The sequence below is a fragment of the Natronotalea proteinilytica genome, assembly GCF_055379935.1.
On record NZ_AP043947.1, the window covers coordinates 3,515,001 to 3,630,343 of the forward strand.

A 115,343-nucleotide genomic window follows, 5' to 3' on the forward strand; every position below is an offset into this window, starting at 1 on the left:
GATGAACTCCCAACCATGGAAACGAGACTACCCTAAACGGAGAAGGACATCACGATAGTCGCGCAAACGATGACCGCACAAATAAGAAACGGTAGCGGTTAGCTTATTATGTGATGCTCTCCCGTCTTGAAAACGGGTCCTACATCGCCCATAGACATCGCCTCAAGCATCGTTGCTCTCTCTGGCTTCTTGTAGCAGAACTTTTCCGTACGCTCGCATTGAGATGCTTCACTCTGTTCAACATAACACACTCGCACATGCCGTACATTATATAAGCGTCTCATCACTATTACTGTGTCACAGGTCAATCTTCAGGTGACACATGGCCACCTAACGTACCGAGAATAACTCACAATCTTGTCATTGCGAGCGCAGCGACCGTAGGGAGTACTCGTTCGCTAGCGCTCACAACGCCGCGTCAGTCGCAGGGCTCCCTCCTCGCGATGACAATGTTGGACCATAACATTCAGCTGTGACACAGCACTATACTATACACTTGCTTTCGCTCCTTCATCTCGGTTCGGACATTGGTCACGCTGACAATGGCCGTACATATTCAATGAGTGGTGCTTAATTTCGAAGTTGTATACTTCAGCTACCATCTCTTGAATGCTCTGAAGACGCGGATCGCAAAACTCGAAAAGCTCATTGCAATCCAGACAAATGAGATGGTCGTGCTGCCAATAACTGTAGGCCTGCTCGTACTTTGCTTGATTCTTGCCAAACTGATGCCGTACAACTAAGTCGCACTCAATCAAAAGCTCCAGCGTATTGTAGACCGTTGCACGACTTACATCAGCCCCCTTTTGCTTAAGCCGCACAAAAATCTCGTCGGCGTCAATATGATCATCAGTCTCATACATCGCATCCAGAACAGCAATTCGCTCGGGGGTTTGCCGCTTATTGCGGCGTTTCAGAAACGCCTGAAAGATAGAGCGAACTTCTTCACGACGTTCTTCGGAGGGGGAAGCCATACAGTCGCAGACCCTACTGCTTATTATAAAAGACACACAACCGACGCGGTAGAACTGATATGCCTTGCCTCATTTTGCAAGGTCCTACTACAGTGCACAACACACGTGTTGTGTACACAGAAAAGTACCTGTGCTCTATTGGGGGGTTCCGGTTGCCCATGCAGGCCAATGTTGCTTTATGTCGGCCTGAATTTGCTTGGTGATGGTTTCCACATCAGCTGTTCCATCAATCATACAAATGCGCTGAGGCTCATCTAATGCAAGTGCACGATAGGCAGATCGCACGTCTTTATGAAATGACTCCTGCTCCTGCTCCATACGGTCGTTCACCTCTTGCACCCGACGTGTCTGCGCAACAGCTACCGGCACATCGATAAGATATGTTCGATCGGGAACAAGACCTCCCGTTGTATGCTGATGCAACGAATGCAGCCATTCTTTCGGCACCGCACCTCGCCCTCCACCCTGATAAGCTGTTGTTGAATCGTAAAACCGATCACAAAACACAGCATGCCCCGCCTGCAAGGCCGGACGTATTTGCTCAGCAACCAGTTGCGCACGCGCTGCAGCAAACAAAAACAGCTCCGTGCGGGCATCTAAGGATACATCAGACGACAAAAGTAGTCTGCGCACCTGCTCTGATACCTCCGTTCCCCCCGGGTCGCGCGTTTCTATCACGTGGTGCCCCTGCGCACGCACCCATGATGCCACACGCGACAATTGAGTGCTTTTTCCGCTTCCATCAATGCCCTCGAACGTAACAAACATAGGACGTCATATAACTAATGATCTAAGAAAGGCCTTTACCAACACCTTAAACGGATTCGTTTGCTGTTCGTATATTGATGGCAGTAGACGTAGCAAGACCGTACCCCGCTTGCCTTTCGGCATAATAGTCCGTAAGACCGTAGTACCTGATTCCTAAACGCCAATGCACGCGAGCAACGATGTACGTCATGTAGGTGGACAGGCAATACCAGTTAGGGATGTACTGTACAATAAGTAAGCAGGGCAAACACACACCACGCAAAACAGATTGTGCAAAACACACAGTATCAAACAGTATCAAAAGGGTTGCCCAGCTTCTTTAAGGAACGACCTAATCACGAATCTCTCCCCACTTGTTTCATGAAAAGAACGACCCGTCCAGGCACACACCTTGCATCTACGCCCTCTTTAATTGTATTATAGACCTACAGTAGTAGGCTTAGGTCCACCATACATACACGGCTCCTACCTGCTGCTTTCGGCGTCTCGATCACCACGAACCGACGCGCTAAACGCATGTTCGATTTTGGCTTTGACAACTTTGATGACTCGTCCTCCGACGTTCGGTTGCAAAAGCTGGTGGATACGTATGAGGACAAAGGGACAGCGGCATACTTCGACTCCAATGAGTTAGAAGACATTGCCACCTATTATTTTGAGCGCGGCTCGTACGAACAGGCGCTCGCTGTCATTGACCACCTTCTGGAGCTTCACCCCTATGCAGCCGATGGATGGCTCCGGCGCGGTATCCTCCTGAATAACTTAGGACGATACCGAGAAGCCCTGCGCACCTACCAAAAAGCACGGTCGCTTAACCCGGCCGATCCCGACATCCTGGTTAACCTGGGGATTACGCTAGATAGTCTGGGCCGCACCCAAGAAGCTATCGACGCCTATGACGATGCTCTGTCCATTAATCCCCTGCATGCCGAGGCCTACTTTAACCGAGGCATCACACTGGAACGCACCAACCAACTTAAAAAGGCTGCTGAGGCTTTTCAGCGCTGTGCCGACCTGCGTCCGCACCACCCTGAGGTATGGTACGAACTGGGGTATTGCTATGACCGTCTAGGGCACAACGAAGAAAGCATCGCCGCCTATGATAAACACCTCGACCTGGATCCGTACGCGCAAGATGCCTGGTATAACCGGGGCATTGTCCTAAACCGCGTTGGGAAGTACGAAAAAGCCATCTTCTCGTACGACCTGGCCTTGGCCATCCAAGATAACTTTGCCTCAGCCTACTACAACCGAGGTAATGCACTGGCCAACAACGGCGATCTCAAAGAGGCTATCGCAAGCTACGAGGCCGTTCTCGACTTAGAAGGTCCTGATGCGGCCACATTCTACAACATCGCACTGGCGTACGAAGAGCTTGGCGATGTAGAGCAAGCACTTGTAAACTACCAAGAAGCACTCGACGAAGAATCGGCTTATCCTGAAGCCTGGTATGGACTCGGCGGCTGTTACCTGACGCTCGATGAACCCATGCAGGCGTTCGACTGCTTCGACTACGCAACCCATCTCAACGACAGCGCCCCGAAGTTTTGGAAAGCCAAAGCCGATACCGCGTTTCAGCTTGGCGCGTTTGAAGAGGCCCACGTGTCGTACCAACGCGCGCTGCAACTCAATGAAAACGACCCATACGCCTGGCTCGGATATGCCGAGGCACTATTTCAACTCGGGCAAGCTCGCGAGGCGCTCGAAGCGTATCGCACCGCGCAAGACTTGAATCCAGAGGCTGCCAGCACTTACTTTCACCAAGCAAAAGCCCTGCTCGCACTCGGGCGCCCCGAGGAAAGCATCCGCTCCCTGAAAATGGCGTTTCATCTCGATCCGGCCAAGAAGAAGGAGTTTCGCACGGCCTACCCCGATCTGTACCGCGACGACCATGTCCGGCGCTTGCTTGGCCTCGATCGTGCGTAACCCATTTTCCATTCGTGCAACGCCCGCTTATATGCCGTCTTTGCGTACATTGCTAGGGGGATTCGGTGCCGGTGCACTTATGGGCGCCGCCGATGTCGTTCCTGGCGTAAGTGGCGGCACCATCGCCCTCATCGTAGGTGTATACGAACGCATCCTGCATGCGCTTACCGCCGGGGGGTCTGCCGTACTGGCCCTTCTGAGTGGACGATGGATGCGGGCACGCGTCCACTTGCTTCAGATTGACTGGGGCCTCCTCCTCCCACTCGCGCTTGGCATTGGCACTGCCATAGTAACAGGAGCCCGCATGCTCCCCCCTCTCATTGAGGCCTATCCCGCCCAAATGCGCGGCCTGTTCCTTGGACTCGTTGCTGCCTCTCTTGCTATTCCTGCCATGCGCCTCAAAGTGTGGACGCCTACCCGCTGGGCGCTCTTGATTGGGGCCGCCGTCGTCGCTTTCTTCTTAGCCGGACTGCCAACTGCAGATACCACCTCTCCCCACCTGGCACGCGTGTTTGCTACCGCTGCCATCGCCATCTGCGCAATGATCGTTCCCGGCGTAAGCGGGGCCTTCTTGCTTGAGGTGTTTGGGCTCTACACCCCTACCCTCAACGCCCTCAACACACTCGACTGGGTATACATCATCACATTTGGTAGCGGAGCCGTGTTGGGACTAGGCGGATTTGCACGCCTCCTCTACTTCTTGCTCCGCCGATACCACGATGCTACCATGGCTGTGCTCATCGGTCTTATTGCTGGCGCCCTTCGTGCACTCTGGCCATTCCTGGGCGAAGACCGATCGCTGCAATGGCCCGCCGAGGGCGAACCGGTCTTACTTGTCGTTATGCTTACACTGGGAGGAGCCTCATTCATCGGAGCACTTGTGTGGTGGGGACGCCAAGCCGCAACGGCATCGCCCGAAACACGATCCGTCTCCTCCTAACAGCCTGTACCGCCCCTACTCGCGCTTCCCTAATCTCCGCATCACCATTACTGGAGTCCTGCTGAGCCCTCTTTTATCTACCTATGATACGTCTGCTTCCTGTTGTGCTCCTTAGCAGCCTCATTGGTCTTTGGGGATGCGCAACCACTGAACCCGCTGAAGAACCCGCGCTCTCCCACGAACTTCTAGCATCAACCGACGACCCCGAGGCCTCGCTCGACTCTCTACAGGCCGTTACCAAACGACTGGAAAATGAAAACCGACGCCTGCGCGACTCGCTTCAACTCTACGACGACATTGACTCGGGCCAGTACCGACGGACCAAACACGCACTGCAAGACGATCTAACTCGCCTCTCCTATGAGTTGGGCCTCTTGCGCGATGGAGGACAATCACTGGCCCACCTCTCTACCGATGATCTATTCGAGCCCGGCACGGCCCACCTCACCGAAGCCGGACACGCCCGCTTGAATGACATAGCAGAGCGCCTGCGTACCACATACCGCGACCGTACCATCCGTGTAGAAGGCCATACGGATGACCAACCGCTTTCTAGCGATACCTACAATTCGCATTGGGCCCTTTCGGCAGCGCGAGCTGCCACCGTAGTTGAAGCCCTCATGGAGCGTAGCCGCCTCAATGCATCGCAATTTCAAGCGCTTGGGTTTGGCGATGCACAACCGACGGCTTCTAACGCCACCTCCTCGGGCCAAGCACGCAACCGACGCATCCGAATTGCCGTGCTTCCCCCCGTCCGTGACCTGGTCAGCCCCTACGAAATCGACTGGTAATTCGTACAGTAACAAAACTGCTTGAATCAATGCAACGATGCATACGCTCCCTATAACTTTGCTTTTATTTCACAAACAACGCCCAATGTGCATCGTGCCTCTGTTCGAACACGGACTAGGTGCGTGCTTGCACGCAGTTCTCCTTCGGAGTCACTTAACCGGTCCGGATCGCTTGCTATATGCCTAAATTAGCACACGCTATGACTACCTTATCGCGCACCATGGGCCTTCTGTTGTTGGGAACGGCCCTTGTGCTTGTTGCCCCACTGGCTCAAGCACAAGACATGCCCGCCCCAAGCCCGGAAAATCCTGAGGCTGTTGAAGAAGCCCGAGAAGCAGCTGAACAATGGCTTGCGCTAACGGATGAGGGGGCTTTCGCTGAAAGCTGGGACGAGGCGTCTGAGCTGCTCCAAGATGAGATCTCTAAAGAGGAATGGACGGAAGGCTCCGAGGAAATCCAAGCCCAACTTGGAACCCTCGAAGAACGTGAGTTCATGGGTGGCCAGTACCAAGAGGACATCCCTGAAGTCCCGGATGGCGAATTCGTGATCATGCAATACCAGTCCAGCTTTTCTGGACCTGAAGGCGGAGAGGCTCCCGCTCAAGAATTGATCGAGATCGTGGTAGCTACAAATGAAGATGGCACCTGGCGCATTGCTGGCTACGACCTCCGCCCTGCCGGACCGCAGCAACCCCAGCAGCCGCAACCTCAACCAGAACCTCAACCCCAACCACAGCCTTAACGGCTAACGAATCGCGCAGTCTGAACGTTCTTGACTGTGCCTTACCCAGCAACGGCGGGTGCCTTGTAACGAAGGCATTCGCCGTTTTCTGTTGGCCCTCTTCACACCAGGCACCTTTTCTCTAAACAAAGCAGCCTTTACCGCTTCTCTATTGCAATCGCTCTTTCTCTCTTCTACCTTTGGATAGCATACAAAGCGCCCCCACCAACTTTTTCTGTATCTATGCACCGCTTACTCGCGATTCTTCTGTTGCCACTTGGCGTTCTGTTTACAACAGATGCCCACGCAACCCCCGCTGACACAACCGATATCGCTATGTCGGTCGCTATCTCCGACACAGTGGTCGTTACCGCTTCACGCAGTGCCGAACGCGCCCAACAGTCCGGGCGCTCCGTATCCATCTGGACGCAAGATGCCCTCGCTGGACTCCCGGCCATGACCTATGACGAGGTGTTGCGTACAGTGAGCGGGGTGGATGTGCAAAGCCGAGGCGGATTCGGCGTGCAAAGCGACATTACCATGCGCGGCTCCACATTCAACGGCGTGCTCGTCCTTATCGATGGAGCGCGCCTGAACGACCCTATGACGGGCCACTTTCTCGCTGATACTCCTATCTCGTCAAGCGACATTGCACGCATTGAAGTGCTACGCGGCCCCGCCTCTGCCCTTTACGGTCCCGATGCGCTTGGCGGCGTCGTTCAGATCTTTACCCATGCTGGCCTGCAGCAAGAAAATCAGACGGCTCCCGTTGACTCCGAACATGCCTCCTTTAGTACCCGCATTGGCCGCCATGCGTTGTACGAAGCCGACGCACATGCCCGACTACAGCGGGGCAATACCTTTATGACCGCATCATTTGCTACACAAGGCAGTGATGGACAACCTATCTCGACACCCGAAGGCGACCCCGTAGAACATGAAAATGAACGCCTGCGCACCGACTTCGATCGCATGGTGGGCTCTGTAGCCATCACGCAGCGCCTGGAAAGCGGAACGCTTATGGCTCGTGCCGGAGCCGATGACCGCCAGTTTGGGGCCTACCAGTTCTATACCAGCAATGAGTTCGACCGCGCGCGGGAATCTACCTCAACCTATTGGGCCCAAACCCGCTACGTAAGCTCGCCAGACCGCCCCACGCAATTTCGCGCTCAGGTTGCGGCCAAACAACACGAAGACAGCTACCGCTTCACTCCCGATATTTCTCCCAATGAACACACCAGCCGGCTGCTCACCGCGCACGCTCAACTACAGCACGACCTGAACAGCCAATGGCGCATTGGAGGCGGCACATCAGGATCGCTCCGTGATATCGACTCGAACAACTTAGGCAACCATGCCGACGAGTCGGCTGGCGTGTTTGGGCGCGCCCGCTGGATGCCTGTCGAGTCCCTTGCCTTAAGCGGAAGCCTACGCCTCGACCACGACTCTGCCTTCGACACCGAGCTGACCCCGCAATTTTACGCCGCCTGGTCACGTCCATCGTACACGCTACGAGCCGGCTTCGGACGCGCCGTGCGTGCGCCCAATTACGTAGAGCGCTACTACAACACCGAACTCGATTCCCCCCCTGATGGAAGCCTGGGTACGCCCGGTTTGCGCGCCGAACGCGCCTGGTCGTATGAAGCCGGATTTGATCTCTTTCCGATAGATGGAATTTCGCTGCACGCAACCGGATTCTTGCGCGACACCGATGGGCTCATCGACTTTGCTCTGGAGCCCGACGCCGAGTTTTTCCAGTCGCGCAATGTGCTGTCCGTGGAAACACTGGGCCTCGAAACCGAACTACGTGCCCGCCGTGCTTTGGGAACTCAGAGCTTTCTTGAAGCCACCGTCGCATATACCGGACTCGACGCCACCATCGGCGATGTGGATGAGGGCGTCCTCTACACGTACGCTGCCAGCTCGGCACGCCATCATCTGCAAACCACGTTGCAAGCACAGTGGCGTGGAATGGGAGCCAGCATCCAACATCAGTGGAAAGAACGTCTCGATGCGCCCGAGCCCGCCGACATGCAATATCAGGTGGCCAATGCTCGCGTATACTACAACACATCCATTATAGGCACGCAAGCCACCGCTTCTGTGGAGGTGCGTAACGTGTTCGATCGGTCGTACAGCGAAGTCTTCAACGCGCCCATGCCCGAACGGTGGTGGCTCGTCGGACTGTCGGTGGATATCTAATCGCAAAGCAGATTACGCCGCCTCGCGCGAGCCTGTCCCAACAGCTTCCTGATGTTCAGGAACGTACGGCGCGATTACCTCGCGTACCTCGGCAGCCAAATCCTTAGTATCCGTATCCGCGAACTGCTCGGGTGGAAGCTCGGGCAGAACGCGGATGTGCATGTCATGACGCCCCCGCAGTACCATACTCTTCTTTGGAAGCGCGTTGCTTGTACCACTGATGGCAACCGGCAAGATTGGCACGTTCATCTCCTTCGCGAGCGTGAATGCTCCATGCTTAAACCGCCGAAGCTCTCCAGTGCGTGAGCGCGTCCCTTCAGGAAAGATAAACACGCTGCTGCCATTGCGCAGATGCTCGCGGCAGGCCTCCATCATCTCCTTGATGCTATCCGGATCCCCCCTTCGCAACGCCACATAGTTGTTCATCCGCATATTCCATCCTAAAATGAGCACCTTGAAGATCTCGATCTTCGACACCCACTTAAACGGGGTGAAAAGCCGAAACGCGACCAGAATATCGAGGGCCGACTGATGGTTGGACACGATAACATACGGCTGATCAGGGCGTACATGCTCGCGCCCCTCGACAGTAACCGACCACAACGGGTTCGTCCACAAATAAAACGACGCCCAGAACGACGAGTAGAGATGGAGCCACTTCAGCCGCCGGTCAAACGGCCAGGTTACCGCCCACACCAGCACCGCGCCCACGTAGAACACGATGCACGTTACCACGATGAATAGAAAAAAGCAGCCTGAGGCGATGCGGCGAAGTACGTTGCGCAAGATAGACATACGAATCTAACGCTGGTAAACAGAAGCCGATCATTTGAAAACGGCACGCTACAATCTACACATTGGCAGCCAAGAAGCCAACTGCAACTTCTTCCGAAGAGCCACTCCACTCATTTTTCCTCGTTGTAACAAAATGCGATTCCTGCAGCACATCCGTTCCGGTCCGGTTACACAATGCACCAAACACGCAATTTGGATATGGATTGTAACCATCAAAGATGTAGTTGCACACACGCACGACCCACGTTTTGTCTTTCCATTGCGATAGTCCCCCCTATGCAACACAGACGCTCCATTTTCACCGCTCCGCTTCTGCTCTTATTGAGCAGTGTGCTTCTCTTTGCCACCGCATGCGACAGCGACTCAGATCCTGTTGGCGATGACCCTGGCGATGATCCGGATCCCGGCCCGGAAGTGCGCCAGGTAACCTACGACCTTCCAAATGTGGAAGGCAATGACATTACCGACAGTGACGCCACTGCCACGTTCCAGGAGTTCGGAGATAAGACGCTTGTTACACTTGAGCTCGAGGACGGCGCCACCGACACCGACCTCAGCCATGTAGCCCACATCCACGAAAACGATGTGGAAACAAGTGGCGACATTGCGTACTTTCTTGGACCGCTTGACGGTCTCGCAGCCGCACCTGGTACCAGCGAGTTTGTGGTTGACGAGAGCTTCGATGCGCTCATCGAGTTCGACGGATACATCAATATCCATGAAAGTAACGCCGAGCTCGGTACCATCCTTGCGCAAGGCAACATCGGCGCCAACGCTGATACCGATGTCGTCGAAAGCGACCTGATTCCACTCGAAGAGCCTCGCACAACCGAGTATGATCTTGGAGCGGTAGACAACGACGGCGCACTCCCCGATGGCGATGACGCTACCGCCACCTTCACCGAGGTCACCGAAACGCAGACACTTGTCACCCTCGAACTTGAAGGCGGCGCTACAGATACCGACGTAAGCCATCCAGCTCACATCCACGATGGTGCTCTGGCCGATCAGCCGGGCGACATTGAGATTTTCCTCGGTCCCATCGACGGACTCGGTGCAGCCCCAGGCGTAAGCTACGCGCTGGTTGACGAGGCGTACGACGACCTTGTAGAGTTTGACGGCTACATCAACATCCATGAGAGTAATGCCGCTCTTGGCAACATCGTATCGCAGGGCAACATCGGCGCCAATGCAAATGGCGACGACTCCGGCAGCGGCAATGGCGGAGGGTATTAATCGTCTGTAGCATTGCTTGCAACCCATGGTGTGCGTGCTTCTCATCACCCACGCCATAGCAAAAGCCCCCGGCTCCTATTGTTGAGGAGTCGGGGTTTTGTATGTAGCGTTCTTTATCACACCCAGGGCTTTTCTCCAACGTTGGAAACGACGATTGGGGGCATCTTCGTTGTGGTAAAGTACTTATGGACCACCGCATCTACATTTTTTGACCAATCTGCTGCGTTCACATGCGTATCGTCTGTACTGTACTGCTTCTTGTGACTGTGGCCGCGTGCGGTGGAGCCGATGCTCCTGACGAGGCCGATGCAATCCCTGATCCTACTGTTGAAAACCCTACGGAAGAGGTGCCCGCTGACGGGCCTGATGAAGCATTAGGCTCCATTCACTCAACGGAGGGCACCGTCCATTCCATAACGCCCGATCGATCCCACCTCCGTATCGACCATGATCCTATTCCAGGCTACATGGAGGCTACGCTTTCGCCCTTTGCCGTAGACGATACTACACTGATCAGCGAAGTAGAACCCGGCGACCGTGTATCGTTTACCTTTGATGATTCAGGAAGCATCGCTAAAATCACCGAACTGGATCGAATTGAGGAAGTCGATAACGAATAGCAAAAAAAACGAACACCAAGCGAACAGCTTCGCAATCCGCATCCTGCATTTCTCCTGCTCCACCTGTACCTTGAGGAGGCTCCTGCTTTTTAGATAACCGGTCCCGCTCATGCCCCATCTGCGTTCTCTTCCTGCTGTTTTGCTGCTCGTTGCCGTAGCCGTGCTTACCCTCCGCTGCGCGCCCTCCGAACCCGCAACCGACGATGCGGCTGATGAACCCGACGAACCAGCCGGACCATCGTATACGCTCCTCGCGCACACCGACACGCACATCGTAGCACACATGCTCGCTGTCGACGACGCCGACACGCTACAGACCGGTGTAGAACGCGTTATCCAGCAGGTGCCAGCTCCCAACCACGAAACCGTCGCGTTCACATATGCGGCTCAGGACTCGCTCTACCTCGCACAATACAGCCCGCCTGCGAGTGATATGCATATCGTGGATGCCTATCCAACACCAGCCACCTACTCCATCGCCTGGCACCCCACCGACGACGCTTTTTCGTATGGGGTGTATACCCCCACCGATGAGGGCGAACGCGGAGCCGGTACCGTGCGCGTTGCCCAGGATGGAGAAACCCGTTCGGTCGAATGCAACGCTGCCACCGAAGTGATCTCGTGGCTCGATGCGAACCGCCTTGCCGTGCGCGACAACGAAAACATGTACATCGTGGATGCTGCCGACTGTGCCACCCAGGAAACGCTCGACATCCGGCGCAAGCACAATTTGCAACACGATGCCAGCGGCGACCGTCTTGCATACATCCGTCGCACTCTCGAATACAACCGCGACACCAACGAATACGAGCCCGACTCCAGCTTGTACGTGAGCGATGCAAGCGGCACGCAAGCCAATCAGCAGTACAGCAGCGATCGCCAACCGCGACAGGCCACCTGGCACCCCACCGGCTCGGAGCTGGCCGTGAGCATTTACGAGGATGGCGCCCGAAGCATTGTCATCTATGAAGCCGATTCCGAGCGCTCAACCTTCCTGATCCCACCCGCTGAGGCACCCGACGGCGGCCAGACCCATCCACGCTGGGGGCCGGGCGGAGATGCAGTGGTGTTCACCTTGACGACCGAAGGCGGCACCCAACAAGCAGCTGTACACCAGGCGGGCTCTACCGATCTGCTCATGCCGGTTACCGGTCCGGTGTGGGGCTGGGTGGATGCACAGACGATTGCCCTCCCCACCGAGGATGGCCCCACGCTCACCGATCTGAATGGATCGCCGATCTATACGCTGGAGGACGACTCGGCTACACTTATCGGCGCCTGGCCTGCTGATGCAGTGATCGGAAGCCGATAGTTTCCGAAACCGGACCAGCCGGTAGGCGGGTGTGCTCTGCGACACGTACTTGCGGCCCCCACCTGCGCCAGCTGCTTGTAGCACCTATCACCCTTTCATATCCATCAGCTTTTATATCCATCAGTAGCCATGCCCTACGCGCAAGGCATTCGCGCCAACCTCCCCCAGTTTCTGCTTCAAGTCGTTACGGTATTTGCCGTAGGCCTCACAATGGGTGCTGAACGGACGATTGTACCCATTATGGGTGAGGAGCTGTTTGGTATCGGCTCTGTCTTGGTTATTGGGTCATTTGTGGTTAGCTTTGGCATCGTCAAAGCAATTCTAAACCTGTATGCTGGCAAATGGGCCGACACGTACGGGCGGCGCCCCGTGCTTATTGCTGGATGGCTGGTCGCGCTCCCGATTCCGTTTATCCTGATGTATGCTCCCAACTGGTGGTGGGTCGCTGCAGGCAACGTGCTGCTGGGCGTTAACCAGGGCGTGGCGTGGAGCATGAGTATGGTATCCAAGATCGAACTCGCCAAACCGTCCGAGCGCGGACTAGCGGTCGGCATTGACGAAGCATTCGGGTACACCGGCGTCGCTGTGGGGGCATGGCTTACCGGCGTTATCGCATCGGCTTACAGCCTGCGACCGGAGCCCTTCTACTTGCTCCTACTTGTCATTATTGTAGGGATGCTCATCGCACTCTTCTTCATTGAAGAGACGCTCCCCTACGCCCGTGCCGAGGCTGCGTCTGAAAACAACGCGTCTGACGCTCAATCCAGCGAGGCCAACCTGCCGTTCTGGACCATCGTAAAGCGGGCAACCTACCGCGACCGGACGCTCTTCGCAGCCGCGCAGGCTGGTCACGTCGAGAACTTTGTGGATACACTGGTATGGATCGCCTTTCCACTCTTCCTCGTAGCTCAGGGCCTCGATCCAGCTCAGGTCGGGGTGGTCGTTGGCGCACACAGTGCTGCGTACTTCCTCCAGATCTACACCGGACGCCTGGGCGACCAGATCGGGCGCAAGCCGCCTATCGTAGCCGGTATGCTGCTGGCCGGAGCAGGTGTGCTCGGCATGACGTTCGTCGATAGCTATGGCGCGTGGATTGCGCTTTCGGCGCTCTCGGGCGTGGGCATGGCGCTGCACTATCCGAACCTCATCTCCGTAGCCAGCGATGCCGCCCATCCCCTGTGGCGCTCAACCGGGCTCGGCGTGTATCGCCTGTGGCGCGACCTCGGCTATGCCGTAGGAGCCGTGTTTATCGGCCTTACAGTGGATGCCGCCTCACTCGAAATAGCGTTTGTTGCTACGGCCCTGGCTATGTTTGCCTCAGGCGGATACGTGGCATGGCGCATGGAAGAAACTCATCCTGCGTTTGGCACGCATACCGTCAAAAAATAATGAGGCGGCGTGTCCGCCTTACCATGTATTGCACGCATACAGGATATACGTCCTGTGCTTTTTTCGTCCCCGTACTGCTATGCGTGCGTATTTTTTTGGCCTGTTTGTAGGCCTTGCGTCTGCGCTCTTCGTGCTTATTCTTCCGAGCGAGGCGCGCACCGTCTCCTGTTATGATCTGCAATTTGCGGTCAACCATGCCACGCCCCTTACCCTGGTAACGGTTGAAGGACTCCCCGATTTATCGGAGCCGGCTATTGTGCACGTGCTTGAAAACGCTACAGATAGCGAGGCCGTGAGCCGATCAATGATTATACCAGACGAAGGACCCACCGGCGAGATTATCCCCACGCTTGTGGTGCCCGTGCATCCTGGGCTTACGATTGCGGGGGGTACCGTCTATCTGCAGGTCGAATACGAAACCACACGTTGCCCTCCACTCCCGTTCACTATCGACGACATGCAGCCCAACCCACAGGTGTTTTCCGACCTTGTGGACACGTTCGAGGAGATGCTCGGCGCGTATGCCGAGGGCATCGGATATACCGTGGATGAGCTCGCCACCCAGTCGATAGACGACGCGCCGCTGCCACATCGGCCACTTATTGCGGCGAGTCGGCTTGTGGTGGGCGCCAACGGCCAGCTTTCGATTCGAGAACAGTTCGAGCGCGAGCACCTGGCTCCCGATGTGGATGACGCCACCTGGGATCTGCTTACAGCGCTGGTGGACCATGCCCCCTCTATTCCAGTGGATACGCAGCCGATTCCCAGTCCAACGGGCTCCTCCCACCTGAATGATAGGCGATCCCCTGCAGCCTGGTCATCTGAAGCGCTGGCTTCCCGGATCCCCGTAATGCTTCCACCGCCAACGTCATCAGATGCTACAGATGCAATGAGTTGCTCGCCGAGCTTCTTTTACGAGCCCTCGGCCCAGCGCCTCTCCGAGTTGATGATGGCACAAGCCCGCGCCCACACGGTGGTTAACAGCAGTGCCAACTGGATGTCGGATGCCTCGATGGCGCTGCTGGGGCTGGGAAGTGGGCTGGCCGAACGAGCCGGTGCGCGCCCGTTGGCCACACTCTACGGCAGCGTTGCCGCCAAGCAGTTCGCCTTTCGCAAGATGGCCGACTTGTTTGAAGGGCTATACCCCTCGCAACTGGGCGATCTTACCGCCGACTACGGTCCCGGACTCTTTTACGAGGACAGCCCGACCACGGGCTCTTGGTCGAATGCTCAGGTTACGGCGCACAGCACCGGCGTTAATATGACACGTTTGGCGCTGGATACGGTGTGGCAGCACATGGGAGGGCGTGCCACCTCGGTGCTTACGGGAAGCCGCCACACGCGCGGCACTGAACTGGCCGAGGTGCTCAGCGAAGCCTCCGAAGCCTTTATCGAAACGCAGGATGCACTTCTGGGCACCGTGATCGGAGAAGCGTTGGGTAGCGCCGCCGATAGTGCCGAGATTAACTTTGCCGCCTGCACGTTTGGGCCAGTTGATGTATCGGATGAGGAGTGGCTGATTTCAGAGATACAGAGCGATCAGATCGCCTCGATGACTTCGCACACCGACTACGAAGTGCACCATCCCGGCATCACACAACTGATGCTTCGCACACGCAGCATGAAGTTTGGACCCACAGAGCAGGCGATAGCGCAATTCCCCATCGAGATCCGCCCTACAACAGTACGCATCCGCGTCAACGGAGGCGATCCGCGCACCACACAAACGATTTCTGTCGCTCCTGAAGACCTCGTCTCGCTGGAAGCCGTCGTCGAGAATGCACGCGATAAAACGGTCGAGTGGACGTTCACGCCAGAGGGGGGACACACGCTTAGCGACTTAACGACTGCGGTGGATATTCCGGGCGCCGACGAGGTGATTCAGCTCGTTACCTCGTCCGATTCAGAGGATTTTCCGGTCACCGTTACGGCCACGAGCACGTCCTCCACTGGGCTACGGGCGCGTCCGGGGGCGCCGCCTCGGTACAGTTCGCTCGTCGTTCGCGCTGAAGAGACATTCAGTTGCCTCAGCGAGTTCGAAATTGCCATGACCGAACTCGATCAGTGCTCGTTTGTGGCGCATGTGGAGGGCACACTGCCCGCAAGCGGACGCCGGACCTCGCGGCACCCAATTTCTGAGTGCGTGACGGGCACCATCCAATCGTGGCACGTCAACGACCACGGCATCCAGCACCTTGAACTGCGGGGTGGCTTCGAGGATGGCAACATGCGGATCAATCTTCGTTTCGAGGATCCAGGGGAGTATACGCTTGAAACTGATGACTTTGGTATGGGCGGCAGTCTCATGAAAGCCATCGAGGAATCTGTTCGGTCTCCAATGGGTCGCTCTTCCGGGACACGCATGCAGCCTCGCATGTCCGAAGCGCTTAGGCTGGAGCATGGAGAGCTCACAGTCTACCCACTGGCTGATATGCCTTCGTACTACGGTGGACGCTTTACTGCTCACCTGACCCCGCTTTCGAATGCGCGGCGCCTGCGTGGAACCGATTACGATGTGCAGGGCATGCTGATGGGCGGCCCCGCGTGTCGTTGAGCAATGAGGTATTGCAAATCACATGTGACCCAACGCCTACACGCCCCAGAACACATAGATGCCCAGCGCAGTGGCTACAGCCAGGATAAGCTGAAGCGGTGCTCCCACCCGAAAAAAGTCGCCAAAGGTGTATCCGCCGGGGCCGTACACCATCAGATTGGTCTGGTAGCCAATCGGGGTGAGCATAGCGGTGCTGGCAGCAAAAGTAACGGCAAGCACAAACGAGAACGGATCAGCCCCTGTGAAACGGGCCGCGTCAATAGCAACGGGTATCATGAGCACCACGCTGGCGTTGTTACTCACCACCTGGGTAACAAGCGCGGTGAACACATAAAACACAAAGAGCATGACAAGCCCCGGCAATACATCCGCCAGGTCCACAACGTAACTCGCCAGATACGCGGCTCCGCCCGTTTGCTCCATGGCCGTGCCCAATGGAATCATACCTGCAAGCAAAAAGATGACCGGCCAATCGACCGAGTCGTACAGTTCGTTTGGCCGCAAACAGCCGGTGACCACCATGGCAAGCACGCCCAGCAGCGATGTCACCAAAATCGGAAGCACACCCGCTCCAGCTAGTCCCACAACACCCGCGACAATACCCAGCGCAATGGGCATCTTGGATGAGCGCACCTCCGGGGGCTTCTCTTGCTGGGTTACGACAAACCGGCGGTCGTTGCTGAGTTGCTTGAGCGCCTTGTCGGAGGCCAGCACAAGAAGCGAGTCGCCGCCTCGAAGCATAAACTGGCGTAGGTGATCGTGCACCACCTCCCGTCCACGGCGAATGGCCAGCACACTGGCTTCGTACCGCTCCTCGAAATTGAGCGATGCAATCGTTTCGCCGATCAGGTCGGTGTCGGGCAGCACAATGACCTCGACCAACCGACGTGGTGCCTGCGGATCCTCTTCTCGGCTTTCGACCAACCCCGCCGTAGTGGGGGCAATGTGCAACCCCTCTGTATCCAGCAAACGCAAAAGCGTATCGCGATCCGTACGGATCATGAGCCGGTCTGTGGGGCGCACCTCTTTCCGGGCCAGTGGCTGCGAAAACTTCTCCCCATCGCGAATCAGATGCACAATGTCGGCATCTATGCTCAGGTGACGCACCACCTCGCGCACCGTTTCGCCCTCCAGATCCGCGCCCTGCTTCACCGACACCTCCGTAAGGTACTTATCCATCTCGTACCCTTCGGCCAGATCTTCTTCCGGCTTAATCCGCTCGGGGATGACGTGCCGGGCCACAAAGAACAAATAGAGAAACCCTATCACCAGCAGAATCGCTCCCAGATGGGTAAACTCAAACATCGAAAACGGTTGATCAATCAACCGCCCTGAAATGTCGCTAGCCAGCAGATTCGTGGAAGTGCCAATAAGCGTAAGCATTCCCCCAATCATCGAAATAAACGAAATCGGCATCAGATACTTCGACGGCGAGGTCTTTGTCTTTTTGGCAATGTCGATTGCCATCGGAATCATCATCGCCACGACCGGCGTGTTGTTGATCATTCCTGCCGTAGTACCCGACAGCCCCGTGAGCATCGCAAACTGTTTAGGCGAACTGGCCCCGGCCCACTCTACAATTTTATCGCCAACCCGCTGAATAATACCGGTTCGTCGCACCCCCTCGCTCAAAATGAACATGGCCAGGACGGTAATGGTAGCTGGATTGGCAAACCCCATGAGCCCTTCTTGCGGACCGACCTGCGTCCATGGCTCCAGCACAATAAGCGCCACAAGCACCCCAATAGCCGTAATGTCGATGGGCACGACCTCCGTCACGAATAGGACTAGCGCCACGGCAATAACGCTAAAGACCACAAGGATGTCTGTGGTAAGATCAGGCGTCGCCGTCGGGGCTTGAAGTACTACCCATGCAACATCAACAAGAGCGATCATGCAAATCGAGCCTATTCCACTTCAACAAGACAACCCATCCAACACGCCTCCAAAATGCATAGCTAAAATCCTTCGTTCCACCGTAGACAGCGTGTTACGATTTATAGGTATAAGGAAGGGCGGCAAATGAGACCGGTAGGATATGCCGTATCATAGCTGCGTGCAACGGATTGCGACACCTCCACAAGGAAAGGCGTCGTGCCACCTTCGCACGTACGTTTCGCATTCAACATATCCGCACAGCGCGCGTTGTGGAAGCGCCGCGCTCGCTGTACGTCCTCGCACATCCAACCCTCGCCGCCGCATGACCGTCAACGTCGTTCTGCCGCTGCCGCTCGATCAGGTGTTCTCGTACGCGGTGCCGCCTGCGCTGGAGGCCGATGCCCGGCCCGGCTGCCGCGTACTCGTGCCGTTTCGCGGACGCCGCCTTACGGGCGTCATTACCGGCGAGGGACCCGATCCCGACGACGTGGACTTCCGGCTCCGCCCCCTCGACGATGTGCTCGACGAACGACCCACCTGTCCGCCCGAACTCTTACGCCTGACGCGCTGGATCGCCGACTATTACGTGTGTAGCTGGGGCGAGGCGCTAAAAGCCGCGCTGCCCGCCGGGTTCACCGTGCAGACCGAGCGGCGGCTGGCTCTGGGGGATGCGGAGGCCGCCGCCTGGCCCGACGATGACGACGCGCAATCCGTGCGGCGCGACCTGGCCGAGCACGACTCGACAACGCTGAGTGCTTTGCGGAAGCGGCTAGGCCTATCGGTTTCGCTACAATGCATCCGGAACTGGGCCGATGCCGGACTGCTGCGACTGACTACCACCTTGAGCGATCCGTCCGTATCCGCCAAAACCGAAACCCATTTGCAGCTGGCGGGGCCGTTTCAGTCCAGGAGTGCCGCCCGCGATGCCGCCGAATCGCTCCGTGGCGATAAGCAGAAAGCCGTGATGCGCACGCTGGCTACCGCTCACGAACAGCGCCGCGCCCCCGTGCGGCAGGCCGACCTCGTGGATGCGCTTGATGCGCCGTACAGCACCATCCACAGCCTCGTCGAGAAGGGACTGGTGGAGCGTACCGAAGAGCGGGTGCATCGCTCGCCGTTGAGCGACCTGCCCCCGCCCGGCGCCCCGCCGAACCACACGCTGCATCCAGCTCAGCAGGAGGCACTGAACGCTCTCGAAGCCAGGATCGCCGACGCATCCTACCATACCTTTCTGCTGCACGGCATTACGGGGAGCGGCAAGACGGAAGTGTATATCGCCGCGCTGAAACAGGTCATCGAGGCCGGACGCAGCGCCATTATTCTGGTGCCCGAGATTGCCCTCACGCCGCAGACCGTGCAGCGCTTTCGAGCGCATGTCGGCGATACGGTGGCGGTGCTGCACTCGCAGATGAGTGCGGGCGAGCGCTTCGACACGTGGCAGGCGCTACGCGACAGACGCAAGCAGATCGTGATTGGCCCACGCTCGGCGGTGCTGGCTCCGCTCGACAACCTGGGGCTCATTGTGGTGGATGAGGAGCATGAAGCCTCATACAAGCAATTCGATCCGGCCCCCCGCTACCATGCCCGCGACGTGGCCGTGATGCGCGCCCACATGAACGATGCCGTGTGTGTGCTGGGCTCGGCCACGCCCAGTCTGGAGAGCACTATGAACGCGCGGCGTGGCAAGTACACCCGCCTCTCCATGCCTGAGCGCGTGCCGACGACCGACGGTACGGTGGCGCAACTCCCCGAGGTGGAGATCCTCGACCTCACGAAGCAACGCAAGAAGCATCAGCTCAACGGTCCGCTGTCGGATCCGCTGCTGGAGGCCATCCACACGCGTATCGAGCGCGATGAACAGGTGCTATTGCTGCAAAACCGGCGGGGGTACGCGCCCGTCATCGAGTGCGCCGACTGCGGCTGGGTGCCGCACTGCACCGACTGCTCCGTATCGCTCACCGAGCACAGCCACGGACGCCAACTGCGCTGTCACTACTGCGGCCACACCCGCCGCACGCCCTCGCACTGCCCGTCGTGCGGATCCGACGACTTGCAACGCATTGGCACCGGCACGCAGCGCGTGGAAGAGATGCTATCCCGCGAACTGCCCCAGACCACCGTCTTGCGCATGGACCGCGACACCACACGACAGAAGGGCGCGCACCATGCGCTGTTGAGCGCGTTCCGAGAGGAGGGCGACATCTTACTCGGCACACAGATGATCGCGAAGGGCCTCGACTTTGCGCGGGTTACGCTGGTGGGGGTGGTGGATGCGGATGTGGGGATGCTCTTCCCGGACTTCCGCGCCGAAGAGCGCACGTTTCAGCTCCTCACCCAGGTCGCCGGACGCGCCGGACGCGCTGATCTCGCGGGCACGGTCCTGCTGCAAACCCGAAACCCCAACCACGCCGCCCTGCGCTTTGCGCGCACCCACAACTACGATGCCTTTGCTGAGCATGCGCTGGAGGAGCGCAAGGAGTTGCACTACCCGCCGTTTGGCAATGTAGCGTCAGTTGAGTTCCGCGCCTCCGAACAGGAGGATGCGCAACGCCTCGCCACCAAATGGACGGCCCACCTCTGGGAGCATAGCGACCGAATCACCATTCTGGGTCCGGAGCCCGCGTTCATCCAGCGCGTGCAGCGCTACTTCCGGTACCGCACCATCCTCAAAACCACCGCCGGACCGCGCGTCTTACAACGCGCCCTGCGCCACGCCCGCGACGCCTATGGTAGTCCGCCTACGAATCACTACGTATCGATCGACATGGATGCGCTGGATTTGTTGTGAGGACTACCCCTACAGTATTACTCACCTCACATAAATCTTACCCGTATATTTTAACACTACCCTCACGAAATGAGCTTGTCACAATCTTTTTTTATAGCATTGAAATGCGATCAACTGATCAATAACTAATTTAAGCAGTTATGCTTAGAAAACTACTTGTTGTATTTGTGTTCGTTTTTTCACTAGCTATTATCCCGCAGACCACAGCCTCACAAGCTATTAGTAACAGTTCGTGGACGGATGACAGTGGTTGCTCAAATCACGTTGTTGCTTTTGAAGAGTCCTATTCCATTACCTGGAGTTGTGGGAGTGGAGGTGGATTTGAAAGCGGTCTGACTAATCTCTATAATCCTTGTGGGATATAGCATCTTCTTTGTTGTAAACATCTAAACACGGGCCTGTCAGAGAATTCGAGCCAACTCTCTTTAGTGACAGGCTATGTATTTAAAAGTCAATTACTTAATTATGCTTTTTAGCAGACTTGCGCTTATTTTACTTATTTTACCCTTAGGGTTGGGGTGTGCTGGAGAAAGTAAAGAGAGCGGAGAGTCCGATGAGTTACGCACTTCGCCTTCGCTCTTTGTCCCGTTCACCGATGCATTTGATTTGGAAGCATTGACCGAAGATCAACTTCATGAAATACACCTTACAGGGAACAAAATAGGCAGCATGATACGAGAAGAAGTCGATTGGAAATCTATTGACAATGAGGCGCGGGAACTACTTGATACACATCGTGATCATCCTGCCGAAGCACAGATTCACCAAATTATTGGTAATCAGATGATCAATCACGTGTTAGTCAGTGCTCCTCCAACGGAAAAACGTAATGACGCAATGGGCCGTTACGTGTCACTATTACTTGACACCAACCATCCAGACATGCGTGCATTTAATACTGCTTTTCAGTCGTTACAGGGCTTCTGGTCTGATGAACAACTGCTGGAATCTATCGAAGAAGCTTTAGAACATGGCGCATGCGGAAGTTGCACACAAGGGGGTATTTCAGTGGATACCCTCGAGGCTGCGCGTGAAGAAATGAGGACACTCAAAAACCAGATTCAGTGACTGACTCCCTTCCTGCTCACCGCACAACACACACAAAGTCTATGAAATGCGCTGTTTAATCCTTTTTTTGATCAGTGCACTAATGATTGGATGTTCGTCTGATGACGAACTTCCATGTGAAGATGAAGGTGTGATGTGCACTCAAAACACGAATGCTGTAGATGCTCCAGAAGAAACTACCATCCAATTTGAGTTGGATCAAACATTTGGAGTTGAAAATTACCCTGAAGAGGAGATTCTAGGTGATGTGCGTGCTCTGGAGGTAGATGATGAAGGAAATGTTTACGTCCTTGATGAGAAAAGCCATCAACTTGTGTCATTTGCCCCCAGTGGTGATTTACGTTGGAGCTCTGGTACCTACGGAGAAGGCCCCGGCGAATTTGTCAGGCCCACCTCGCTCGTATGGAACGGAGGTGCTCGTTTATATCTCACAAACCAGTTTGGCAGTCGTATTGATGTTTGGAACACCGATGGTACCTATGAAGACACGGGCACGATAGACGAACTTGGGTACCATGGAACTTTAGTAGGAATAACTGACGATCTGCTTTTTCTAACAACACCTGGAATGGAGGGGGATCCTACTCACATTCATGTTATTGATATTGAAAACTGGACACTGGTACGGTCTTTTGATGTTGGCCCCTCTTTTGACCTACCCACAAACACCGGCGCAGGTGTTGATCTGTCAGTCGACAGTGCAGGAATCTGGACAGGTCACTATGACGCGTACGAGTTGCGTCATTACACTACCGATGGCTCACTAACACAACAATTTGAGCGTTCAAATATCGAACTGTTAGGGATTGAGGCAGACGGCGACTACCGTTTCCACATTCATAGTCGAGTTTCGTCACCCCTCCAACTTCCAAGAGGGTCCCTGCTCGTTCACTTGTACTGGACAAACTCTCCTACTACTTCAGGCAGGCAAACAAATTCCGACTTCCAGTCGCTATCAGCACCCGACTCTACATTCAGGCATGCCCTTGACCTATTCGACGACAAAAGACATTTTCAAGGGCGACTTCAAGAAGGGAAAGGCCGGTCACCTGAAATGGGCGAAATCCGTCTCATTGGTCCTGATGGGTTTCTTTATGCTAGCTCAATGACTCCCTACCCACAAGTAAGACGTTATCAGATTATTAATGCCCAGTAATCTGGCATTGTTTTTTACGCAGGCTCTTCAGGCTCTATCTTAATATAGTGTTGTGTTCTCTTGCGCCACGCCCGCGCCGCCTATGGTAGTCCGCCTGCGAATCACTACGTATCGATCGACATGGATGCGTTGGATTTGTTGTGATACCAACTCCACATGCTCCGTTGGGGATGGAGGTATGGAAGCGTGAATGGGCGGATGAAAACAGCGCACCGCTTTATTCCCATTTTCAGGATAAAACGAAAATAAGAGCGGGTCGTAGTCCGATTACCTCGCCTATTTGAGAATGTCGGGCTCTCGGATTCGCTTGCAAGGTTTTACTGCAGGCACGTATACCATCCAGAGCAGCTTCCAGCCTGCGTCTTCTCCCCCTCCACACATCCAAACTTCCACACCTCAATTGTCCCACCCTGTTACTTCATACACGCCAATTTTACGCTGATCGGGCGTGGGGTCGAGTTCGACGTAGATGCGGTTGGAATCGTCGCGGGCAAGGATCGGGCCGGGTAACTTTAGTGCTTCTTGCTGACTGGAATTGAGGTCAGCGAGAATGGCATAGTCCTCGCGCTCAGTCGGGTCGTGCTCGTTCTCGTAATAGGCCAAACTTCGGTTTTCGAAGTACTGCACAACCGTTTTGTTAGGTAATATGTAGGTACGCGTCGTGAGCGATACCTGCGAAAGGCGTTCTACAAACCTGTTCATAGCTGAACGGGCTAAATCCAACGGAATAGGCTTGTGAGGAGATTTGAAGGCTGGATGGTCCAGCTCTTTTGTTTCCAGAAGAGTCGGTTCTTGACCTTGCATGTCATAGACTTGAACGTTGGGCGTATGGGCGTACCCAACGACAAGAAGATGAGCTTCTACATCTTTAGGATTTTCTCGCAGTGCATACTCACCGTCAAGATACAAGTCAGGAAAGCGTCCAAACGTTTTTTGTATGTCAAAGTCACTATCTACAAACGCAAGTGTAGTCTGATCAGCAGTGTTTGCCCCACCACGTACAGTTTCACTACCGGTAGCTGAGAGAACGTACTGACCCGTTTCAACAATTCTGAATACCGCATTTAAGCTTGTCATCTCATTGGGGTATCCATGATGTGAGCGATACTGACCGGTGGTATCGAACACGACATACCCACGTCGCTGGGCTTGACTCACAATGATGCTATCTCCAGCAAGTGCTACAGTCGCGGGACGCTGCAACTCTCCAGGTCCTTGCCCTTGCTCACCAATGTATCGCACGATTTCTCCTCTTCTGTTAAGCACAGCAACATGATAGCGCTGAAAGTCAGGGATGTATATGCGAAATGGATTAGTAACAACTCGCATGTCTCCAAAATCACCGATGTAGTCCTGATTACTCTCTTGAATCATGAGAGTATCAATATAGGTCAACTGCTCACTCTCATGCAGCGACCGGATTTGGGGGGCTGTTTTATTATCGGTACAAGCTGTAAGTACGACGAAAAGTGCAAAAGCAGAAATTATGGATGTTTGAAATAGATGCATCTCTCAAATGAATTGATCTTCAGAAAAAAACGGCCCCTGTAGACAACATACAGAAGCCGCGTACTACGCTGCTAATCACTTAAGAAACTATCCCTCGTCAGGAGTAACGATAATTGGACACAAGCAGTCAATATCTGTACCAGTGCATGGGATCAACGCAAAAACCGTATTTCCGCAACGCTCATCAGTCTGCACTTGCACATCCGCTTTCGCCGTTGCCTCGTTCATACTCATGCTGTGAACTGCAAATCCAGAAGCGACGAGCAATGCAAGCGCCAAAAATGCCGAGCTCAGGAAGTTGGCCAATCGGCCAGATAAGGATGAATCAGTCATCGGTTTGTTGATCTATTGATCAGAAAAAGTAACGAGATGGGAATGAGATACTTCGTCGGCACCACATGTACAGAAGCACTGCACTATGGCTCCCCGTGCCGATGGGTGTAAAATCTAAATGTGTAAAGAGATCTTTAGCCGTAGAGCCCACATCGAATCGTTCCTGTGAGCATATGCTACGAGGCATCGAGCAACTGGCGACGGTCGCTGTTAGAACGCTGCTCCGAAGGCGATATAACACGCGGCTTCTCGTCTTCCGAAACCAGCACAACAGCAGGGGTGCTATCGACCCCGAGGGTATGATTAAACCACTCCGTCGTGTCGATGCGGGTCGGATACGGCGTTGCAAATTCGGAGAGATAGCGCCGGGCAGGCGTTGCACCACGCTCCTTGAGTACATTGATCGCCTGCACCTGCTCATCCAAAGCCGCCAACTCATGCCAGCGGTCCATCGCAGCCCGATTGGTGTAGCAGTCATGCGGGCGATATACAAAAAAGACCATCTGATCAGCGCGAGGCGACCCCGTATTCCCAGCAAACGAGATAGCGGCAGGCGACTTCACGGTTTTGTCTTCCATAATGATTGGAAGTGCTGCCCAAGATATATCGTCAACATGTATGGCGGGTGGTGCATCCCGCGATGAACCATCCGCCGTGCACCACCATGCAAGAGCCGTGAGAGCCAGCACCGCACACCCGATGCCGACCTTGTGTAATGGGTGAAGCATAACGCGAATCGATAACCATATCTTGATGCGCTTTTAACGTAAAAAACGAGCGCCATGCAAGTCCGAAATGTTACCAATTTGTGAACGGGGGGGGGGGGGGGGGGGCTACCGCTCATTCCATCCTCTTCTTCCATCTGCCCATTCTCTATTTCTTTCGCCACGCATACCGCACATGTACTCTATGAGGCGGAAGTCCGCCATCCAGCCCCTACGTGTCGATTGATATGGATACGCTGGATTTGCTGTGAGGGAAGGAAGCCCCCATCTTTTGCTGAGCTGGCATGGAACCGGTAGAGTAGTGATAATTATTGTCACTACATAGTGACAATAGTAGTGACAATGCGGGTCGCTGTAGTTGCTCTACTACAGGCTTTCGCAATTAGCACACTTACGAATGCATTCGTTTTCAGACACCACACTGCCTGCACTTTCGCTCACGCATGACATAATGCGTTCAGTAGCTCGACTTCACGAGTACCGAGGACGCGAGCAGCTTTATACACAGCAAGCCCGGCAAGCGCTTAAAACCCTCCAAGAAATTGCTGTAATCCGGAGCACTGAGTCATCCAATCGCATCGAAGGCGTTGAGGCCGCTCCTGATCGGATTAAGGCACTGATTGAGGAAGACACCGCACCGGACAATCGATCTGAACAAGCCATTGCGGGATATCGCGACGTGTTGAACACGATACATGCGCAGCATGGTGGGATGCGACTTTCAACCGGTTTGGTGCGCCAGATACACCGCGATCTTCTGCGGTATACCAGCGACGAAGGTGGAAACTGGAAACCGACCGATAATGCCATCACCGAGCAGCATCCTGATGGTAGGGAGATCGTCCGATTTGAGACCGTTTCGGCTGTTCAAACCCCATCGGCCATGCAGACGCTGCACGAGCGGTTTCGTCGTGCATGGAAACAAGGAACGGTCGACAAACTGCTTCTCATCGCCGCATACGTGCTCGATTTTCTTTGCATTCACCCGTTTCGCGATGGCAACGGTCGCGTAGCCCGCCTCCTTACACTTTTGCTATTGTACAAAGCCGAGTACACGATTGGCCGGTATATCAGCCTGGAGCGCTGCATTGAAGACAGTCGCGAAAGCTATTACGACACGCTCTATCGCTCCTCGCAGGGATGGCATGACGCTAAACATACACTGCAGCCCTGGACCAATTACTTTCTGGGAACGCTCCTTGCCGCCTACCATGACTTCGAAGAGCGCGTAGGCGACTTGCGCACACAGCGAGGCGCGAAAACCCAGCGCATTCGAAACGCCGTAGACCGCCTTCCCGATGGGTTTAAAACGCGCGATGTGGAGCAGCTATGCCCAAGCGTAAGCCGGTCGATGATCCGAAAGGTGTTCAACGATTTAAAGGACGAGGGCCGCCTGCGAGCTGAAGGGCGCGGTCCCGCTGCCGTTTGGCGGAAACTCGATGGATAGTTTACTACAGGTTGCCTTGCTCAAAAAGCTTTTTCCTTCTTGCCACGGCGCCATGTCCCAGTAAATTGGCTTTCTGAAAGATCTTCGCCGGGATCACGATAGGAAGGAGAAGTCTTCATTCCGACAGGTTTTCTTCCCGCAACGCACCCTCCGCCGCATGCGGATTTGTCGAAAGGCAAGTTTCACCCTGCGCTGCAAAACTACCCCCCGTGTAGGAGATTCCTCGACTTCGCTCGGAATGACATCATTCGGGATGGCATTATTTAGGACCTGTTTTGATTTATCCTTCGAGGCTGCGATACGGAATGCCCCGTAGCCGAAGCCCGGAAGCGCAGCGGATCCTCCAGCGCGGCTTCCCCCCCTTCATCCTACACCCCTCTATCCTTCCATACTCCCCATCCCCTTAACACGATTTTGCCCGCAAAGACCGATCGAAGGTGCGGGCAGGCTGGAACATCACATATCCTTCAGCAATAGTATCGAACACCTTTGCGCGGGGACACCCCGCAACGGATTGGGCAAGTCCCACACGGCCAGCTCCCTCTGAACTCCGTCAGGGCCGGAAGGCAGCAGCGGTAGGAGGTCGCAGCGGCGCGATGTGGGTCGCTTGCCCATTTTTTATGGATGTACAGTCCGTTTGATATCTGCTTCTGTCCCCGAGGCACTGCTCATCTCCTCTCTCGTCTCAGCTCGCACCCACAGTGCCCCCGACATTACGGCACATTTTCGCAAAGGCCGTGAATCCCCTTCGTAGAGCAGTCGTTTAGACCCCGTATCCACACACCGCGCCTATTGGCCGCGCGTCGGTTTCCGTTGATTTTGTCGTTGCATGCTTTATGACCACCGTTAGCGCTTTTATTGCAAGTGTCTTTCCCTTTCTGCTCACTGCCGACCCAGAAGGGGGAGGCGGAATGCTGGGACTGCTACTCCCTTTCATTCTGATCCTCGCGGTCTTCTACTTCTTTATCTATCGGCCCCAGAAAAACCGGGAGACCGAGCATCAGGAAATGGTCAACTCACTGGAGCGGGGCGATCAAATCATTACCGCAGGCGGCATTCACGGCACTATTCGTCGCATCGACGACGACAGCGTGCTTGCCCAGGTCGATAGCAACGGCGTAAAGTTGCGCATCGAAAAGCAGGCCATTGCCAACGTAGAGAACGAGAAGAAAAAGAAGAAGTCCTAACCTGGCTTTTTCATGCTGGCCTGCCCCTCTGTTTATTTGACCTGCGCCCATGTCCTCGGTTGATCCTGCGGAGTTCGACACCATAGAAACAGCTCTTGCTGTCTTGCGGCAGGGCGATCTCATTATCGTGGTTGACGACGAAGACCGCGAAAACGAGGGCGACTTTATTGGTGCGGCGCATGCCATTACGCCCGAGCAAATCAACTTCATGGCGATGCGTGGGCGCGGCCTGATCTGCACAGCCATTACGCCCGACCGCGCCGAGGCCCTTGACCTTAGCCTCATGGTCGAATCCAACTCCGAGTTGCACCAGACTTCCTTTACGGTCTCGGTTGATTACAAAGAGGGCACCACCACCGGCATCTCTGCAAGCGACCGGGCTATCACGATTCAGGCCCTGGCCGATGAAAACGAAGGCCCCCACGCCTTTGCGCGTCCGGGCCATGTGTTTCCGCTTATCGCCCGCACCGGCGGCGTACTGCGCCGCGCCGGACACACTGAGGCGGCTGTGGACCTGGCGCGCATGGCGGGGCATCCTCCCGCGGGAGCGCTGGTCGAAATCATGAACGAGGACGGCACCATGGCGCGTGTCCCTCAACTGCTGCCTCTGGCTGATGAGCTCGACATGCCCATCATCACCATTCAGGACCTCATTGCCTACCGCATGCAGCACGAGCGGTTGATCGAGCGCCTGAAGTCCCATCGTATCGAAACGGCCTATGGTACGTTTCAGATCATTCCATTTCGCGACCAGTTGACCAAAGAAGTCCATCTGGCGTTTACTAAGGGGCAATGGCACGAAGACGAGCCTGTGCTGGTGCGTGCGCACTCGCAAAACGTACTGGGCGACGTATTTGCCGCACGCCGCGACCCCCATAGCGAACAACTTGCCGCCGCGCTCATGATGGTGGAAGACGAAGGCCAGGGGGTGGTGTTGTACATGCGCCAATCCGCTCAATCATCCACGCTGCTGCAGCGCCTTAACGCCCTCGATACCCCTGATGGCGATATCAAAGGCACCATGGATCCGCGCGACTATGGCATTGGGTGCCAGATTCTGCGCAACCTGGGCGTACGTAAGCTGCGCCTGATTACCAACAATCCAAAAAAACGCGTGGGACTGGCCGGATATGGACTCGAAATGGTAGATACCGTACCGGTGCAAGTGCCCAACAACGTCACGGACCGCTTGCGCAATGCTGCTGTGGGCGATCGCTTACTGCATGCCTTACGCCTTCCCTCTTCGTAACTGATGCAAACCTCCTTTTCGTTATGGGTAAAATGAGTGTGCTGGCGCTGGTGTATCTAGCTATCGCGGTGTTTGCGGTATTTTTGGCAGGGACACGCCTCATGGAAGGCGAATGGATCCGTGGTCTGTTGATGGTGTTTGTCGCCGCCTTCTGCAGCTATCGCTTCTATACGCTATACGAAAAAAACACCTCGGCATAGCCCGGCTGTGCCTCCCCCCTTCTTTGTGTCGTATTTTGAGCAGGCATGAACCCCTGTTAGGCGCCTGTCCGTTGCGTGCGTGGAGCCATCGCGTTTTCCTTTCACCCACACGCCTCGCACGCCATGATTCGTTTGGATGACACCCATATTCGTCCCTTTCTAACGGACTACTCCCCCTCCGACCTTCCCTCAGCTATTGTGGAAGCGCACAGCACCCTACAATCGGGCACGGGTCCGGGCAACGACTTTCTGGGCTGGCGCACCCTCGTTAATGAACCCGACGATGCCCTCTTGGGAGACCTCGAAGCCAAAGCTGCCGAGCTACGCCGCGATGCCGACGTGTTGCTTTGCCTGGGCATTGGCGGCTCCTACCTCGGCGCCAAAGCAATTATCGATGCGCTAACCCCCTACTTTTCATCGGCAAGCACTTCAGATGAGGGTGCCCCCGACGGTGCAAGTGTCACCCCTACGCAGCCCCCCACCGTTCACTTTGCAGGCCACCAAACCAGCGGGGCGTACCTCAAAGAACTGCTGGCCCACCTCGAAGGGAAATCGGTGTATGTGAACGTTATTTCTAAAAGCGGCACCACGCTCGAAACCGCACTGGCCTTCCGCATCGTGCGTACGTGGATGGAGGAGCGCTTCGAGAACGCCGACGACCGCATCATCATCACCACCGGTCCAAAAGGCGGCGCTCTCAACGCGCTCCGTGAAAGCCATGACTACACCCGATACATCATCCCACCCGATGTAGGCGGGCGTTTTTCGGTTCTTACGCCTGTCGGACTGCTTCCCATTGCCGCTGCAGGCATCGACATCCGCTCGCTGTTCTACGGTGCCGTGCAGATGCATAATGCGCTGCAGGATCCAACGAACAACCCGGCACTTCAGTACGCTGCCCTGCGCTATGCCCTGTTGCAGGAAGGATACGATATCGAGGTGCTTGCAACGTTCGAACCGTGCCTAGCCAGCATTGGCGGATGGTGGCAGCAGCTCTTTGGCGAGAGCGAAGGCAAAGACGGCACCGGCCTCTTTCCCGCTACCGTACAGTACACCACCGACCTCCACTCCCTGGGGCAGTACATGCAAGATGGCCAACGCATCGTCATGGAAACCTTCTTGATGGTGGAGGCCCAGTCGGATGGGTTGCATATCCCTCACGACGATGCCAACCTCGACGGACTCAACTACGTCGCCAACCGGCCCATGCACGCCGTCACCAAGGGCGCTTACGAGGGCACCGCCCAAGCACACACCGACGGCGGCGTTCCGAATTGTACGCTCTGGCTGGATGCACTCAATGCCGAGTCCATTGGCGGCCTCATTTATTTCTTTGAACACGCCGTTGCTGTTAGTGGGTACGCACTCGGCGTAAACCCCTTCAACCAGCCTGGCGTGGAGGACTACAAGCGCGAAATGTACCGTCGCTTGGGCCGCGATAGCTAGGAGCTCTCGACTTATACAATTTAGAAAGCCCTGTCGGAGATATTCTGACAGGGCTTTCTTTGTGGGGCTGCTTGAGTTTTATCCCGTTCTTCCGAACATTCGAATGCGACAGTAGGCTGGTTCTGTCACAGTTGATTGTTAGGGTACGGAGACAGTGCCAAACTGTGTGCCCCACCAAAAAACCTGTCATGGTGAGCACGCGACGGGCCCAGCCCGGAGCACGCCGAACCATCTCTCCTGAGGTTCAGCGGCTACTGGTGATTCAACGGCCCTGCCCAGTTCGTGGGAGATCTTTCGACTCCGCGTCTCCTAGGTAGCTCAAAAGAAATATATTTACACCTTGTCATCGCGAGGAAGGAGCTTGCGACTGACGCGGCGATCTCATGCCCCCGACCTGGACGGTGCTGCCCGGCTTGATGGCACAAGATTGCCGCGTCGCTAGCGCTCCTCGCAATGACATAATCAAAGATACTTTTGTGGGTCTACTTAGATGGAGCCGCTCCGCTCAAGATGACAATATTAAAACGGGGCGCGTTGCAACCCGAAGATTGATCCCTGACACACCTCTAGTCCAAATCTTCTACACCGACCTCGCCAAGTGCGCAAATCTTCCCCCTAGTTATCCACAATTGCCGTGGATAACCTGTGGATAACCCGGGGATAACATCTTGATAACTGCCTAGTTGCTCACATCCAAAATCGCGATGTGTACAACTAGCGACTTATCCACAATTCGTACCATGTTATCCACAGTGTGGATAGCTGTGGATAACTTATCCACGCTAAAGTGCCTTTTCCTGTGGATATGTGGATATCTCTAGCGAAATCGCCGTCTGTCGCCGTATGCCGACTTTCTAGTCGTGCCTAGCTGTTGATAACCTGTGGATAAGTCGCCGTATTTGTCCACATAGGCAACGGCTAGCTGTGGACAAATAGGTTATCCACATATCCACAGCCCCTACTACTAGAACAATTTTTTTATTTTAAAACCTAGACCTAGTTACTAGGGCATGTGGAAAACTCAAGCCAGAATGCACAAAACTGGTATGCGGTACATGACCGCATACCAGTTGGGGTTGATAGCTCAAAGCATATCAATCCCAACCAATCAGCATCTTAGCATCTGTATGACACTGAGGGAATATTACCAATCCGCTGTCCATACCCGGTGTCCATCGGTACGGAGCCACACGGCACGGTCACTGGTGTAGTGAAGCATGACACCAGCATTTTGCCACCGTTCAACAACATCAGAAGCCGGAAATCCGAACTGATTGTATCGTCCAGCACTTATGATTACGTGTGTGCTATCGTGGGCTACAGCATTCACAAAAGAAGAAGTGCTACTTGTTGATGACCCGTGATGGGGGGCCGTTACCACATCGCTCTGTAAATCTTGTCCATGCGTATCCACCAGCCACGATTCTGCAACCGACTCAGCATCTCCGGGAAAAAGCATGCGAACGTCCCCATATTGCACTCCCATGACAACTGATTGCTCGTTCGGACCATGAAGCCCATGTACATCAGGATCTTGAGGCGGCCCGAATCCAACCAGGCGCGTGTGCTCACCCAGCATGAGCGTATCGCCATAGGTGATCGATCGGTGAAAGATCTGTAGGCTGTCGATAAGATGAACGGTTTCAGCATAAAGTGGACTTTCGTCGTGCATACCGTTATCCCACACAGCCTGTACCGCTTCGGCTCGGAGAAGAGCAGGCACACCTCCAATATGATCGGCATGGGGATGACTAACGGCTACCGCATCTGCGGTGCGAATGCCTGCATAGCGAAGGTGCGGAAGTAGCGTCGACGTTCCTGCATCAAAGTGGGGAGTACGGAGCCCAGCATCGACAAGCAAGTGATGGCCATCGGGGGTATGGACAAGCGCGGCATCCGACTGCCCCACATCGAAAAAGAGCACATCCAGAGTTGGCGTAACCGGGCGTGTAAGCAGCGGAAGCCATATCATACATACGGCGATACCGAGCAAGGCAAACATGCCGTGGATTGCCCGAAATGCGCGTACGGCGCTAACAGCACAAAGGACAACAGCCAGTCCACCAGCTACACTCCACGGCACGTACGGCACCGTCCATTTCCAGCCTTCCAAGTAATTAGCGCCCCAGGATGCTGTGTGTACAAGGGCCTGGGTCAGCACATCGGCGGCGGCTCCAAATAGCCCTGCGATCCACGCTAACTCTCCTGCAACCACGGTGCAAATGCCTGCAGCAAGCGCCAGGCCTGTAAGCGGAATGGCAATGACATTCAGCACAAGACCTGCCATCGATACAAACCCGAAATGTACGAGCAAAAAGGGCATGGTACCGAGAGTTGCAGCTGCTGACACTGTAACCAACTGTGTGATATTAGACGCTAACGTGCCCTTCGTTAATACGGAGGGAAATGCCTCAATCAGTCGTGAATTGAACAGCACAATGCCTGTGACTGCTGCAAAGGAGAGCTGAAAGCCCGGGTCGTATAGTGCGGTGGGACGCATCCACAGCAACAGAAGAGCCGCTGCGCCCAGTGCGTTCAACGTAGCATAGGACCGCTGCGCGAGGTGCCCCCCAATCAGAATAGTTGCCATCACCGTAGCACGAACGACCGAGGGGCGTAAGCCGGTAAGCACCATGTATGTGCAGAGGAGGGCAACTGTGCACACGGCCCGAATGAAGTCAACCCGTTGCCGTGAGATGTTCAACCGCATGAGCAGCGGACGCAAAAGCTGGTAAACGACTAAGCCAACTAACAAGACGTGTAACCCCGACACCGCTAGCAGGTGCATCAGGCCTGTGTCAGCGAAGTGCATCCGGTGCTCACGGCTAATATCACTTCGGTCGCCAAGAAGCAAGGCCTGCTGTACGCTTCGGGCTGTTGGGTTTTGCAGATGCGATTCCAGATAGTTGGCAACCCTGCTTCGCGCACGATGCACTGTTCGAGTATAACCCGAAGGAGCAGGAACGTGTCGATGCACCTGATTTGGCGTGTCGACACGAAGCGTCCAGTGGATGCCATTGTTTTGGAGATACGCTCCATAGTCAAAGTCAGCAGGATTACGTGGAGGCGGAGGATGGTCGAGACGTCCGCGCATAGTCCAGTGGGCCCCGGCCTCTACATTTGGAAATGATGCCAGGGTGTCGGCCCACGGTGAAGGCTGCCAGCGCACTTGGATACGGTCGCGTATCGCCAATGTATCGGTGGCGGTGTAAACGGTATCGGCCTTGAGCACAAAGCGGGTGGATGTTCCCGCCGTAACGACTGGGTTTTCGACCGTCCCAGCGATCTGAACCTCAACCGGTGGGTTCAACAAGCGATCGGGCACGGTGCGCAAACTTTCCGGATGGGGCGCCTGCCACACAAGAAAACGACCCGCTCCCAGGGCGCACACGACAACTAAAAGCCCTACGATCTGAAGGAGTGGCCCCAGGTTAACCAGGGAACGATGCGTGTGCCATAAACCAACTCCTATAAGCAGTAGGCCGCCCCCACCAAGCCCCACGGTAATGCTCCAGGGCTCTCCTCCGGCTGTAGCACCGCCGATGCCAAGGGCAAACGCTATAGCACATAGCAACAGCGGAACGGTGTTGGGTGCAGGCATCGGCCAAGGGGAATCGGTTCATCTCCAGGGGCCATTCAGCATTACGACACACAAGCGTTCCTCAACGCAACGTAGTGGAATAACCATCGTGAGCGGCTCCCGTGTGCGAATCGCCTGTGAAACCGCATTGGGGAGCGAACCTGCTCATGTGTACAGCAGATAGACAAGCCCCTGTGCCTATACTTCCCATCCGATTTGTACCACTAGGGCTATGAGTACCCGACGCAAAGCACGTGAGCGCGTAATGCAGGCTCTATACGCCCGCGAGTTGGCCGGTGAAAAGCCGCGCCACTACATGTACACATTGATCGAGCCCGAATTTGAGAACGATCCGAAAACGCTCGACTTTGCACAGTCGCTTTTTGAGACGACGGTGTCGAGCGAACGCCAGATTGATCGTTATTTGGAAAAGCACCTCAAGAACTGGGATCTAGACCGCATCTCGGCCATCGACCGGGCGCTGTTGCGGATGGCTGTGTGCGAGTTGCTTCACTTTGAAGAGATCCCCCCAAAGGTAACAATCGACGAAGCTATTGAAGTTGGTAAGCGTTTTAGCACACCCAAAACGGGTACGTTCCTGAATGGCGTACTGGATGCAGTGCTTATGGAGTTGTACGAGTCAGACAGTCTTCACAAAACAGGACGGGGGCGAGTTGGACTCGATGCCATTGCCGAGCGAGCATCCTCATGAGGAACGGGTAGTGCCCTGTCACACCTGATTGTTAGGGTATAGAGACCGTCCGACACTCTGTATCCCAGCCCCCTTCGAAAAAACCTGTCATGGTGAGCGCCCTGACCGCAGGGAAGAAGTGCTTTTAGAGTGCACGCGACGGGCCCAGCCCGGAGCACGTCGAACCATCTCCCCGACGCTCAGCAGGCTCTGATCGATCGAGCGGCCCTGCTCATTTCGAGGGAGATCTTTACTCACTGCGTTCGTCAGTCGCTCCGCTCGTGTCAGACTCCGCGTCTCCTAGGCGGAGCCGCTCCGCTCAAGATGACATCATTAAAGTAGGGGTGTTGCAACCCGAAGATTGAGCTGTGACACAGCAGTAGGACAGTCCAGATAACCGACAGGGATATTCGCTTTGCTTCTGATCGCGAGCGCAGGGAAAGCGCCATGGATAGCATAGGTGTCTTCCAGTAGAGTCGATCAGTGGGCGCGGAACGCGTCGGATCAGCTTAACTTACCTTGCTGAACCGTGAGTGTGGCATGAATCCATAGCATCTGCACATCGTATCGGACCCACTACGGCATGAACTGAAATCAGTGACTGGTGTATACAGTGATCCTTAACACGTAACAATCTGATTACAGGCATTGGTGCCAGGATATTTGAGTTGTACCTTAGCCAATTGTCATGTTCTTGGGCACTTTATGAGCCAGCTTTGAATCGTTTGTCATTTTCCATCTGCGTGTGCGTTTTGAAGGCGACCCGCCCTACCCTCCCACTCATGCCTCCTGCCGCTCACGCGCAGCAATCTGTTTAGCCTATGGGCCTCATCGCAATTGGAGACATACACGGATGCGCTGCCTCCCTCGAAGCGCTTCTTGAAGCTATCGACCCTGCAGAGAACGACCATTTACTGTTTATTGGCGATTACATCGATCGGGGTCCTGACTCGCGGGGCGTTATCGATCAGTTAATCGCGTTGGACAAGACGCATGAGTGCACCTTCCTTCGTGGAAATCATGAAGCACTCATGCTCAATTACTTGGATCTAGGGGCGTTCAACCTGTGGCGCATCAATGGAGGCATTACCACAATGCAAAGCTACATTAGCGATGATGGCTCGGCTGTGGAGATTCCGGAAGAGCATGAGCAGTTTGTGCGCGATACAAAGCTATATTACGAGACCAACGACTACTTTTTCGTGCATGCAGGCTTGAAAGCCGATCTTACGATTCAGGAGAACCTGGATCAGTTTGGTGAGGAGGTTTTTCTGTGGGAACGGGGACATCTTGAAGCATCCTCGTTTGCCTGGGAGAAGCCCGTCGTATGTGGACACACGCCTCATGCCGATCCGGTCGACCGCGAAAAGCTGTTGATGATTGATACGGGATGCGTGTATCACGATCAGCCCGAGATGGGCACGCTCACAGCGGTACGCTTGCCCCAACGTACTTACATCGAAGTAGCGTACGCCGATGCTCCGCCGGTGCAATAAGCTAAAACGCGAGCAAGAAACAGGGGCTCCAACTCTTCCACAACGCGCCGTGCATGGCATCCACGTCAGCATTTCGCGAAACACCTCGGGGCGCACGTCTTTGCAGCGTGTCGGAACGGGCGGTCGAACGGATCTGAAGATGAAGGAGCCGGTCGCCGTCTGTACACACACCTTCTGATGACTCTCTGACCGACGTTATGTCCCTTCGTTGCGGTTTTGTTGGGCTACCCAATGTGGGCAAGTCCACCCTGTTTAACGCGTTAAGTGATGCCGGTGCCGAATCGGCCAACTATCCGTTTTGTACGATTGAGCCCAATGTGGGCGTGGTTCCGGTGCCTGATGAGCGTTTGTATACGCTGGGGACACTCGCCGAATCGAGCGATGTTATTCCCGCCAGCATTGAGTTTGTAGACATTGCTGGTCTGGTTGAGGGCGCTGCTGAAGGCGAAGGACTTGGTAATCAGTTTCTGGCAAATATCCGTGAGGTGGATGCCATCATTCACGTGGTGCGCTGCTTCGATGATGACAATGTGGTACACGTATCGGGTAGCGTAGACCCGGTGCGCGACATCGAGGTGATTAACACCGAACTGTTGCTGAAGGACCTTGAGACGGTCGAAAAGCGCGTAGAGCGAACCCGAAAGCCCGCTAAGTCGGGGGATAAAGAGGCTGTGCAAAAGCTCGATACGTACGAGCGGCTGTACGACCATCTGTCGAGTGGCCATCCTGCCCGCACGTTCGATGCGAAAGAGCGCGACCGAGCCATCATTCGCGAGCTCTTTTTGTTGAGCAGCAAGCCGGTCCTCTATGCGGCCAATGTAGGTGAAGATAGCTTGCCCGAAGGCAACGCGTACGTTGATGAAGTGCGTGCAGTAGCCGCTGAAGAGGAGGCTGAGGTGGTTGTGATTTCAGCAGAGATTGAGTCACAAATCGCCGAGTTTAGCGACCCCGACGAACGCGAGCTCTTCCTCGATGAGCTTGGCCTGGAGCAGCCCGGCTTAGAGCGTCTCATTAAGGCGGCGTATGACTTGCTAGGGCTCATCACGTTCTTTACAGCCGGTCCTAAGGAGGCCCGTGCATGGACGATTGAGCGCGGCACGAAAGCCCCCCAAGCGGCCGGCACTATCCACACTGATTTTGAGCGCGGGTTTATTCGCGCAGAAACGATCCATTTCCAGGATTACGTTGAGGCTGGGTCTGAAGCGGCTGCCCGCGATGCAGGTGTGATGCGTACCGAGGGCAAAGACTACGAGGTTGAGGATGGTGATGTGATGCTGTTCCGCTTCAACGTGTAGACGGCTCAGTCACCGCTCACATACGTGTATTGCCGTTCCCCCATATTACCCCATCCGGTAAACACAAATTCGTTGTGCGGCGTGGTGAGCGGCTCTATCGTCGTTTCCTGGCCGTAGGTGTGTGCGGCATGAATGGCTTCGTACGTTTCGAAGGATAGTGACGTACGCGCATCCAATTGGTCGGTGATCGTGAGTGCGTTGATGGCGTTATGCCAGCCCGGCTGAATGGTCTCTGCGTGCACTTCTGCCTGCGCCCCCGAGCCGTAGGAACAGACAAGCAGCTGTTGCCCGGTCAGGTCGTTCCCCGCTTGCGCGGCCTGTTGTAGCAGGCTAGCGCGGGCAATGTGCACTGAGCCCGTATACCAGTTGCCGGTGCGCCCCGAAAGTGCCAGCGTGGGGGTGATCTTCGCCTCATACCAGGCTGTGTACGGAGCACACTGCTTAAACGCATCCAGATAGGCTTTCATGGCATCGTCGTACGCGTCTGCATCGTCAAAATCATCGGCAGAGGGCGGTTTGCCAATTTCAGCAGCAATGGCGGCTTCTTGCTCTGTACCGGCAATGAGGTGCCGATACATGCGCAGACCGGCCTTGCGTACCATGCCAGGAAACGGAGTGTGAAAAGGCAGTGCAGCGAACTGATCGGGCGCTACGCGTCCGGCGACCGACTCATAGTCGTGCAAGGCCTCCATCACACGATCCAGATACACGCCGATAGAGCGGCGGCCATCCACGCTAGGAAATTGCTGGTTAGGCTTCAGAAAATCAGTTTCGTCTTTGCTCCCAATGCCTTGGTCGGTAGACAAAGCAACAATTGATGGGTTTTCGCTGATGTAAAGCGCCACGGCTCCTGCCCCTTGCGTAGCTTCGCCAGGGTCGTCGCGTTCGTACAGTGCTGTATCGGTAAGGACTACCAGAGCCCCGCGTCCTCGGTGGCGGCCTGCGCGAATCCAGTTGCAGGCGTCGTCGACGGCTTGGGTGCCCGAGAGACAGGCAAACTTGCGCTCGCCCTTGTTGGTGTGGGTGAAGGTTTCGTCGAACACCTGTTCCAGGCATCCTGCGATATAGGTGGCAACAGGTTTTGAACGGTCAAAAGACGACTCGGTAGCTACATCAAGCCGGCCAATATCACTTGGGGTAAGCCCTTCACGATCCATCAACTGCTTGCAGGCGTTGGCCCCCATCGTCACGATGTCTTCGTACACATCTGGGAGAGACGAAGCCGTGAGTCCAAGCCCTTTGGTGTACTTAGCGGGCGCTTCGCCTTTTTCAGAAGCAAACGTTGTGGGCAAGTCGAGTTTGAGTTTGCCCGTCCAAATGCTCATAGCGTCAATACCAACAGCAGCCATACGTTGAAAGCGAGTCTGCAAAAAGGAACAGAGATGGTGCGTGGACAATTCTGCACAGCGGGCGAATCCACGTAGTATGGTCGAACCGCCGTTTGTGCGATCCATTGGGTTAGGATGCACAGCGGGGGAATATTCGCAGCGCTATGCGAGGTGCACCGATGCGTGCAAGATTGGGTTCCAGCAGAAGTTAGCGTGGGTTTCGTACCGAGAGGCTCGTTACCAATGTGTTGCGCCTCCTGCTCTTTTTGCGCTTCATAACCAAAAATATATTTGTATGCGTCGTACCTGGATTGTGTGTAGCTTTTTAGCTGGGATGCTGTTTGCCCTTGGCTGTGCCGAGGAGTCGCCCCCGCCCCCCGCCGAGTCGCAGGAATCGATAGCTGAATCCTTTACGCCTGAGACAGCAGCCGATTCGCTTGCGCTGCGCGTATACGAGGCGCATGGAGGCGATGCCTGGGAGCAAGCGCCCTATCTTCGGTTTGATTTTGGGGTTGCACAGGGCGAGGCTGTAGACGTAGTGGCGCGCCATCTGTGGGATCGGGAGAACGGACAGTATCGGGTTGAGTGGGACAACAACGGAACTCGATGGGTTGCTATTCTCGATCTGCATAGTGCGGAAGATCCTCCTGATGGACGGGTGTTTGAAGACGGAGAGCCGGTTGTTGGCGAGGCCGCCCAGGAGCCCCTTGGGCAGGCGTACCAGCGCTACATCAACGACACGTACTGGTTGCTTGCGCCGTTGAAGGTGCTCGATGATGGGGTGCGCCGTTCGATTGATGCGGAGGCTTCGACCGAAGAACAGGCTGTGCTACATCTTTCGTTTGGGGAGGTTGGGCTTACGCCTGGCGATGAATACTGGCTGTACATTGATCGAGACACCCATCGTATCACAGAATGGGCCTTTCATCTCCAAAACATGGAGGAAGACGACGAGCCGCGTGCGTTTGCATGGACCGACGCGGCGACGTTTGAGCGTCCCGAAGGTACGATCTATCTACATGCGCGCAAGCAAAGCCAGTCCCAACAGATGGCGATTGTAATGCCCACGCTTGATGTGCCTGACACCGTCGATCCGGCGCTTTTTGAAGACGGCACGCCCGGTTTGTTGGAATAACGCCTTCGTTTGCTCCAAGCAGTAGGGCCCTCTGGGTGCATGGATTACAGGTGGCAAATTGCGCGGCGTTATCTGTTTAGCCAGAAACGCATTTCGCTAATCTCGTTGATCACGGGCCTCTCTACGGTGGGGGTAGCACTGGGCGTTGCGGCGCTAATCGTGGTCCTCTCGGTCATGAACGGGTTCTTCGACTTTGTGCGGGGGCTTATGGTCTCGCTCGATCCGCATGTGCGCATTGAGAGTGTAGAACCCGAGGGGCTTGCCCAGGCCGATTCGCTGGAGCGCCTTGCGCTTACGCTTGACGACGTCGCTTCGGCCTCTGCCTTTGTGGAAGGGCGCGCTGTGCTTCTTGAACGGGGTGGGTCCGGCTCCAACACGGTGGTAACGGTGCGGGGCGTGGTGCCGGATGCCAACGCTGATGTAGAGGCAGCAGTGTACCAGGGGGGCTTCGACTTAGAGCGTAGCGATGGAACTGCAGGCATTGTGCTGAACAGGCAGCTGGGCCAAGAGCGCGGACTGCTACCCACCGATACCGATACCCCCCGCGTCGCGCTCATTTCGGCGGCCGGCATAGAGCGCAGCCTCACGCAGGTTTTCAGCGTTCCTCGACTCCACTGGTTTGATGTGCGTGGGCTCTTTGACATGCAGGCTGGCACCGACGAAGCCCGTGTATACATTTCGGTGGATGCTGCCCAACGGCTGTTTCAGATGAACGAGCGCGTGTCTGGTATCGACATCCGGCTGCACGATATTGACCGCGCCGATGCGATAAAAGCCGAATTGGAGCGTCATCTCGATGCCGAGGCATTTACGGTGCGTACCTGGTATGACCTGCAGCGCGCTCTTTACGACGTAATGCAGCTCGAAAAGTGGGGCGCATGGGCTATTCTGTTTCTCATTGTTATGGTGGCCGCTTTCAACATTGTTGGCTCGCTTACGATGGTTGTCATCGAAAAACGACGCGATGTAGGGGTGTTGCGTGCCATGGGGGTATCAAAACGCAACATTCGGCGCATCTTTTTGGCGGAAGGAGCGTTGATCGGTCTTGTTGGTACAGGTACAGGTACAGCACTTGGACTTGGGCTTGCTCTGCTGCAAGATCGGTTTGCGCTTGTACCGCTCAGTCAGGCCGATTCGTTTTTGATTGATGCGTATCCGGTGCATATACTGTGGACCGATGTCGGCTTGGTGGTTGGTGCTTCGTTTGCGCTCTGTGTGGCCGCGTCGGTATACCCGGCATGGCGCGCTGCATCGGTGCCGCCGGCCCAAGCCATTCAGGGCGAGGCATAACGACAAAAATAGAATCGCAACGATTCCGTGTTATCTTAACAAACAAATGTAGGCGCAGGCGTCTACAAAAAGACTGTCGATGCATAGTGCGCGCGCCTAGCCGTATACAGCATAGACCGCCCCGCCGGTACCTCTTTTGAGTATAACGATGCCCCCAAGATCATGGCACGTAAAGACGATTTGACAGGCAAGGGCCCGGTTACGGGTAACACCGTGTCGCGCTCCAACAACAAAAAGAAGCGTCGTTTTCAGCGCAACCTGCAGAAGAAACGGTTTTACATTCCCCACGAAGATCGGTGGATTACGTTGAAAGTGTCTGCAAAAACACTGAAAACGATCAACAAGAAAGGCATTCAAGCCGTGCTAAAAGAGGCGCGCCGACAAGGGGTGAACGTGTAAGGCGTTTTGCGTGGAGCTCTTTGTAGCTTCAACATGCAACGACTGCACGAGCCTCCCTCCACGTTCATTGAAGCGAGATTGACCGATGGCAAAAGGAAATCGCGTCCAAGTTATTCTTGAGTGCACTGAAGCTCCGGGTACGTCGCGGTACCACACGACCAAAAACCGGCGCAATACCAGCGACCGGCTAGAGCTCAAGAAGTACAACCCGGTTTTGCGTAAGCATACCATTCACCGAGAGAAGAAGTAATCATGGCCAAGAAAGGAAAAGGCGCTGCGGCGAAAAAAATGGCGCGCATTGTATTTGCAAAGAAAAAAGACAATGGGCACTATAGCTTCCGCCAAAAAATGGTGCCGCTCGATACCGTAAAAGAAGAACTCAAGCAAGCACGCAAGAACTAAGCGTGCCTGTATACCTACGGGGCGTGGCGCAGTCCGGTTAGCGCACCTGCTTTGGGAGCAGGGGGTCGCCGGTTCAAATCCGGCCGCCCCGACCATAACGGTACGAGCCATCTATGCTTGCATAAAACGTGGCGTCAGAAACGGCGGCACGTTTCGTGCATCTATGTGCGTGTGCCCACTCCATGCGCCCGTAGCTCAGTTGGATAGAGCAGCGGACTTCTAATCCGCAGGCCGCAGGTTCGAATCCTGCCGGGCGTGCGTTTTCATTGAAGCACCGGCAGAACGCTTCCAAGCGGAACTCGAAACTTCGTTCTGTAATACGTACCTATTGAAGTACGCATCATTTGCACTGGGTGACGTGGCCGAGTGGTTAGGCAGAGGCCTGCAAAGCCTTGTACGGCGGTTCGAATCCGCCCGTCACCTCTTTTGAATACCATTCTGCATGTCAGATATGCGCCGTTGTCTTTGAAAGGCAGCGGCGCTTTTGTTGTGTACATCGGTGTTTTGCACATCGGGGGCAACAGAAAAGCTCTTCTTCCCAAAGATGCATTTACACGATTCTTGCATCTCAAGAACCGGTACTGCCATCTATGCGAATCTGGACCGTGTAGTGGGTCGTTTATAGATCGTATCTGCTCTCTGTTTTTTTGCGCACCGCATGTCTAATTCTCCATCTGATTCGGCTCCGACGCTTACTCCGGGCACACTGTGGACCACGCTGCTGCGCATCGCCCGGCTGGCCTATCCCTACCGATGGCGACTCATTGCGGCTATTTTGGCAACCTCTCTGGGGGCACTCATTGCGCTGGTTGTGCCGCTAGGCCTTCGCGAACTGCTAAACGCAGTCTTCGAAACGGCCGACCGCTCCATGCTGAATCAGCTTACACTGGGCCTGTTGGTGCTTTTCGTGCTACAGGCGCTGTTCAGCTTCCTCGGAACGTACGGGTTAGAGTGGACCGGAGAGCGGGTCGTGGCCGATCTGCGTAAGAAACTCTATGCGCATCTGCATAAGCAAGACCTCGGCTTTTTTGCCAACCGGCGCACCGGCGACCTCACCTCACGCCTCACCAACGACGTAAGCTCGGTGCGCGACGCTGTTACACAAGCGCTGTCCGAGTCATTTACGCAGGTGCTGTCACTCGTCGGGTCGGTAGCGCTCATGATTGTGCTCAACTGGCGCCTCAGCCTCATCATTTTCGTCGTTGTGCCCGTGGTTACGGCGGCTGCCATCGTATTTGGTCGGTGGATTCGTCGGCTGGCACGCACCATCCAGGACGATCTAGCCGATACGACAGCCATTGCCGAAGAGGCTATTGCTGGGATGCGTACGGTGAAGAGCTTTGCTCGCAGCACGTACGAGACTGAGCGGTACCACACCGCGGTAGAACGCCTCTTTTCCACCGCCCATCGCAAAGTGTGGGCCTCGGCGCTCTTTTCGTCGAGTGTCGGATTTATGTTTTTCGGAGCCCTTGTCGCCATCTTTTGGTACGGCGGTACCGAAGTGCTGGCCGGACGCCTCACAACGGGCGATCTGGTGGCGTTCATTTTCTACGCTTTCAACATTGCGCGCAGCGTCGGCGGCCTCTCGCGGCTCTACAGCACGCTCAACAGCGCAGCGGGCGCTTCCGAACGTATTTTCCAACTGCTTAGCGAACCTGCCACCGATGCCGATGACCCCACGCTACCCGCCTTGCCACCTATCGAAGGGCGCGTTGTCTTCGAGCAAGTCACCTTTGCCTACGAGCCCGGTATTCCCGTGCTGCACGACCTTACATTCACCGTGCCTGCGGGGCAAACCGTAGCCCTCGTCGGGCCCAGTGGTGCGGGTAAAACCACGCTCTTGAGCCTCATTCCTCGCTTCTACGATCCGCAGTCAGGATCCATTCGGGTGGATGCCACCGATATTCGCTCCGTCACATGCAGCAGTCTGCGTCAGCAGTTGGCGTTGGTCTCGCAAGATGTGCATCTGTTCAACGCCACGATTGGCGATAACATTCGCTATGGCGCCCTCAACGCGACCGATGCCGAGGTCGAGCAGGCCGCCCGCGCTGCCAATGCCCACGGGTTCATCACAGCGCTAGAGGATGCGTACGATGCGGCGGTTGGGGAACGGGGCGTTAAACTCAGTGGCGGACAACGACAGCGCATTGCCATTGCGCGCGCCCTGCTTCGCGATGCCCGCATCTTATTGCTTGACGAGGCCACATCGGCCCTTGATGCGGAGTCGGAGGCGGAAGTGCAGGAGGCGTTAGAGCGGCTTATGGAGGGACGCACCACGTTCATCATTGCCCACCGGCTGGCTACGGTGCAAGACGCCGATCGCATTTTGGTGATGGATGAAGGGCGCATTGTGCAGGAGGGCACCCACGCCGAACTGCGCAAGCAGCCGGGACTCTATCAACGTCTGGCCGACTTGCAGTTTCACGACCACCCGTCTGCCTCGCACCCTGCTACATAAGGGCTCTACCGATGCGGCGATGTGGTAGGTGTGTCTACCTACTCCACGCGGGCTTCTGTGATGCGATAGTAGAGCCCCATTTCGTCGTCTTCAAGCACTTGCAGGGTGCCACGCACCGCAACAGGATCGTAGGTGAACTCCGCATCCTCGGCGGCTTCCACTTCAATCATGGATTCGGGGCCTTCATTTTGGCAGAAGAAACAGCCATCGGAAGGATTGCGGGTCAGCAAAAACGAGCGTTGGCCGCCCCCGACCTCAATAGGCATCATAAAGCCTGTGATTTCTACCGTGGTGCCATCGAGAGCGAGAATATCATCCGAGAAATCGAGAATCCACTGTCGATCGATCTGCTCATAATCCACCTCGGCAAGCGTATCCCACGAAACCGATTCCTGGGCAGTTGCCGGTTGGGTGATGAGCAACAGCGCGGCCATCAGGCTGAGTGCAGCAACAATGTGCGAATGCGTGAATCGGGTCATAGCAACAAGGGATCGATTTTACAAAAGAGAGCGCTACGTTCGGGCCAGTGTAGTGGCAATATCGGTTTGATATGCACGGTAGGCCGGAATGAGTGCGGTGATGAGGCCAATCCCCAACGCCAGTGCAATAAGACGCCACTCATCGGCAACCCACATCCATCCGGTTATGCCCACCTGGCGTGCCTGGTCGATGTTGGTCGCCAACACCTCGGTAGCTACGTGTCCTAAAAAGAGACCGGCTAGGAGTCCGGCTCCGGCAAACAGCAATCCTTCAAGCAAGGCAAATCGCACGAGGGTACCACGTGATGCGCCCAGCGTACGCATCACTGCTAAGTCATACCGGCGATCTTGCATAGCGTTGTACAGCGCAATAAAGATGCTAAGAGCGGCTACAATGATTAGCAAGATGCCAAATGCCTGCAGCATATCAAGGCCAATTCCCAGTAGATTGGTAAGGCGGGCTGTTTCCGATGCAGGGGAGGCGGCCATCATCTCCGTTTCGCTATTCACGAAGCGCGGAAATGTGGCGGCTGCCATGGGCGAACTGTATTGAATGAGCATCGCCGTGTACTCATCATCGAGATCAAACACATCTTCGTCATCGCCCGGGGGGCCGGTCGGGCCGTTTGGAGGGCCGTTTGGCGAGGGAGAAGCATCTGTTTCTGCATGCTCGTGGTTTGTATTATCATGCGCATGTTCGTCGTGCTCATCATACGCATGCTCATTGTGTTCGTGGCCATCGTGCTCATCATCGTGTTCATCGTCGTGATGATGATCATCGTGCACGGCCCACACGGTTTCCACACTGGTGAGGACCAGCCGATCCATAACGGTACCGGTAGGAGCCATTACGCCCGACACGATTAGCGGCGCTTCGTCATGAGCATGACCTACCGCATCTCCAATTCCGTGCGAGCTGACGATGGTATCGCCCACGGCAATCTGCGTGTTTTCAGCCACGCGGTGGCCTACGGTTACGTCGTAGGTTGCGTCCCACCACGAGCCCGATGCCAGTTCGGTCTCATACAATTCGGGATAACTCCGCTCTGTGCCCACAATACTGTATCCCTGGTAGCTATCGCCCAGCGCCAACGGGATGGCCTGGGCAACGGCCCGGTGATTGCGAAGCGACTCAGCCGCCGAGGCAGAAATGTTGCCCGTAGGTGCATCCAGATGATACACAGACGAGAGCACCAACTGAAGAGGACTGCCTGGCGCTCCCACTACTGCATTGACGCCTTGTGCATCCTGCTCCATGTTAGATTGCACTTGGTCGCCAAACAAGAGCAGCACGACAATGGAGGCAATGCCTAGCGCCAATAGAAGCACATTCAGCGCGGTAGAGAGCGGTCGCCGTCGCCAGTACGACAGGCTAAGCGTAAACGCATTCATAGACTACAACAGTTACGCAGGGGTGGGGGAAGCATCGAGCGTGTACGTGTTCGCAATGCGATCTTTGACGCGCTGGTCGTGCGTGGCAATAAGTAGCGTTGCGTTGTGTGCTGTGGCCTGGTCGATGAGCACATCGAGCACCTGAGCGCTGCGAACGTCGTCTAGGCTGGCAGTGGGTTCATCAACCAAGAGCACCTGGGGATCATTCATCACAGCACGGGCCAGCGCAACCCGTTGCTGTTGCCCCATGCTCAGTTCGTTCGGATACGAGGTCGCATAGGCTTCCATGTCTATCATAGACAGAACGGCACGTGCCCGGTTTCTGTCTAGAGAGAGGCTCGCCATCTGAGGCGCCAAGAGCAAGTTTTGCTCTACAGTGAGTGTATCCAGCAAGTGCATCTGCTGAAATACGATACCAATGTGCTGCCCTCGAAACTGATCGAGAGCAGCTCCTTGCAAGGCGCCCAACTCCTGGTCCGCAACGATGACGTCCCCTTCAGTTGGGGTCAAAACCCCTGCTACGATGTGCAGCAACGTAGACTTACCGCTGCCCGACAGTCCCAACACCAACTGGTGCCCCCCTTGCTCAACGGTTAGGTCAGGCAGTGAAACCACCGAATCGTTTGTATAGCGATGGCGCACGTTGCGCAACGTAATCATGAGGGCCCGACAACTAGGAGGGTCTGCATGGAATGTGTACGGGTGTGTATATCTTTGGGAAAGGCGGTGTTCCTTTCGTTCATGTGCGGATACGTAACTTACAGTGAAATTGAATATCTTTGTATATTTCTAATTTTATACAATAATAGATTATTTATGTTTATACATTGCAAAAATTATAATAAGTGATCTTGTGTTCTATTTTTGTGTTCGCATGTGCTTTTACGGCCCTTTCACTATTCAGGAGAACAGGAGCTGGAACTGCATCTTCAACCGTGTGTGGCTTTTTGAGCTGTCTTGAGCCCCCATTGTTCATTAAACGCTTCGTTCCCGCTGTATGGCTACCGCCTCTAATAACGAGAAGCTAGAAAAGACTCTGGGACTGCAAGATGTCTTTGCAATCAGTGCAGGGGCAATGATTAGTTCTGGCTTTTTTCTACTGCCTGGTATCGCAGCTGCAGAAGCAGGGCCGTCGGTCGTATTGGCCTACTTTTTGGCGTCGTTACTTGTGCTGCCGGCTTTGTTGAGCCAGGCCGAATTATCTACGGCTATGCCTAAAGCAGGAGGCACCTACTATATCTTAGACCGGAGTATGGGGCCGGTCGTGGGCACAATTGGAGGGATGGGCACGTGGCTTGCGCTCACCCTCAAGAGCTCATTTGCGCTCATTGGCATGGGGGCGTACCTTACGCTTTTTATTGACTTACCTATGGTGCCCACCGCTGTAGGATTGGTCGTGTTGTTTACACTTCTAAATATATTCGGAGCAAAAGAAACCAGCTCACTTCAGGTTTTTCTTGTTGCTGTACTTTTAATTGTTCTTTCGGGGTTTACCCTGTTCGGTGTGTTAGATGTACATCAGATGGGCTTTGCAGAGACCACGGGCGAAAAGTTCTCCCCTTTTATGCCGTTCGGGTTTGAGTCGCTGCTGGGCACGATCGGGTTGGTGTACGTGTCGTATGCGGGGCTCACCAAGATAGCGAGTGTGTCGGAGGAGGTAAAACGGCCCGAGCGTAACATTCCACTTGGCATGTTGCTGGCGCTTGGGGTTACCACCATCGTGTATGTGGTGGGCGTGTATGTACTGGTTGCTGTGTTAGAGCCGGATACGCTGTATGCTGACCTTACGCCCATTGCAACAGCCGCCAACGAATTCCTTGGGTGGATGCCGGGCGCTACAGGAACTGCGTTGATTGTTGTTGCTGCAGTGGCTGCTTTTGCCTCCACCGGAAACGCGGGTTTGCTCTCGGCCTCTCGCGATTTCTTAGCGATGGCCCGCGACCGGCTCATGCCCGATCGCTTTACGCAAATTGGTTCATTTGGGACCCCTGTACCAGCAATTCTGCTTACCTCGGCCTTCATGATATTCTTCATTGTAGGGTTCGACACCGAGGCCGTTGCAAAGCTGGCCAGTGCGTTTCAACTCATTGTACTCGGGTTTATTAACCTGGCGGTCATCGTAATGCGGGAGAGCAAAATTGAGTCGTACGATCCGGACTTCCAGTCTCCCTTCTACCCGTGGATTCAATTGGTTGGCATTGCAGGGGTGCTCATTATCATTCCAGAGATGGGACTGTTGTCCGTACTCTTTTCAGGAGGGCTCGCTATCATGGGCATCGTCTGGTACATTTACTATGCCAGCGATCGAGTGAACCGGTCGGGCGCCTTTCGTACTATTATGAAGCGGTTAGGGGGGCCTGCAACACAGCTCGATCGCGACCTCCGCGAAATTATGAAAGACAAGGGGCTGCGCTCCGATGACCCGTACAACGAAATTGTGTGGGACGCCCATATTCTGCAACTTGATGATACAGAGACATGGGACGATTTCCTCGACAAGGCATTTGCCGAGATGGATATGCTGCAGGGCGAGGTTACCGAAGCGGAGTTGCGACAGGCCTTTGACGAGCGTGATGAGATCAGCTGGACCCCCGATGACGAAGGGATTTCGCTACCTCACATGCGCTTAGAGTCGGTGTCTGACTTTAAGCTTGTAATGGGGCATGCCCCGCACGGCATCGATGCACCAAATGCAAAAAATCCGGTGTATGCGGTGTTCTTCATGGTTGGTCCAACCGGACGTCCTCGCCAGCACTTGCGCATTATGGCGGCAATGGCCGACAAATCGGAAGAAGATGGCTTTATTGAATCATGGCGTACGGCTAATAACGAGGAAGCCCTTCGTCAATTGCTTTTCCGTAACGAGTTGGTCGTTGAAATCAAGGCGCCGGAAGACACTACGGTTCGAGAGTTTGATCTGCCCGATGGATGCCTCATCTCGTACGTATATCATGATGGCGAGTTAACCACGCCAAGCGGAGACACGGCCCTTCATAAGGGAGATACGCTTGTGATTATCGGATCCCAGGAAGGATTACAGGCTGTGCGTGAGCAGTTTCAAACCCAATAGCAGACCGGGCCTTCACTCGTACACACGCGTCCGAAACGAGCGCTCGTCTGCATCTTTGGCGGATACGACATCGAAGCGTACGCGCCCCAGGGTACGTCCGTTGGCGGTTTCCACATCCACGCGCCACGCGCCGGGCTGCACATTGCTTTTGAAGGTATACCCACGAAAGCCTTCAAGGCGTCCGCCCCGTATGGTGTAGGGCAGCCGGTCGGTGGTGTGCCAGGTGGTGGTGCCGTCGGGGGTGGTATGGCGGCGTTGCCAGTGGTGTACGACATCCGTTTCGAGCGCGGTAGGCGCAAAGATGGCGGTAAAGCAATACACGCGGTCGTCTTCGGCGTACGTGAAGGGGCGGCTGGATTGCCGCCAGAAGCGCGTCCACGGCGGGGCCTCGTACGTGAGCTCGTACCCTGCTTCGGTGCGCTCGACCTGGTGGTACACGTCACCTGCGTTCAGGGAAAGAGGAACGGGCGGAATCCAATTCTGCAGATATGCGACGTTCATGCCAACGAACAGCACGCTGAGCAATACGCCAATACGCGCCACATCGCGAAGTGAGTCGAATACATTCCAGCGTTCCAATGCCAGTGCTAAGCCCCCCACCAGCCCAAGGCTAATCAGTCCGCCTGCCACGAACAGGGCATAGCTCATGGTGCCTGCAAGGATGGGCAGGGTGAATGTAAGAAAGCAAAACACTGCTACAAAGTAGAGGCCCAGCACCATGTATAGGTTGAGTGAGCGCTTCCACAAAAACTCGTTGGCTACCAGCAGCACAATCAGCACTACTAGAAACACAGCCGAAGCAGTTAGGGAGGCGCTGCGGGTGAAGTACACCACATAGGCACTGAACAAGCCGCCCATAAAAAATTGCACACTGGCAGTTGAGAACGGTGCAATCGTCTGCAGCAGTGGACGAGCTGGTAGGGTGTCGACCAGTCGAAGGGCAGCCAGCACGATGGATCCGCCCAGCATCAGCAAGTACGCCAGCAGGATCAGGTTGTCGACCATGTGGTCGATCTGGCGGAGCGTAAGCACATCCCACAAAATGCCCCCGCCGAAAAAGATGGCAGGGGAGATGTGCGCGTATCGTGTGTAAAGACGCCGGAGCCAGCGAAAGTACACCGAGCGCTCAAGCCGGTGCGCCCACCGTGCCCAGCGGTTGGGATCGGTAGGCGCGGAAGAGGAGGCCATAGCAGCAAGGGGAAAGCGTTGCGGGGCGTGTTACGCGGTGTAGTGGCGTAGCACATCTTTGGTTGTGATAATGCCTTGCAGCACGCCATCTTTTTCCACTGGAAGTGCCGAGATGGCATGATCGAGCAGCAGGCGGGCCGCGTCGTTAACGGAGGTATCAGGGGTTACAGTGCGGGGGCTGGTGTTCATGAGTTCGCTTGCCGGACGGCTGAGCGTGCGCACGTCGCGCTGGGTTTCGGCAGAGGTGTTCAGGAACGGGCTGAGCGCTTGGAGCACGTCGCGATTCGACAGAACCCCTTTCAGTATGTCGTTCTCGACCACCACCAGGTGACGAAATCCGTGCTTACGAAGTAAGTTCTGAACCTTGAGCAGCGGCGTATCCGGATGTACGCTCACCACGTTGGCGGTCATGAGGTCGGCTACAGTAGACATATCGGTGTGGAGTCAATGGGTGAATGAGAGAAGCAACAGCACGGGCTGTACGCCTATGCCATTTAGGGGGCGGGGGTTCAACGAAACGTCTGTTACGCAGGAATCCAGAAAGCAATGATGGGGCCTCCGAATCCTACGATGAGCGCGAGCGCAATGATGCCGATGAGCACGCCGGCACGCACAAAGTCGCGGGTATCGCACACGCCGCTCGCGTAGGCAATGGCGTTGGGGGGCGTGCTTACGGGCAAGGCCATCGATACGGAGGCGGCCAAGGCAATGGTAAATCCAACATGAATCGGGTCCAGTCCACTAATCGGGCCCAGAGCCAGCGCTACGCCTACGGGCACGAGTAGGTTGGCGGCGGCGGTATTCGACATAAACGTGCTAATGAGCACTGTAGCCACGCCCAGGGCTAGAATGACAAACAGGCCCCCGGTAGGAATAAACCCGACCAGGACTTCATCCAAGCCGGTGCGCTGCATACCCGTTCCCAATGCGATGCCGCCCGCGATGAGAATGAGGATATTCCATTCCAGGCTATCGAAATCCGACTGTGTGAGTATGCCTGTTGCGGTAAAGGCAACTGCCGGAAACAGCGCTACCACGGCGGTGGGCAGGCCGTGCCAGCGGTCGGTACACCACAGCACGATGGTGATGACCATGATTACGAGTACAAAGAGGCCGCGTGCATCTAAACGGCTTTGTACGGTGTCGATGGAAACGCCAGGATCCTCGGGGGGATACATCCAGCGGAGTAAGACCCAACTCAAAAGCAGTAAGCCTGTGGCCAGGGGAACGGCGACCAGCATCCATTCCAGGAAGGAGATGGGATAGCCGGCGCTATTGAGAAACCCCACGGCTACGGCGTTTGGAGGCGAAGAGATGGGGGTGCCCATGCCTCCGATGTTGGCTGCAAACGGAACCGATAGCACCAGCCCAACGCGCAACGGATCGGTGTCGGTAAGGTCGGCCATCATGGGCATGACAAGCGTGATCATCATGGCGGTGGCCGCGGTGTTGCTCATCCACATAGAGAAGAGCGCGGTAACCAGCATAAGCCCCAGCATAACACGGTGAGGACGCGTGCCAAAGCTGCTCAAGATGAGCCCGGCCAGCATGCGATCTACGCCTTCCTTTACGGCGGCACGCGCCATAAGGAAGCCCCCCAAAAACAACACGATAATGGGATCGGCTAGTGGAGCCAGAAAGGTTTCGTAGGGTGGAGAGGGCGCATCTTCAAACCCGAGCCCTGGCCAGTCGCCTGGGTTTGCCAATACGAGCACTTCGAGTCCGATAATGAGCAAGGCAGTGGCAAACAGAGGCAGCGCCTCGGTCATCCACAACAGGCCGGCCGTCACGAAAATGCCAGCCATGAGCGCCGCTTCACGGGTCAGCACATCAAGGCTGAGCCATACGGTAAGAACCCCCGCCAGTATAGCCAGCAGTGTAATGACCACGTTGCGCGACTGCAGTGGTTGCCGGACGTAGAGCGCGGTGTGAATCATCCGGCGCCAGGCCACTTCCGCTTGTACCGAGGAACGCCCGGCGAGATGGCGAAGGCCGCGTTCGGTGCGTCCTAGCAGAACACGAATGCGACGGCGCGTGCGTGCGGTTTCTATATCCGGCAACAGCCGCGATATGGTCGATGAACCCTCCTTAGATGAAGAGGCGCCCGGATCCTTAGGGGTGTCGGACGCAGCATCGGAGTCAGAAGCGTCGGGAGCAGTCATAAGAAACTGTTCAGTAGAGAGAGCCTGAGGATGGATGTTTTCAAGAGCACATGCGCTCAGGTTCTAAGTGTACCCCCTGAATAGTAGGAGCTGAGCAACGGTGCCGAATGATAAACAAATACGTTTGAGCGTCCTTCTCTCCGATCTTTCGTGAAGCCTCCAGGCTCCTACGTCACAGGGGAGGCTGCGACGCTACTCCGGCGCGCAGCAGACACGTTCGCATGGGGCCTCCTTCATGTTGGAAGTCAGAGTGTTGGCTCTTGATTCAGGGGCGATATCGTCTCAACCAAGGGCATTCTTGAAGCTGCGAGCGGTAATGATGGGGCTGCGTGCGCGGCGGAGAACAGCTTCGGCAACGCTCCCTAACATTACACGACTCATGCCCGTGCGTCCCTGGGTGGCCATTACTACGAGGTGTTCAGGCGTGCGCGCCGACTGCAAGATCACCTTATCCGGTGCATCGTTGTGAACGCTCAGGTCTACGGGAGGAGATTCGGTGTTGGCAGGTACGGCTTCTGTAGCCCACTCATTCAGGGTTGCCTTGATGCGTTTTTTCAGGGATTCGTCGCCAAGGCGTGCTGTTTCGGAGCTGATTTCGATGCCGTATGCTAGAGGTGCCGCGGGACGTTCAATAGCGTGCAGCAGCGTAAGGCGTGTGTTCAGGTGCTGGGCCAGGCACATGCCATACATCAGTGCGTGACGTGACCTCTGCGAGAAGTCAATGGGAACTACCACGCTTTCAGGTCGAGCCGGAGGCGCTTCGTCATCTGTATGGCGTACAGTACACACGGGTGGACCGGCGGTACGTACGACTTCTTCGGCTACGCTTCCCATCAGGGTACGTCGTACGCCTCGGCGTCCGGTCGTGCCCATTACAATCAGGTCGATGTCGTTTTCGTCGGCATAGCGCACAATGGCGGGCCCGGCGGCTTCGCCTTGCATCACCTCGTGCTTGATGCTTACGCTCATTGGGTCGTATCCGTAGCGGGCCAAATTGCCGCGGCTCCGTTCTTTGAACTGCGCACGCATTCGCTCGATTGGCCCGGAGCGCTTTTCGGGAGCACTAAATGGATTATCGGTATCCACCTGAACAGCCAAAAGATGCAGTGTAGCATCAAACTGTTTGGCCCAGGTTAGCCCCATTTGCAAGGCGCGTTCCGAGTCGGCAGAAAAGTCGCGTGCCACAAGAATATGATCAACCATAAAAAATCCCCACTTAGATAAAAGACCAATAGCGCATCACATTAAATAAATACGCTCTCTCTATGTACAGTATCGATTTTGGAGATCGATGTAAAGGGGCAGGTATGGTGTGACGTGTCGGGAGAATCCCTACAACGTGGTGTGGGGAGGCAGTTGAAGGATATGCATGTCGTGAATCTTACAATACCTGTGTCGCTACACGGTTTCTTGACATTGTTTGTTGAGCATGATATCCTTTCAGTTAGACAAAGAGAGCCAGGGTGCCAGCTATAAAAGCGGATTCTTTCCCCTTAGTATTCAGGGGGCTCTCTATGTGTGTTGCTCTGAACTATAAAACTGCAGTAGCCTTGCCTGTATTCGTTTACTAATAAAGCCCCAATAAGCTTATGTATACAAGAAATGCGAGTACATATATTCTATCCGTGTTCGTGTTGGCTGTTGCTTTGCTTGCAACCGGATGTGGGTCTGATGGACCGACGGTTTCATACGAAGAAATCGACCTTGAAGGTGTCTTGACCCACATTGACGACTTGTCGGATGCAGAGATTGACAATAGCGATGGCAATCGTATTCCGGTTGGCACTGTTATGGTGTACCGGACCTCCGACAACCACCTCGGCAAAATGGTTGTGGTGGAGAACGATGGAAGCAATAACAACGGGCTCACGATCAACCATGTGACCTTTGATAGTGACGAGTCGGTTCTTGCGGAAGCAGAGGGCGAGCAGATCGCTGGAACGTTTAGCTATGCCCTCGATGGTTCAGAGGACGACTTCTGGCTGCAGAATGAAACAGAAACCGATCGCCACGTGACCCCTCAAAACGGTGCCGTGTTTGCCACAATTGGAATGGATCCGGCATTTGAGTAAGGGACGTTGTGTACCCTACTGTACTCCATTCTTTTGGCGTCCTTCCCGTCGCAGTCTAGCGCAGCCTAGGTTAGGTTGGCTGTGTTAGGCCTGTTCGGGTTTTTGGGCGACCACTAGCACGCCAGTACCGGTATCGTTGGGGTGGGCCACATCGCGGGCATGCAGCCAGAGTCCAACCGGGAGCACCATCAGGTAGTACAGCGGCAGCAATAGCAGCGTGGCCCAGGTGGTATTGAGCATCTGCATAGGGCGCTTGATGAGCCAGCGCCAGGCCGTTGCGCCGTACGGACCGTACGTGTACGTCTGCTCCACCGGGGTAAGTCCGGCGCGGTGCAACTTGTCGGCAAGCGCCTGCATGTTGTATCCATCGCGCACGTGCTCGCCGATAAAACTGTCGTCGGAGTCGGACTGCACATCGGAGCCGCCCTGATCCGACGGTGTGTTGATCACTACATATCCCCCCGGACGGAGCACGCGCTCAAAGTGGGCAAATACGCCCTCGTCGTCTTTGATGTGTTCCATCACATCCACCGAGAGAATCAGATCGTAGGGGCCCTCCTGCTGCAGGTCGGTCAGGTTGTCTTGGATCCAATTGATTTGTGGACCCACCTCAGTCTGGTCGGCAAAGTGCTTTGCGCGCTCCAGGTAGTCGGGCTTTATATCAACGGCATCAACCTGCACGTTACGGAAGCGGCGTGCCATAAAATACGCATACTGGCCAAATCCGGTACCAGCGTCTAACACACGTACCGGGTGCGTCTCCGGAAATGAGGAAAGCAAACGGCGCACGGTGCGCCGCACATACCAGGCGCGCAGGAAAAGCAGGTTCAAGAGGCCGTAGAACAGACGCTGAAGCCATGGGTGGCGGCTCATCCAATGGCCAAGGCGATCTTTGATCGGGTCGTAATCCATGGTATGAGAGACGTGGCAAAAAGGACGGAAGGCGCTTAACGAGTCGGTGCATCTGTTTGTGCCCGGTCCGTAAAAACCGTAGAGGAACCAACGCGCACGGCCTTAATTGGCGTGTATGCATTTGTTTTTGGATCGACCGGTTTGTTTATGAATGTTACGCTGGACACGCTGCGCGTTGAGCTCGTACAGGGGGATATTGCCAATCAGCCTGATGTGGGGGCTGTGGTGAATGCGGCCAATGCTCAATTACAATCGGGAAGTGGGGTTGCAGGAGCTATTCACGAGGCGGCGGGGCCAGCCTTGGCTGAAGCCTGCCAGCCGCTTGCACCGATTGAGCCGGGTGAGGCGGTGTGTACCGAGGCGTTTGGACTGCCGAACGACTACGTGATCCATGTGTTGGGTCCGGTGTACGGGCGCGACGAACCGCCCGCGGCGCTGTTGCGGTCTGGATACGAAAATGCGCTCGATCTGGCTGAAGAGCATGAGATCAACTCCATCGCATTTCCGGCTATCTCAACAGGCGCGTTCGGGTACCCATTGCGCCCAGCGGCGCATGCGGCGTTGGGCACGGTGCTCTCGCTGGGACGCATGCTCACCCACGTAGAGCACGTCCGATTTGTCCTGTTTGATGCACAAACCCTTGCCGTTTTTGAAGATATGCTGGCGGATCTGCGGGACGATCCGTTGGCATAGTGCTGTGTTGCAGATCAATCTTTGGGTAACACATGACCACCTAACGTACGGAGAACAACTCACAATCTTGTCATTGCGAGCGCAGCGACGCAATCTCATGCTATCAGACCGAATGCAGCCGCCCAATCAACGGCATGAGATCGCACCCCAGGAGTACTCGTTCGCTAGCGCTCACAGCGCCGCGTCAGTCGCAGGGCTCCCTCCTCGCGATGACAATGTTGGCCCCTAACTTTCAGGTGTGACACAGCAATAGTCATCCCGGCCAAGGCGCCCCAGCGCCGCAGAGCCGGGATCTCCCCTGACAACGTAGCTGGATTATTGCTCCCACACCACCCAAGCTTTGACCTGTGACAGAGTACTAACTGCCGCCCCTACCTCGCATGTCTACCCCCGTTGCTGCACATCATATCCGCGTTGCCTTGCAGCCGCGCGATGCCACGCCCCACGGCACGCTTGCACTACCCGCCCTCTGTGCGCACCTGCAAGATGCCGCAGGGGCGCATGCCGAAGCGTTGGGGGTATCGCAGCATACGCTTTTGATACAGGAGCAATCGTGGGTGCTCACGCGGCTGCACATTGAGCTGGATCGCCTGCCTCGGTGGGATGACACGCTCTCTATCGAAACCTGGCCGTCGGGGCTGAACGGACCGTTTGCCCAGCGCGAATTCGTGCTTCGCGTTGAGGACGCCGAGGTGGGGCGCGCTACCAGCACGTGGGTGGTGTTTGATCAGGCAGAGCGCCGCATGGTTCGTCCGCCGCGTGTGTTGCGCACCCTTACGCTCCCCGATCGCCCTCCTGCGCTTCCCGCCGACATCCCAAACGTAAAAGCACCCGATTCCGAAGACCACACCCGGGCCTTTCGCGTCCGCTTTCACGATCTAGATCTGAACTGGCACGTCAATAATGCCCGCTACGTGGCGTGGGCACTTGAAACTCTCCCCATCCACTGGCTGGAGGCGCATGCGCTGCATGGATTGGTGCTTCACTTCAAACACGAAACCACTGCCGACACCTCGGTCGTTGCCACTGCAGAGGTACACCAGCACGATCCCATACGCGTGGTGCATCACCTGCACGATGCCGACGGCGGCCCTACGCTTGCACTGGCTGAAACGCGGTGGGCGGTGCGGTAGAAGGGGCCCGGTTGTTGAGGACGCTGGATCGTCTCCAATCGCGTGTCGTACCGGTCGCATTCGTCCGAAAAGTCGCCGGGGACGCAAGCGGTCGTATCTGTTTAGCGCGGCTCAATGGCCGCCCGGGATATCCGCTATCGCTCCTGATCCCGGGCTAAGGAAACCCATAGCTGGGGAAGCAAGCGGTCCCCGGCTAATGGTTTCCTTTTGAACTGCTACCCGCAGACACAAACAGGAGATCATGCACATCCCCGTTACCTCATAGCCGAAGAGAGCGTCTGCACCACAACGTGTGCTGTTGTCTCTGACGTGCTGCCCTGCTTCTCGCTATGCCCCGTCCGTCCGCTCTCTCAATCGTACTTGTGGCGATCCTCGTCCTGGGTGCCTGCACATCTACATCGACGCACACAGGCAGCACACGCGCCGCGCTGTCAAGCTCGTACGATGCCACGTTCTATGCAGTGCTCGATGTGTTCAACGCACACCATCTTACCCCCAAGACCGTTGACTACGAAGACGGACACATCGCTGCACGCGGTGATACGCGGTTCGGCTATGCGCCCTACCGGGTCGTGAAAGCGGAGGCGCACCTCGACCCCTCATCTGACGACAGCGTGGGATTGCGGATGTTGTTTACGTTTCAGGGACAGGCCGACGAGCGCCCCCGACGGGTACCACACCGAGAAGATCGATCGCGGGTGGTAGACTACACATTTGAGGGACTCGACCGCTCGCACCGGGCTTCGTATGCCTACGGCTACTACGTGCAGTCTATCCGAGAACGCGCCCGCGAGTTGGATGCAAAAGCGGCATATCCATAGCAGGTAACCTGCCTGTATCGGTAGAAACCCGCCATCCACGCAAGCGGTTTATTGAATGCGTGATTCTTGTATCGTTGCCTCCTGATCGCAATGCCTCGCTCGGTTTATCTCGATTACAACGCCACCACGCCGGTGGATGAACAGGTGTTTGCGCGGATGCAGCCGTATTTTACGACGCACTACGGCAATGCCGCCAGCGGACATGCGCATGGGTGGCGGGCCGAGGGCGCTGTGGATGTGGCGCGCGAGCAGGTCGCTGATTTGCTGCAGGCCACGCCCGAGCGTCTCACGTTTACCAGCGGTGCCACCGAGGCGCTCAACATGGTGGTGAAAGGACTTGCGCGCCACAGCCAGGTCGAGCAGCCCCACATTATCACCGTGGCCACCGCGCACAAGGCGATCCTTGAGCCGTGCCAGGAACTGCAGGCCAAGGGCATTGCAGATGTCACCTACTGCCCGGTGGATACTGAGGGCCGACTGGATCCACAGACGCTTGCCGATGCCCTCACCGATGACACTGTGCTTGTAGCCGTGTTGTGGGCTAACAACGAGACCGGTGTGGTGCATCCGGTAGCCGAGTGCTATCAGGCCGTTCGCAACCATCCCGCGCTATTCCTGACCGATGCCACGCAGGCGCTGGGTAAGATTCCGGTGGATGTGCAGCACACCGATTTTCTGGTGGCGTCGGCCCACAAGCTGTACGGTCCCAAAGGCATCGGCGTGCTGTACCGGCGTCCCGGCGTGCAATGCCCGCGGTTCATTGACGGGGGCGGACAGGAACGCGGGCTTCGGGGCGGCACGCTGAATGTACCGGCGGTGGTCGGGTTTGGCGCTGCTGCCGAGCTTGCCGCAGAGCGTCAGCCGGAGGATGCGGAGCGCTGGAGCGACCTGCAAGATACGTTTGAATCGGCGCTCCAAACGCGTTTTCCGGATGCGCGCATTAACGGAGTTGCCGCTGAGCGTCTTCCCCAGACCACTAACGTCACTCTCCCCGGCACCAACGCCGAGCAGCTGGTGCAAGCCTTGCGCACGGTGTCGTGTGCCACCGGAAGCGCCTGTGCCAGCACCGATCCGAAGCCCAGCCACGTACTGTGTGCGATGGGCCGCTCGGATGCGGAGGCGCACGCCTCGCTCCGCTTCAGCGCCGGACGCGACACAACCGAAGACGATCTGCTCCACGCGGTCGATGCGCTGGAGCAGGCTCTGCCGCTGGCCCGCGCGCCCCAGCCTGCATCACTCTAACACCCTGCTGATTCTCTTTTGTCAACCACACTACGTACAATGGACGAACTGAATGCCGATCTGACCAACCGCGTTGCCGAAAGCGAAATCACTGTCTACAATCTGGCAGACTTGTGGGATGATGCTCCTGTTGACGAACTCGACATCGAGCCGTTTCTGGTGCAGGGGCTGATGCTCAAAGAGGAGCCCTTTCGTGAGGATGTGAAGGCATACGACTTTTCGCAGCATGCGGGGCACCACGTTGCCATCCACTGCTCCACCGATGCTATTGTGCCCACATGGGGGTACATGCTGCTCGCCTCGAAGCTAGAAGGCATTGCCCGGTCGGTTACCTTTGGCCACGAAGACGATCTGATTCGCGACTACTACATTCGTGCGCTTGAAGACGAAGACTGGAGCGCGTATGCCGACAAGCCCGTTGTCATTAAGGGATGCGGCGGCGATACTGTGCCCGATGTGGCGTATCTCATTGCGACGCAGAAGCTGCAAGGCGTCGCTCGCAAGCTGATGTACGGCGAGCCCTGCTCCTCCGTACCGCTGTGGCGCCGCCCCCAGAAGAAGAAAAAACCGGCGGCCTCCGCAAAAGCGGTATCGGCGAATCTACCCACACCTGGGAAGTCGTGAACAACTGGATCGTGCCTACTGCTTTGTCACACCTGAATCTCAGGGTGGGAGGGTTGTGTCAAGCTCTACATCGCAACTCGATCAAAAAACGGCCATGGTCAGCCCCCGACCGTACGGAAGGTGTACAGCCCTTGTACCGTCACAGCGTGCTGTGACGCCACCAACCCCTGTTCGACGTCTAGCAGCTACTGGCGAACCGGCAGCCCTGCTCATTTTGGGGGCGATCCCTACCGGAGATACTACGCAGTCCTATCCACCCGATCTACAAACGCTCGAAGGACGGCATTGAATGCATCGGGGCGTTCGACGGGCAGGGCATGCCGGGCGTCGGCAATGACGGCGAGGCGTGCGTTGGGCATGGTGGTGGCATGGCGTTTCTTGACAGATGTGGGGGTGTAGTCGTCGTCGGCAGCAACCACTAAAACGGGGGTAGTAATGTCAGTGAGTTGTGATTCAACGCCCCACCCCACAAGTCCGTCGATGGAGGCGAGGTACGCCTGCTTGTCGTTTGCGGCCCATCGCTGGATGAACTGGGTGCGTAGTTCGCGTTGGTCGGGCTTAATAAATAATTTCCGGGCCAAAATTTGCCCAACGCGACGCATCCCGAGGGCTTGTACCGCGCCGCGTCGCGACCAGTAGAAGGCATAGTCGGAAGGTGTTTTCAGATTGACGCTCGGCACGCTGTTCACGACCGTACCGCTACGCAGCAGCTCCGGCGCGTGCACGAGCAACTCATACGTGACCATCCCGCCCATCGACAAGCCGACGACATGCGCGGGGGCCAGTGACCGTTTGCGTATCCACACGGCCACGTCGCGGGCCATCTGGGCGATGCTGTACGGACCGGGCGGCTTGTCGGTCTGTCCGTGGCCGCGCAGATCGCAGGTCAGCACGCGGTAGTCGGCGTCGAAGGCTTCGGTTTGGGCGAACCAGTCGCGTCCGCTAGAGCCAAGGCCATGAATGAAGATAAGCGGTGGGGCCTCCCGCTCGTTGTCGGTGTAGTGGAGCGTGAGGTCATCAACAGCAACGGTGGGCATGCAGGTGCACGTCAAAGCGAGATTCCAGCGGTAATAGAAAAGCCCTGGTTGCGTAATAACGCATTGGGGGCGCTATCGCGGATATCGGTCAGGCCCAACTGATAGCGCACATCAACAACTAGCGTGCCCACCTCTTCTAACGGAATGTCGAGCCCAACCCCTCCGGCGATGCCGAGTTCAAAGCGGTTTGTGAATTCACGCTCTTCAACGGTGATCGATTCAATGATCTCTCCATTACTTCGAATCTCCTGGTCTTCAGCGGCTTGAATGTTGATTCCGAGCGTGGGGCCCGCAAACAGGCGGGGAATGACCTCTTCGTTGGCATCAAGCACCCAATGGGCAAGCAAAGGCATTTCGATGTAGTCGCGTCGGCGGGTGCGCACGTTATTGTCAAACTCAGCCACCTCGCCTTTCTGAATGTAAATCAGTTCAGGGCGTAGCCATAAGGAAGTCGACATGGGCACGTCGGCAAATAGGCCCAACGTAATGCCAGTGCGTGTGCTTAGGCCTTCGCCCTCGCCAGAACCGCTGCCACCAAACTCCATGAATGTGATTCCTCCCTTAACGCCCGGTGTAACCGATTGAGCGTGGGCCACAGGCGGTGCAAAAAGACCATTCGACATGCCTACCATTAGCACAGGGGCAAGCAGCAGGAGATAGAGGCGGTAGGCGGAATCAGGCATTTTTACATGCAGCGGGTGTAGGAGGTAGAGCGGGTTTCCGTATGCAACAAACGTGCTATCTGGATCAAACGCAAAATTAGGGGCACTATTGCGTTTCGCTATTGGTGCGGAGACGCTGAAGCTGCTGCACATGCTCATGAGCATACTGTTGGCGCTGGCTGAGGGGCCGCGGAGACGTGTTCATGCTTGTAAGAATATCAGCGCCCGCTGTGAGGAGCGAGTCTGCTTCCGTAAACCGGTTCTGATGAGCGGCAATGGCTCCTTTGTGGATGTTTGCCAGGCCTCGTTCTAACGACGAATCGGGGTGGATTTCTTGTATCCTGGCGAATGCTTCTTCGGCTTCAGACGCAGCCTGATCATTTCCGTGAAGGGCGCTGCGTACATAAGCCAGATCCAACTGGGTGCGTACTACGAACGAGTGGTTGGCCTGAAGTGTCTCTTTGAAGATGCTGAGGGCTTCTTCAAATGCATCTTGAGCAGCTGCAAGGCGGTCGTTGTATACGAGCAAGGTGGCCAACTCGCGCAGGGTCATCGCAGTACCGGTGCGTGGGTTGTCCGATTGCGTGCGGCGGATGGAGAGCGTTTCTTCAAAAAGCGATTCTGCGGCGTTGAGCGCTCCCCGGTCGCGCAGGGTCATAGCCAGATTGTTCATGGTAAGAGCCACGGTTTCGTGCGTCTCGCCAAACAAGGCGCGGCGCATGCCCAGTGCTTCGCGAAGAAGCGGCTCGGCCTCTTGAAAGCGCCCCTGATTCATGTAAAGAGCGCCAAGGCTATTTAAGCTTACGGCCAACTGCGGATGAGGAGCATCAAGTACCTCACGCTGGCCACGGACGGCTTGGCGGTACATAGTTTCTGCGGCGTCGTACTTTCCTTGATTGTGAAGCGTGATACCCAGGCGCTTCTGGCTTTGCAACGTTTCCGGGTGCGAGGCGCCCAGCATGGCCTGCCGGGTTTGCACGTTGTTGTGGTGAAGCGCTTCGGATCGCCTATAGTACCCCTGGCGACGCAGCACATACGCCAGCCGATGCTGCGTACGCACACGATCAAGAGCCCGGCTTTGGCCATGGTGGTTCCAGATAGAGAGGGAGCGTTGTAATACATCGGCGGCAGCTTCAAACTCATCTACAGCAGCGAGCAGTGCTCCTTTCTGCTTCAGGGCCTCAGCGTGATCGGGGTGGTTTGGAGGGCCATGTTCGCGTTGAAGCGCTAGCGCACGTTCGATAAGTGGGCGGGCTTGGGCGTAGTTGCCCAGCCGACGGTATACGCGTCCCAGGGTCAACCGTATTTGTGCTTCGACGCGAGGCTGATCCTGTATGTCGTACACGCGCGCCAGCCCATGATCGAGGAGATCTTCTGGAGAAATGGTACTGCCCCGTGTTTCAGCAGGATCGCCCATTTCGATCAGATCGGTCATGAAGGCGGTGACTGCTTCAGCGGTTTCAGCATGTTGCTGGGCCGTATCGCGCTCGGTTGAAAGGCGATGGACATGAAACAGGCTGAATCCAACGAAAAAGAAGACTACAATACTAGCTGCTAATAGAGACCGTCTGTTGCGTTGAACAAATTTGTGGGTACGGTATCGAAGCGTGGCTGGTTTTGCCTGAATGGGAAGGTCATTCAGGTACCGGTCGAAGTCGTTGGCCAGTTCTTGGGCCGAGTGATACCGGCGGTCAGGTTCCTTGCGCAGGGCCTTGAGTATAATGGTGTCCAGGTCACGATCCATCTTGCTGTGACGTGGACATTCGGTTGTGGCATCGCTCGATGATTCGTTATTAGTCGTTTTGGCTATGACCGATGAGGGCGGCGGCGGAGAGGTGTTCAAGATCGCCTGCTGAATTTCAGATCCGGCATCTTTAAACGGATGTGTGTTCGTCAATACATGATATGCCAGCACGCCCAACTGGTAAATATCGGTAGCTGTGGTGATGGCATCGCCTTTAATTTGCTCTGGGGCTGCATATCCAGGCGTCATGGGGCGCTCGCCTGTGCGCGTAAGAGCACAGGGCTGGGCATGCAGTTCGGGCTGTAGCAACTTGGCAATGCCAAAGTCGAGCAGCATTACACGGCCCGTATCCGTAACTAGGATGTTTTCAGGCTTCAGGTCGCGGTGAACAACGAGATTTTGGTGCGCATGGTGCAGCGCCTGGCAGACGGTGCGTAGCAGATGGAGCCGTTCATTAAGCGTACATGCGCGTGTGGTGCAGTACTCGGTAATAGGAATGCCATCCACATACTCCATGACCAGATACGGCTGGCCCGTTTCGGTGACGCCCCCGTCAAGGAGTTGAGCGATATTGGGATGGCTCAGACGTGCTAGAATCTGACGCTCAGTTTCAAATCGAGCTACCCGATGCTCCGTCTCAAAATGCTGTGGGAGCAGCTTAATCGCCACATCGTGATCGTAATGCCCATCCGCCCGCTCAGCCCGATATACAACGCTCATGCCTCCGGTACCAATGCGTTCGACCAACCGATAGGGACCCACATGAGCGCCCGAATGGTCGGGACTGCTGGAGGAGGGGGGAGCATCGTCAAGCAAGGATGCGCCTAGTGCGGCGGCTCCTTGGTCTAAAAAGCTCATAGGCTCTCCCCCAATGAGGAGCAGGGTTTCCACTTCATCGCGAAGTGCCGGATCGTCGCACACCTCGTTCAAGAACGCAATCTGTTCCTCCTCAGGCTGCTGCAACACGCGGTCGAGCAGCGACATAACGCGAGTCCAATGCTCCGTGGACATAGTCAATTCCGGGGTGTGGCAAGGCATGGTCAAATGCATGCTGGTAGCGAGTGTCAAACAGTTTCTGTTGGCCCTCAATTGAGGCTCTTTTTCGGCTCAGCAGCGCTCGCTCTCGCCCCTAACCCATCTTCAAGCAGGCTCCTAAGATGCTATTTGTTGATCAGCAGGATGCACGTCATTTTTATGATATAGAGATGCTGTATAAAGTGTAACGCTGTACAACGTGATTGTCAACTTAACATTCTACGGTTCTGACACACGCCAATCTTCGGGTTGCAACGCGCCCCGTTTTAATGTTGTCATCTTGAGCGGAGCGAATAAAGATCTCCCCCGAAATGGGCAGGACCGCTTGATCGATCAGAGCCTGCTGAGCGCCGAGGAGATGGTTCGGCGTGCTCCGGGCTGGGCCCGTCGCGTGCTCACCATGACAGGTTTTTTGGTAAGGGGTTGGGACACAGAGTTTGGCACGGTCTCCGTCCCCTGACAATCAGGTGTGGCAGCGTACCACCTCCACTCTACGGGGAATCTTGTAACCGCAGCCTAAATTCGTTACGCTATGTAAAGCCGTTGCGGCTATATCCTCGAACCAACCCATAGTCGTACCCGAACGCTCCTTCCCTCTGGCCCTACTGCAACGCTTTTAGAATGTTATGAACTTGTATATACGTTCTCTCTTAATTGGTGAACTCATTGTTGGATTTGGGCTTGCCCTTTTTCTATGGGTATGGGGAGTGCTGGTAACGCCAGCACTCGTTATGTCATCGGGGGTGGCACTCTTTACGGGGTCAATTGCAGAAGCATTCTCGCTAATAGGTCCACTCATTGCAGTTATTGGAGGGGGATTTGGTCTCTGGGGGCTCTACAATTTGGCCGTAAAGGTGCTCTTTCCAGATCGCGCCGTCATGGCGCCGCATCGGTTGCTTCTGTTTGTGGCGGTAGGCAGTGCCACGTTGGTCCTTGCTGTGCTTTTGCTGGAGCTGCAGGGCATCGAAGCGATTATGGTCTTGGGACTTCCTCTAGGGGTTGCTGCTCACTTTTTATACATGGCACGAAAGTATGTGCGGAAAGCATTCGATAGGTAGAGGTCGAATGTACGGAGGTATATTACATCGGATGTCTTGCATGGCCAAGACGCGTTCTATTCATCATTCGAATGTTCAATATGAGGCTGAAAATGTCCGGTGCTGTTTTGGTTGTCGCCTTTTTGGTTGTCGCCTTTCTTTTTGGGGTGAGCAGTCTAAGCACATTTGCGCAAGAGCGTTCGTCCCATTTCGATGAGCCCGCCGAGGTGCTGCTTCCACACAACTACAATCCGGATCGTGCGCATCCAGTGCTTGTGTTTCCGCAAGCCACCTATACCACAGCACGCACCCAAGCGCTTCGGTTTGGCATCAACCCCGAAACGCACCATGACTTTGTGCTCGTACTACCGCGCGGTACATTCATACGTGACGACTATCTGCCTGATTTTATACAGTTTGTAGAGTGGTATGAAGAGCGGTTGCTTGACGATCTCGAAACGGTGAAGGATACCGTGTCTGTCGATCCCGACCGGGTGTATCTAGCCGGGTTTTCGCTGGGGGGCGATCTAGCGTGGGCCTTGAGCAGTCGCAATCCCAACCTTTTTGCCGGAGCCGTTATGAGCGGAACGCGGGCCAGCTATCCCATGAGCACGGAGGCGCGACAGGTGCTGGAGCAACGCGGGTACCGGGCCGCGTTTCTTATTGGCGAGGATGAGGCTGCAGCACGTGCCCAGGGCATCCGACACGCATATGAGCACTTAAGCCAAGCTCGCATTGAGACGCAGTTCGAAGAACACCCCGGCGCGCATCAGGCCCCTGACCGGCTTACCGGACGGGAGGCGCTCGACTTCGTCACCAATGGACAGGTGATGGTTGGTGAGCCCGGACGCCTTGCGGGCGGTGGTACAACATCGGAAGCAACCGAGGTTCACCTAAAGACCGACTTTCGTCCGGATCCGCACACCATTGCTGTGGAAGAGGTGGGCGGATCAACACGCCTTTCTGCATCCTCCTGTACCGGTTATATTGAGGATACAGATCCAGATGCCACACTTTTCTTTGAGGCCGGAACGTATCCGCTTAGTATTGTGGCGGAAGCGGGGGCGACACTGTACATTCAGCCGCCGGGGGGCACGTCGATTTGCGAGGCGCACACTCAGGGGCACGATACCACAAGCATTACGTTTCGCTTTCCCGAGTCGGGCACGTACAACGTTTGGGTGGCTGCCCCAGAAGCAGGCGAATCCGCTCGCCTCGATACGGTCGAATTGCAGTTTACCGAGTTTGAACTCGATGCTCCCACACGTGTGGTTGAGTGACAGAAACTGGGATATGTGTGCGACAAATAGATCGGGACCGGACGAACCGGCCCCGATATCCCCCACCACGGTGTTTTTTGCAGATCCCCGTTCAAATCAGTAATGCGGATGCGCGGTCTTGCTTATTCCACCACGGTGACCTCATGCTCGATTTCGGTAGTGCGTCCATCGGACGGATCGCTTCCCTCAACCGCTCGTCCTGTAACCCAGATCGTGGTTGTACCGGGCACATCGAACTGAAGGTCAACTGTCCGTTCAAGCCCGACAATTTGCATGGTGCAGGCATCGGCTCCGCTGTGTTTGTCATACGGCGTAATGGTCACAGCGGTAGGCGGATCTCCCTCGGTTTCAACATCTTCTCGGTCTGCGCGCCAGCATCCATTTGGGCCGAGGGTTGTTACGGTCACCTCAAACGAAACGCCTGCCTCCACGGTGTCGGGCGCTGAAAGCGCAAGATACTCATCAGGAATACTGGATGCGGTGGCCTCTGCCCCATCACTGGGCGGGTCTTCCCACTCAATAATTCCCATTTCAGGGTCGGTAGCTTCATCGTCTGTGCCAAGCACAGAGTCACATCCCATGAGCGGTATGAACGCAAGGAGCAGCGTTGTCAGAATCAAACGAGGGTACTTCATAGGTCTCAAACAATCTATGTCAGAGATACAAACAGGTGTGGTCTGTTGCGTCTTCAGTGGGAAAGACCATGCGTGTCCCCATATCATTCCATGATAAAACAATGAATCGTAGGGGCATCAGGATCATGCATCCGCTGATCGAACAGTAATATCGTGCTCCGTAGGGCGAAAGTTGACCTCTTCGCCGTTCACTGATATGATGTTCGGGGTGGCACGTATACGGTATGTACCAGGTTCAACCAACTCGTCCAAATCAAGCAGCTTCATTCGAATAGTTCGTTCTTGCGTTAGGGATGCGCCGGGGGCTAAGGTGTGGTTGCGCAAAATCAATGCACAGCCGACATCTGTTCCCTTTACAGGGAGGCGTTCGTTCTCATCGTTGTAGATCCCGATGGTTGCAAGGCACCCACCGCTAGTCAATTCGACCGAGCCAATCGTTGCATTGGTGATGTGATATCGTACCGACATAGAATCTCCCTGAACAACGTCGTCGGGTGCATCCATGTGTGGTTTCAGTTGGTCAGCGGCCGTTCCTGAGGTCCCAAGCAAGTCGCAGCCGGTGCTAGCTACAAGAAAAAAGAGCAGGACGATAAAATGAGGAGCGTATTTAGGTGCCATGGGGGCAACAGACGTTTGTTAGCACAATCAATATCGGTTGAGGCGCAATTCATGGGGAAAGACAAGGCGCTGCCGCACGACATTCCGTGTATAATGTGTGAATGGGTGGCATGGATGCAGGACCTCTCGCCTTGCTTGTTTGGTAGAATGCTATGTACATCATCCTTGCGTTTACCACCAAGATAGCGATGTCCTCTCCACCCTCCAAACCGGCGGTTGGGCGCACCTGGCAGGATGTGTGCAACGACCCGAGCCTGCAGGACCTGCCGTATAAGATTGAGACCAACGTCCGCGGACAGATCGTGATGAGCCCGACTTATGCCTGGCATGGCCGCTTGGCATTCCAGATCGCCCGACTGCTGGAAGAACACCTGCCTGATGGACAGGCTTCGGTGGAACTGGCAATTCGCACCACAAAGGGCACGAAGGTCGCCGATGCCATCTGGTGCTCGGCGGAACGATGGGACAAGATCAAGGATGCCTACGACGCGCCCATCGCCCCCGAAATCTGCGTCGAAGTGCTCTCGCCCACGAACACCGAAGCCGAGATGCAGACCAAGCGGGCGCTCTATTTCGAAGCCGGAGCCGACGAGGTATGGCTTTGCGATAGTGAGGGCGTGCTCTCGTTTTACAGTGCAGACGGTCCACTCGATAGATCGCGGCGCGTGCCTTCGTTTCCTGCCCATGTGCAGAAGTAAAATGGGCAGCATACACTCGTTCGAGTGTAGCTCCTGCGCATCCTGTTACGAAACTCAAGTGATCCAATGAATACACGCACAAAAGAGGTCGCAGTCGAACGAACGTGGGAAGACGTGTGCAACGACCCCGCATTACAGGACCTACCGTACAAAATCGAAACCAACGCCTACGGACAGATTGTGATGAGTCCGACGCATCTCAAGCATGGTGCTTTTCAGAGCACGATTGCAATGCAACTCATGAATTGCACCGACGACGGGCGCGTGATCACTGAGGCAGCGATAGAAACAGAGGATGGCATTAAGGTGACCGATGTCGCGTGGTTCTCTTCGGCGCGTTGGAAGCAGGTGCACGACGACTACGCGGCCTCCATCGCCCCGAAATCTGTGTCGAAGTGCTCTCGCCCACGAACACCGAAGCCGAGATGGAAGCCAAGCGGACGCTCTATTTCGAAGCCGGAGCCGACGAGGTATGGCTTTGCGATAGTGAGGGCGTGCTCTCGTTTTACACAGCAGACGGTCCTCTCGAATCTTCCCACCGGGTGCCGTCGTTTCCTTCTACTGTCTCGTTGTAGCCGATTGCTCACACCCAGATCCTCATGCAAGACTACTTCCATTACGATGTCATCGTTGTAGGCGGCGGCCACTCAGGCTCGGAAGCCGCGGCAGCAGCAGCTAACATGGGCGCACGCACGCTGCTCATTACGCTGAAGCTCAACACCATCGGGCAGATGTCGTGCAACCCGGCCATTGGTGGCATCGGCAAGGGGCACATCGCCCGCGAAATCGATGCGCTGGGCGGACTCATGGGGCGCGTCACCGACCGCGCCGGTCTCCAGTTTCGGATGCTCAACACCAGCAAAGGACCGGCGGTGTGGGGGCCACGTGCGCAATGTGGACGCGAAGCCTATGCCGATGCGGTGCGCGAAGAACTCGAATCGATCGACAATCTCTACATGCGCGCCGACCAGGTGGTGGATCTGGAGACTACCGACGATGGCTCGCGCATCGAGGGCGTTACGACCAGCCTCGGCAAAACCTTCTACGCCCCCCGCGTGGTGCTAACGACCGGCACCTTCGCCAACGGAGTGATTCACGTGGGCGAGACCAACTTCGGCGGTGGACGCATGGGCGAGGGCGCGTCGCAGGGCATCACGGGGAGTCTTCACGATCTCGGCTTCGAAAGCGGACGCCTCAAAACCGGGACGCCACCCCGCGTCGATGGCCGCACGCTCGACTACAGCGTGATGCAAGAGCAGCCCGGCGATCCGGATGCCACCGCATTCTCCTTCATGACGGATGCGCTGCCTGCTGTCGATGAACAGCTGAGTTGCTGGCTCACCGAAACCACTCCCGACACGCACGACCTCTTGCGCACGGGTTTTGACCGTAGCCCCATGTTCACCGGACGCATCGAGGCGAAAGGGCCGCGCTACTGCCCCTCCATCGAAGACAAGATCGACCGGTTTGCCGAGAAGAGCAGTCACCAGATATTTATCGAGCCGGAGGGCTACAACACGCACGAGGTGTACGTGAACGGCTTCTCCACGAGCCTGCCCGAAGAGGTGCAGTTCAAAGCGTTGCGCACCATTCACGGCATGGAAAACGCCCACATGCTGCGTCCGGGTTACGCCATTGAGTACGACTTCTTCCCGCCCTACCAAATCCAGTACAGTCTCGAAACGAAGTACGTAGATGGCCTTTTCTTTGCGGGTCAGATCAACGGGACCACCGGATATGAGGAGGCTGCCGCTCAAGGACTTATGGCTGGCATCAACGCGGTGCACACGTTGAACGGACACGATCCGATCGTGCTGAAGCGGTCGGAGGCGTACATCGGCGTGCTCATTGACGACCTGGTGGCCAAAGGCACCGACGAGCCGTACCGCATGTTTACTTCACGCGCCGAGCACCGCATACTGCTACGGCAAGACAATGCGGATTTGCGGCTCACTGAACTCGGTTATCAGTTGGGCCTCGCCTCTCAGGAACGCTACGACCGCATGCAGGCGAAGGAGCGCGCCATTAACGAAACGCGCCAGGCGCTCGAATCCAACAGCGTACAACCCGAACAGGTCAACGACTACCTGGAATCCGTAGGCACCACGCCTATCGACCAGGCCGGGCCCATCCTTCAGATCTGTAAGCGTCCACAGGTGGATACGGAAGCTATGATTCGCTATGCGGGGCTGTGGGACGAGCTTGTCACGGAGGCACCCGGGATGCTAAGTGCGCCGCGTATCGTAGAGATCAACCTGAAGTATGAGGGGTATCTCGACCGGCAGCGGCAGATGGTGGAAGAGATGGAAGAGAAGGAGCGCTGGCCCATCCCGGATGATTTCGATTACCACGCGCTCGATACCATTTCGAAAGAGGCGCGCGAGAAGCTTAGCAAGGTGGAGCCCACCAATCTCGGCCAGGCGTCCCGCGTGAGTGGCGTGCGCGCCTCCGACATATCGGTACTGATGGTGCTCTTGAAGCAACAGGGCGTCGAGCCGCTGCCCAAAGAACGCACCCTGTCCTCAGGCGACGGCGTGCCCGAGGAGGTGGCGGTGGAGGCGTCTTAACGATAGTACCGATCCTCATGCCAGCGCGCCGGATTCTCGCGAATATACTGGCGGATGCGCTCCAAGTCGTGTTCGTTGCGTACCACATGGTCGTAATACCCACGTTGCCATACGGTGGCCCCTGGTGTGTTGCGGACCCGATTGATGCGCCGGGTCACAGCCGATTTGAATGCACGAATGATGGTAGGTAGCGAGCCAGACACAGGTTTTCCGAATTGCCGATTACCACGCGTGGTAGGGGCACAGCGCGCCGTGCCCCTACGGAATGTGATTTGGACGATACCATGCATGTGGTTTGGCATCACGACAAATGCATCCAACGACACATTATCCCGAATATCGGCCGTTCGATGCCATTCCTCGCGTACAACACGTCCGTTTTGGTTTACATGCATCGCATGGTCATCCACATAACCAAAAAGGCGTTTATGACGGTTTGTGCATATCGTCACGAAATACGCCCCGGGTTGCGCGTAATCGTAATCGGGCAACCGCATCGACTGGCGGTTATGGCGGCGCGGGTCGTATGGCATGGGCTCTTTACAATGTGCTCCCGTCTTTCTCATCTGACCCATGACCCCACCCTCGCATAACGTCATGCCCACCACCGACGCATTCGACCCGTACCACGACCTGAGCAGCGACCAGCGCACGCAGTTGGAGACGTACGAAGACCTGCTGCGCCGCTACAACGAGACGCTGAACCTCATTTCGCCCGACACGACCGATGCCATCACCGAGCGGCACATTTTGCACTCACTGGTGTTGCGGGTACGTGACTTCCCCGCAGGGGCGCGCATCGTAGACTGGGGCAGCGGCGGCGGTCTCCCGGCCATTCCGCTGGCCATCGCCTACCCTGACACTGAGGTGATCGCGGTCGATTCAGTCGGCAAGAAAATGCGAGCGGTGCGTAGCATGGCTCGACGGCTGGGCCTCGACAATCTGTTCGCCTGGGCCGGACGCGCTGAAAACTGGCCGGATACCGCCCACTACTCGGTCTCGCGCGCTACCGCACCGCTGGTTGATCTGTGGCAGTGGCACACCCGCGCTGTGTCTGAACTCCCGTCTGAGCCCAAGGAATCCGACTGGGCTCCGGGACTCATCACGTTAAAGGGCGGCGATCTCTCTGGGGAGATTACTGTTCTTCAGCAGTGCGACCGTCGCGTTCGCATCCAACAGATCCCGCTGCACGCGCTGCTACAAGATGCCGCTGAGCATCCGAGCTATTTTGCCGAGAAGTGTTTACTTGCCGTTACTGCAGCAGATGGCACGTAGCACACGGACGATATGACGTATTTAGTCTGTTAAAAACCAATTGGTAAACCCTTTAATATAATTATTTTACAGGATGCGAACCGTGCTTTATTTCGTGCTGGTTCTTGCCGGAGCATACGTGACAATTACAGCGCTGGCCTATGCATTTCAACAACAGCTGGTGTTCTTTCCATCGGGCACGATGGCTACCGATCCGGGAGCCGCTGGGCTCGCGTACGAGGAGGTCAGCATCGACACGGAAGATGGGGAAACTCTTCATAACTGGTGGATTCCCGCCGAGGAGGCCGTCGGCACGGTGGTGTTCTTTCACGGAAATGCAGGCAACATTTCAGGCCGCGTAGGTACGGCCAACTTCTTCCACGAGCATGATATGAACGTGCTGCTCGTGAGCTACCGCGGCTACGGACAAAGCACCGGATCGCCCTCCGAAGGCGGACTGTACCGCGACGCTGAGGCCGCATGGCGGTACCTGACTGAAGAACGAGATCTGGCTCCCGCATCCATTCTTGTTGCCGGACGCTCGCTCGGAAGCGCTCCAGCCACTTACCTGGCATCGCGCACCGCACCGGGCGGACTGCTGCTCGAATCGGCGTTTACCTCGATGCCGGATGTGGGGGCACGGGCCTATCCGATCTTGCCCGTGCGCTTGCTGAGCCGCTTCGAGTTTGACAACGAAGCGCGCATCGGCCAGGTCGACGCCCCCGTGCTCATGATGCATAGCCCCAATGATGAGGTGGTGCCCTACGATCTGGGGCGCACGCTCTACGACGCCGCTTCGGAGCCCAAGACGTTTGTTGACATCCAGGGCGGGCACAACGCCATGCGCACGGATCAATCGGCCTATCGACAGGCGGTGCGGACGTTCATCCGCGAGCACTGGCCTACCTCCAATGAGTAGCTGGGTAGCGGTTCAATGTTAAGTGATTGACATGTGGTTTACATCATCGCTACCCGCTCGAACCCCCTCTGTCTCCGAGCTTCGCCGCAGGCGTGATCCTGTGGACATCTCCCCCTTGGCCAAGGGGGAGAAACCCGTAGGGAGAGGGGGTTCGAAGAAGACAAAGCTACGGTGTCTAGTTTCCTTATTATTTAGCGTCTATCCACTACCGAGTAGCTGATCTCGTCACTCTACCACAGTCACCTCGTGTTCGATGACAGTGTCGTCGCGGTTTGAGAAGTCGTTGCCAATGACGCGCTGTCCGTTCAGGCGAATGAGCGCCTCGCCGGGTGTGTCGAATTGGAGGTTGAGCGTGCGCTTGATCAATCCGAGGACGTCGGGGCATGCCCCCTCGGCATCTGTTCGGTCGAGGTCATACGGCGTAATTTCAATGAGGAGTGCGTCTTGTTCAGTCTCCACTCGGTCTGCTTCGTAGCATCCGTTGGGAGCAACCGTTCGGGCCTCGACCTCAAAGGATACTCCTGCCTGCACGGTGTCGGGCGCTGTGAGCGGCTCGAAGGTTTCCGTATTTAAATTCGATGACGCAGGGCCTTCTTCTGTGGCAGCCTGTTCGATTTCCCACTCTACAATGCCGACCTCAACGGTCGAGCCGTCGTCATTCCCCAGCAGGTCGCAGCCGATGATTAGAAGTGGCGAAAGAAGAAGAGCAAGCGGAATCGTGCGGAGAGAAGTCATGGGTATGCGGACCGTCTGTAAAATCGTGGTATAGTTGCCAACCAAGTGCACCTGAAAGACAACGAAAGTTGGTAGCTCATTCCATGAAGATATAGTGAGGTGCTGTTCTGGTTCGTCGAAAAAAATCAGCGGAGCCAGCGCTCGGGCTTTTAGGCGGCTCAGTTGGGCTGCTGCGTTGTGATCATGGTGGCATGACCTACCTGTTGGCTTATGTCGAGATCGGTGCGTATCGACCAATCTGAAGGGGCAATTTCTGGAGATTCTCTTTAGAAATGGTCTTTTTGCAGTGTAGGGTTCGCATTGCGGTTATTGAATAAGACCGATGTAGAAAGGGTCGGGGGGCAGCGATTCCAAGCCCATATAGGAAAAGTGCAGCTTAAATGTTACACTCTTGACAAGGGGCGGGGGGGGTTGATAATCTAATCTCTGACTGTTTTCCTTCCGATGGTAATAATTCGTTATATCACAAATAAGTGATTGGTAAAATGAAATCAATTACTCAAAAGTCCGTAGCGTTTTTAATTGTCTTCGTCATCGTTGCTGCAGTAAGTATTGGAGGAGTAACATATGCACTTTCTTCTTCGCAAGGTGATGGGTTTTGCGACACTGCAGGAGCTTTCCTCGTCTGCTGCTCAGTAGACGATGATAACCAGATCGACGATTGCCACATTGTTGAAACTTGAACCGAGTTAAGTAATTACCTCGTTGATATACACACTCTATTAGTACGTCCATCACGTATTTTGTAAACAAGCGATGCTATGCTATGCTGACCAGCATAGCATAGCCTTTTTGTTTAAGATCTTATTATGATTATGGGCAAAGCAAACCTCTGTCTTTTCTATTTCTTAGTGGTGTCAACACTTGCTCTTCTCTGGGTAGGTTTAAGTCCGACTCTTTCGGCTTCGGATCATGGTTTTCATCAGCAGTCTACTCAAGACACGCTGCACACCCCAGAGCGTGTGGATGTCGTGGCGGACGAGGCCGCGTTGTACCAGGTGCGCGATGCATTTATTCACAACGGTCAGGTAACGGTAGTACAAGACCCCGAGCCTGGCGTCGTGCAGTTTCACGCGGGTGAGATGATCGCCTCCTGGGGACGTGAGGGAGAAGGACCTACCGACCTACAAAATCCCGCGGGCGTTGTTGTAAACGATACATACATTGCGGTGCTGGATCGCATGCCTGCAAAGGTGGTCTATTTCGACCATGAAGGCAACTCAATTCACAACACAATGATTGATGGGTATCAGTTTGCCAGCGGATGGGCTGTGACGGAAGAAGACACGCTGATTAGCGTCTCCAACATGTCAGACGAGTCGGGCACCTCCGATCTTGTGCGGCTGCACGATGGCGAAACCCTGGAGGCCCTGTCTGTGGATGCAGGCGAGGACATACGCGTTGAACCGAACGAAGGCTTTCCTATGACGATGCCCGCCCCATTCATGAGTCCGGCATGGACGGTGGTGCACGACGGTCGCGTCTACCAATGGACCCACGACGGCTATATCGTTGAGACGGATACCGAAGGCAACGAACAACGCCGATATACCACGAATGATTTTCGGGCTTTTCCCATAGACGACGACAGTATTGATTTGTATCTGGAATACGTCTTTGATCCCGAGGCCGAGTTTCAGGGCGTCCAAGATGCGTTCCGTCATGTGCGGGAAGAGGCCCGAGAAAGCGTAGACTTTCCGGATGTCTTTCCCGCTGTCCTTGATATGAAAGCAGCTCCAAGTGGGGGACTATGGCTGCGCCGTGCATCAACGGGGGAGGGAACCATCTGGTCATACTGGCACGACGGGGAAGAAAAGGCATCCTATCAGTTTTCTGCCGGACAGCGCGTGCTGCATTTCATAGATGACGAGCGCGTTTTAGTGCGAGGGCGAGACGATGATGGCGCACCCATCATTGAAGTGTACAGCGTTCCTGTGGCGGAATAACCCTGCCTTGATTTCTTATTTTTGGTCCAGCGCCTCCTATACGTCCAACGGGGGCCGTGCCTGACTGTCACGATCTATTCTTCCGGCTTCCCGTGGCTGCATCGAAATGTACGATAGGGCAGGGGTTGTGCTTACGAGACCGCATGATTGGGCCGGAGACGAAGCCTCATAGCAGGCATGGATTCGTTTGGACAGCGTAAATCTGCACATCCCCCTGAACCCAAACAATGTACAATCAGGCTGTGGCTTCGGCGGGGACGGTGGCTTTGTCGAGTTGGAGTTCTTCGAGCACGACGAGCGCGTCGAGCAGGGTGGGGGTGTCTTGTACGATGGCGCGCACCGTGTCTTTCTTGGCGTCGTCTTTGAGCACGTAGCGGCGGTCGAGGCCGGCCAGCTTTTCGAGGAGCGGCTGGAAGACCTGCTCGTAGAAGTACGGGTCGGCGGGCTTGGCGGGCAGGTAGAGGAAGAGCCGCTTGTTCTTGAAGACGACTTTGGGGAGACGCAGCGCCTGGGCGCGGATGCGCAGTTCGGCGGCGGTGAGGAGGTGCTCCACGGGCGATGGAGGCTCGCCAAAACGGTCACGCATTTCATCGCGCAGATCGCTGAGCGTCTCTTCATCGGGCGCATCGCTGATACGGCGGTAGAGGTTGAGGCGCTCGACGTTGTTGGCGAGGTAGTCATCGGGGATGTACGCGTCTTCCTCCACATCGACGGTGGTGTCGGGTGCGGGCGGTGCGATGTCTTCGTCGTCGAGCACGTCGCTGTACTCGTCCTGACGCAGTTCTTTGATGGCGTCGTCGAGGATCTTGTGATAGGTTTCGTAGCCCACTTCGCCGATGAATCCGCTTTGTTCGGCCCCCAGGAGCGCGCCCGCCCCGCGAATGTCGAGATCGCGCATGGCGAGGCTGAATCCGCTGCCGAGGTCGCTGAACTCCTCCACGGCCTGCAGGCGCTGGCGCGCGTCGTCGGTCAGGCTGTGGATGCTGGGCACAAGCAGGTAGCAGAATGCCTTACGCTGCGAGCGACCTACGCGCCCACGCAATTGGTGCAGCGCTGACATCCCAAAGTGGTCGGCCCGGTTGATGAGCATGGTGTTGGCATTCGAAATGTCGAGCCCGTTCTCGATGATGCTGGTGCTGATGAGCACGTCGTACTTCTTCTCGACAAAGTTGGTCATGACACGCTCCAGCTTCTTGCCGCTCATCTGTCCATGGCCCACGCCGATGCGCACGCCGGGCACCATCCCGCGCACCATCTCCGCGATTTCGTTGATGGTCTTGACGCGGTTGTGGATGAAGAAGACCTGTCCGCCCCGGCTCTGCTCGTAGAGAATGGCGTCGCGGATGAGGTCCTGGTTGAAGGTGTGGATTTCGGTGATGATGGGCTGCCGGTTGGGCGGAGGCGTGCCGATGATCGACAGGTCGCGCGTGCCCAGCAGCGAGAACTGCAGGGTGCGCGGGATGGGCGTGGCGGTGAGGGTGAGGGTGTCTACGCTGGCCCGCACTTCGCGCAGCGCCTCTTTCGTCTTGACCCCAAAGCGCTGCTCCTCGTCGATAATGAAGAGCCCGAGATCGTTGAACTCGACGTCTTTCGAGGTGATGCGGTGCGTGCCAATCAGGATGTCGAGGCTGCCGGCCTCCAGACGCTTCAGGATGTCTCGCTGCTCCGCTTTTGTGCGAAAGCGCGAGATCATGTCGATGGTTACCGGGTAGCGCCCCAGCCGCTTCTTGAACGTCTCGTAGTGCTGCTGCGCCAGAATGGTGGTGGGTACGAGAATGGCCACCTGCTTGCCATCTTGTGCTGCTTTGAAGGCGGCACGCACGGCCACTTCGGTCTTGCCAAATCCCACATCGCCACACACCAGGCGGTCCATCGGTACGGGGTCTTCCATATCGCGCTTCACTTCTTCGGCGGCCTGCGCCTGATCGGGTGTATCCTCAAACTCGAAGCTGGCCTCCATCTCCTGCTGCCACACCGTATCCGACGAAAACGCGTAGCCGTTCGAGGCTTTGCGCTTCGCGTAGAGCTCGATCAGGTCGCGCGCAATGTCTTTGACCTTCGACTTGGTGCGCTCTTTCGTGCGCTCCCACTGGCCCGATCCAAGCTTGGTGAGGCGCGGCTGGTGGCCCTCTTTGCCGCTGTACTTGTTCAGTTTGTAGAGCGCATTCACGTTGACGTAGAGCACGTCGCCATCGGCAAAGTTGAGGCGCACGGCCTCTTGCTGCTTGCCGCGCACGGTAATCTTCTTCATCCCCGCAAACGTGCCGATGCCGTGGTCAACATGCACCACAAAATCGCCGGGCGAGAGGTTTTCGATGTCGCGCAGACTGAGTCCGCCCGTGCGCTGCTGACGCCGTTTGGTGGAGGGGCGGTGGTAGCGGTTAAAGATCTGGTGGTCGGTATAGACGGCCAGGCCAAGCTCTTCGTGCTCGAACCCTTCGTGCAGCGACTCGACCTGCAGACGGGCGCGTCCGTGGTCGATGTCGGTTTCGAGCAGGTCGCGCAAGCGGCGGGCCTGTCCGTGGCTGTCGCACAGAATAAACGTGTCGAGACCGCGCTCTTTGTTGTGCTTCAGGCGCTCGCGCAGCACATCCATCTCGCTATTGAACGAGGGCTGTGGGGCTCCGCCCATGTTGATCGTGTCGACTGCTGTGCCGTTCGTGTGCGTGAAGGCCCCGAATTGCAGGCGCGGGTACTGCTGCAGGTGGAGGCGCAGTGCGTCCGCTGTTAGGAAGCGGTCTTCGGGGTGTGGAAGTTCGTCTGTATCGACGGTGCTGTCCTCTTCCTCGTCCCGTTCTATGGCCTGTTGATAGCGCGACACCGCCGTGTCGAAGAGCGCCTCCATGTCCTCCAGGAGGCGTGCCTCGTCGACGGTAGCCAGGCACGTGGTGTCGGGCAGGTAGTCGAGGAAGGCGACGGCCTGCTGATCCGCTGATTCGCGTTCGAGGTTGGGCACGAGCCGCACCTCCTTCCGCTGACTGATGGAGCGCTGCGTCTGCGCATCGAACTCGCGCAGGCTATCGACCTCATCGCCAAAGAACTCGATGCGTACCGGGTGGGCTCCGGAGTACGGGTAGACGTCGAGGATGCCGCCGCGCCGGGCGATGTGCCCTGGCTCCTCGACAAACTCGACGTGCGTGAAGCCCTGATCGACCAGGCGTTCGGTGAGCGCCTCCATCTCCCACGTCTCGCCAACGGATAGCGTGAGGGTTTCGTGGCTCACGTTCGAGGCCGGGGGAACGCGTTCGCTAAGCGCCTCGACACTCGTCACGACAATGCCGTCGAAGTCGTCGGAGAGCTGCTGCATCACATCGGCCCGCGCCACGAGTGGACTGGAGTCGCGCAGTGCGCCGGTGTCGTAGGGCGTGCGATGAGTCGCCGGAAAGCGTACGATGCCTTGATCGGACCCTGCGATGTGTTCGAGGTCGCTCTGCACATAGGCGGCGTCGTCTTCAGTGGGGACGATGCAGCAGAGCGGGGCGTTGGGGGCCTCGCGCAAAAGATGGAGCACAAACGCGGAAAGAGAGCCCGAAGCACGCTCTACTTTCATCGCATCGGACGCGCCAGCATTTTCCACCCAGGTGCGCAGCTTGTCGAGAACGGGAGTGGTTTCGATGCGTCGAACAAGATCGGAAAGAGCCACGATACAGAAAGCAAGTCAAGGGCAAACGGAGCCGTCATCCATGCGCAAAGGCTGCTTTGCCAATAAGAGGCGGCGAGCAGTGAGCTATGGAGCAACAAGTACTATAACAAACGGAAGGGGGGACATTCAGATTCACCGCCCGACGCAAAAAAGGTGTTATACCAAATCCGGCTGCACCGTTTTCGGGCGGTTTGTCTGCACAACGCCGGATTTGAGTGTGGGTGGTCGAATGGACAGAAGAATGGACGGTGTGCTCATCCAACCCGTCCACACGTTCATGTCTCCATTCCTTACCGGAGCATGCGGGGTTGGTATAAGTCCGCTAGACAGCGGCTAGTCTTCGCAATCCCCTAGATCTGTTTCACGTGGAACAGTGCGGCTAGTCAAGACGCATGGCTTCATAAGGTTACCTAGAAAGATTTGCGGGGGCAGAGTAGGGCATAGTGGATAAATGTAAGGGCCGACGATGTTTAATCTCCGCTAGTGGGCTGCCACGTGTGACGATGATTGGGCGGCTGCATCCGGTCTGGCAGCAATGAGATTGCTTCGCTCCGCTCGCAATGACAGGAGTGTGCGGTTTTCTCGGTACGTCAGGGAGCACATGTGTTACCCAAACATTGATCTGTGACAGAGTACTAAGTGACCTCAACAATGGTTGTGGGGATTGCCGGTTGGTTTCCCCTCCATCCTACCCTTCCTCCCCGAGGAGGAAGGAACCGTGGAAGGCGTTCATCACGTCCCCCTCGGAGGAGCTATGGTGTATACACAACGCAACCGGAGGCGAACTCCCACTTGCGTCCTCGTCGCGATGCTCTGCGTCGCGACGGACGAATGGACGCTCTGCGTCCAACGTATCCCCCCCGAGGTAAAGAAACCAGGTGGTGGATTAGGGATGCTGGAGCGTCCCGGCAAGCGTGGCGACGCAGAGGGATCATAGGTCATGCCTGTTGTGCATCGCCACGAGAGGACAGATGTTTTGTTATTATCATCGGGCAGGCTGTCACTCCCTCTTGAACTCCAATATTGACACGTGACTTCACTTACTGCTGTGTCACACGTGATTGTTAGGGTCCGAAATTGTCATCGCGGAGGAGGGAGCCCTGCGACTGACGCGGCGATCTCATGCCGTTGATTGGGCGGCTGCATCCGGTCTGGCAGCAATGAGATTGCTTCGCTCCGCTCGCAATGACAGGAGTGTGCGGTTTTCTCGGTACGTCAGGGAGCACATGTGTTACCCAAACATTGATCTGTGACAGAGTACTACGTTTCCATGCGCGCATCCGCCATTCTGTGGAGCGTTCTGCCCGTGCGTCTTTTATGTGTCGCCAGAGAGGCCATTGCGAATGGCGGGGCGGGCAAAGCCGTCAGCATCATCCAGTAGGGTGCGCGCTTGCTCGGGAGAGGTGTCAACCAGCAGCATAACCAACGCGGTTTTGACGTGACCGTTGGTGGCTTGAAGCGCTTCTTCGGCGGTGTTGTAATCAACATCCGCAGCCATCATAAGGGTGCGTCGTGCACGCTCTACAAGCTTCGTGCTGGTGCGCTGCAGATCCACCATCATATTCTCGTAGACCTTGCCACGCCGGATCATAGCGGCGGTGGTGAGCATGTTCAGCACGAGCTTCTGCGCAGTGCCGCTTTTCATGCGAGTGGATCCCATGACCACCTCCGGACCCACAAGCGGGCAGATCTTGACATCGGCGGGAGCGTCAATGGAGTCCGGGGGCGTGCAGGCTATATAGGCTGTGGCGCATCCCATGGAATAAGCATGCTGTAGGGCGCCCTGTACAAAGGGCGTACGCCCGCTGGCCGAGATGCCGCAGACCATGTCTTGGGGGGTGCAGTTGGCCTCTACCAGAGCCTGCTTGCCATTGGCAGGGATGTCTTCGGCGCCCTCTTGCGATTGAAATACGGCGTTGCGTCCTCCGGCAATAAATCCCTGAACCTGATCTGGGTCAGAACCAAACGTGGGGGGGCATTCTGAAGCGTCGAGAATGCCAAGACGTCCACTGGTGCCGGCGCCGACATAAAGAAGGCGTCCGCTCTCGTCGAGGGTCTCGACAAGCAGGTCCACTGCCTCGGCAATGCGAGGAAGTTCGCGGCGTACGGCGATGGGCACCCGGTGGTCTTCGGTGTTAATGATCTCCAGGATCTCGCGCGTGGAGGCGGTGTCGATCTGTGTGGAGTGCGGGTTGCGCTGTTCGGTAGCGCGCGTCTTTAAGTCGTCGTAGAGCTCAGAAGAGTCAGGCATGGGAGGCGGAATAGCGGTATCTGCGAACAAGTGCAAAAAGAAGACCTCCTGTTGCTAACACGAGGGCAAGCCAGCCCGTGATTGCCCACCAAGAAGGAGTAGACGACGAGAGGTCCAGCGCATTGGGGTTGCCAAAAAGAACTGGACTGGCCCAGAAAAAGGGCGAACGGCGGTCGGGGGCGGCGTCTAAAAATGCAAGCTGGGCCTGTTGTAGCGCAACGTCTTTTGGATGTCCTTCGCTCAAGGCATCGTAAAAACGGGTGGAGAGCGCAACCGCCGTGTCGTCGTCGGTAGGCCATAGGTGAGATAGGGTGCTCTGAGCCCCAGAGGCTTGGAACGCATACTGCAGTCCAAGGAGCCCTTCGCCCGACCGTAACTCACCTCGGGCTGTGCTGCATCCGCTTAGCACAACGAGAGGAACCGGAGCGCCAGGCCTCATAATGTCGTGCACGCGAAGCAGTCCATCGTGACCCGGTTCGCCCGAGAGCACGAACGCACTACGTAGCGGGTCGGCGGGGGATAGCAGAGCATGCGAGGCAATGTGAACGATGGTGGCATCGGATCCATGCGCGCGTACGGCACTTGGTGTGGCGGACTCGTTGAGGGCCGTATGCGTGCGGTTAAACATCCGGCTCAGGCGATTTAACTCGGTGGCTACCCCCGGCAGGGGAGCGAGCGATAGACTATCCGCTCCACTGCGCAGGCGGATCTCGGTCGCCAGCAAATCTTCGGACGGCGGTGGGTCTCCGAACTCGGACATCCCAAACGCAGCGAGGTCTAAAGACGGCGAATGGGACTCATCTGTAGTCTCTTCTGAAAGTAACGAAGGAGAGAGCGACGACAAAATGGGGCGCTCTTCAATCAAGTACCGCGCCTGGTCGTAAGCGTGTGGGCCCTCGGGGGCGTCGGTGACAAGTGCTGCAAAGGGAAGCTGAAGCAGGGGGCCATCGGGCGCAACAATGAGTCCGCCATCAGCAGGCAGGTATTCCCGAATCGGTTGGACAAGCTCCTGGTAGGCGTCATGCAGTCCGTTGAGGTTGAATGCCGTCATGCTTATTGAGGCAGACACCCTGTCGTTGGTTAGAAGTGGACTGATCTGCTCCAGTAGTTCGTTCAGGCTGCTTGATGTGTGCGGTAGGTCGATCGCGACAACGGTGTCGGGCCGCACCACATAGGCGGATAGCGTAGGCGAGTGGTCATCGTGAGCGTTGGGGGCGTCGATATGGTAGGCAATGAGTGTCCGGTTGGTGGCACCCAGCCACTGCTGCAGGGCGCGTCGATCGATTTCTAGAGTGCGGTTAGAGAGGTCCACCAGTTCGTTTCGATCGGCCATAATAACAGCCTCCTCGTCCATCACATCGCGCGCGGTGGATGTGTCGGAGGTTGCTGAACGGCGCGTGCGTAGCGTGTTGAGCGCGGTGGTTAGGCTGTCGTACTGCATGCGTTCATTGGGCGCCATGTCGTCAAGCAGTGCCGCTTGCATGCGTGTGTCGCGGAGGAAGCGTCCTCGAAAGCGAAGCCATACGTCGAGGGCTTCGTCGGCCTGCCCCTGGCGGCGGAGCGTGCGCATCAGGCCGTCATATCCGGCGCGGCGGTCTGAGAAGGTGCGCGTTGACCACAGCGTGCCGCGAATAGACTCGTGCTCGGCATCGGTAAGCGTCGCTGCTGTTTCGTAATGCTCGCGGGCGGAGCGCAGGTCGCCCCTCCGTTCATGCACTTGCCCCAGGTAGGTGTGCGTTTGTCGTTGACGCGAGAGCAGGCCCTGCTCAGCCGCAGCCTGCTGACTGGCTTCAAAGTAGCGCTGCGCATCGTCTATGCGTCCGGTTTGCAACGCAGCGCGCCCTTGGGCCATGAACTTACTGGTGCGACGATTGAGCGATGTGGAGGCATCAACATGATCGTGTACGCGCTCCAGGATTGCCGTGGCGCGTTCAGGGTCGTTGGTTTTGATATAAGCCACCGCAAGCGTTAAGAGCGGGCCAATAGCAAGGTCGCGGTTGACTGGTTTGAGTTTGGCAAAGGCACGTTCAGCGAGTTCCTCGATGCGGGGAAGCGTTTCTTCGGGCGAACGCATGCCTGCATCGGCCATTCGTTGAAGCACAGAGGCATTGAGGGATAGCGCTCGTCCATGCTCAAGTTGGATGTTTGCAGTGGGGGCGGGCGTTTTCGAGGCTTCGCGCTCGACCTGTTTCAGGTAGTAGAGAGCGGGCTCTAGTTCTTGCAAGTTGCTGTAGGTAAGGGCCAGATTGTTGAGCCGCTGAATACGCACATCAAAAGCAGCGTGCGGGGTCAGCGAAACCGCTTGTGCGTAATCGCGCAGAGAACGGCTGGGGTAGCCCAGTAAGTAGTGATACCGCCCACGGTTGCTGTACATCCACGATACCATGGTAGAGTCATCGGCGGGGCTGTACTGCGCGAAGAACTCATCGAACGATTCCAGTGCAGCTTCGGGATGGCCGCGTTCGTATTGGGCAACGACCAGTGCGCGGTAGGTGCTCATCACCACGCGCGGGCGTCGCTCTCCGTAGCAGGTTTGCACCTCACGAATGGTGTCTTCAACCTCGCGGAGCAAAGCGCGCCGCTCGGGCGAGTCATTCATCGGCAGGGCGTGCTGATAGGTGTCTTGCAGCGGGGGCATCATCATTCCACACTCGCGCAGCGAAGGCCGGTCGGTCGTATCGGGGGCCTCTCCATTGGTGGTATCAGCGGCAACGAGGGGACTCCAGCTGAGCAGAATCGACGTAAGTACAACCCCAAGAAATGACATCATAACATTCAGGATAGTGATGAATGCGTGCATGGGACGAGCCCCATGCAGTATACGGTACATCCCTAAAGCAGGTCACCGGATATAACGGTAGCCCATCCACGCCACGAGTAGAGCAAGTACAACGAGAAACTGTGCAGGCGGTAGGGGGGACGATGTGGGCTCAAGCGCAAGCGCTTCGGGGGATCCGTGCAGTACGGTTACCGCCCAGAAGAACGGACTGGCTTGAGCGCCATGTGCCTTTAGGTATTGAACTTGGGCGCGCTGTAGCGCCTCGTCTTTGGGGAGGCCCTCTGTCAGGTTTTCGTAGAAGGCGGTAGAAAGTGCTACGGCGGCTTCGTCGTCCATGCTCCATAGGTTCGAAAGCGTAGCCTGGGCGCCCATAGCTCGAAAGGCGTATTGCAGGCTTTCCATTCCTTCGCCCGCTTGCAACGACCCTTGGGCCGTGTCGCATCCGCTCAGGTTAACCAGTGGAATCGAAGAGAATGTGTTGCGGATTTCGTGGAGATAGAGCAGTCCACTTTCAGGCGTGTTCTCATCGTCGGGCGCCAGCATAAACGCGTTATGGAGAGGCGATGTGGGGTTTACAAACGCATGCGACGATAGGTGCAAAATGGAGGGTGCCAAGGTGCGTTGTTTGAATGCGCTCTTGGTAGCCTCGTTATTGAGTGCCGTTTGTGTGCGTTCAAACAAGCGACTGATGGCATCGATTTCATCGGCTACGCCAGGAAGGGGGGGAAGCGCGAGCGATTCGCCCGGTGCCGGGGCATTGCGCAATCCAGCACGAACGGTTGCGGGCGGCGAGGAGAGTGAAGGAAACTCCGAGACGCCAAACGCAGCCAGGTCTAGATCAAACGCATCGGCGTTGTGGGGGCGCTGCATATCCTGCATAAACGACCGGGTCGAGAGCTGCATTGACAGCGGGCGTTCATGCACAAGAAAGTCGGCCTCGTGATAGGCAAATTGCCCCGAGGGTGGAGTGCGCACAAGCATGCTCATGGGGAGGTGGAAAAGCGGTCCGTCGGGGATGACGGCGAGCGGCACATCGTCGGGCAGGTGATTGGCTACAGGTCGGTAGAGTGCCTCGTGCAGCTTATGAAGCGGATGCAGGTTGAACCGGGTGGCGCTGAGCGAATGATCGGGCGTATCGTTGGCAAACACGGGAGAGACCTCGGCCAGCAGAGCGCGTACGTCGTGCTGCGTAATGTCGAGCGGAATGGCTGCCAGCGTATCAGCTGTGATCAGAAACGCATGCGAGGCGGTGCGTCCAGGCGTGGTGGTCGTGTCGTCTTCCAGGAAGTAGGAGACAACGGCACGGTCTTTTTCGCGAAGCGTTTCCTGCAACTCTGAAAGCGAAGGTAGATCGGGATCGGGAACCAGATCGACCAGCGATTTTCGCTCAGCAATGAGTTGGGATTCTTCGCGTTGCAAGCGGGCAACTTCACGTGAATCCTCGGCTGTGGCAAGCTGGTTACGCACGGTCTCAAGCGTTGCCGTCAGGCTGTCGTACTGCACGCGCTTGTTTGTGCTTAGCTGGTTGGTGACCTCTTCCAGGGCGCGCAGATCCGAAAGGTGGCGAGCACGGGTGCGCTCTAGTGCTTGAAAGGCCTCCGCTGGGTGGCCCTCGGCCAGGTAGGCGCGCACTAGGCCCCGATATGGTAGATCCCAGCGTCCGAGTTCTGCCATCGACCAATCGGTGGCGCGGAGCGAGGTGCGGTGCTCTTCGATGGATGCAATAGAGGATTCGTAGGAAGCGCGGGCGTCCTCCCAGTTACCCTCCTGTTCGTACAGTTCGGCTTTCCGCGAGAAGAGGTGACGACGACGGTGATCGACCTGGCCTTCAAATGAGAGGTCAAGCGCCTGGTCGGCATACCGATGCGCCTCCTCTTGTCGTTCTAGCTTGCCCAGAAAGCGTGCGCGTGTAGAATAGTAAAACGAGATATAGTCGGTGCGATCGTGATCGTGGGCGATGTCAATGGCTTGCTGGTTGTAGGGAAGGGCGTCAGCGTATTGTCCTAACGCGTGGTAGACTTGCGATAGAGAGTTAAGCCGAAAGGCTTGCGACATGGTTTCGGTGCTGTGAAGGTCCAGGCTTTCATAGAGCATGGCCTTGGCCCGCTCAAGCTGGTCGGTACGCTCTATTGCCGAATTGTCTTCAAGCAACAGTTCGGCTCGTGTCGCCAGCACGCGTGCATAGGATTCTTGCACTGCGGGGCGCTCAGGATCGAGTGCTTCAAGCCACTCTTGGGCTTGTGCGTAGGCCGATTGGGCAGCCAGCCGATTCTGCGCTCGGGCGTGCATGAGGCCCAGGTCAATAGACAGTTCTGCCGCTTGAACGGTCTCCTTATCGGGCAGCATTTCTATAGCGCGGGCATAGTCGCCCACAGCAGCCGACAGGTCGCCAGTGTAGTAGTTGAGGTACGCCCGGAAGTTGTAGAGATCGGAGAACGCGTCTTTGCTGACCGATGAGGTGTCGGTAGGGGAATTGCCAAAGTCGGAAAAGAAGGTGTCGAAGTGATGCTGCATGGCCTCGAAGTCTTGCAGCTGGGCGGCCACGTACGCCGACTGTGCGTGAGCACGGGCCAGTTTGTCTGGTGCGGTTCGGCAGACCGACCGGGCTTCTGCAAGTACATCGCGACGTTCTTCGATCTGCGCACGTCCGTCGGGGTCGTCATCGTACCAGATATAATTGACATCCGCTCCACTAATTGACAGACTGCTCGATGCCTCCAACAGCGAAGAGCAGGCATCGTCTGCTGCATGTGCGCAAGTAAAGAAGCTTACCCCTAAAAGCAGCAGAACAGAAGCTAGCGTACACCGAAACATGTGTGTTAATTAAGCGTGAAGGTGTAGTGTGTGTAATCTTTCAACTAAACGCTATCGCACGCCATGAACGATGCTTCTTTACGGGCTGGTTGGTCGTTCGGGCCACCGCCGCAATTCGATAACGGAGACGACCATCCGCCCAGTAACCCCGATGAAGGCTCTGATGATGACGACGATGACGACAGCAAAATCGACGATGGGTGATCGACTGCCTTGCCGCGCCCGCTATTCGTGCGCGTATTGTTGTGGCTATAAGCAGCGTTGCGTGAGGCTAATCTGGTGGGAATGCCCTCGCAATGGCGTTTGATGGATCCCAAACGCTAGTATAGGAAAAAGAGCAGACTCTGTCCAGGATACATCTCGTAAATCGTCCCTAATGTCCTGTCACAACTGAATGTTAAGGTGCGAAATTGTCATCGCGAGGAGGGAGCCCTGCGACTGACGCGGCGCTGGGCGCAGCCCGAGTATTCCTGGGGTGCGATCTCATGCCGTTGATTGGGAGGCTGCACCCGGCCTGATAGCATGAGATTGCTTCGCTGTGCTCGCAATGACATGATTGTGAGTTGTTCTCGGTACGTTAGAGGGTACATGTGTTACCCAAAGATTGACCTGTGACACAGCACTACGATGTATTCTTGGGGTTGAACCCGTAGGTTGTTTAAGGGTATCGTAAGCATCTAGCGCCCTTGCTCTTGTAGATGGCTACGCGGGTAGCACTTCGGCATGACGTTAACTGATTTACGGCTTCGCTCTTTCCGCGCACATGCCCATACCGAAGTACAGTTTGCCCCTAAGATCAACGTACTGATAGGGGAAAATGGGGTGGGAAAGACCAATGTGCTAGAGGCGATTCACTACCTGTGTATCACCAAGAGCTTTGTGGCCTCTAACGACCGCTACGCGGTACGGCAAGAGGCGCCCTACTTCGAAATCGAGGGTACGGTGGAAGGCGTACGGCGTGATGCGGTGCAGGCTAAGCTCGTGTACATGCCGCGCGAAGGCAAAAAGATGTTCATCAATGATGCTCCGTTAGATCGGTTGGCCGATGTGGTGGGGCAGTTTCCGGTCGTGGTGCTAGCGCCCGAAGACCACGCGCTGACTGCCGAAGGCCCCGATGAGCGGCGCCGCTTTTTGAACAACATCCTGAGCCAGGCGCGTCCGGCGTACATGGATACGCTGATGAAGTACCATCGCGCCCGCAAGCAGCGCAATGAACTGCTGCGGCAGTACCGGAAGAAGCCATCGCCTCCGCCCGAGGCGTTACTGCAGCCATGGACCGAAAAGCTGGTGCAGCTGGGTAGTCAGGTGGTGGCGCGCCGCCAATCTTTTCTTGGTGAGTTTGCGTCGTATCTCGAAGACGCATACGCACGTATCCAAACGGTGGCCGAACATCCAACCATTACGTACGACACCTTCGCCGACGATGTAACGGATGATCCCGAGGAGGTAGCCGATGCATTTCGGAATCGTCTTCACGAGAAGAAAGACCATGAGTCCAAGCGAGGCACGACGCTTGTTGGCCCCCAGCGCGATGAGTTGGTGTTTCGGCTTGACGATCTGGAGGTCCGCCGGTATGCCTCACAAGGGCAACATCGCACGTTTGCGATGGCGCTGAAGCTGGCACAATATTTTTACCTCTCCGACCGTCTTAATCGACGTCCGCTGTTGCTGCTTGACGATGCGTTTGGAAAGCTAGACCGTACACGGACGGATGTGTTTATGGAGTTGCTTCAGTCAGATGACGTTGGGCAAAGCTTTATCACCGCGACACGAGCCGCTCCGTTTACGCAAGCTGTACCGTTTGGTGAAGCGCACCATCAGTTGTACCAGGTGGATACCCACGAGGGAGCTGCACGTATCACGTACGCAGACGAGTATGCGCCCATCCCGTCGTCATAATAGTGCAATACCAGGAGCATAGAAGACGAGCACGCGTACATTGCTCTTACTCAACGATGATTCAGCGATTAGCATAGCAGCTGCAATAAGCCATGAAGTCACCGAAACGCACGTCATCGACGCCTCTCACTTCAACGCTTCGCCATCATCTGCTTGCCCCAGTGCTGTTGCTGGCCCTGGCCTTTGTGCTAAGTGGATGCACGCGGGGCATCAATCCGGTAACAGGGAATACCCGTGCGCTGGGGTATACCTGGGAGCAAGAGAAAGAGCTTGGGCGTGAAGCCGATAAGCAGATTCAGCAGCAGTACGGTGTATACGATGATGATGAGCTGGGGGCGTACGTTGATGGCATTGCCCGCAGGGTGCTGGCTGAAAGTCACATGCGGCGTCCAGACACACCTGCTCAGTTCCGCGACACTGAGTTCACGTTTCGCGTGTTAGACAGCCCGATCTTGAATGCGTTTGCTCTGCCAGCCGGGTACATCTATGTGTCGCGCGGGCTGCTTACGCACATGAACAACGAAGCACAACTGGCGATGGTGCTGGGGCACGAAATTGCACACGTGGCGGCCCGTCATGCCTCACAACGTGCTGCACGTCAACAGCTTACGCAAATTGGATTGATTGGCGGTGCCATCGTTGGACAAGGGGTTTTGGGAGACGAAGCAGGGAGCCAGATTCTGAATTTAGGCGGGGCGGCCGCGCAGCTCTTGTCGCTAAGCTACAGCCGCAGCCATGAGCGAGAATCCGATGCCCTGGGTGTAGAGTATGCAGCGCTTGCAGGCTACGAGGCGGGCGAAGGAGCCGCCTTCTTTACGACGCTACAACGCATGCAAGCCGAGAGCGGGCGACAGGGACTTCCCAACTGGCAGTCCACGCACCCCGACCCCGGAGACCGGGAAGTACGGGTTCGCGAAATGGCCGACGAGTGGCGTACACGCACCAACATGCACATCCGAAATGAATCTGAATACCTGTCGATGATGGAGGGCACCGTGATGGGGGAAAATCCGCGCCAAGGGTTTACGGAAGGCGGGCGCTTCTATCACCCAGATCTGGCGTTTGCCTTTAACGTGCCAAGTCGCTACAACGTTGTCAATCAGGCCAGTCAGGTGGTGCTTGTGGGGCCCAACGAGGATGCGCTTATGGGACTCACCTTTGCTCGCGAAGACAGCCCCCAGGCTTCTGCCGATGCGTTTGCCGGGCAGCAGGGACTTGATGTGGTCGACCGGTCTACGCGGCGATTCAATGGAATTGAAGCCCAACGCGTGTTAGGCGAAGCGCAGCGCCAAGGAGGCGGTACGATTCGAATCCTGGCTTACTTCTTTGAGCATGAGGGTACGCAACTGATGTTTCAGGCGATTGCCGAACGCGAACGTTTTAGCAACCACCGCGACACGTTTACGCAAACGATTGAAAGCTTCGGCCCTCTTCTTGACGACGACAAGCTAAACCGTCAACCTACCCGTATCCAACTCTATGAGGTAAGCAGTGCGGGAACGCTCTCCAGCTTTGTCAACGAAAGCGATTTGCCTGAAGGCATTACGATGGAGCGCCTCGCTATCCTGAACCAGGTTGAGACGGGCGAAACCATTGAGCCCGGTCGCGTGCTGAAGCTGCCAAACTGATGTGAGCTAATCACCACCGTGCTCGGACCGTGCCCGGACCGTTCCAGGCGTAACGTATCTGTTTAGCGGATTTCAATGATCGCCCAGGATATCCGCGCCGCTTCTGATCCTGGGCTAAGGAATCCCATGGGCGGGAATGCGTTGAGTGGAGTCGCCTTACGATACGCCGTCTTGGTGCTGCTTCGCCCAGGCGACATCTTCTTTTGAAGGCGGAATTACCGTGCCCTCGCCCCCGAGTGCCATCTTCCCATCACGATACACGTACGTGCGCACTTTGATGTGTCCACGCTCTTCGTTCTTGTCTGACACCTTGATCTCAACAGTAACCTCCGAGCCTACCGGTACCGGACGCAGAAAGCGGCAGGAAATGCCAACAGCAATGCTTCCGTGCCCGGGGTAGTCGCGTCCGAGCACTTTTGAGATAAGACCAAGCAAGAACACGCCGTGCACAACCGGTTTGCCAAAGCGAGAATGTTGTTCGGCATACTCTGAATCGACATGGATCGGATTGTCGTCGCCGGTGATATCGGCAAACGTTTGCACATCGTCGGCAGTAATCACTCGCTTCATGGAGTGTGAGTCGCCCACTTCAATGTCGTCGTATAGGTGAGCCATGAGAACGCAGGAACAAGTCGGTCAGAAGAAACGCGAATTATCATGATAGCCGATAGAAATGAGAATAGGAAATAGCATCCCGGATGAACCGACCCGTGGGGGGTGGACATCCGGTGAATATCAAACCAGGTGCTGTTTCGTAGTTCGTTCTTTTGATGTACCGCGTTATCGCTGTGTCACAGGTCAAAGTTTGGGTGACGCATGTGCTCCCTAACGTATCAAGAATAACTCACACCCTTGTCATTGCGAGCGCAGCGAAGCAATCTCATGCTATCAGACCGGATGCAACTGCCCAAGCAACGGCATGAGATTGCACCCCAGGAGTACTCGTTCGCTACGCTCACAGCGCCGCGTTAGTCGCACGCTCCCTCCTCGCGATGACAATATTGGCCCCTAACATTCAGGTGTGACCCAGCACTAGCGTGCATCCATTCGGGTGTTGAGGGCCGCTTCAATCTTCGCGCGGGATTTTGGGCTAAACTGCTCAAAGCCTTGCAAGCAAACGGATGAGTACCCCCCTTCTCGCAGGCGGCGGAGTTTGCGATGTAGAAGAAAAGGGAGACGCATTTCCCCATTGATCATTGCAACACGATCTGCGTCTTTGAGCACGGCGCGGTCGTGTTTAATTTCAAGATGGTGGGCAAGATATATCGCGGAAAACTGCTCTGTGCTGCGGAATTTGTGTTGGATATTTTCTGCAAAGAGGTCCCAGTTGTCACTAAAAAAGGCGCGCAGGGTGGCTGTGTGTATCGGATGCGGTACATGCGGCACATCGAAGTACCGATTATCGAATCCGGCCAGCTGAGCAGACCGCATTTGAAGAAGATGGTTCATGGACCGGGTAATACCAAATGCCCGCTTTGCTACTACGGTAGCCACTCTGTTTAGCCACATCCTGATGGGGCCAAAGCGCGACAGGCGTTTCCAGGTGCCCCGTAATATCAAGCCGTTATCGGTAAAAAAGCTGCCTGGTTGCGTAGGTGATGCAAGAACAAAGTCGTCATTAAAATAGATAAATCGAGGGGCAAGTCCAGGAATGCGCCATAAGGCGGTTTCTATGGTTCGCGAGTTAAATGTGGGGAGCGCCCATTCATGCCCTCTAAAAATCGTTGTGTGGTCAACGATCTGGATGTCTTGGGGAAGCGAATCCTCCGTATCCAAAAAGTTGGGCTGCTGGTTGTCGGTAACCAGATATACACGACGAATCCAGGGAGCAAATGCATGAATCGACTTCAGGCAATAGTACAGTTCGCCGTTATCTTGAAAGCGGGTTTCGCTATGCCCGGTGCGCAGGGTTCCTTGCTTTTCAGTATCCGTTTTTTGGTGGAGCGCGCGACGACGTTTCGCCCGGTGCTCGGGATCGTTTCCATCAACCCACGTAACGACTGCATCAATGGGAGACTGAGTATGATGTGGCAAATCGGGAGGCGGGTCAGCCATGACTATGTTGGGCCTGAAGGGGAGTGAGTGAACAAGTGTCTACGCGGATCGGCGTCATGTATTGGAAGGAGAAGAAGTAGAAGGCGCCTGATCATCTACTTCGTCAGTGTTTGAGGTGTCCGATAGCGGTTGCTTTTCGGTATACGAGAGGATGAGAAAGAACACCAGATTGGTTACCTTCTTCAGCACGCTGGTTACAAGCAACATACCTGCAACAGAAGCAGTCGCCATATTAAGCGTGCGCGACAGTTCGATTCCAGCCCACATAAACACCAGTTCGCGGCTTGGAATGAAAGGAATGCGCTTTACAATGATAATCACAGTGGCAAAGATGAGCCAGGTGGAGAGTGGTACATCAGGAAGCACGACAGCCCATTGGGCCACCAACAGACCATGATGAATCACAAACCGCGTGAGGTAGATGCTGAATACGATCAGCGAAGTGCGCAGGGGCAAGCTGAAGATGTATTCACGGTACTGCACAAACAAAACGCTGATAACTGCAACGATGAATACTCCTCCCAGCACATGGACCAGATCGACGTTGCCAAAGATATCTTCAACGCTGATTACATCTGTAAAGATAAGCAGCCCTATGAGGACAACTGCTACTGTGTTTGAGGCAACAGCCGAGAGGATATTGTTGTCGCGCACATGCTTGGCAATCTCTTTAACGTCGATCCCCAGGTTTTTCTGGGCCCAGGCCGCAAGGTAGAATTCGCCCGAGTATCCCATCACCTCATCGTTGTATACCCGCTTTGTCAGAAACGCTTTAAACAGCTTCCAGCGCGGCAGCGGCCATACCTGGCGATAAATAAATATCTCTGAGATGGAAAGCGTAAAGAAAGAAACGAAGAACAGAATGTAGAAGAGCGGTTCGGTAGGAAGCGATCGCAACACCTCTCCCCAACCAATCTCGAAAAGCTGATAGGCAATAATACCTACAATGCCCACAACTAGCAGCCGCTGTCCCCATGTTTTGATAGGGGCTGCATACGGACTTTCGTTAAATCGTCTCGACAGACGACGCAGGCGTTCTTTGACAGTCACAAAAACGGGAGCATGGGAGCCAAGTACAGAAGATTACAACACGCCGTAGTGCCAAGCCGATGTGACGTTCCCAGCATACAGTGCGTCTATTACATAGAGCGTGCCGTGTAAAGCTTGTTGACAGGGTGCTGCCCCGCAAATTAGGAATGGCAATGCCGTTTCTGCCCTGCTGATTGTTGTGTCATCGTTTACAAAAATAGACGCTGGCGCCAAGAGAACGTAATGCTTTATGGGCACACATCACCAACTAATGACCAACTAATGGATGTGTCGTGCAGGCTACTGTGGTCCTTTGCTGGGTTGACCCGTCCTATAAAGGTGATATAGCCGTCGGCTTCATTCAATTTCGTGAAGCGATCGTCTCTTTCTGTACATGGTGTTACTTGTGCATGCGGTGGTACGTCTATTGGTTATGCACACATACAGAAGCCAGCCAGTGCAGTCTGCCGCTTGCCGCGCAGTGTGGCATTAATTGTGATTTGCACACTCGTTAAGCACGTATCCTCGGTTACGAGCCACATACGATTCTCCACAACCAGCGATCATCGACTTATGTTAGTTCCGAATATGCTTTTGTCTGCTGCCTGTAGAATGATGCGTTTCGATCTCACACATCGACTCGCGCATGTGGGTGTGGCCTGCATGTTGGTGCTGGCTATTGGGGCGATTTCCGTACCCGCATCAGCGCAAAGCACAAGCGACGACCGCATTCTCATTGAAGACTTTCAGGATGTGGCGATCGGTGAGCTGCCAAGCAACTGGGGACATGCTACTCGTGGTGGTTCGCTTGAGCCTATGGAAAAGCACATGGATGAAAATCAAAAATTCTATGTGACTGAAGAGGGGGGCGAAAAATTCCTTCGAGGCGAAAGTCGTGGAGAAGCCATTCGTATGTCTATGGCAGCCAATGGCGAGCAGGGCGGGATTCGGTGGGACATGAATGAATATCCGCGCCTACAGTGGTCCTGGCGGGCCCAAGAGCTGCCCGAGGGGGCACGGGAAGATGAAAATAGTCTTAACGATACGGGGGCCGCTCTCTACGTAACCTTTGAAACAAACTGGGTGGGGTTGCCCCGTAGCATCAAGTACACCTACAGCAGCACGCTTCCTGTAGGCACGGTGGTAAGCTTTCGTGGACTTCGCGTTATTGTTGTGGCTTCAGGCCAAGACGACAATAAAGGCGAATGGATAACCATCACCCGAAACGTCGTCGAAGACTACGATAGTGTGTTCGGACGTACCGCACCGGATGTACCGCTTGGTATTTCGCTCTGGACCGACTCCACCGAAACAGGGACGCAGTCCAAAGCCGACTTCGGCGCACTGTACCTGCTCCCCCCAATTCAGCGTCGATAGGTACCGTGTACGGGATGGAGACTATCCATTCCCAGCCAACTGAAACTACGCCTCCCCCCCTTTTTCAGCTTCACCCATGAGCCGACTCTTTAAAGCGCTTCGACCATTCATCTACTGCGTTGTGCACCATGCGGGGTGGGTGTTAGCTACAGCTGTTCTGTTTTCAGCTGTAGGATTCTTCTTCGCGCAAAACCTGCGCATCGACACCGACTTCTCCAAGCTTATTCCGGAGGATTACGAGAGCGTACAGGCGCTGGAACGGCTGCGTGATAACGTGGGAGGCGAAAGCGATGTGGCTGTGGGGATTCAAAGTCCCTCGTTCGAGGCCAACAAGGCGTTTGCCGAAGCGCTTATTCCACGAGCACTTGAGATGCAGCGTCGTGATGCAGACGGGCCCTATTTGTCGCGGGCCGAGTTTCGGCGCGAAGTCGACTTTTTGAAAGACAATGCCCTCTATTTTGCATCGCATGAGGAATTGGACCGGGTTGAGGACTTTCTCGACGCGACGATCGAAGAGGCAGCCCTTCAAGCCAATCCGTTCTACTTCGATATCGAAGAGGATGAAGACGATCTGGATGCCGACGATGAGGCAGCGGCATTGCAAGACATGTATGACCGTCTCATCGGTACCGAATATCCGGTTTCAGAGGATAGTACCACCATGGTGGTGCGCTTTTACCCAACAAGCACCAGCACCGATGTCGGGTTCATCCGCGACCTGTACGACGACTTGGAAGCGCTCGTCGATGAGATGGATGCAGCCGGGTATCATGCAGAGATGGAGGTTACGCTAGCGGGGCGCCTGTACCGACAGATGACGGAAATCACCACTATCCAAACCGATGTGGCTTCGTCGTTTGGGGTGGGAGTAGGGGTGCTGCTCATTTTTGTGATGCTGTACTTCATGTACAAGTCGTACAGTGCCCGCGTGGGACGTACGCTCAACCGACGTGTGCTCATCAGCGAGATGCTCCGCGCGCCCATCATGGCTATGGTCATTGGGCTGCCCCTTGCGATGAGCTTGCTCTGGACAGGGGGCGTTGCGTATCTGCTTTTTGATACGCTGAACCTGATGACGTCAACGCTAGGCCTCGTACTTTTCGGGTTGGGTATTGACTTTGGTATCCACTTTTATGGACGCTACTCTGAAGAACGAGGCGGCGGTGCGCGCATCTCTGAAGCCGTCGAAACAACGTTTACCAGCACCGGCCAGGCCATTACTATTGGAGCACTAACCACCGCGTCGGCACTCTTTGTGTTGGCCGTGGCCGACTTCCGTGGGTTTAGTGAGTTCGGAATTATTGCTGGCATCGGGGTGCTCTTTGCACTGCTCGCTATGACGGTTGTCATGCCGGCGCTGCTCACCGTGTTAGAGCGCACCTCATTGATCGATCTGCGGAGCCGCACCCAGTCGGCTCAAGATGTGGTTGATGTACAGGAGCGGCGCTATCCATGGGCCGGGCGCATTGTTGGGGCAAGCATCATTGCGGTGGTGCTTTCCATCGTGCTGCTTCCGCAGGCGCAGTTCAATTATGATTTTGGTTCGCTCGAACCCGAGTATACCGAATATGAGGAGCGCGCCCAGGTTATCAATCGCGCCGACAGTGGCGTAGACGACGGGCGCCGCAACCCGGCATACATTGTGGCGGATACTCAAGACGATGTGCCTCGCATTGTGGATGCCGTCCGTGAAAAAGCGGAAGCGGAGTCGTCCACCATTCTGGCGGTTGAAAGCTTGCAAGAACGCTTTCCGCTTGATGAAGCCGCGCAGCAGGAGCGCCTTGCCCGCATTGCCTCTATCCGGCAAACGGCCAATGAAAATCAGTACCTGCGCGATGATACCTCCGAAGACATGGAGCAACTCCGGCGCGCCGCGCAAACCACCGAGCCAATCAGTCTGGATGCGGTACCAGACTTTTTGCGCGATCAGTTCACCACCCGCGACGGCGAGCTGGGCCGTTTCGTGATGGTATATCCCTCGGTTGGGCTTTCCGATGGACGTAACTCCATCGCCTTTGCTAATGAGATTGGCCGCGTTGAACTCGATGACGGAACTGTGTATCATGCGGGATCGACCTCTCTTGTCGCCGCCGATATGCTTCAGCTTATGCAAGCAGAAGCCCCGTATATGGTCGCCGCGACGTTTCTCATCGTGATGCTGCTCATGTACATCAACTTTGGGGCGATCCGTTGGGCCGCGCTGGCCATCATTCCGTTGGTCGTCGGCGTGCTGTGGATGCTCCTGGTTATGTATCTCTTTGATCTACGCCTGAACTTCTACAACATGGTGGTGCTCCCTGCCGTGCTGGGCATTGGCAACGACGCCGGAGTGCACCTAGTGCATCGATATCGGGAAGAGGGATTCGGAAGTATCTGGCCGGTCCTGCGCTCAACGGGCGAGCACGTAACCATTGGGTCGCTCACCACAATAATCGGCTTTGGCGGACTGCTTCTAAGTTTTCATCCGGGGCTGCGCTCTATCGGGCTGCTCGCGGTGGTTGGCATCGGGGCAACCTTGCTGGCGGCGCTTACCTTCTTGCCTGCGCTTTGGCAGTGGCTTGAGGATGAAGGCAAGCTATGGACAGATGATGACCGTGCTGCATCTCAAAATGGTAAGGCGTCTGTGTCTGAATCCGAAACCCCGTCGGAAACTCCCTCAGAACCCGTTTCTACAAATCCGTAACCTGCTGCGGTTCTTGAAACGACAGAGGCAGTTCGAAGAAGACGAAGTTGCGGTGTTCAATCGCCCTATCATTTAGCGTCTATCCACTACCAAGCTGTGTGAGTGTGCTAGGCATAACCCCTTTTTGTAAATAGATTGTTTTCAAGATGATGGAGCGGAGACGTTTAACAGATGAGCCTGTGCTATCGAATGGTCCGTACCCGACGGATGACCCGGTGCTTGGGCTCATCGGGAATACACCGCTCATCCGGTATCCAGGACACCCTCGCGTGTGGTGCAAGCTCGAATCCGAAAACCCCACGCGCTCGGTGAAAGATCGCATTGCGATGGGCATTCTAACGGAGGCGCTTGCTGAAGGTAAATACGACCATGTCGTAGAAGCAAGCTCGGGGAATACAGCGGGAGCAGTGGCATTGGTAGCGAATCGGCTGGGTGTGTCGTGCACCCTCACGTGTCCGTCGTCTACGAGTCCGGCCAAGGTAGGCTACATGCGTGCATTTGGCGCAACCGTGCACCGGTGTCCGTCGGTAGATGCCAACCATCCTGAGCATTACCGAGCTGTGGCTCGCCGCCTGGCTGATACGCCGAATACGCTGTTGGTTGATCAGTATCACAACGAGCGGAATCCGGGGGGGCACTACCGCTGGTTGGGTCCGGAGCTGTGGGCGCAGGCAGGAGAGAGCATGACTCATTTGGTCGGAGCCATGGGTACGGGGGGAGCGCTAAGCGGTAGCGGACGATACATTCGCGAGCAGGCTCACGAAGCAGGACGTTCGGTCACTGTGGTTGGGGTCGATGCGGCTTGCTCCAACATCTCCAATGCGTTTTACGATCGTCCGTCGGTGTCATACGATACGAGTGTGGAAGGGCTGGGCAAGGATGGATACCTTCCCACCATGTGGTTTGATGCGATCGATGAAATCCGCGATGTAGACGATACGCGTGCTTTCGCCCAGGCACGTACTGCAGCACGTGAGCAGGGCCTGCTTATGGGGCCTAGTGCAGGGGCAGCGCTCGCTGTGGCAATTGACGTAGCTAATGAGCATCCCGAGGCCCAGGTGGTCACGATTGTGTGTGATAGCGGCGAGCAGTACTTCGACGCGTTGTTTCCAGCAGAAAATGACGCCGCTCCTGTGCAAACCAACGGGACAGTCAAAGATTAAGCAGCACGAAGACGCCGAGATTCAGTGTATGGAGGATGCCACTGGGGTCATCATCAACATGGATTGCTACGACAGCGCCTGCTGCGTGCGGAGTTGGTCGAGCACCAGATCGAGCCGGTCGAGCACCTGGTCTGTTTCTTGCAGCACCGATCGTGTCGTGGAGCGCGGTGCAGGCGCCGGGAAAAGGGATCGGCGGGTGTCGGTGAGCACATCCAGGCGGAGGCGCAATCCGTGCCGCCGTAGCACGTACTGGAGCCGAGGCGCCTGTTCGCGCAGATACTTGCGCGTCGCCTGATACGCATGCTCACACACCTCGTGACGATTGCGGAAGCTGAAGATATTTGAGAAAAACATCCGCGTATCGTCGTAATCCGGCTCAATCAGGATCAGGTCCGAGTCCGGATGTGTGTGCGCATATTTCTTGAACCCCGTCGTTTTGCGTGAATCGACGATCGCACGAAACGTCTGGGATAGCACAGCAGGCAACCCATGGTCAACCAACCCATGCTTGTTGAGCAAGCGGTTTGCGTGCTGCTTTAGTTGGATATTGACAGGTACGATGGGATTGATGCAGAACAGCAGATCGGCCCCCTCGTCGAGGGCAACGCTGGCATGTACGGTACGGCGTGCAACGCCATCGATGTAGTGCTCGCCGTCGATTTCGACCGGGCAGTAGAGTCCAGGCAGCGCGGTGCTGGCTTGTACTGCCTTCGAGATGGGTACATGATCGCGCCCGGCTTCGCCAAACACGGCAATCTCAGAGGAGTCGAGGTGCATCGTTACGATACGAAGCGATGTTGCCAACTCCCGAAAGTCGTTGGTTCGGTCTGGAGGAGTTAAGGCTTGTGCGACAAACCGGTGCAGCGAGGTGTTATCGAAAAGTCCGGTGGGTACGACTGACCCAAATGTAGACAACAACCCCAAGACCGAAAGATCGGTCGGATGCGTAAGGAAGTAGCGCATGGTACGCCACAGCGCGCCTGGAAATCGGCTAATCCGATGTGCATACTCGCGCAGCGCAGGGCTAAACAGCACCTCTGGTTTTACGTTCAGGCGAGGATCGTCATCTGACTCTGAAACGATGGCTCGGCTCAATGTGCGCGCCGAAACGCCGTTCGCCAGAAACGAACTGATGAGCGCGCCAGAACTTACACCTACGTATGTGTCTAGCTCATGCAGCGATAAGCCCTCAATGGCTTCATCCAATGCGCAAAGGGCTCCAACTTCGTAGATCGCGCCTTCGACAACACCACCTGCACACGCAAGCCCGATGGAGGGAGAAGTAGGCATACATCAAACATGTTAGGAAACAACACCAAAACAATATGGACGCCTTGTGAAAGCGGTTCCAGCGTATCGCATTCTGTTGTAGCGCAATAAGTACGCCAATGGCGTTTTGCCAAAGGTGTTACGCATCGGAGACATCGGCATCCGTGGGCTCAGAGGAGCGTGCGTTGGTTGCTTCTAAAAGCGATGTTATCTTTTTATCGACAGCACGCAGTTCCTCACGCAATGCATCCAATTCTTCGGCATGCCCAGGCTGCACCAGTCGTCGTAGTTGTGTCATGGAATACTGCGCCAGCTCATCGAGCCGTCCTCGTAACTGACCGATTCCGGCGTCGAGTGCTTCTCCACTCCGGCGAAGCAAGTCGTGCAATAGATCTGCCGGGAGCGGTGCATGTCCGTCCTTACCTTCAGCTAAAATGATTTGGGTAAGTGTTTGCGACGTCAGGTCTTGCCCTGTGCTCTGGTCAACAACCTGCACCGTTTCGCCATCACGCACTAGCTCGGCTACATCACTCAACGACACATAGGCGCTTGCTTCCGTATCGTAAAGCTTTCGATTTTCGTAGCGCTTGATAAGACGGGGCATAATGACACACGAGCATTAACGTGACAGAGAATCTGCTTTGATTCAAACCACCCTAAGGTGCATAGGCCAGCGCCGACCGACAAAGCTGCAAAACCTGTTTGATTGCTTATTTGGAGCCGTTCTCCCTATATGGCCAGGGGCGTTCTATGACGGCTTCAATGGGCTGTGTGCTCTTGCCAGCAAACCAAAGCCCAAATGGACGTTCAGGCTAACGCACCGCGTCATGGTGGATGGTTATGACGCACAGCGTCATCTCTTGATCCAGGAGTGTTTGAGACACAGTGGCTTGATTGGAGAGTTGCTTTACACGGTTCTGCCGAACCTATCAGAGATGGCTATGTTCGACTGCATACGATTTCTTGTATCTGCGTCTTTTATGCGTTATGGCTCACGCTCCCTCTGCTATTGAAGAAGAGCTCATCCAGGAGTTCGGTAACATCTATGAATCGCATGGCCTCAAGCGACTGCAGGGGTTAATTGTTGGCTTACTACTCACGCAAAGTGAACCCGCTTCGCTAGACGACATGGTGGAGTTACTTGGGCACTCGAAAGGTCCCATCTCTATCGCTGTACGCCGCCTGGCCGATATCGGCGTGGTTCGTAAAGTTGATGGCCCCGTAAATCGCCGTAACTATTACGTGTCTCACCCCGACATCTTCTATAACAACTTCAAGTTCAACATGGCAACCGTTCGGCGCAATCGATCGCTGGCCGAACGTTATCTAAAGCGGATACGAAGCCGAGGCGAAGACAACTCTGAAACCGTCAAAAACTTGGAGCACATGCACGCCTTTTACCAGCTCATGGAGTCGTTTTACCAGGACTTTTCAAAGCGCTGGGAAGAGGTTAAACAAGCCCGGCTTGAGGCCGAGGATGCCTCGTCTGTTGAGAACAGGGTTTGAAAGCCTGTCTCCGGCTCTCGTTCTACCTACCCCGCACGCAGGTCCACGAGGTCACACGATAAAGTCTTAAGCCGTGGTACGGCAGGTATTTTCTAGTCGTCGTTATCGGCTTGATGCTGCATTGGCTCGTTAGCCACCATATCCATAATGGATCGCATATCAGCGCGTTGTGCAAACGACAGATCAAACTCTGCAGACCCAATGGTAAACTCTAGTTGCTCTGCGTTAGCCATGCGTTCGAATTGCGAGGGAGAGAAGTAGGCCGTTACCGTTTCCATCACCGAATCATCCATACGACGCGTTCGGCTTTCGGCATCATTGGCACGAATACGCTGCCCATCAATCCAAACGAGCACTCGGCTGGCGCTCGAAAAGTCCGTAGACGAATTAGCAAACCCGTAGAAGGTGAGCTTCCACGCCTCTTCTCCAGACATAGGATTGCGTTCGTGCTCAGCCCGAAAAGCAATGTCGTCTCCTAGATAGCTGTGGAGGTCAACATCACGTAGGTCTTCACTTACGAATCGCTCAACTCCAGTAATGTCACTAACGCGCTCTTGCACTTGCGCATCGGCAACCAACGGAGCAATGAGCAGAGAAACGAAAAAAAGAGGTATCAGACGAATCATAACGGACGGGGATAGTCAGGGGAACGTTGCGTCTAAATGATATACGAAACGGCTGAGCAAACAGCCGAATGCCCGCTTGGAGCACGCCTTAATACACTGCACCTTAATGCACACAGACAGGCTATAGCGCATTTATTGACGTGTAATTTGCGTATCACGCTACACGCCAATGGATATAGTTCGCTGTATCTAAAGCGCTATCCTCTGTTAAGATTCTTGAAAGCGCTTACGCGAAACAGGGCGCAGTGCATTATATGCCTCCCCATTAGCTGGTTGGCCAAATATTCACGAAGCCAGGCCTGGCTGCCCAAATATCCACGCTAGGCCATCCAGAAAAGTCGTTTTATGTAAATACTTGGTTTGGCATGTAGCTATCAATAATCAATCTGAGACAACTATTCGTATGCAGGGGGCTGTAAAAATGAACGTCCTTCATTTCCTGCTTGACATTAACGGAAGCGCTTCCTACACTCTAACTAAACATTTGCAATTTTCCAAACACAAGAAAAGGAGCGGAATGCTTCTGTTTGGATGCACAGACGGGATGCTTACAGAGATACGGTGACTGCTATGATGCAACGATGGATAGTATTTGGAGTGGCGCTACTCGTAGGGGCACTACTGGCCCCCTCAACCGCAATTGCGCAATCGGGAGCGCTTGAAGGTGAGGTGCGTGATGCCGATACCAACGAGCCACTTCCCGGCGCCAACGTAGTGCTAGAGGGAACCTCACGCGGTACAAGTACAGATGCCGACGGCTCATATCGCCTATCGGATATAGAGGTGGGGGCGTATACGGTACGCGTTTCTTTTGTGGGATACGATGCCGCCACATTTGAAGTGGAAATTAATGCCGATGCTACTACGCAGGGCAATTTTGTGTTAGAGCCGCGCACCTTTCTGGGCGATGAGGTTGTGGTAACGGGTTCGCGTCGTGCTGAAAAGGTGCTCGATTCGCCAGTTAACATTCAGGCTGTTTCGGCTGATCAGCTACAAGAGAGCGGCGGCGGTTCTTTTCTCTCCGCGCTTTCCAACCTGAAGGGGGTTGATTTTGTGGATGCCGGAATCAACAGCCAGGGCATCTCGGCACGTGGCTTCAACAACCACTTCAACACGCGTATGCTGTCGATGACCGATGGCCGTGTGGCCCAACTACCCGGCACCGGATTGCCACAGGGCAACTTTTTGCCCACCTCTCAGCTTGATGTGCAGAGCATTGAGGTTATTGTAGGACCGGCCTCTGCGCTCTACGGTCCCAATGCTCATACTGGCGTGGTCAATGTCATCACAAAAGACCCATGGAATGAGTCGGGGATCGCGCTTGACCTTCGTGGCGGCGAAAACGACCTATTCGACATAAACATGCGCGCGGCGGGCACCGTGAACGATGCCTTTGGATGGAAAGTAACCGGTCAATACTTAACAGCGACTGACTTCCAGCCCGAGCGTACGGAAGACAGTGCTGCGCAGCCGGCCCCTCACTACTACAGCGGCTTTTTCGAGGGCGACCTAATCGACAACGACTACAGCATCGAATCGATTCGGGCTGAGGGAAGCCTGTACTATCGGTTTGCCGACGACTGGATGCTCGAAGGCAGCTTCGGATTTTCCGAGAACGACAATCTGGGCCTGACGAACACGGGCCGCAATCGCATTCTCGGATGGCAAGTCAACTACCAAAACATTCAGCTTAGCAGCAGCAACTGGTACGCACAGTTCACGCGCACAGGCAACGACGCCGGCGACACGTACCAGATCGATGGACTCGGTGGCGCGGCGTTGGCCTTGATTGCTGACGACCAAAACAACATCAATAGTCTTGGAGATGTTGACCTGCCTGCGCTCCGCGAAGCCAACCGCTTTGTTGACAAAGGCGAGTTGTTGGATTCAGAGGTCCAGTACTCCAACGAGATTGGATCGCTCGAATTCGTCACAGGTGCTCAGTTGCGCCAGTACAATCCTGATTCAGAAGGTACCTTCCTTGCCGATGGAGCCGGAGAAGACATCAGTGCTACCGAAATCGGCGGATACGCGCAGGCCGACTATTACATCGGTGAGAACCTCCGACTGAACGCAGCTGCCCGCGTTGACGATCACAGCACCTACGGCACGCAGTTTAGTCCGAAAGCTGCACTTGTCTACACCGTTGCTCCCGAAAACAATATCCGCATCGGCTACAATCGGGCGTTCAAGAGCCCCACGGTCTTGGAAAGCCACTTGCTCATTGATCAGGTGCTACGTGGCAATGCCGACGGCTACACGCTGCAAGACGCTGATGGCAACGTCGTTGACGAAATCGACCCGCTCTCTCCCGAGGAAGTGAACTCAATTGAACTGGGGTACAAAGGTCAGCTGGGCAACCAACTCTTTGTAGATGCAGTGCTCTACAACTCCTGGTACACTGATTTCATCAGTCCGCTTAGTCCCGTTGCCGATGGCGTAAATGTAATCGCATTCGAGCCTGACGGAACCCCGGTTGGCCCGCTGTTCACATACACAAACTTTGGAGAGGCTACCGTGCGTGGCGTAGAGCTTGGCCTCAATTACTTTGCCAGCGAGCAGTTCAACCTGTCGGGCAATGTAACGTGGACGGATCTATCTAGCTTCGAAAGCGGCGATGCCAACGAGGACCTCGAACTGAACGTGCCCGAGGTGAAGCTCAAAGGATCGGCCACTATGCGCAACGTCGGCTTCGACAACTATTCGATTAGCCTGAGCGGACGCTGGCAATCGGCCTACACCTTCCAGGCGGGCAATTGGAACAGCGAGGTGTTGCTTGAGGACGGTGAAATACCGGCCCGCTTCGTTGCCGACCTGAGCGTAAACTACAGCGTTCCTCAGGCAGGCGTCGACCTGCAGCTTAGCGTCTCGAACCTGTTCAACAACGAGGGCAGCGATGTGCTGGGTGGCCCGGTGCGCGACCGTCTCATCTGGGTCGGCGCCACCTATCGATTTGACGGACTGCGGTTTTAAGCAGTCTTTTGACTTGCCCCGTGGGGACGCGTACCGCCGTGTCTCCACATCATAACAATGTGTTTTCTCGAATCCAATACCGTTTATATGTCTCAATCCAACCGTCTATCCGGGCGCACCGCTATCGTAACGGGCGGCAGCCAGGGCATTGGCCGTGCCACCGCCCTGAAGTTTGCCCATGAAGGCGCTCAGGTCATTGTTGCAGATGTGAACCAGGAGGCGGGCCAGAGCACCGTTAATGCCATCACCGACACCGACGGCACAGCACGGTTTGTCGAATGCAACGTGGCCGACCGATCCTCCGTCGATGCGCTGATGGTGTCTACCATCGAGGCGTTCGGCACGCTCGACATCCTCGTAAACAACGCCGGCATCACCCGCGATGCCACACTCAAAAAGATGGATCCGGAGGATTTTCGGTCGGTGATCGAGGTCAACCTGGAGGGCGTCTTCCACTGTACGCAGGCTGCCTATCCGCACCTGTCGGCCAGCGAGCACGGACGCGTACTGAACGCGGCGTCGGTTGTGGGGCTGTATGGCAACTTTGGGCAGACGAACTACGTGGCCAGCAAGTCCGGCGTGATTGGCATGACCCGCACCTGGGCCCGCGAGTTTGGGCGCGATGGCATCACCGTCAACGCGGTGGCACCGGGCTTCATCGAAACGCCCATGGTGGATACCGTGCCCGAGAAGGTGCTCAACAACCTCAAGGAGAAGACCCCACTGGGTCGCCTGGGGACCGCCGAAGACATTGCCAATGCGTATACCTTCCTTGCCTCCGACGACGCGGCCTTTATCACCGGCGCGGTGCTGAGTGTGGATGGCGGGCTGGTCATGTAGGCAGCATACGCTTCGCATCCCCCTGCACCTGTTTCTTTATTCTGGTCGTATCACTCTGAACTCGCACGCACCCTCATGCCACACGCTGCACACATCATCGGAACGGGACTTTATGCCCCCGACCAGGTCGTTTCGAATCAGTACTTTAACGACCTGTATGGGGAAGATGTCGATAGCTTCTTGCGTGAGCATCGCAATATCCACGAGCGCCGGTATGCCACCGAAAACCAGTCCACATCAGACCTCGCTGTGCAGGCGGCAAAGCAAGCGCTCAAACAGGCCGAATGCGACGCCTCTGATATCGACCTGATTGTGCTCTCCACAGATACCCCCGACTTTCTCTCGCCCGCGACCTCTGCGGTGGTGCAGGATAAGTTAGGTGCGCGACAGGCCGCCACCTTCGACGTGAATACGGCTTGCGCTGGATTCGTGACGGCGCTGGATACCGCCCGCAAGTTCATGGAATCGGATGCACAGTATCAGCGCGTACTCGTGATTGGCGCCTATCTAATGAGCCGGTTCATCGACTACGACCAGAAGAACACCGCCTCTCTCTTTGCTGATGGTGCAGGGGCTGCTGTGCTGGAACGACGCGAAGGTACAGGGGGGATTCGCACGGCCCGCCTCGATACCAAAGGCGAGTACCACAGCTATATGGGCATTTACACGGGTGGAAGCGACCGGCCTGTTACCGAACCAAATGGACGCGTGCAGAAGCTGGAGTTCCGCAAGAAATTTCCCGACGGGTTCAACCCCGACCAGTGGACAGCCCTCGTTCGCACGCTTGCCAACGATCTGGATGTGACGCCTGGTGATGTCGATCGCTACTTCTTTACGCAGATCAACATCACAAGCATTCAGGAAACGCTCGACCGGCTGGACCTGCCCCCTGAGAAAGCGCACAATGTGATGGATCGTTTTGGCTACACGGGCAACGCCTGCATCGCCATGGCCCTGGCCGATGCCGATAGCAAGAATCTGCTCTCGAAAGGCGATCTCGTGTTCTTGATTGCCTCGGGCGGTGGTGCTTCCATTGCAGGCATGGCGCTGGAGTGGGGGTGACATGGTGCTTGCATTGAATCAACCATTGGTGGTAGTAGAGACGCATCGGCGATGCGTCTCTACTGCTGAACCTATGAATCTACCGTAACACGCCATTATGGACCTCTCTGCACTCGGCGAAACCGGCTTTGCCTGGATCTTCTTTACCGTCTACCTGGTGCTTGTGAGCATCGCGGCGTTCGTGGGCATCAAGAAAATGAGCGGGTTTGCCTCGTTTTCGGTAGGCAGCCGCACGGTCAGTCCGGTCTTTGTGGGCATGTCGCTGGCCGCCAACCTGACCAGCGCCGCCACGTTTATCATCAATCCGGGACTCATCTACCTGTATGGTGTATCCGGCGTGCTGGGGTATGCCGTCGCGATGCCGCTCGGGGTGTTTCTGGGGCTTATCGTGTTCTCGAAGGCGTTTCGCACGGTGGGCGATGAGGTGACAGCCCTCACCGTACCCCAGTGGATTGGCGATCGCTTCGAGGATCAGCGCCTCACGCTCTTCTTTGCCGTTGCCAGCCTCCTGCAAATCGCGTTTCTGGTGCTCATCACGGTGGGACTCTCACGGGTGCTGGCCAGCGTTCTCGGCGTGGATGTGTTCCTGGCTATGGCGTTCGTCATCATCTTCCCGCTCATCTACATCATGTCGGGCGGCGCCAGCGCACACACGCTCACCAACTCAGCGCAGGCCATCATCATGATCGTGGTTGCGGTGCTGCTGATTGGATCGGGCATTACGTACTTTGCTGATGGATTCAGCGGCTTCCTGGGCCAGCTGTCGGATGTTGACCCCGTACTCGCACAGCCTACTAATCCCGAGAGCCTGCTCTTTCGCGACTACTTCGAGGTGGTGTTCTGCAACTTTCTGATTGGCATCGCCATCGTGAATCAGCCACACGTGATGTCAAAAGCCCTCTACCTCAAGAATGCGCGCGATGTGAACAAGTACCTGGCTACAGGAATCATCGTGCTGATTCTGTTCTTCGCCGTGATCCTGATCGGGCTGTATGCGCGTATTCTGATGCCCGAAGCCGCCACGATGGTGCCCGACGACGTTGTGCCCACCTACATTGTGGAGGTGTTTGGGCCGTTTGTCCGCTCCATAATCCTCATCGGACTCGTCGCCGCGGGCTTCTCGACGATGGAGGGGCTGCTCGTTGCGCTCTCCACCATCTTCTCGAACGACGTCTACCGCGTGCTGGCAAGCCGTTCGGGGAAGCTCTCGAAAGAGGAAATCGAAGAGCGTGGCGTGCGCTACAGCCGCTACTTCCTACTCGCTCTGGCTCCGGTGATTGCCTTCATCTCCTATGGCCAGATCACCAACCCGGAACTCTCCGTCGCTATCTTAGGACAGAACGGGGTGTATGCCCTCTTCTCGGCAACCTTCGTCCCCATCCTGTTCGGCATCTTTGCCCGGGGCATGCCGAAAACCGTAGTGCTCGCATCAGCCATCACCGCACTCGTCGTCCACTTCGGGGTCTACTACGGCGAGATCACAATGTACGCAAACAACCCGGCGGTCCCCGCCACCTTTGCCCTACTCTCCAGCACGGCCGTCGCGCTCGTAGGCTACTGGATCTGGGGCCAGCCCGCCCTGTCCGACTCCACCGAAAAGGCCGCCGATCCCGAAGCCCGAGCATAGCAAGATCGAGATCATCGTACGGGCACATCGCCGATGTGTCCCAACGAGTATCCCAACCGAACGCCCAAACCCCGCGCATCCCCATGATTCGCACCGACTGGACCGAACGCCACGCCCGCTACACCCCGGATGCCCCCGCTCTCGTGTGGGAGCCGACCGGACGCATCTACACGTATGCCGACCTTCACGAGCAGGGCGAGCGCCTCGCACACCAACTGCAAGCACAGTATAATCTTTCCCCCGGCGACCGGATCGGCGTACTCGCAGCGAACAGCGTCGAGCACGTACAACTGTTCATTGCCGCCCAGAAAGCCGGGTTCATACTCGTACCCCTCAACTACCGGCTCACCGCTTCGGAGCTCCAATATCTGGTAGACGACAGTGCACCGTCCGTTTTATTTCTGGCGGATGCGCAGTCCGAAACCGCCCAGACGCTTGACGTCACCTCCCACCTCGTTCCGCTGAGCGACATATCCGCCCTCATCGCGCAAGCTCCTACCGAGGCCCACGCTCCAGTGCCCTCGCCGACACTTGAGGACCCGCTGATGATTCTCTACACTTCGGGCACCACCGGACGCCCGAAAGGCGCGATCATCTCGCATGGCATGCTGTTCTGGAACGCCGTAAATACCGAAATGCGCCTGGACCTGACCTCCAGCGACCGCTCGTTCAACGCCGCCCCGTTTTACCACACCGGCGGCTGGAACGTGCTGCTTACGCCGTTCCTGTTGCACGGCGCCACTACCCACCTGTATCCCGACTTCGACGCCGACACGCTGCTCCGCGACTGCGACGCCGAGGCGTTCACTATTCTCTGGGGCGTACCCACCATGCTCAAATTGATGTCCGACAGTTCTGTCTTCGATGAGGTAGCGCTCGACACCGTGCGCTATGCCATCGTGGGCGGTGAAGCCATGCCCGAACCACTGATTCGCACATGGCAAAACAAAGGCGTACCCATCCGGCAGGGCTTTGGCATGACCGAGGTCGGCGTGAACTGCTTCTCGCTCCCCGCCCGCGACGCCCTCCGCAAGATCGGCTCCATTGGCTTCCCCAACTTCTACATTGACACCAAAGTGGTGGATGACGACGGCACCGAGGTATCCCCAAACACCACCGGCGAACTGCTGATGCGCGGCCCCGTCGTGACCCCCGGCTACTGGCGCAACGAAGAAGCCACCGCCGACGCCATTGACGCCAACGGCTGGTTCCACACGGGCGATCTGGTCGAGGTGGATGACGAGGGCTACTTCTTTGTTGTGGGGCGCAAGAAAGAGATGTACATCAGCGGCGGGGAAAACGTGTATCCGGCTGAAATTGAAGCCGTGCTGCACGAACACGACGGGGTGGAGGAGACAGCCGTCATTGGCGTGCCCGATGACCAGTGGGGCGAAGTCGGAGCCGCCTTCGTTGCAGGCACTCAGTTGGATACCGTAGCCCTGCGCGCGCACTGCACAACGCATCTGGCGCGCTACAAGGTGCCCAAATACATTGAGATTCGCGACACCCTCCCCAAAGGCCACAGCGGCAAAATCCAGAAGACCGCGCTGCGCGACTCGTTTTCCGTCCCTGCATCGTAACCTGCAAGCGCTCGGAGGACTGTTCGCATCCCTCTAAGTAAAGACAAGCATGAAGTTGGGAGTTTGTGCGTTTCAAACAGGTATCATGTGCGCCCCGACGTTGTTAATACACGCCCTCATTTGCACGGTACTCCGTTGCACATAAGTGTATGCTCTATAAAATCTTACGCAATCCCTCCCCCTAAATCCCCCTCCTCTGAGGGGGACTTGAGGAACGCCCTCCACGGTTCCTTCCTCCTCGGGGAGGAAGGGTAGGATGGAGGGGAAACCAACCGGCAATCCCCAAAACCATTGTTGAGGTCACTTACGTCACACCTGAATTAGGGGCCGAAAATGTCATCGCGAGGAGGGAGCCTACGACCGAACGTGGCGCTGTGAGCACAACGAACGAGTACTCTTGGAGTGCGATCTCATGCCGTTGAGTGGGCGGCTGCATCTGGCTTGATAGCATGAGATTGCGTCGCTGCGCTCGCAATGACATGGTTGTGGGTTTCTTCCCAGCATGGTTGGACACATGAGCATCACCCCAAAATTGACGTGTGACCCAGCACTATCCTGCAGGCGATCGGAGGACTGTTCGCTTCAGGACAGATGTTGTTACTGAGAGCGACGGTCCCCAATACGCAAACCGCTGCCCCCCTTCGCATCCTTCTAAACCAACCTGTGTGATTCGTATGCCTCGCGCTGCTACCCTTGTTCTCATCCTTGTTACCGTCCTGCTCGCCATGCCTGCCACTGCCCAAACGCCCGACGTGGAGCCGCTGCCCTACTACCCTGATGCATCGCTCGAAACCATAGCCGTTGGCTCCGACACGCTGGCGTATGTGGATACGGGTGGTGACGGCCCTCCCCTGCTGCTGGTGCACGGACTCGGCTCCAACCTTTCGCTCTGGCGCGACCACATCGAACCGCTCTCGGAAACCTACCGCGTGCTGGCGCTCGACCTGCCGGGCTTTGGCGTGTCGAGCAAGCACGACGTATCGGGACGCATGACGGACTTCGCGGAAGCGGTGCGCGGGTTTGTGGATACGCTCGGCCTCGCGCCCATCACGTACGTGGGCGTCTCCATGGGCGGACAGGTTGGCCTCACGCTCGCACTCGAATCCCCCGACACGATAGAGCGCCTGGTGTTGGTGTCACCCGCGGGCATCGAGACGTTCACCGAAGAGCAAGCCCAAGCACTGCGTCAGACCATGACGCCCCAGGCCATTGCCGAATCCGATTCGTCAGCGATTCGCCAGAACACAGCAGCAAACTTCGCCAACTGGTCCGAAGACTACGCCTGGCTCATCGAGCAGCGCCATGCCCTCGCCACCCGTAACGACTTTATGGGATATGCGCACGCCAACTCAGCTTCGGTGGCGGGCATGCTCGATGGACCCGTGTACGACCGGCTGGAGGATGTGGTGCACCCCACGCTCGTGCTCTACGGCACTGGCGACAAGCTCATCCCCAACCCGTACTTGAACCCGCAGTGGGACACCGAAGCCATCGCCCAGCGCGCCGAGGAGGCGCTGCCCAATGCGCAGGTACATCTGGTCGACAACGCCGGGCACTTGCTCATGTTTGAGCAGCCTGAAGTCTTTCGGGAGCATGTGCGGGCATTTCTGGAGGCGCATGAGTAGCCCGCATTCTTGGATGGCTTGGGTGCAACGTAACACGGGACGTCCTCTATTGCAGAGAACGCCCCGTGGGCTGTGTTTATCGGGACGTACATCCCGCTGTCGAGCTCGTTACCCGTTGTGCTTTGGTTTCTTGCGTGTGATCCTAATTGGCAGGGAAAACTGGCTCTACCTCCAGCGTTTCAAGGTCAAGTACGTACGAGTACCTCGTTTGCTGGTAGTTGGCACGAAACACGCGCTCAAACACAATCTTCTCGCCGGACGGATGCCAGTCTGCTCTTCGATCACTCCCGCGGCCTCCGGTAATTTGCTGGAGGTTTGAACCATCAGTGTCCATCAGATACAGGTCACGCGGCCCTTGCTGAGCTCCGTACGCAAAGGCAATTTGTGTCCCATCTGGGGATACACGCGGAGCTACCACATCTGAATTGGGCAAGTTGGTGAGTTTGCGGGCGTTTGAGCCATCTACATCCGCTACGTAAATTTGCTGGCGGCGGTGCTGCGTTTCTTCATTCTGGTCCCAGTTCACATACACAACACGCTCTCCATCCGGAAACCAGTCGCCCTGCACGCCATACGGGATGAAGATATGGGCGTCGGTGCCGTCAGCATTCATTTTGGAAAGCCCGCGGGGTTCACCTGCCGAGCGCGCATAGAGGATGCGCTCTCCATCCGGATGCCACCGTGCTACAGTCGTTGCGTCAAGGTCGGGATTAGGAGATCCCGGCCCGGTGAGGGCCACCAGCGAATCCCTCTCAAGGTGGAGTTTGTACAGATGCGAAAACTGCGCTCGCGAGTGGAATACAACCCATGCCCCGTCTGGACTTAAATCGGGAGTCGTCATTCGACCGGGGGCAATCTGCTCTCGTTCGCCACTGGCAATATCGACCTTCCAGAGTTGATTGAGTCGGCCAGGATTGGCGTCGTTTCCTTCCTGGGTATGAAGAAAGAAAATTGACTCTCCATCGGACGTCCACACAGGGGCTTGCGCATTGAAGTCTTCGCTTTCAGGAATGTCGGTATCCCAGGGCGGGTCGTCTTCAGTGCCGAGGAGCGAGCAACCCATCAAAAGCCATACACTTGTGAGCAACACCAAAACGGAAAGCGGTAGCCTCAGCATCCAAGAATGCCCTGAACTCGTCTCTAATGAGTCAAGGTCTGCTTTGCAAGCACGCCTAAGCGCAGCTTGTCGGCCCGTGGGCAGCGAACACATTGCTGAAACAGACAACAAATACATACCAATCAAATCTATCGCTTAATAAAACTAGAACCGACCTACAGCATGAAGAGCCGTTGATGTGTGCTGCATACACATCCATGATACCACGCAGCCCGCCCATTGTAAAATTGCCCCCCCCCGGTGATCACACAAACTTGACACTTGGCGGGTCAACGAAGGTTTTCTCGCTGGAGGATATCCTTCGTCACACGCTTCGCAGATCGTTGCGACCAAGGTATACGTCTGGGTTTTTCAGCACAATACACCGTTGTATCAGATTTGTGGTCTCCTCGCTTCGAGATGCGTTTCCAGTGCGTGAACAAGAGCCCCGTGCTGGATCAGGGGTGAAGGGATGCAAGGGATATAAGTGCTGGGTCCGAAGGTCATGTCTGTGGTGCAACGGGCCCCCGATTGACAGTGTCAGTTGGGCTGTGCCTTCGTGTCGATTTTGTCG

92 protein-coding genes, 3 tRNA genes and 1 other RNA gene (1 of these 96 only partly in view) are annotated in these 115,343 nt (G+C 56.1%); 61 read left to right on the top strand and 35 right to left on the bottom strand.

All coding sequences use genetic code 11. The features are described 5' to 3' along the window. A protein-coding gene (locus tag ACZ5AL_RS13975; protein WP_464511151.1) for a PASTA domain-containing protein crosses the window boundary here: on the top strand, nucleotides 1-36 show its final stretch. 855 nt of this gene lie to the left of the window's left edge; 36 of the gene's 891 nt are visible here — the last part of the coding sequence; its start codon lies off the left edge, out of view; it ends in the stop codon at nucleotides 34-36. A 452-nt stretch (nucleotides 37-488) separates the two neighbouring features. On the opposite strand, the gene ACZ5AL_RS13980 is transcribed toward ACZ5AL_RS13975, so the two are convergent. After that, nucleotides 489-974: a Fur family transcriptional regulator gene (locus tag ACZ5AL_RS13980; protein WP_464511152.1), complete on the bottom strand. Its 486-nt coding sequence runs from the start codon at nucleotides 972-974 to the stop codon at nucleotides 489-491. Nucleotides 975-1,109: 135 nt separating this feature from the next. Beyond that, nucleotides 1,110-1,742, bottom strand: a complete 633-nt coding sequence (tmk, locus tag ACZ5AL_RS13985; protein WP_464511154.1) for a dTMP kinase — start codon at nucleotides 1,740-1,742, stop codon at nucleotides 1,110-1,112. A 516-nt stretch (nucleotides 1,743-2,258) separates the two neighbouring features. Here tmk and ACZ5AL_RS13990 point away from each other — a divergent pair. The 5 genes from ACZ5AL_RS13990 (at nucleotide 2,259) to ACZ5AL_RS14010 (ending at nucleotide 8,323) form a co-directional block, all read left to right on the top strand. Continuing rightward, entirely contained in the window at nucleotides 2,259-3,668 is a 1,410-nt protein-coding gene (locus ACZ5AL_RS13990) for a tetratricopeptide repeat protein (protein WP_464511156.1), read from the top strand. A gap of 31 nt (nucleotides 3,669-3,699) precedes the next feature. Next, complete coding sequence (locus ACZ5AL_RS13995) at nucleotides 3,700-4,608, top strand: DUF368 domain-containing protein (RefSeq protein WP_464511157.1); 909 nt, start codon at nucleotides 3,700-3,702, stop codon at nucleotides 4,606-4,608. 83 nt (nucleotides 4,609-4,691) lie between these two features. Beyond that, entirely contained in the window at nucleotides 4,692-5,399 is a 708-nt protein-coding gene (locus ACZ5AL_RS14000) for an OmpA/MotB family protein (protein ID WP_464511158.1), read from the top strand. 200 nt (nucleotides 5,400-5,599) lie between these two features. Further along, the gene (locus tag ACZ5AL_RS14005; RefSeq protein WP_464511160.1) at nucleotides 5,600-6,142 is read left to right on the top strand and encodes a DUF4019 domain-containing protein; all 543 of its coding nucleotides are present in this window, start codon (nucleotides 5,600-5,602) and stop codon (nucleotides 6,140-6,142) included. A 222-nt stretch (nucleotides 6,143-6,364) separates the two neighbouring features. Continuing rightward, on the top strand, nucleotides 6,365-8,323 hold the full coding sequence (locus ACZ5AL_RS14010; RefSeq protein ID WP_464511161.1) for a TonB-dependent receptor plug domain-containing protein: 1,959 nt from the start codon (nucleotides 6,365-6,367) through the stop codon (nucleotides 8,321-8,323). A 12-nt stretch (nucleotides 8,324-8,335) separates the two neighbouring features. Here ACZ5AL_RS14010 and ACZ5AL_RS14015 read toward each other — a convergent pair whose 3' ends face one another. After that, entirely contained in the window at nucleotides 8,336-9,118 is a 783-nt protein-coding gene (locus ACZ5AL_RS14015; protein ID WP_464511162.1) for a lysophospholipid acyltransferase family protein, read from the bottom strand. A 276-nt stretch (nucleotides 9,119-9,394) separates the two neighbouring features. On the opposite strand from ACZ5AL_RS14015, the gene ACZ5AL_RS14020 reads away from it, so the two are divergent. From ACZ5AL_RS14020 to ACZ5AL_RS14040, 5 genes are all read left to right on the top strand, one after another. After that, nucleotides 9,395-10,354: a hypothetical protein gene (locus tag ACZ5AL_RS14020; protein WP_464511163.1), complete on the top strand. Its 960-nt coding sequence runs from the start codon at nucleotides 9,395-9,397 to the stop codon at nucleotides 10,352-10,354. Nucleotides 10,355-10,584: 230 nt separating this feature from the next. Continuing rightward, nucleotides 10,585-10,974, top strand: a complete 390-nt coding sequence (locus tag ACZ5AL_RS14025; protein WP_464511165.1) for a copper-binding protein — start codon at nucleotides 10,585-10,587, stop codon at nucleotides 10,972-10,974. Between the two features lie 109 nt (nucleotides 10,975-11,083). Continuing rightward, nucleotides 11,084-12,286 (top strand): TolB family protein, encoded by a 1,203-nt coding sequence (locus tag ACZ5AL_RS14030; protein WP_464511166.1) that lies wholly within the window; start codon nucleotides 11,084-11,086, stop codon nucleotides 12,284-12,286. A 129-nt stretch (nucleotides 12,287-12,415) separates the two neighbouring features. After that, on the top strand, nucleotides 12,416-13,675 hold the full coding sequence (locus tag ACZ5AL_RS14035) for an MFS transporter (protein WP_464511167.1): 1,260 nt from the start codon (nucleotides 12,416-12,418) through the stop codon (nucleotides 13,673-13,675). Between the two features lie 79 nt (nucleotides 13,676-13,754). Beyond that, complete coding sequence (locus ACZ5AL_RS14040) at nucleotides 13,755-16,229, top strand: hypothetical protein (protein WP_464511169.1); 2,475 nt, start codon at nucleotides 13,755-13,757, stop codon at nucleotides 16,227-16,229. A 36-nt stretch (nucleotides 16,230-16,265) separates the two neighbouring features. On the opposite strand, the gene ACZ5AL_RS14045 is transcribed toward ACZ5AL_RS14040, so the two are convergent. Next, nucleotides 16,266-18,125, bottom strand: a complete 1,860-nt coding sequence (locus ACZ5AL_RS14045) for an SLC13 family permease (protein ID WP_464511170.1) — start codon at nucleotides 18,123-18,125, stop codon at nucleotides 16,266-16,268. A gap of 304 nt (nucleotides 18,126-18,429) precedes the next feature. Here ACZ5AL_RS14045 and priA point away from each other — a divergent pair, with 304 nt between their 5' ends. The 3 genes from priA to ACZ5AL_RS14060 all read left to right on the top strand — a co-directional run bounded on the left by priA (nucleotide 18,430) and on the right by ACZ5AL_RS14060 (nucleotide 23,119). Then, nucleotides 18,430-20,895 carry a replication restart helicase PriA gene (priA, locus tag ACZ5AL_RS14050; protein ID WP_464511171.1) on the top strand — a complete coding sequence of 822 codons (2,466 nt, stop codon included), beginning with the start codon at nucleotides 18,430-18,432 and terminating at the stop codon, nucleotides 20,893-20,895. A 438-nt stretch (nucleotides 20,896-21,333) separates the two neighbouring features. Beyond that, nucleotides 21,334-21,963: a hypothetical protein gene (locus ACZ5AL_RS14055; RefSeq protein ID WP_464511173.1), complete on the top strand. Its 630-nt coding sequence runs from the start codon at nucleotides 21,334-21,336 to the stop codon at nucleotides 21,961-21,963. Between the two features lie 46 nt (nucleotides 21,964-22,009). Next, on the top strand, nucleotides 22,010-23,119 hold the full coding sequence (locus tag ACZ5AL_RS14060; protein ID WP_464511174.1) for an NHL repeat-containing protein: 1,110 nt from the start codon (nucleotides 22,010-22,012) through the stop codon (nucleotides 23,117-23,119). 396 nt (nucleotides 23,120-23,515) lie between these two features. Here ACZ5AL_RS14060 and ACZ5AL_RS14065 read toward each other — a convergent pair whose 3' ends face one another. From ACZ5AL_RS14065 to ACZ5AL_RS14075, 3 genes are all read right to left on the bottom strand, one after another. Next, the gene (locus tag ACZ5AL_RS14065) at nucleotides 23,516-24,628 is read right to left on the bottom strand and encodes a 6-bladed beta-propeller (protein ID WP_464511175.1); all 1,113 of its coding nucleotides are present in this window, start codon (nucleotides 24,626-24,628) and stop codon (nucleotides 23,516-23,518) included. 87 nt (nucleotides 24,629-24,715) lie between these two features. Next, nucleotides 24,716-24,961, bottom strand: a complete 246-nt coding sequence (locus ACZ5AL_RS14070; protein WP_464511176.1) for a hypothetical protein — start codon at nucleotides 24,959-24,961, stop codon at nucleotides 24,716-24,718. A 176-nt stretch (nucleotides 24,962-25,137) separates the two neighbouring features. Further along, nucleotides 25,138-25,539, bottom strand: a complete 402-nt coding sequence (locus ACZ5AL_RS14075) for a hypothetical protein (RefSeq protein ID WP_464511177.1) — start codon at nucleotides 25,537-25,539, stop codon at nucleotides 25,138-25,140. 544 nt (nucleotides 25,540-26,083) lie between these two features. Here ACZ5AL_RS14075 and ACZ5AL_RS14080 point away from each other — a divergent pair. The 6 genes from ACZ5AL_RS14080 (at nucleotide 26,084) to ACZ5AL_RS14105 (ending at nucleotide 31,215) form a co-directional block, all read left to right on the top strand. Further along, complete coding sequence (locus ACZ5AL_RS14080) at nucleotides 26,084-27,133, top strand: Fic family protein (protein WP_464511179.1); 1,050 nt, start codon at nucleotides 26,084-26,086, stop codon at nucleotides 27,131-27,133. Nucleotides 27,134-27,649: 516 nt separating this feature from the next. Next, an RNA gene (ffs, locus tag ACZ5AL_RS14085) (signal recognition particle sRNA small type) lies at nucleotides 27,650-27,749 on the top strand. Nucleotides 27,750-27,969: 220 nt separating this feature from the next. Further along, nucleotides 27,970-28,320: a preprotein translocase subunit YajC gene (gene yajC / locus ACZ5AL_RS14090; RefSeq protein WP_464511180.1), complete on the top strand. Its 351-nt coding sequence runs from the start codon at nucleotides 27,970-27,972 to the stop codon at nucleotides 28,318-28,320. A 49-nt stretch (nucleotides 28,321-28,369) separates the two neighbouring features. After that, the gene (gene ribB, locus ACZ5AL_RS14095; RefSeq protein ID WP_464511181.1) at nucleotides 28,370-29,569 is read left to right on the top strand and encodes a 3,4-dihydroxy-2-butanone-4-phosphate synthase; all 1,200 of its coding nucleotides are present in this window, start codon (nucleotides 28,370-28,372) and stop codon (nucleotides 29,567-29,569) included. 23 nt (nucleotides 29,570-29,592) lie between these two features. Next, nucleotides 29,593-29,769 carry a hypothetical protein gene (locus ACZ5AL_RS14100; protein WP_464511183.1) on the top strand — a complete coding sequence of 59 codons (177 nt, stop codon included), beginning with the start codon at nucleotides 29,593-29,595 and terminating at the stop codon, nucleotides 29,767-29,769. A 123-nt stretch (nucleotides 29,770-29,892) separates the two neighbouring features. Next, entirely contained in the window at nucleotides 29,893-31,215 is a 1,323-nt protein-coding gene (locus ACZ5AL_RS14105; protein WP_464511184.1) for a glucose-6-phosphate isomerase, read from the top strand. 1,144 nt (nucleotides 31,216-32,359) lie between these two features. Here the strand turns inward: ACZ5AL_RS14105 and ACZ5AL_RS14110 are convergent. After that, nucleotides 32,360-34,816: a DNA internalization-related competence protein ComEC/Rec2 gene (locus ACZ5AL_RS14110; RefSeq protein WP_464511185.1), complete on the bottom strand. Its 2,457-nt coding sequence runs from the start codon at nucleotides 34,814-34,816 to the stop codon at nucleotides 32,360-32,362. Between the two features lie 211 nt (nucleotides 34,817-35,027). Here ACZ5AL_RS14110 and nusB point away from each other — a divergent pair, with 211 nt between their 5' ends. From nusB to ychF, 3 genes are all read left to right on the top strand, one after another. Then, nucleotides 35,028-35,507, top strand: a complete 480-nt coding sequence (gene nusB / locus ACZ5AL_RS14115) for a transcription antitermination factor NusB (RefSeq protein ID WP_464511187.1) — start codon at nucleotides 35,028-35,030, stop codon at nucleotides 35,505-35,507. 800 nt (nucleotides 35,508-36,307) lie between these two features. Beyond that, a complete protein-coding gene (locus ACZ5AL_RS14120) occupies nucleotides 36,308-36,982 on the top strand; it encodes a metallophosphoesterase family protein (RefSeq protein ID WP_464511188.1) in 675 nt (224 codons plus the stop codon). Nucleotides 36,983-37,179: 197 nt separating this feature from the next. After that, nucleotides 37,180-38,277 (top strand): redox-regulated ATPase YchF, encoded by a 1,098-nt coding sequence (gene ychF, locus ACZ5AL_RS14125; RefSeq protein ID WP_464511190.1) that lies wholly within the window; start codon nucleotides 37,180-37,182, stop codon nucleotides 38,275-38,277. 5 nt (nucleotides 38,278-38,282) lie between these two features. On the opposite strand, the gene ACZ5AL_RS14130 is transcribed toward ychF, so the two are convergent. Continuing rightward, nucleotides 38,283-39,626, bottom strand: coding sequence for a hydroxymethylglutaryl-CoA synthase (locus ACZ5AL_RS14130; RefSeq protein WP_464511191.1), 1,344 nt, complete (start codon nucleotides 39,624-39,626; stop codon nucleotides 38,283-38,285). Nucleotides 39,627-39,900: 274 nt separating this feature from the next. Between ACZ5AL_RS14130 and ACZ5AL_RS14135 the strand changes: the two genes are divergently transcribed. The 9 genes from ACZ5AL_RS14135 to ACZ5AL_RS14175 all read left to right on the top strand — a co-directional run bounded on the left by ACZ5AL_RS14135 (nucleotide 39,901) and on the right by ACZ5AL_RS14175 (nucleotide 45,289). Further along, complete coding sequence (locus ACZ5AL_RS14135; RefSeq protein ID WP_464511192.1) at nucleotides 39,901-40,740, top strand: hypothetical protein; 840 nt, start codon at nucleotides 39,901-39,903, stop codon at nucleotides 40,738-40,740. 39 nt (nucleotides 40,741-40,779) lie between these two features. Beyond that, on the top strand, nucleotides 40,780-42,030 hold the full coding sequence (locus tag ACZ5AL_RS14140; RefSeq protein WP_464511194.1) for an FtsX-like permease family protein: 1,251 nt from the start codon (nucleotides 40,780-40,782) through the stop codon (nucleotides 42,028-42,030). A 162-nt stretch (nucleotides 42,031-42,192) separates the two neighbouring features. After that, nucleotides 42,193-42,429 (top strand): 50S ribosomal protein L28, encoded by a 237-nt coding sequence (rpmB, locus tag ACZ5AL_RS14145; protein WP_464511195.1) that lies wholly within the window; start codon nucleotides 42,193-42,195, stop codon nucleotides 42,427-42,429. A gap of 85 nt (nucleotides 42,430-42,514) precedes the next feature. Further along, nucleotides 42,515-42,679 carry a 50S ribosomal protein L33 gene (gene rpmG / locus ACZ5AL_RS14150; protein WP_464511196.1) on the top strand — a complete coding sequence of 55 codons (165 nt, stop codon included), beginning with the start codon at nucleotides 42,515-42,517 and terminating at the stop codon, nucleotides 42,677-42,679. Nucleotides 42,680-42,681: 2 nt separating this feature from the next. Next, nucleotides 42,682-42,831: a hypothetical protein gene (locus tag ACZ5AL_RS14155; protein ID WP_464511197.1), complete on the top strand. Its 150-nt coding sequence runs from the start codon at nucleotides 42,682-42,684 to the stop codon at nucleotides 42,829-42,831. Nucleotides 42,832-42,848: 17 nt separating this feature from the next. Continuing rightward, nucleotides 42,849-42,926: transfer RNA gene (locus tag ACZ5AL_RS14160), tRNA-Pro, on the top strand. Between the two features lie 89 nt (nucleotides 42,927-43,015). Next, nucleotides 43,016-43,089, top strand: a tRNA-Arg gene (locus ACZ5AL_RS14165). Between the two features lie 94 nt (nucleotides 43,090-43,183). Then, nucleotides 43,184-43,254 (top strand) — tRNA-Cys (locus ACZ5AL_RS14170). 235 nt (nucleotides 43,255-43,489) lie between these two features. Next, nucleotides 43,490-45,289 carry an ABC transporter ATP-binding protein gene (locus ACZ5AL_RS14175; RefSeq protein WP_464511199.1) on the top strand — a complete coding sequence of 600 codons (1,800 nt, stop codon included), beginning with the start codon at nucleotides 43,490-43,492 and terminating at the stop codon, nucleotides 45,287-45,289. A 38-nt stretch (nucleotides 45,290-45,327) separates the two neighbouring features. On the opposite strand, the gene ACZ5AL_RS14180 is transcribed toward ACZ5AL_RS14175, so the two are convergent. From ACZ5AL_RS14180 to ACZ5AL_RS14190, 3 genes are read right to left on the bottom strand one after another with little or no spacing between them, the layout of a single operon-like run. Beyond that, on the bottom strand, nucleotides 45,328-45,768 hold the full coding sequence (locus ACZ5AL_RS14180; RefSeq protein ID WP_464511200.1) for a hypothetical protein: 441 nt from the start codon (nucleotides 45,766-45,768) through the stop codon (nucleotides 45,328-45,330). A gap of 33 nt (nucleotides 45,769-45,801) precedes the next feature. Continuing rightward, nucleotides 45,802-47,160 (bottom strand): ABC transporter permease, encoded by a 1,359-nt coding sequence (locus tag ACZ5AL_RS14185; RefSeq protein ID WP_464511201.1) that lies wholly within the window; start codon nucleotides 47,158-47,160, stop codon nucleotides 45,802-45,804. Between the two features lie 12 nt (nucleotides 47,161-47,172). After that, on the bottom strand, nucleotides 47,173-47,820 hold the full coding sequence (locus ACZ5AL_RS14190) for an ABC transporter ATP-binding protein (RefSeq protein WP_464511202.1): 648 nt from the start codon (nucleotides 47,818-47,820) through the stop codon (nucleotides 47,173-47,175). Nucleotides 47,821-48,157: 337 nt separating this feature from the next. Here ACZ5AL_RS14190 and ACZ5AL_RS14195 point away from each other — a divergent pair, with 337 nt between their 5' ends. Continuing rightward, nucleotides 48,158-50,230 carry an amino acid permease gene (locus tag ACZ5AL_RS14195; RefSeq protein WP_464511203.1) on the top strand — a complete coding sequence of 691 codons (2,073 nt, stop codon included), beginning with the start codon at nucleotides 48,158-48,160 and terminating at the stop codon, nucleotides 50,228-50,230. 12 nt (nucleotides 50,231-50,242) lie between these two features. Here the strand turns inward: ACZ5AL_RS14195 and ACZ5AL_RS14200 are convergent, their stop codons facing one another. From ACZ5AL_RS14200 to ACZ5AL_RS14215, 4 genes are all read right to left on the bottom strand, one after another. Further along, nucleotides 50,243-51,418, bottom strand: a complete 1,176-nt coding sequence (locus ACZ5AL_RS14200; RefSeq protein ID WP_464511205.1) for a DUF2914 domain-containing protein — start codon at nucleotides 51,416-51,418, stop codon at nucleotides 50,243-50,245. A 30-nt stretch (nucleotides 51,419-51,448) separates the two neighbouring features. Further along, on the bottom strand, nucleotides 51,449-51,850 hold the full coding sequence (locus ACZ5AL_RS14205; protein WP_464511206.1) for a CBS domain-containing protein: 402 nt from the start codon (nucleotides 51,848-51,850) through the stop codon (nucleotides 51,449-51,451). 92 nt (nucleotides 51,851-51,942) lie between these two features. Beyond that, a complete protein-coding gene (locus ACZ5AL_RS14210) occupies nucleotides 51,943-53,580 on the bottom strand; it encodes an SLC13 family permease (RefSeq protein WP_464511207.1) in 1,638 nt (545 codons plus the stop codon). Nucleotides 53,581-53,862: 282 nt separating this feature from the next. Further along, entirely contained in the window at nucleotides 53,863-54,783 is a 921-nt protein-coding gene (locus tag ACZ5AL_RS14215) for a universal stress protein (protein ID WP_464511208.1), read from the bottom strand. A 386-nt stretch (nucleotides 54,784-55,169) separates the two neighbouring features. Between ACZ5AL_RS14215 and ACZ5AL_RS14220 the strand changes: the two genes are divergently transcribed. Further along, the gene (locus tag ACZ5AL_RS14220) at nucleotides 55,170-55,652 is read left to right on the top strand and encodes a hypothetical protein (RefSeq protein WP_464511209.1); all 483 of its coding nucleotides are present in this window, start codon (nucleotides 55,170-55,172) and stop codon (nucleotides 55,650-55,652) included. Nucleotides 55,653-55,736: 84 nt separating this feature from the next. Here ACZ5AL_RS14220 and ACZ5AL_RS14225 read toward each other — a convergent pair whose 3' ends face one another. Further along, a complete protein-coding gene (locus ACZ5AL_RS14225) occupies nucleotides 55,737-56,564 on the bottom strand; it encodes a class I SAM-dependent methyltransferase (protein ID WP_464511211.1) in 828 nt (275 codons plus the stop codon). Between the two features lie 147 nt (nucleotides 56,565-56,711). Between ACZ5AL_RS14225 and ACZ5AL_RS14230 the strand changes: the two genes are divergently transcribed. The 5 genes from ACZ5AL_RS14230 to ACZ5AL_RS14250 all read left to right on the top strand — a co-directional run bounded on the left by ACZ5AL_RS14230 (nucleotide 56,712) and on the right by ACZ5AL_RS14250 (nucleotide 61,077). Further along, entirely contained in the window at nucleotides 56,712-57,257 is a 546-nt protein-coding gene (locus ACZ5AL_RS14230) for a macro domain-containing protein (protein WP_464511212.1), read from the top strand. A 380-nt stretch (nucleotides 57,258-57,637) separates the two neighbouring features. Further along, nucleotides 57,638-58,390, top strand: a complete 753-nt coding sequence (locus tag ACZ5AL_RS14235; RefSeq protein ID WP_464511214.1) for an acyl-[acyl-carrier-protein] thioesterase — start codon at nucleotides 57,638-57,640, stop codon at nucleotides 58,388-58,390. Between the two features lie 329 nt (nucleotides 58,391-58,719). Then, nucleotides 58,720-59,211, top strand: a complete 492-nt coding sequence (locus tag ACZ5AL_RS14240) for a hypothetical protein (RefSeq protein WP_464511215.1) — start codon at nucleotides 58,720-58,722, stop codon at nucleotides 59,209-59,211. A gap of 90 nt (nucleotides 59,212-59,301) precedes the next feature. Beyond that, entirely contained in the window at nucleotides 59,302-60,453 is a 1,152-nt protein-coding gene (locus ACZ5AL_RS14245) for a cysteine desulfurase family protein (RefSeq protein WP_464511217.1), read from the top strand. A 39-nt stretch (nucleotides 60,454-60,492) separates the two neighbouring features. Continuing rightward, nucleotides 60,493-61,077, top strand: coding sequence for a DUF2480 family protein (locus ACZ5AL_RS14250; protein ID WP_464511218.1), 585 nt, complete (start codon nucleotides 60,493-60,495; stop codon nucleotides 61,075-61,077). 239 nt (nucleotides 61,078-61,316) lie between these two features. Here ACZ5AL_RS14250 and ACZ5AL_RS14255 read toward each other — a convergent pair whose 3' ends face one another. The 3 genes from ACZ5AL_RS14255 to ACZ5AL_RS14265 all read right to left on the bottom strand — a co-directional run bounded on the left by ACZ5AL_RS14255 (nucleotide 61,317) and on the right by ACZ5AL_RS14265 (nucleotide 65,531). Then, entirely contained in the window at nucleotides 61,317-62,114 is a 798-nt protein-coding gene (locus ACZ5AL_RS14255) for an alpha/beta fold hydrolase (protein ID WP_464511219.1), read from the bottom strand. 11 nt (nucleotides 62,115-62,125) lie between these two features. Then, nucleotides 62,126-62,797: a porin family protein gene (locus tag ACZ5AL_RS14260; RefSeq protein ID WP_464511220.1), complete on the bottom strand. Its 672-nt coding sequence runs from the start codon at nucleotides 62,795-62,797 to the stop codon at nucleotides 62,126-62,128. A gap of 85 nt (nucleotides 62,798-62,882) precedes the next feature. Beyond that, on the bottom strand, nucleotides 62,883-65,531 hold the full coding sequence (locus tag ACZ5AL_RS14265; RefSeq protein ID WP_464511221.1) for a tetratricopeptide repeat protein: 2,649 nt from the start codon (nucleotides 65,529-65,531) through the stop codon (nucleotides 62,883-62,885). 650 nt (nucleotides 65,532-66,181) lie between these two features. Here ACZ5AL_RS14265 and ACZ5AL_RS14270 point away from each other — a divergent pair. Both ACZ5AL_RS14270 and ACZ5AL_RS14275 read left to right on the top strand, forming a co-directional pair. Next, nucleotides 66,182-66,613: a hypothetical protein gene (locus tag ACZ5AL_RS14270; RefSeq protein ID WP_464511222.1), complete on the top strand. Its 432-nt coding sequence runs from the start codon at nucleotides 66,182-66,184 to the stop codon at nucleotides 66,611-66,613. A gap of 92 nt (nucleotides 66,614-66,705) precedes the next feature. Next, entirely contained in the window at nucleotides 66,706-67,872 is a 1,167-nt protein-coding gene (locus ACZ5AL_RS14275; RefSeq protein ID WP_464511224.1) for a dienelactone hydrolase family protein, read from the top strand. A 122-nt stretch (nucleotides 67,873-67,994) separates the two neighbouring features. Here ACZ5AL_RS14275 and ACZ5AL_RS14280 read toward each other — a convergent pair whose 3' ends face one another. Next, the gene (locus ACZ5AL_RS14280; RefSeq protein WP_464511225.1) at nucleotides 67,995-68,507 is read right to left on the bottom strand and encodes a hypothetical protein; all 513 of its coding nucleotides are present in this window, start codon (nucleotides 68,505-68,507) and stop codon (nucleotides 67,995-67,997) included. 123 nt (nucleotides 68,508-68,630) lie between these two features. Continuing rightward, nucleotides 68,631-69,125 (bottom strand): hypothetical protein, encoded by a 495-nt coding sequence (locus ACZ5AL_RS14285; RefSeq protein ID WP_464511226.1) that lies wholly within the window; start codon nucleotides 69,123-69,125, stop codon nucleotides 68,631-68,633. Between the two features lie 152 nt (nucleotides 69,126-69,277). On the opposite strand from ACZ5AL_RS14285, the gene ACZ5AL_RS14290 reads away from it, so the two are divergent. The 3 genes from ACZ5AL_RS14290 to mnmG all read left to right on the top strand — a co-directional run bounded on the left by ACZ5AL_RS14290 (nucleotide 69,278) and on the right by mnmG (nucleotide 72,390). After that, complete coding sequence (locus ACZ5AL_RS14290) at nucleotides 69,278-69,823, top strand: Uma2 family endonuclease (RefSeq protein ID WP_464511227.1); 546 nt, start codon at nucleotides 69,278-69,280, stop codon at nucleotides 69,821-69,823. 320 nt (nucleotides 69,824-70,143) lie between these two features. Next, a complete protein-coding gene (locus tag ACZ5AL_RS14295) occupies nucleotides 70,144-70,398 on the top strand; it encodes a Uma2 family endonuclease (protein ID WP_464511229.1) in 255 nt (84 codons plus the stop codon). 24 nt (nucleotides 70,399-70,422) lie between these two features. Then, nucleotides 70,423-72,390, top strand: coding sequence for a tRNA uridine-5-carboxymethylaminomethyl(34) synthesis enzyme MnmG (gene mnmG, locus ACZ5AL_RS14300; RefSeq protein ID WP_464511230.1), 1,968 nt, complete (start codon nucleotides 70,423-70,425; stop codon nucleotides 72,388-72,390). Here mnmG and ACZ5AL_RS14305 read toward each other — a convergent pair. Next, entirely contained in the window at nucleotides 72,387-72,923 is a 537-nt protein-coding gene (locus ACZ5AL_RS14305) for a transposase (RefSeq protein ID WP_464511232.1), read from the bottom strand. The genes mnmG and ACZ5AL_RS14305 overlap by 4 nt on opposite strands. A 64-nt stretch (nucleotides 72,924-72,987) precedes the next feature. On the opposite strand from ACZ5AL_RS14305, the gene ACZ5AL_RS14310 reads away from it, so the two are divergent. Both ACZ5AL_RS14310 and ACZ5AL_RS14315 read left to right on the top strand, forming a co-directional pair. Next, nucleotides 72,988-73,665: a 16S rRNA (guanine(527)-N(7))-methyltransferase RsmG gene (locus tag ACZ5AL_RS14310; RefSeq protein WP_464511233.1), complete on the top strand. Its 678-nt coding sequence runs from the start codon at nucleotides 72,988-72,990 to the stop codon at nucleotides 73,663-73,665. A 73-nt stretch (nucleotides 73,666-73,738) separates the two neighbouring features. After that, complete coding sequence (locus tag ACZ5AL_RS14315; protein ID WP_464511235.1) at nucleotides 73,739-74,563, top strand: alpha/beta hydrolase; 825 nt, start codon at nucleotides 73,739-73,741, stop codon at nucleotides 74,561-74,563. A 225-nt stretch (nucleotides 74,564-74,788) separates the two neighbouring features. On the opposite strand, the gene ACZ5AL_RS14320 is transcribed toward ACZ5AL_RS14315, so the two are convergent. Continuing rightward, the gene (locus tag ACZ5AL_RS14320; RefSeq protein WP_464511236.1) at nucleotides 74,789-75,298 is read right to left on the bottom strand and encodes a hypothetical protein; all 510 of its coding nucleotides are present in this window, start codon (nucleotides 75,296-75,298) and stop codon (nucleotides 74,789-74,791) included. Nucleotides 75,299-75,783: 485 nt separating this feature from the next. On the opposite strand from ACZ5AL_RS14320, the gene ACZ5AL_RS14325 reads away from it, so the two are divergent. Both ACZ5AL_RS14325 and ACZ5AL_RS14330 read left to right on the top strand, forming a co-directional pair. After that, entirely contained in the window at nucleotides 75,784-75,981 is a 198-nt protein-coding gene (locus tag ACZ5AL_RS14325; protein WP_464511237.1) for a hypothetical protein, read from the top strand. Nucleotides 75,982-76,113: 132 nt separating this feature from the next. Further along, nucleotides 76,114-77,244 carry a hypothetical protein gene (locus ACZ5AL_RS14330; RefSeq protein ID WP_464511238.1) on the top strand — a complete coding sequence of 377 codons (1,131 nt, stop codon included), beginning with the start codon at nucleotides 76,114-76,116 and terminating at the stop codon, nucleotides 77,242-77,244. A gap of 235 nt (nucleotides 77,245-77,479) precedes the next feature. On the opposite strand, the gene mfd is transcribed toward ACZ5AL_RS14330, so the two are convergent. From mfd to ACZ5AL_RS14350, 4 genes are all read right to left on the bottom strand, one after another. Continuing rightward, entirely contained in the window at nucleotides 77,480-80,887 is a 3,408-nt protein-coding gene (gene mfd, locus ACZ5AL_RS14335; protein ID WP_464511239.1) for a transcription-repair coupling factor, read from the bottom strand. A 1,315-nt stretch (nucleotides 80,888-82,202) separates the two neighbouring features. Next, nucleotides 82,203-83,138 (bottom strand): N-acetylmuramic acid 6-phosphate etherase, encoded by a 936-nt coding sequence (murQ, locus tag ACZ5AL_RS14340; RefSeq protein ID WP_464511241.1) that lies wholly within the window; start codon nucleotides 83,136-83,138, stop codon nucleotides 82,203-82,205. Beyond that, nucleotides 83,131-85,908, bottom strand: coding sequence for a CHAT domain-containing protein (locus tag ACZ5AL_RS14345; RefSeq protein ID WP_464511242.1), 2,778 nt, complete (start codon nucleotides 85,906-85,908; stop codon nucleotides 83,131-83,133). The genes murQ and ACZ5AL_RS14345 overlap by 8 nt, the downstream gene beginning before the upstream one ends. Before the next feature lie 72 nt (nucleotides 85,909-85,980). After that, nucleotides 85,981-88,731 (bottom strand): CHAT domain-containing protein, encoded by a 2,751-nt coding sequence (locus tag ACZ5AL_RS14350; protein ID WP_464511243.1) that lies wholly within the window; start codon nucleotides 88,729-88,731, stop codon nucleotides 85,981-85,983. 63 nt (nucleotides 88,732-88,794) lie between these two features. On the opposite strand from ACZ5AL_RS14350, the gene ACZ5AL_RS14355 reads away from it, so the two are divergent. The 3 genes from ACZ5AL_RS14355 to ACZ5AL_RS14365 all read left to right on the top strand — a co-directional run bounded on the left by ACZ5AL_RS14355 (nucleotide 88,795) and on the right by ACZ5AL_RS14365 (nucleotide 92,258). After that, on the top strand, nucleotides 88,795-88,935 hold the full coding sequence (locus ACZ5AL_RS14355; protein ID WP_464511244.1) for a hypothetical protein: 141 nt from the start codon (nucleotides 88,795-88,797) through the stop codon (nucleotides 88,933-88,935). Between the two features lie 519 nt (nucleotides 88,936-89,454). Continuing rightward, on the top strand, nucleotides 89,455-90,630 hold the full coding sequence (recF, locus tag ACZ5AL_RS14360; RefSeq protein WP_464511246.1) for a DNA replication/repair protein RecF: 1,176 nt from the start codon (nucleotides 89,455-89,457) through the stop codon (nucleotides 90,628-90,630). Between the two features lie 92 nt (nucleotides 90,631-90,722). Beyond that, nucleotides 90,723-92,258 (top strand): M48 family metalloprotease, encoded by a 1,536-nt coding sequence (locus tag ACZ5AL_RS14365; protein ID WP_464511247.1) that lies wholly within the window; start codon nucleotides 90,723-90,725, stop codon nucleotides 92,256-92,258. Nucleotides 92,259-92,414: 156 nt separating this feature from the next. Here the strand turns inward: ACZ5AL_RS14365 and ACZ5AL_RS14370 are convergent, their stop codons facing one another. From ACZ5AL_RS14370 to ACZ5AL_RS14380, 3 genes are all read right to left on the bottom strand, one after another. Further along, complete coding sequence (locus tag ACZ5AL_RS14370; RefSeq protein ID WP_464511248.1) at nucleotides 92,415-92,873, bottom strand: MaoC family dehydratase; 459 nt, start codon at nucleotides 92,871-92,873, stop codon at nucleotides 92,415-92,417. 417 nt (nucleotides 92,874-93,290) lie between these two features. Beyond that, nucleotides 93,291-94,313, bottom strand: a complete 1,023-nt coding sequence (locus ACZ5AL_RS14375; protein WP_464511250.1) for a stealth family protein — start codon at nucleotides 94,311-94,313, stop codon at nucleotides 93,291-93,293. A 54-nt stretch (nucleotides 94,314-94,367) separates the two neighbouring features. Beyond that, a complete protein-coding gene (locus ACZ5AL_RS14380) occupies nucleotides 94,368-95,363 on the bottom strand; it encodes a hypothetical protein (protein ID WP_464511251.1) in 996 nt (331 codons plus the stop codon). A gap of 591 nt (nucleotides 95,364-95,954) precedes the next feature. Here ACZ5AL_RS14380 and ACZ5AL_RS14385 point away from each other — a divergent pair. The 3 genes from ACZ5AL_RS14385 to ACZ5AL_RS14395 all read left to right on the top strand — a co-directional run bounded on the left by ACZ5AL_RS14385 (nucleotide 95,955) and on the right by ACZ5AL_RS14395 (nucleotide 100,565). After that, the gene (locus ACZ5AL_RS14385) at nucleotides 95,955-96,719 is read left to right on the top strand and encodes a DUF3047 domain-containing protein (RefSeq protein WP_464511253.1); all 765 of its coding nucleotides are present in this window, start codon (nucleotides 95,955-95,957) and stop codon (nucleotides 96,717-96,719) included. Nucleotides 96,720-96,795: 76 nt separating this feature from the next. After that, entirely contained in the window at nucleotides 96,796-99,402 is a 2,607-nt protein-coding gene (locus ACZ5AL_RS14390; RefSeq protein ID WP_464511254.1) for an efflux RND transporter permease subunit, read from the top strand. Between the two features lie 179 nt (nucleotides 99,403-99,581). Continuing rightward, complete coding sequence (locus ACZ5AL_RS14395; protein ID WP_464511256.1) at nucleotides 99,582-100,565, top strand: PLP-dependent cysteine synthase family protein; 984 nt, start codon at nucleotides 99,582-99,584, stop codon at nucleotides 100,563-100,565. A 66-nt stretch (nucleotides 100,566-100,631) separates the two neighbouring features. On the opposite strand, the gene ACZ5AL_RS14400 is transcribed toward ACZ5AL_RS14395, so the two are convergent. Both ACZ5AL_RS14400 and ACZ5AL_RS14405 read right to left on the bottom strand, forming a co-directional pair. After that, the gene (locus ACZ5AL_RS14400) at nucleotides 100,632-101,855 is read right to left on the bottom strand and encodes a patatin-like phospholipase family protein (RefSeq protein ID WP_464511257.1); all 1,224 of its coding nucleotides are present in this window, start codon (nucleotides 101,853-101,855) and stop codon (nucleotides 100,632-100,634) included. Nucleotides 101,856-101,973: 118 nt separating this feature from the next. Further along, complete coding sequence (locus ACZ5AL_RS14405; protein WP_464511259.1) at nucleotides 101,974-102,438, bottom strand: polyhydroxyalkanoate synthesis regulator DNA-binding domain-containing protein; 465 nt, start codon at nucleotides 102,436-102,438, stop codon at nucleotides 101,974-101,976. Between the two features lie 383 nt (nucleotides 102,439-102,821). On the opposite strand from ACZ5AL_RS14405, the gene ACZ5AL_RS14410 reads away from it, so the two are divergent. After that, nucleotides 102,822-103,340 (top strand): GbsR/MarR family transcriptional regulator, encoded by a 519-nt coding sequence (locus ACZ5AL_RS14410; RefSeq protein WP_464511260.1) that lies wholly within the window; start codon nucleotides 102,822-102,824, stop codon nucleotides 103,338-103,340. Between the two features lie 92 nt (nucleotides 103,341-103,432). Here the strand turns inward: ACZ5AL_RS14410 and ACZ5AL_RS14415 are convergent, their stop codons facing one another. Next, complete coding sequence (locus ACZ5AL_RS14415; protein WP_464511262.1) at nucleotides 103,433-103,966, bottom strand: hypothetical protein; 534 nt, start codon at nucleotides 103,964-103,966, stop codon at nucleotides 103,433-103,435. Nucleotides 103,967-104,536: 570 nt separating this feature from the next. Here ACZ5AL_RS14415 and ACZ5AL_RS14420 point away from each other — a divergent pair. From ACZ5AL_RS14420 to ACZ5AL_RS14445, 6 genes are all read left to right on the top strand, one after another. Next, entirely contained in the window at nucleotides 104,537-106,939 is a 2,403-nt protein-coding gene (locus tag ACZ5AL_RS14420; RefSeq protein ID WP_464511263.1) for a TonB-dependent receptor, read from the top strand. 87 nt (nucleotides 106,940-107,026) lie between these two features. Then, entirely contained in the window at nucleotides 107,027-107,779 is a 753-nt protein-coding gene (gene fabG / locus ACZ5AL_RS14425) for a 3-oxoacyl-ACP reductase FabG (protein ID WP_464511264.1), read from the top strand. 75 nt (nucleotides 107,780-107,854) lie between these two features. After that, nucleotides 107,855-108,841, top strand: a complete 987-nt coding sequence (locus tag ACZ5AL_RS14430) for a 3-oxoacyl-ACP synthase III family protein (RefSeq protein WP_464511266.1) — start codon at nucleotides 107,855-107,857, stop codon at nucleotides 108,839-108,841. Between the two features lie 97 nt (nucleotides 108,842-108,938). Next, a complete protein-coding gene (locus tag ACZ5AL_RS14435) occupies nucleotides 108,939-110,468 on the top strand; it encodes a sodium:solute symporter family transporter (RefSeq protein WP_464511267.1) in 1,530 nt (509 codons plus the stop codon). Nucleotides 110,469-110,551: 83 nt separating this feature from the next. Continuing rightward, entirely contained in the window at nucleotides 110,552-112,048 is a 1,497-nt protein-coding gene (locus ACZ5AL_RS14440) for an acyl-CoA synthetase (protein ID WP_464511268.1), read from the top strand. Between the two features lie 674 nt (nucleotides 112,049-112,722). After that, nucleotides 112,723-113,673 (top strand): alpha/beta fold hydrolase, encoded by a 951-nt coding sequence (locus ACZ5AL_RS14445; protein WP_464511270.1) that lies wholly within the window; start codon nucleotides 112,723-112,725, stop codon nucleotides 113,671-113,673. A gap of 142 nt (nucleotides 113,674-113,815) precedes the next feature. Here ACZ5AL_RS14445 and ACZ5AL_RS14450 read toward each other — a convergent pair whose 3' ends face one another. Next, nucleotides 113,816-114,736 (bottom strand): TolB family protein, encoded by a 921-nt coding sequence (locus ACZ5AL_RS14450; RefSeq protein ID WP_464511271.1) that lies wholly within the window; start codon nucleotides 114,734-114,736, stop codon nucleotides 113,816-113,818. Nucleotides 114,737-115,343 lie beyond the last annotated feature (607 nt).

Excerpts from the sequence above, each read along its gene's own strand:
- ACZ5AL_RS13980 (WP_464511152.1), bottom strand. The coding sequence starts at position 974 with ATGGCTTCCCCCTCCGAAGAACGTCGTGAAGAAGTTCGCTCTATCTTT.
- tmk (WP_464511154.1), bottom strand. The coding sequence starts at position 1,742 with ATGTTTGTTACGTTCGAGGGCATTGATGGAAGCGGAAAAAGCACTCAA.
- ACZ5AL_RS13990 (WP_464511156.1), top strand. The coding sequence starts at position 2,259 with ATGTTCGATTTTGGCTTTGACAACTTTGATGACTCGTCCTCCGACGTT.
- ACZ5AL_RS13995 (WP_464511157.1), top strand. The coding sequence starts at position 3,700 with ATGCCGTCTTTGCGTACATTGCTAGGGGGATTCGGTGCCGGTGCACTT.
- ACZ5AL_RS14000 (WP_464511158.1), top strand. The coding sequence starts at position 4,692 with ATGATACGTCTGCTTCCTGTTGTGCTCCTTAGCAGCCTCATTGGTCTT.
- ACZ5AL_RS14005 (WP_464511160.1), top strand. The coding sequence starts at position 5,600 with ATGACTACCTTATCGCGCACCATGGGCCTTCTGTTGTTGGGAACGGCC.
- ACZ5AL_RS14010 (WP_464511161.1), top strand. The coding sequence starts at position 6,365 with ATGCACCGCTTACTCGCGATTCTTCTGTTGCCACTTGGCGTTCTGTTT.
- ACZ5AL_RS14015 (WP_464511162.1), bottom strand. The coding sequence starts at position 9,118 with ATGTCTATCTTGCGCAACGTACTTCGCCGCATCGCCTCAGGCTGCTTT.
- ACZ5AL_RS14020 (WP_464511163.1), top strand. The coding sequence starts at position 9,395 with ATGCAACACAGACGCTCCATTTTCACCGCTCCGCTTCTGCTCTTATTG.
- ACZ5AL_RS14025 (WP_464511165.1), top strand. The coding sequence starts at position 10,585 with ATGCGTATCGTCTGTACTGTACTGCTTCTTGTGACTGTGGCCGCGTGC.
- ACZ5AL_RS14030 (WP_464511166.1), top strand. The coding sequence starts at position 11,084 with ATGCCCCATCTGCGTTCTCTTCCTGCTGTTTTGCTGCTCGTTGCCGTA.
- ACZ5AL_RS14035 (WP_464511167.1), top strand. The coding sequence starts at position 12,416 with ATGCCCTACGCGCAAGGCATTCGCGCCAACCTCCCCCAGTTTCTGCTT.
- ACZ5AL_RS14040 (WP_464511169.1), top strand. The coding sequence starts at position 13,755 with ATGCGTGCGTATTTTTTTGGCCTGTTTGTAGGCCTTGCGTCTGCGCTC.
- ACZ5AL_RS14045 (WP_464511170.1), bottom strand. The coding sequence starts at position 18,125 with ATGATCGCTCTTGTTGATGTTGCATGGGTAGTACTTCAAGCCCCGACG.
- priA (WP_464511171.1), top strand. The coding sequence starts at position 18,430 with ATGACCGTCAACGTCGTTCTGCCGCTGCCGCTCGATCAGGTGTTCTCG.
- ACZ5AL_RS14055 (WP_464511173.1), top strand. The coding sequence starts at position 21,334 with ATGTATTTAAAAGTCAATTACTTAATTATGCTTTTTAGCAGACTTGCG.
- ACZ5AL_RS14060 (WP_464511174.1), top strand. The coding sequence starts at position 22,010 with ATGCGCTGTTTAATCCTTTTTTTGATCAGTGCACTAATGATTGGATGT.
- ACZ5AL_RS14065 (WP_464511175.1), bottom strand. The coding sequence starts at position 24,628 with ATGCATCTATTTCAAACATCCATAATTTCTGCTTTTGCACTTTTCGTC.
- ACZ5AL_RS14070 (WP_464511176.1), bottom strand. The coding sequence starts at position 24,961 with ATGACTGATTCATCCTTATCTGGCCGATTGGCCAACTTCCTGAGCTCG.
- ACZ5AL_RS14075 (WP_464511177.1), bottom strand. The coding sequence starts at position 25,539 with ATGGAAGACAAAACCGTGAAGTCGCCTGCCGCTATCTCGTTTGCTGGG.
- ACZ5AL_RS14080 (WP_464511179.1), top strand. The coding sequence starts at position 26,084 with ATGCATTCGTTTTCAGACACCACACTGCCTGCACTTTCGCTCACGCAT.
- yajC (WP_464511180.1), top strand. The coding sequence starts at position 27,970 with ATGACCACCGTTAGCGCTTTTATTGCAAGTGTCTTTCCCTTTCTGCTC.
- ribB (WP_464511181.1), top strand. The coding sequence starts at position 28,370 with ATGTCCTCGGTTGATCCTGCGGAGTTCGACACCATAGAAACAGCTCTT.
- ACZ5AL_RS14100 (WP_464511183.1), top strand. The coding sequence starts at position 29,593 with ATGGGTAAAATGAGTGTGCTGGCGCTGGTGTATCTAGCTATCGCGGTG.
- ACZ5AL_RS14105 (WP_464511184.1), top strand. The coding sequence starts at position 29,893 with ATGATTCGTTTGGATGACACCCATATTCGTCCCTTTCTAACGGACTAC.
- ACZ5AL_RS14110 (WP_464511185.1), bottom strand. The coding sequence starts at position 34,816 with ATGCCTGCACCCAACACCGTTCCGCTGTTGCTATGTGCTATAGCGTTT.
- nusB (WP_464511187.1), top strand. The coding sequence starts at position 35,028 with ATGAGTACCCGACGCAAAGCACGTGAGCGCGTAATGCAGGCTCTATAC.
- ACZ5AL_RS14120 (WP_464511188.1), top strand. The coding sequence starts at position 36,308 with ATGGGCCTCATCGCAATTGGAGACATACACGGATGCGCTGCCTCCCTC.
- ychF (WP_464511190.1), top strand. The coding sequence starts at position 37,180 with ATGTCCCTTCGTTGCGGTTTTGTTGGGCTACCCAATGTGGGCAAGTCC.
- ACZ5AL_RS14130 (WP_464511191.1), bottom strand. The coding sequence starts at position 39,626 with ATGGCTGCTGTTGGTATTGACGCTATGAGCATTTGGACGGGCAAACTC.
- ACZ5AL_RS14135 (WP_464511192.1), top strand. The coding sequence starts at position 39,901 with ATGCGTCGTACCTGGATTGTGTGTAGCTTTTTAGCTGGGATGCTGTTT.
- ACZ5AL_RS14140 (WP_464511194.1), top strand. The coding sequence starts at position 40,780 with ATGGATTACAGGTGGCAAATTGCGCGGCGTTATCTGTTTAGCCAGAAA.
- rpmB (WP_464511195.1), top strand. The coding sequence starts at position 42,193 with ATGGCACGTAAAGACGATTTGACAGGCAAGGGCCCGGTTACGGGTAAC.
- rpmG (WP_464511196.1), top strand. The coding sequence starts at position 42,515 with ATGGCAAAAGGAAATCGCGTCCAAGTTATTCTTGAGTGCACTGAAGCT.
- ACZ5AL_RS14155 (WP_464511197.1), top strand. The coding sequence starts at position 42,682 with ATGGCCAAGAAAGGAAAAGGCGCTGCGGCGAAAAAAATGGCGCGCATT.
- ACZ5AL_RS14175 (WP_464511199.1), top strand. The coding sequence starts at position 43,490 with ATGTCTAATTCTCCATCTGATTCGGCTCCGACGCTTACTCCGGGCACA.
- ACZ5AL_RS14180 (WP_464511200.1), bottom strand. The coding sequence starts at position 45,768 with ATGACCCGATTCACGCATTCGCACATTGTTGCTGCACTCAGCCTGATG.
- ACZ5AL_RS14185 (WP_464511201.1), bottom strand. The coding sequence starts at position 47,160 with ATGAATGCGTTTACGCTTAGCCTGTCGTACTGGCGACGGCGACCGCTC.
- ACZ5AL_RS14190 (WP_464511202.1), bottom strand. The coding sequence starts at position 47,820 with ATGATTACGTTGCGCAACGTGCGCCATCGCTATACAAACGATTCGGTG.
- ACZ5AL_RS14195 (WP_464511203.1), top strand. The coding sequence starts at position 48,158 with ATGGCTACCGCCTCTAATAACGAGAAGCTAGAAAAGACTCTGGGACTG.
- ACZ5AL_RS14200 (WP_464511205.1), bottom strand. The coding sequence starts at position 51,418 with ATGGCCTCCTCTTCCGCGCCTACCGATCCCAACCGCTGGGCACGGTGG.
- ACZ5AL_RS14205 (WP_464511206.1), bottom strand. The coding sequence starts at position 51,850 with ATGTCTACTGTAGCCGACCTCATGACCGCCAACGTGGTGAGCGTACAT.
- ACZ5AL_RS14210 (WP_464511207.1), bottom strand. The coding sequence starts at position 53,580 with ATGACTGCTCCCGACGCTTCTGACTCCGATGCTGCGTCCGACACCCCT.
- ACZ5AL_RS14215 (WP_464511208.1), bottom strand. The coding sequence starts at position 54,783 with ATGGTTGATCATATTCTTGTGGCACGCGACTTTTCTGCCGACTCGGAA.
- ACZ5AL_RS14220 (WP_464511209.1), top strand. The coding sequence starts at position 55,170 with ATGTATACAAGAAATGCGAGTACATATATTCTATCCGTGTTCGTGTTG.
- ACZ5AL_RS14225 (WP_464511211.1), bottom strand. The coding sequence starts at position 56,564 with ATGGATTACGACCCGATCAAAGATCGCCTTGGCCATTGGATGAGCCGC.
- ACZ5AL_RS14230 (WP_464511212.1), top strand. The coding sequence starts at position 56,712 with ATGAATGTTACGCTGGACACGCTGCGCGTTGAGCTCGTACAGGGGGAT.
- ACZ5AL_RS14235 (WP_464511214.1), top strand. The coding sequence starts at position 57,638 with ATGTCTACCCCCGTTGCTGCACATCATATCCGCGTTGCCTTGCAGCCG.
- ACZ5AL_RS14240 (WP_464511215.1), top strand. The coding sequence starts at position 58,720 with ATGCCCCGTCCGTCCGCTCTCTCAATCGTACTTGTGGCGATCCTCGTC.
- ACZ5AL_RS14245 (WP_464511217.1), top strand. The coding sequence starts at position 59,302 with ATGCCTCGCTCGGTTTATCTCGATTACAACGCCACCACGCCGGTGGAT.
- ACZ5AL_RS14250 (WP_464511218.1), top strand. The coding sequence starts at position 60,493 with ATGGACGAACTGAATGCCGATCTGACCAACCGCGTTGCCGAAAGCGAA.
- ACZ5AL_RS14255 (WP_464511219.1), bottom strand. The coding sequence starts at position 62,114 with ATGCCCACCGTTGCTGTTGATGACCTCACGCTCCACTACACCGACAAC.
- ACZ5AL_RS14260 (WP_464511220.1), bottom strand. The coding sequence starts at position 62,797 with ATGCCTGATTCCGCCTACCGCCTCTATCTCCTGCTGCTTGCCCCTGTG.
- ACZ5AL_RS14265 (WP_464511221.1), bottom strand. The coding sequence starts at position 65,531 with ATGTCCACGGAGCATTGGACTCGCGTTATGTCGCTGCTCGACCGCGTG.
- ACZ5AL_RS14270 (WP_464511222.1), top strand. The coding sequence starts at position 66,182 with ATGAACTTGTATATACGTTCTCTCTTAATTGGTGAACTCATTGTTGGA.
- ACZ5AL_RS14275 (WP_464511224.1), top strand. The coding sequence starts at position 66,706 with ATGTCCGGTGCTGTTTTGGTTGTCGCCTTTTTGGTTGTCGCCTTTCTT.
- ACZ5AL_RS14280 (WP_464511225.1), bottom strand. The coding sequence starts at position 68,507 with ATGAAGTACCCTCGTTTGATTCTGACAACGCTGCTCCTTGCGTTCATA.
- ACZ5AL_RS14285 (WP_464511226.1), bottom strand. The coding sequence starts at position 69,125 with ATGGCACCTAAATACGCTCCTCATTTTATCGTCCTGCTCTTTTTTCTT.
- ACZ5AL_RS14290 (WP_464511227.1), top strand. The coding sequence starts at position 69,278 with ATGTACATCATCCTTGCGTTTACCACCAAGATAGCGATGTCCTCTCCA.
- mnmG (WP_464511230.1), top strand. The coding sequence starts at position 70,423 with ATGCAAGACTACTTCCATTACGATGTCATCGTTGTAGGCGGCGGCCAC.
- ACZ5AL_RS14305 (WP_464511232.1), bottom strand. The coding sequence starts at position 72,923 with ATGCCATACGACCCGCGCCGCCATAACCGCCAGTCGATGCGGTTGCCC.
- ACZ5AL_RS14310 (WP_464511233.1), top strand. The coding sequence starts at position 72,988 with ATGCCCACCACCGACGCATTCGACCCGTACCACGACCTGAGCAGCGAC.
- ACZ5AL_RS14315 (WP_464511235.1), top strand. The coding sequence starts at position 73,739 with ATGCGAACCGTGCTTTATTTCGTGCTGGTTCTTGCCGGAGCATACGTG.
- ACZ5AL_RS14320 (WP_464511236.1), bottom strand. The coding sequence starts at position 75,298 with ATGACTTCTCTCCGCACGATTCCGCTTGCTCTTCTTCTTTCGCCACTT.
- ACZ5AL_RS14325 (WP_464511237.1), top strand. The coding sequence starts at position 75,784 with ATGAAATCAATTACTCAAAAGTCCGTAGCGTTTTTAATTGTCTTCGTC.
- ACZ5AL_RS14330 (WP_464511238.1), top strand. The coding sequence starts at position 76,114 with ATGGGCAAAGCAAACCTCTGTCTTTTCTATTTCTTAGTGGTGTCAACA.
- murQ (WP_464511241.1), bottom strand. The coding sequence starts at position 83,138 with ATGCCTGACTCTTCTGAGCTCTACGACGACTTAAAGACGCGCGCTACC.
- ACZ5AL_RS14345 (WP_464511242.1), bottom strand. The coding sequence starts at position 85,908 with ATGATGTCATTTCTTGGGGTTGTACTTACGTCGATTCTGCTCAGCTGG.
- ACZ5AL_RS14350 (WP_464511243.1), bottom strand. The coding sequence starts at position 88,731 with ATGTTTCGGTGTACGCTAGCTTCTGTTCTGCTGCTTTTAGGGGTAAGC.
- ACZ5AL_RS14355 (WP_464511244.1), top strand. The coding sequence starts at position 88,795 with ATGAACGATGCTTCTTTACGGGCTGGTTGGTCGTTCGGGCCACCGCCG.
- recF (WP_464511246.1), top strand. The coding sequence starts at position 89,455 with ATGACGTTAACTGATTTACGGCTTCGCTCTTTCCGCGCACATGCCCAT.
- ACZ5AL_RS14365 (WP_464511247.1), top strand. The coding sequence starts at position 90,723 with ATGAAGTCACCGAAACGCACGTCATCGACGCCTCTCACTTCAACGCTT.
- ACZ5AL_RS14370 (WP_464511248.1), bottom strand. The coding sequence starts at position 92,873 with ATGGCTCACCTATACGACGACATTGAAGTGGGCGACTCACACTCCATG.
- ACZ5AL_RS14375 (WP_464511250.1), bottom strand. The coding sequence starts at position 94,313 with ATGGCTGACCCGCCTCCCGATTTGCCACATCATACTCAGTCTCCCATT.
- ACZ5AL_RS14385 (WP_464511253.1), top strand. The coding sequence starts at position 95,955 with ATGATGCGTTTCGATCTCACACATCGACTCGCGCATGTGGGTGTGGCC.
- ACZ5AL_RS14390 (WP_464511254.1), top strand. The coding sequence starts at position 96,796 with ATGAGCCGACTCTTTAAAGCGCTTCGACCATTCATCTACTGCGTTGTG.
- ACZ5AL_RS14400 (WP_464511257.1), bottom strand. The coding sequence starts at position 101,855 with ATGCCTACTTCTCCCTCCATCGGGCTTGCGTGTGCAGGTGGTGTTGTC.
- ACZ5AL_RS14405 (WP_464511259.1), bottom strand. The coding sequence starts at position 102,438 with ATGCCCCGTCTTATCAAGCGCTACGAAAATCGAAAGCTTTACGATACG.
- ACZ5AL_RS14410 (WP_464511260.1), top strand. The coding sequence starts at position 102,822 with ATGGCTCACGCTCCCTCTGCTATTGAAGAAGAGCTCATCCAGGAGTTC.
- ACZ5AL_RS14415 (WP_464511262.1), bottom strand. The coding sequence starts at position 103,966 with ATGATTCGTCTGATACCTCTTTTTTTCGTTTCTCTGCTCATTGCTCCG.
- ACZ5AL_RS14420 (WP_464511263.1), top strand. The coding sequence starts at position 104,537 with ATGATGCAACGATGGATAGTATTTGGAGTGGCGCTACTCGTAGGGGCA.
- fabG (WP_464511264.1), top strand. The coding sequence starts at position 107,027 with ATGTCTCAATCCAACCGTCTATCCGGGCGCACCGCTATCGTAACGGGC.
- ACZ5AL_RS14430 (WP_464511266.1), top strand. The coding sequence starts at position 107,855 with ATGCCACACGCTGCACACATCATCGGAACGGGACTTTATGCCCCCGAC.
- ACZ5AL_RS14435 (WP_464511267.1), top strand. The coding sequence starts at position 108,939 with ATGGACCTCTCTGCACTCGGCGAAACCGGCTTTGCCTGGATCTTCTTT.
- ACZ5AL_RS14440 (WP_464511268.1), top strand. The coding sequence starts at position 110,552 with ATGATTCGCACCGACTGGACCGAACGCCACGCCCGCTACACCCCGGAT.
- ACZ5AL_RS14445 (WP_464511270.1), top strand. The coding sequence starts at position 112,723 with ATGCCTCGCGCTGCTACCCTTGTTCTCATCCTTGTTACCGTCCTGCTC.
- ACZ5AL_RS14450 (WP_464511271.1), bottom strand. The coding sequence starts at position 114,736 with ATGGGTTGCTCGCTCCTCGGCACTGAAGACGACCCGCCCTGGGATACC.